The organism is Nitrosomonas aestuarii (assembly GCF_003046585.1).
GTDB lineage: Bacteria > Pseudomonadota > Gammaproteobacteria > Burkholderiales > Nitrosomonadaceae > Nitrosomonas > Nitrosomonas aestuarii.
Window position 1 is genome coordinate 230,686 of the sequence record NZ_QAAE01000002.1, and the last position, 87,360, is coordinate 318,045.

Annotated in this window: 81 protein-coding genes and 1 pseudogene (1 of these 82 only partly in view); 33 read left to right on the plus strand and 49 right to left on the minus strand. The window is 44.4% G+C overall.

The window, feature by feature from the left end; genetic code table 11:
- The 3 genes in view from ruvA to C8R11_RS02755 are tightly spaced (at most 40 nt apart) and all read left to right on the plus strand, a layout consistent with a single transcriptional unit that may run on beyond the window.
- Nucleotides 1–125, plus strand: the 3' end of a protein-coding gene (gene ruvA / locus C8R11_RS02745) for a Holliday junction branch migration protein RuvA (protein ID WP_107794355.1). The gene continues 460 nt to the left of window position 1, outside the view; the window shows 125 of its 585 coding nt (coding positions 461–585); its start codon lies off the left edge, out of view; it ends in the stop codon at nucleotides 123–125.
- An 11-nt stretch (nucleotides 126–136) separates the two neighbouring features.
- Nucleotides 137–1,174, plus strand: coding sequence for a Holliday junction branch migration DNA helicase RuvB (gene ruvB, locus C8R11_RS02750; RefSeq protein WP_107794356.1), 1,038 nt, complete (start codon nucleotides 137–139; stop codon nucleotides 1,172–1,174).
- A gap of 40 nt (nucleotides 1,175–1,214) precedes the next feature.
- Nucleotides 1,215–1,670 (plus strand): hypothetical protein, encoded by a 456-nt coding sequence (locus C8R11_RS02755; protein WP_107794437.1) that lies wholly within the window; start codon nucleotides 1,215–1,217, stop codon nucleotides 1,668–1,670.
- Between the two features lie 86 nt (nucleotides 1,671–1,756).
- Here the strand turns inward: C8R11_RS02755 and C8R11_RS02760 are convergent, their stop codons facing one another.
- The gene (locus C8R11_RS02760; RefSeq protein WP_090696306.1) at nucleotides 1,757–1,984 is read right to left on the minus strand and encodes a hypothetical protein; all 228 of its coding nucleotides are present in this window, start codon (nucleotides 1,982–1,984) and stop codon (nucleotides 1,757–1,759) included.
- A gap of 18 nt (nucleotides 1,985–2,002) precedes the next feature.
- A complete protein-coding gene (locus C8R11_RS02765; RefSeq protein ID WP_107794357.1) occupies nucleotides 2,003–5,296 on the minus strand; it encodes a FecR domain-containing protein in 3,294 nt (1,097 codons plus the stop codon).
- 318 nt (nucleotides 5,297–5,614) lie between these two features.
- On the opposite strand from C8R11_RS02765, the gene C8R11_RS15980 reads away from it, so the two are divergent.
- The 4 genes from C8R11_RS15980 (at nucleotide 5,615) to C8R11_RS02780 (ending at nucleotide 7,942) form a co-directional block, all read left to right on the plus strand.
- Complete coding sequence (locus C8R11_RS15980; protein ID WP_181258132.1) at nucleotides 5,615–5,791, plus strand: hypothetical protein; 177 nt, start codon at nucleotides 5,615–5,617, stop codon at nucleotides 5,789–5,791.
- 20 nt (nucleotides 5,792–5,811) lie between these two features.
- Nucleotides 5,812–6,228 (plus strand): hypothetical protein, encoded by a 417-nt coding sequence (locus C8R11_RS02770; RefSeq protein ID WP_146159054.1) that lies wholly within the window; start codon nucleotides 5,812–5,814, stop codon nucleotides 6,226–6,228.
- Nucleotides 6,229–6,473: 245 nt separating this feature from the next.
- The gene (locus C8R11_RS02775; protein ID WP_107794359.1) at nucleotides 6,474–6,953 is read left to right on the plus strand and encodes a disulfide bond formation protein B; all 480 of its coding nucleotides are present in this window, start codon (nucleotides 6,474–6,476) and stop codon (nucleotides 6,951–6,953) included.
- 266 nt (nucleotides 6,954–7,219) lie between these two features.
- Nucleotides 7,220–7,942, plus strand: a complete 723-nt coding sequence (locus tag C8R11_RS02780) for a Crp/Fnr family transcriptional regulator (RefSeq protein WP_107794360.1) — start codon at nucleotides 7,220–7,222, stop codon at nucleotides 7,940–7,942.
- Between the two features lie 113 nt (nucleotides 7,943–8,055).
- Here C8R11_RS02780 and C8R11_RS02785 read toward each other — a convergent pair whose 3' ends face one another.
- From C8R11_RS02785 to C8R11_RS02800, 4 genes are all read right to left on the minus strand, one after another.
- Complete coding sequence (locus tag C8R11_RS02785; protein ID WP_107794361.1) at nucleotides 8,056–8,631, minus strand: hypothetical protein; 576 nt, start codon at nucleotides 8,629–8,631, stop codon at nucleotides 8,056–8,058.
- 100 nt (nucleotides 8,632–8,731) lie between these two features.
- Complete coding sequence (gene speE, locus C8R11_RS02790) at nucleotides 8,732–9,940, minus strand: polyamine aminopropyltransferase (protein WP_181258133.1); 1,209 nt, start codon at nucleotides 9,938–9,940, stop codon at nucleotides 8,732–8,734.
- Nucleotides 9,941–10,244: 304 nt separating this feature from the next.
- Complete coding sequence (locus C8R11_RS02795; protein ID WP_107794362.1) at nucleotides 10,245–12,005, minus strand: ABC transporter transmembrane domain-containing protein; 1,761 nt, start codon at nucleotides 12,003–12,005, stop codon at nucleotides 10,245–10,247.
- 111 nt (nucleotides 12,006–12,116) lie between these two features.
- Nucleotides 12,117–12,398, minus strand: coding sequence for a peptidylprolyl isomerase (locus C8R11_RS02800; protein WP_107794363.1), 282 nt, complete (start codon nucleotides 12,396–12,398; stop codon nucleotides 12,117–12,119).
- A 361-nt stretch (nucleotides 12,399–12,759) separates the two neighbouring features.
- Between C8R11_RS02800 and C8R11_RS02805 the strand changes: the two genes are divergently transcribed.
- The 3 genes from C8R11_RS02805 to C8R11_RS02815 all read left to right on the plus strand — a co-directional run bounded on the left by C8R11_RS02805 (nucleotide 12,760) and on the right by C8R11_RS02815 (nucleotide 15,893).
- Nucleotides 12,760–13,812 carry an IS630 family transposase gene (locus tag C8R11_RS02805; protein ID WP_107794364.1) on the plus strand — a complete coding sequence of 351 codons (1,053 nt, stop codon included), beginning with the start codon at nucleotides 12,760–12,762 and terminating at the stop codon, nucleotides 13,810–13,812.
- A 109-nt stretch (nucleotides 13,813–13,921) separates the two neighbouring features.
- On the plus strand, nucleotides 13,922–14,605 hold the full coding sequence (locus C8R11_RS02810) for a response regulator transcription factor (protein ID WP_107794365.1): 684 nt from the start codon (nucleotides 13,922–13,924) through the stop codon (nucleotides 14,603–14,605).
- On the plus strand, nucleotides 14,592–15,893 hold the full coding sequence (locus tag C8R11_RS02815) for a sensor histidine kinase (protein ID WP_107794366.1): 1,302 nt from the start codon (nucleotides 14,592–14,594) through the stop codon (nucleotides 15,891–15,893). Before C8R11_RS02810 ends, C8R11_RS02815 begins: the two co-directional genes overlap by 14 nt.
- A 570-nt stretch (nucleotides 15,894–16,463) precedes the next feature.
- Here the strand turns inward: C8R11_RS02815 and C8R11_RS02820 are convergent.
- Complete coding sequence (locus tag C8R11_RS02820; RefSeq protein WP_107794367.1) at nucleotides 16,464–17,807, minus strand: SulP family inorganic anion transporter; 1,344 nt, start codon at nucleotides 17,805–17,807, stop codon at nucleotides 16,464–16,466.
- A 660-nt stretch (nucleotides 17,808–18,467) separates the two neighbouring features.
- The gene (locus C8R11_RS02825) at nucleotides 18,468–20,288 is read right to left on the minus strand and encodes a patatin-like phospholipase family protein (protein WP_107794368.1); all 1,821 of its coding nucleotides are present in this window, start codon (nucleotides 20,286–20,288) and stop codon (nucleotides 18,468–18,470) included.
- A 480-nt stretch (nucleotides 20,289–20,768) separates the two neighbouring features.
- Here C8R11_RS02825 and C8R11_RS15985 point away from each other — a divergent pair, with 480 nt between their 5' ends.
- The 6 genes and pseudogenes from C8R11_RS15985 to C8R11_RS02850 all read left to right on the plus strand — a co-directional run bounded on the left by C8R11_RS15985 (nucleotide 20,769) and on the right by C8R11_RS02850 (nucleotide 23,993).
- Nucleotides 20,769–20,918: a hypothetical protein gene (locus C8R11_RS15985; RefSeq protein ID WP_181258135.1), complete on the plus strand. Its 150-nt coding sequence runs from the start codon at nucleotides 20,769–20,771 to the stop codon at nucleotides 20,916–20,918.
- A 724-nt stretch (nucleotides 20,919–21,642) separates the two neighbouring features.
- Nucleotides 21,643–21,993: pseudogene (locus C8R11_RS17095) on the plus strand (toll/interleukin-1 receptor domain-containing protein); the annotation flags it as partial.
- Between the two features lie 152 nt (nucleotides 21,994–22,145).
- On the plus strand, nucleotides 22,146–22,532 hold the full coding sequence (locus C8R11_RS17100; RefSeq protein ID WP_425320572.1) for an nSTAND1 domain-containing NTPase: 387 nt from the start codon (nucleotides 22,146–22,148) through the stop codon (nucleotides 22,530–22,532).
- Nucleotides 22,533–22,601: 69 nt separating this feature from the next.
- Nucleotides 22,602–23,138 (plus strand): hypothetical protein, encoded by a 537-nt coding sequence (locus C8R11_RS02840; RefSeq protein WP_107794371.1) that lies wholly within the window; start codon nucleotides 22,602–22,604, stop codon nucleotides 23,136–23,138.
- Nucleotides 23,095–23,724, plus strand: a complete 630-nt coding sequence (locus C8R11_RS02845; protein WP_146159056.1) for a hypothetical protein — start codon at nucleotides 23,095–23,097, stop codon at nucleotides 23,722–23,724. Before C8R11_RS02840 ends, C8R11_RS02845 begins: the two co-directional genes overlap by 44 nt.
- A 5-nt stretch (nucleotides 23,725–23,729) precedes the next feature.
- A complete protein-coding gene (locus C8R11_RS02850) occupies nucleotides 23,730–23,993 on the plus strand; it encodes a WD40 repeat domain-containing protein (RefSeq protein WP_107794373.1) in 264 nt (87 codons plus the stop codon).
- A gap of 83 nt (nucleotides 23,994–24,076) precedes the next feature.
- Here C8R11_RS02850 and C8R11_RS15990 read toward each other — a convergent pair whose 3' ends face one another.
- The gene (locus C8R11_RS15990; protein ID WP_181258136.1) at nucleotides 24,077–24,247 is read right to left on the minus strand and encodes a hypothetical protein; all 171 of its coding nucleotides are present in this window, start codon (nucleotides 24,245–24,247) and stop codon (nucleotides 24,077–24,079) included.
- Between C8R11_RS15990 and mutS the strand changes: the two genes are divergently transcribed.
- The gene (gene mutS, locus C8R11_RS02855; protein ID WP_107794374.1) at nucleotides 24,224–26,824 is read left to right on the plus strand and encodes a DNA mismatch repair protein MutS; all 2,601 of its coding nucleotides are present in this window, start codon (nucleotides 24,224–24,226) and stop codon (nucleotides 26,822–26,824) included. The two genes, C8R11_RS15990 and mutS, sit on opposite strands and share 24 nt — an antisense overlap.
- A 182-nt stretch (nucleotides 26,825–27,006) precedes the next feature.
- Here mutS and C8R11_RS02860 read toward each other — a convergent pair whose 3' ends face one another.
- The 15 genes from C8R11_RS02860 to fnr all read right to left on the minus strand — a co-directional run bounded on the left by C8R11_RS02860 (nucleotide 27,007) and on the right by fnr (nucleotide 40,759).
- A complete protein-coding gene (locus tag C8R11_RS02860; protein ID WP_090696642.1) occupies nucleotides 27,007–27,486 on the minus strand; it encodes an FKBP-type peptidyl-prolyl cis-trans isomerase in 480 nt (159 codons plus the stop codon).
- Between the two features lie 77 nt (nucleotides 27,487–27,563).
- Complete coding sequence (locus C8R11_RS02865; RefSeq protein ID WP_090696275.1) at nucleotides 27,564–28,010, minus strand: hypothetical protein; 447 nt, start codon at nucleotides 28,008–28,010, stop codon at nucleotides 27,564–27,566.
- Nucleotides 28,011–28,038: 28 nt separating this feature from the next.
- Nucleotides 28,039–28,632, minus strand: coding sequence for a ribonuclease HII (gene rnhB, locus C8R11_RS02870; protein ID WP_244907523.1), 594 nt, complete (start codon nucleotides 28,630–28,632; stop codon nucleotides 28,039–28,041).
- Nucleotides 28,633–28,667: 35 nt separating this feature from the next.
- Nucleotides 28,668–29,111: a 3-hydroxyacyl-ACP dehydratase FabZ gene (gene fabZ, locus C8R11_RS02875; protein ID WP_107794375.1), complete on the minus strand. Its 444-nt coding sequence runs from the start codon at nucleotides 29,109–29,111 to the stop codon at nucleotides 28,668–28,670.
- Nucleotides 29,112–29,188: 77 nt separating this feature from the next.
- Nucleotides 29,189–29,695, minus strand: a complete 507-nt coding sequence (locus tag C8R11_RS02880; RefSeq protein ID WP_090696272.1) for an OmpH/Skp family outer membrane protein — start codon at nucleotides 29,693–29,695, stop codon at nucleotides 29,189–29,191.
- A gap of 87 nt (nucleotides 29,696–29,782) precedes the next feature.
- Entirely contained in the window at nucleotides 29,783–32,074 is a 2,292-nt protein-coding gene (gene bamA, locus C8R11_RS02885; protein WP_107794376.1) for an outer membrane protein assembly factor BamA, read from the minus strand.
- A gap of 3 nt (nucleotides 32,075–32,077) precedes the next feature.
- A complete protein-coding gene (rseP, locus tag C8R11_RS02890; protein ID WP_107794377.1) occupies nucleotides 32,078–33,445 on the minus strand; it encodes an RIP metalloprotease RseP in 1,368 nt (455 codons plus the stop codon).
- A 172-nt stretch (nucleotides 33,446–33,617) separates the two neighbouring features.
- Nucleotides 33,618–34,805, minus strand: coding sequence for a 1-deoxy-D-xylulose-5-phosphate reductoisomerase (gene ispC / locus C8R11_RS02895; protein WP_146159057.1), 1,188 nt, complete (start codon nucleotides 34,803–34,805; stop codon nucleotides 33,618–33,620).
- Entirely contained in the window at nucleotides 34,802–35,626 is an 825-nt protein-coding gene (locus C8R11_RS02900) for a phosphatidate cytidylyltransferase (protein WP_107794378.1), read from the minus strand. The genes ispC and C8R11_RS02900 overlap by 4 nt, the downstream gene beginning before the upstream one ends.
- Before the next feature lie 75 nt (nucleotides 35,627–35,701).
- Nucleotides 35,702–36,451 (minus strand): undecaprenyl pyrophosphate synthase, encoded by a 750-nt coding sequence (locus tag C8R11_RS02905; RefSeq protein ID WP_107794379.1) that lies wholly within the window; start codon nucleotides 36,449–36,451, stop codon nucleotides 35,702–35,704.
- A 1-nt stretch (nucleotide 36,452) separates the two neighbouring features.
- The gene (frr, locus tag C8R11_RS02910) at nucleotides 36,453–37,010 is read right to left on the minus strand and encodes a ribosome recycling factor (RefSeq protein ID WP_107794380.1); all 558 of its coding nucleotides are present in this window, start codon (nucleotides 37,008–37,010) and stop codon (nucleotides 36,453–36,455) included.
- 79 nt (nucleotides 37,011–37,089) lie between these two features.
- The gene (pyrH, locus tag C8R11_RS02915; protein WP_107794381.1) at nucleotides 37,090–37,803 is read right to left on the minus strand and encodes a UMP kinase; all 714 of its coding nucleotides are present in this window, start codon (nucleotides 37,801–37,803) and stop codon (nucleotides 37,090–37,092) included.
- A gap of 37 nt (nucleotides 37,804–37,840) precedes the next feature.
- The gene (tsf, locus tag C8R11_RS02920) at nucleotides 37,841–38,725 is read right to left on the minus strand and encodes a translation elongation factor Ts (RefSeq protein WP_107794382.1); all 885 of its coding nucleotides are present in this window, start codon (nucleotides 38,723–38,725) and stop codon (nucleotides 37,841–37,843) included.
- A gap of 207 nt (nucleotides 38,726–38,932) precedes the next feature.
- Nucleotides 38,933–39,649, minus strand: coding sequence for a 30S ribosomal protein S2 (gene rpsB, locus C8R11_RS02925; protein WP_107794383.1), 717 nt, complete (start codon nucleotides 39,647–39,649; stop codon nucleotides 38,933–38,935).
- A 357-nt stretch (nucleotides 39,650–40,006) separates the two neighbouring features.
- Nucleotides 40,007–40,759, minus strand: a complete 753-nt coding sequence (gene fnr, locus C8R11_RS02930; RefSeq protein ID WP_107794384.1) for a fumarate/nitrate reduction transcriptional regulator Fnr — start codon at nucleotides 40,757–40,759, stop codon at nucleotides 40,007–40,009.
- 292 nt (nucleotides 40,760–41,051) lie between these two features.
- On the opposite strand from fnr, the gene C8R11_RS02935 reads away from it, so the two are divergent.
- Nucleotides 41,052–41,342 (plus strand): hypothetical protein, encoded by a 291-nt coding sequence (locus tag C8R11_RS02935; RefSeq protein ID WP_107794385.1) that lies wholly within the window; start codon nucleotides 41,052–41,054, stop codon nucleotides 41,340–41,342.
- 631 nt (nucleotides 41,343–41,973) lie between these two features.
- Here C8R11_RS02935 and C8R11_RS02940 read toward each other — a convergent pair.
- Entirely contained in the window at nucleotides 41,974–42,282 is a 309-nt protein-coding gene (locus C8R11_RS02940; protein ID WP_107794386.1) for a c-type cytochrome, read from the minus strand.
- Between the two features lie 120 nt (nucleotides 42,283–42,402).
- Nucleotides 42,403–44,016: a BCCT family transporter gene (locus C8R11_RS02945; protein WP_219908529.1), complete on the minus strand. Its 1,614-nt coding sequence runs from the start codon at nucleotides 44,014–44,016 to the stop codon at nucleotides 42,403–42,405.
- A 392-nt stretch (nucleotides 44,017–44,408) separates the two neighbouring features.
- Between C8R11_RS02945 and C8R11_RS02950 the strand changes: the two genes are divergently transcribed.
- Nucleotides 44,409–45,131 carry a DUF2490 domain-containing protein gene (locus C8R11_RS02950; RefSeq protein ID WP_107794387.1) on the plus strand — a complete coding sequence of 241 codons (723 nt, stop codon included), beginning with the start codon at nucleotides 44,409–44,411 and terminating at the stop codon, nucleotides 45,129–45,131.
- 178 nt (nucleotides 45,132–45,309) lie between these two features.
- On the opposite strand, the gene C8R11_RS02955 is transcribed toward C8R11_RS02950, so the two are convergent.
- The 4 genes from C8R11_RS02955 to glnA all read right to left on the minus strand — a co-directional run bounded on the left by C8R11_RS02955 (nucleotide 45,310) and on the right by glnA (nucleotide 49,451).
- Nucleotides 45,310–46,674 (minus strand): NAD-dependent succinate-semialdehyde dehydrogenase, encoded by a 1,365-nt coding sequence (locus C8R11_RS02955; RefSeq protein ID WP_107794442.1) that lies wholly within the window; start codon nucleotides 46,672–46,674, stop codon nucleotides 45,310–45,312.
- Nucleotides 46,675–46,881: 207 nt separating this feature from the next.
- Nucleotides 46,882–47,331 carry a DUF4124 domain-containing protein gene (locus C8R11_RS02960; RefSeq protein ID WP_107794388.1) on the minus strand — a complete coding sequence of 150 codons (450 nt, stop codon included), beginning with the start codon at nucleotides 47,329–47,331 and terminating at the stop codon, nucleotides 46,882–46,884.
- Nucleotides 47,332–47,354: 23 nt separating this feature from the next.
- A complete protein-coding gene (locus C8R11_RS02965; RefSeq protein WP_107794389.1) occupies nucleotides 47,355–47,798 on the minus strand; it encodes a DUF4124 domain-containing protein in 444 nt (147 codons plus the stop codon).
- 243 nt (nucleotides 47,799–48,041) lie between these two features.
- Entirely contained in the window at nucleotides 48,042–49,451 is a 1,410-nt protein-coding gene (gene glnA / locus C8R11_RS02970; RefSeq protein ID WP_090696241.1) for a type I glutamate--ammonia ligase, read from the minus strand.
- A gap of 218 nt (nucleotides 49,452–49,669) precedes the next feature.
- Here glnA and C8R11_RS02975 point away from each other — a divergent pair, with 218 nt between their 5' ends.
- The 4 genes from C8R11_RS02975 to C8R11_RS02990 all read left to right on the plus strand — a co-directional run bounded on the left by C8R11_RS02975 (nucleotide 49,670) and on the right by C8R11_RS02990 (nucleotide 55,297).
- Nucleotides 49,670–51,121 carry an SLC13 family permease gene (locus C8R11_RS02975; protein ID WP_107794390.1) on the plus strand — a complete coding sequence of 484 codons (1,452 nt, stop codon included), beginning with the start codon at nucleotides 49,670–49,672 and terminating at the stop codon, nucleotides 51,119–51,121.
- Between the two features lie 75 nt (nucleotides 51,122–51,196).
- Nucleotides 51,197–52,999 (plus strand): DNA helicase RecQ, encoded by a 1,803-nt coding sequence (recQ, locus tag C8R11_RS02980; protein WP_107794391.1) that lies wholly within the window; start codon nucleotides 51,197–51,199, stop codon nucleotides 52,997–52,999.
- Between the two features lie 334 nt (nucleotides 53,000–53,333).
- Complete coding sequence (locus tag C8R11_RS02985) at nucleotides 53,334–54,554, plus strand: porin (protein WP_107794392.1); 1,221 nt, start codon at nucleotides 53,334–53,336, stop codon at nucleotides 54,552–54,554.
- Between the two features lie 293 nt (nucleotides 54,555–54,847).
- Nucleotides 54,848–55,297 (plus strand): hypothetical protein, encoded by a 450-nt coding sequence (locus C8R11_RS02990; RefSeq protein ID WP_146159059.1) that lies wholly within the window; start codon nucleotides 54,848–54,850, stop codon nucleotides 55,295–55,297.
- A gap of 333 nt (nucleotides 55,298–55,630) precedes the next feature.
- On the opposite strand, the gene C8R11_RS02995 is transcribed toward C8R11_RS02990, so the two are convergent.
- A complete protein-coding gene (locus tag C8R11_RS02995; RefSeq protein WP_107794394.1) occupies nucleotides 55,631–56,911 on the minus strand; it encodes a glycerate kinase type-2 family protein in 1,281 nt (426 codons plus the stop codon).
- Nucleotides 56,908–59,727 (minus strand): excinuclease ABC subunit UvrA, encoded by a 2,820-nt coding sequence (uvrA, locus tag C8R11_RS03000; protein ID WP_107794395.1) that lies wholly within the window; start codon nucleotides 59,725–59,727, stop codon nucleotides 56,908–56,910. Before uvrA ends, C8R11_RS02995 begins: the two co-directional genes overlap by 4 nt.
- Nucleotides 59,728–59,820: 93 nt before the next feature.
- Between uvrA and C8R11_RS03005 the strand changes: the two genes are divergently transcribed.
- Both C8R11_RS03005 and ssb read left to right on the plus strand, forming a co-directional pair.
- Nucleotides 59,821–61,203 (plus strand): MFS transporter, encoded by a 1,383-nt coding sequence (locus tag C8R11_RS03005; protein ID WP_107794396.1) that lies wholly within the window; start codon nucleotides 59,821–59,823, stop codon nucleotides 61,201–61,203.
- The gene (ssb, locus tag C8R11_RS03010; RefSeq protein WP_107794397.1) at nucleotides 61,187–61,636 is read left to right on the plus strand and encodes a single-stranded DNA-binding protein; all 450 of its coding nucleotides are present in this window, start codon (nucleotides 61,187–61,189) and stop codon (nucleotides 61,634–61,636) included. The genes C8R11_RS03005 and ssb overlap by 17 nt, the downstream gene beginning before the upstream one ends.
- Before the next feature lie 96 nt (nucleotides 61,637–61,732).
- On the opposite strand, the gene C8R11_RS03015 is transcribed toward ssb, so the two are convergent.
- Nucleotides 61,733–61,927 (minus strand): hypothetical protein, encoded by a 195-nt coding sequence (locus C8R11_RS03015; RefSeq protein ID WP_107794398.1) that lies wholly within the window; start codon nucleotides 61,925–61,927, stop codon nucleotides 61,733–61,735.
- Nucleotides 61,928–62,388: 461 nt separating this feature from the next.
- The gene (locus tag C8R11_RS03020; RefSeq protein ID WP_170841534.1) at nucleotides 62,389–62,820 is read right to left on the minus strand and encodes a DUF2325 domain-containing protein; all 432 of its coding nucleotides are present in this window, start codon (nucleotides 62,818–62,820) and stop codon (nucleotides 62,389–62,391) included.
- A 1-nt stretch (nucleotide 62,821) separates the two neighbouring features.
- Here C8R11_RS03020 and C8R11_RS15995 point away from each other — a divergent pair, with 1 nt between their 5' ends.
- Entirely contained in the window at nucleotides 62,822–63,067 is a 246-nt protein-coding gene (locus C8R11_RS15995; RefSeq protein ID WP_181258137.1) for a hypothetical protein, read from the plus strand.
- A gap of 10 nt (nucleotides 63,068–63,077) precedes the next feature.
- Here C8R11_RS15995 and hemP read toward each other — a convergent pair whose 3' ends face one another.
- A complete protein-coding gene (hemP, locus tag C8R11_RS16605) occupies nucleotides 63,078–63,272 on the minus strand; it encodes a hemin uptake protein HemP (protein ID WP_107794399.1) in 195 nt (64 codons plus the stop codon).
- 132 nt (nucleotides 63,273–63,404) lie between these two features.
- Here hemP and C8R11_RS16000 point away from each other — a divergent pair, with 132 nt between their 5' ends.
- A complete protein-coding gene (locus C8R11_RS16000; protein ID WP_181258138.1) occupies nucleotides 63,405–63,572 on the plus strand; it encodes a hypothetical protein in 168 nt (55 codons plus the stop codon).
- A 23-nt stretch (nucleotides 63,573–63,595) separates the two neighbouring features.
- On the opposite strand, the gene C8R11_RS03030 is transcribed toward C8R11_RS16000, so the two are convergent.
- The 5 genes from C8R11_RS03030 to C8R11_RS15845 all read right to left on the minus strand — a co-directional run bounded on the left by C8R11_RS03030 (nucleotide 63,596) and on the right by C8R11_RS15845 (nucleotide 68,057).
- The gene (locus C8R11_RS03030) at nucleotides 63,596–65,074 is read right to left on the minus strand and encodes a tyrosinase family protein (RefSeq protein WP_107794400.1); all 1,479 of its coding nucleotides are present in this window, start codon (nucleotides 65,072–65,074) and stop codon (nucleotides 63,596–63,598) included.
- 33 nt (nucleotides 65,075–65,107) lie between these two features.
- On the minus strand, nucleotides 65,108–65,323 hold the full coding sequence (locus C8R11_RS03035) for a hypothetical protein (RefSeq protein ID WP_090696220.1): 216 nt from the start codon (nucleotides 65,321–65,323) through the stop codon (nucleotides 65,108–65,110).
- 175 nt (nucleotides 65,324–65,498) lie between these two features.
- Nucleotides 65,499–65,975: a hypothetical protein gene (locus C8R11_RS03040; RefSeq protein WP_107794401.1), complete on the minus strand. Its 477-nt coding sequence runs from the start codon at nucleotides 65,973–65,975 to the stop codon at nucleotides 65,499–65,501.
- Nucleotides 65,976–66,163: 188 nt separating this feature from the next.
- Entirely contained in the window at nucleotides 66,164–66,946 is a 783-nt protein-coding gene (locus tag C8R11_RS03045) for a Kazal-type serine protease inhibitor domain protein (protein WP_244531727.1), read from the minus strand.
- Nucleotides 66,947–67,814: 868 nt separating this feature from the next.
- A complete protein-coding gene (locus tag C8R11_RS15845) occupies nucleotides 67,815–68,057 on the minus strand; it encodes a hypothetical protein (protein ID WP_146159060.1) in 243 nt (80 codons plus the stop codon).
- Between the two features lie 257 nt (nucleotides 68,058–68,314).
- On the opposite strand from C8R11_RS15845, the gene C8R11_RS03050 reads away from it, so the two are divergent.
- Together C8R11_RS03050 and C8R11_RS03055 are read left to right on the plus strand one after the other, a co-directional pair.
- Nucleotides 68,315–68,947: a dienelactone hydrolase family protein gene (locus tag C8R11_RS03050; protein WP_107794402.1), complete on the plus strand. Its 633-nt coding sequence runs from the start codon at nucleotides 68,315–68,317 to the stop codon at nucleotides 68,945–68,947.
- Between the two features lie 32 nt (nucleotides 68,948–68,979).
- Nucleotides 68,980–69,957 (plus strand): 2-hydroxyacid dehydrogenase, encoded by a 978-nt coding sequence (locus C8R11_RS03055; protein ID WP_107794403.1) that lies wholly within the window; start codon nucleotides 68,980–68,982, stop codon nucleotides 69,955–69,957.
- 27 nt (nucleotides 69,958–69,984) lie between these two features.
- Here C8R11_RS03055 and C8R11_RS03060 read toward each other — a convergent pair whose 3' ends face one another.
- A complete protein-coding gene (locus C8R11_RS03060; protein ID WP_342352449.1) occupies nucleotides 69,985–73,749 on the minus strand; it encodes an ATP-binding protein in 3,765 nt (1,254 codons plus the stop codon).
- A gap of 392 nt (nucleotides 73,750–74,141) precedes the next feature.
- Here C8R11_RS03060 and C8R11_RS03065 point away from each other — a divergent pair, with 392 nt between their 5' ends.
- Nucleotides 74,142–74,552 carry a GNAT family N-acetyltransferase gene (locus C8R11_RS03065; RefSeq protein WP_107794444.1) on the plus strand — a complete coding sequence of 137 codons (411 nt, stop codon included), beginning with the start codon at nucleotides 74,142–74,144 and terminating at the stop codon, nucleotides 74,550–74,552.
- 8 nt (nucleotides 74,553–74,560) lie between these two features.
- On the opposite strand, the gene C8R11_RS03070 is transcribed toward C8R11_RS03065, so the two are convergent.
- Nucleotides 74,561–74,899: a hypothetical protein gene (locus C8R11_RS03070; protein ID WP_107794404.1), complete on the minus strand. Its 339-nt coding sequence runs from the start codon at nucleotides 74,897–74,899 to the stop codon at nucleotides 74,561–74,563.
- Between the two features lie 283 nt (nucleotides 74,900–75,182).
- On the opposite strand from C8R11_RS03070, the gene C8R11_RS03075 reads away from it, so the two are divergent.
- Nucleotides 75,183–75,572, plus strand: coding sequence for a hypothetical protein (locus C8R11_RS03075; protein ID WP_107794405.1), 390 nt, complete (start codon nucleotides 75,183–75,185; stop codon nucleotides 75,570–75,572).
- A 227-nt stretch (nucleotides 75,573–75,799) separates the two neighbouring features.
- On the opposite strand, the gene paeA is transcribed toward C8R11_RS03075, so the two are convergent.
- Both paeA and C8R11_RS16005 read right to left on the minus strand, forming a co-directional pair.
- Nucleotides 75,800–77,119: a polyamine export protein PaeA gene (gene paeA / locus C8R11_RS03080; RefSeq protein ID WP_107794406.1), complete on the minus strand. Its 1,320-nt coding sequence runs from the start codon at nucleotides 77,117–77,119 to the stop codon at nucleotides 75,800–75,802.
- Nucleotides 77,120–77,300: 181 nt separating this feature from the next.
- Nucleotides 77,301–77,702 (minus strand): hypothetical protein, encoded by a 402-nt coding sequence (locus tag C8R11_RS16005; protein ID WP_107794407.1) that lies wholly within the window; start codon nucleotides 77,700–77,702, stop codon nucleotides 77,301–77,303.
- 253 nt (nucleotides 77,703–77,955) lie between these two features.
- On the opposite strand from C8R11_RS16005, the gene pyk reads away from it, so the two are divergent.
- Nucleotides 77,956–79,410 (plus strand): pyruvate kinase, encoded by a 1,455-nt coding sequence (gene pyk, locus C8R11_RS03095; RefSeq protein WP_107794409.1) that lies wholly within the window; start codon nucleotides 77,956–77,958, stop codon nucleotides 79,408–79,410.
- 167 nt (nucleotides 79,411–79,577) lie between these two features.
- On the opposite strand, the gene C8R11_RS03105 is transcribed toward pyk, so the two are convergent.
- The 3 genes from C8R11_RS03105 to C8R11_RS16880 form a co-directional block, all read right to left on the minus strand.
- Nucleotides 79,578–80,471: an EamA family transporter gene (locus C8R11_RS03105; RefSeq protein WP_107794411.1), complete on the minus strand. Its 894-nt coding sequence runs from the start codon at nucleotides 80,469–80,471 to the stop codon at nucleotides 79,578–79,580.
- The gene (locus tag C8R11_RS03110; protein WP_107794412.1) at nucleotides 80,464–81,447 is read right to left on the minus strand and encodes a hypothetical protein; all 984 of its coding nucleotides are present in this window, start codon (nucleotides 81,445–81,447) and stop codon (nucleotides 80,464–80,466) included. The genes C8R11_RS03105 and C8R11_RS03110 overlap by 8 nt, the downstream gene beginning before the upstream one ends.
- Nucleotides 81,448–81,940: 493 nt before the next feature.
- Nucleotides 81,941–82,069 carry a hypothetical protein gene (locus C8R11_RS16880; RefSeq protein WP_280523855.1) on the minus strand — a complete coding sequence of 43 codons (129 nt, stop codon included), beginning with the start codon at nucleotides 82,067–82,069 and terminating at the stop codon, nucleotides 81,941–81,943.
- Here C8R11_RS16880 and C8R11_RS16610 point away from each other — a divergent pair.
- A complete protein-coding gene (locus C8R11_RS16610) occupies nucleotides 82,068–82,241 on the plus strand; it encodes a hypothetical protein (RefSeq protein WP_244907524.1) in 174 nt (57 codons plus the stop codon). The two genes, C8R11_RS16880 and C8R11_RS16610, sit on opposite strands and share 2 nt — an antisense overlap.
- A gap of 135 nt (nucleotides 82,242–82,376) precedes the next feature.
- On the opposite strand, the gene C8R11_RS03120 is transcribed toward C8R11_RS16610, so the two are convergent.
- Nucleotides 82,377–82,706 carry a hypothetical protein gene (locus C8R11_RS03120; RefSeq protein WP_107794414.1) on the minus strand — a complete coding sequence of 110 codons (330 nt, stop codon included), beginning with the start codon at nucleotides 82,704–82,706 and terminating at the stop codon, nucleotides 82,377–82,379.
- Between the two features lie 250 nt (nucleotides 82,707–82,956).
- On the minus strand, nucleotides 82,957–87,360 hold a 4,404-nt coding region (locus tag C8R11_RS03125), incomplete at its 5' end, for an SdrD B-like domain-containing protein (RefSeq protein WP_280523856.1).

An 87,360-nucleotide genomic window follows, 5' to 3' on the forward strand; every position in this document is an offset into this window, starting at 1 on the left:
ATGCTCTACTATCTTTAGGCTATAATGCACGTGAAGCCAATTGGGCTGTCAAGCAGATTTCAGTTGAAACGACTGTTGCGGAGGGTATCCGTCAGGCTTTGCAGCGATTGTCGAGAGATAAATAATACTACTTGCAATGATTGAAACCGATCGACTGATAAACGCTACAGCTGCATCCTCTCAGGAGGAATTGTTGGAACGTGCTTTACGTCCAAAGCAATTGGATGAGTATGTTGGTCAGGAAAAAATTCGTGGGCAGTTGCAGATTTTTATCGAAGCAGCGCGGCGCCGTCATGAAGCCTTGGATCACGTCCTCTTGTTTGGACCACCAGGACTCGGTAAGACTACACTGGCGCATATTATTGCCAGGGAAATGGGTGTCGGCCTGCGTCATACGTCGGGCCCTGTTCTTGAGCGCCCCGGCGATCTGGCCGCCCTGCTGACTAATCTGGAGCCGCACGATGTGTTGTTTGTTGATGAAATCCATCGTTTATCACCTGTAGTTGAAGAAATTTTGTATCCTGCGCTGGAAGATTATCAGCTCGACATCATGATCGGCGAAGGGCCGTCTGCTCGTTCTGTCAAACTTGACTTGCCGCCGTTTACGCTGGTGGGTGCTACGACGCGTGCAGGCATGCTGACAAATCCACTGCGTGATCGCTTCGGTATTGTTTCCAGGCTGGAATTTTATACGGCTGATGAATTGAGCAAGATAGTTACACGTTCAGCGGGTTTGTTAAGTGTTCTAATTAGACCTGAAGGCGCATTGGAAATTGCGCGCCGTTCACGTGGTACGCCACGCATTGCCAATCGGCTGCTGCGCCGTGTACGCGATTTCGCTGAAGTGAAATCAAATGGTCAGGTCACTCTACAGGTTGCGGATGCGGCGCTCAGTATGCTTGATGTAGATGTGATTGGCCTGGATATCATGGATAGGAAGCTGTTGTTATCCGTGTTGGAGAAATTCGACGGCGGGCCCGTTGGGGTAGATAATCTGGCGGCTGCCATTGGGGAAGAGCGTGATACCATTGAAGACGTGCTGGAACCTTATTTGATACAGCAGGGATTCCTGAAACGCACGCCGCGCGGACGCATGGCCACAATGATAGCTTATCGGCATTTTGGTATTGCATTACCGAAAAATGGTCTACAGGGAGAACTGTGGGAAGACTAATATCAATTATAGTTTGATCAAATTTTTAATTTTTAGAATTATGCAAGTTCATACATTACGTTTCATAATTGCGGTGTTAATGACAGCGGTGATCATGTTGTATTTTTATACCAGCCGCGAACAGGAATTTTATAGCGATAGCGCGGAACCAGCGGTCGTACAAATTCTGGCAGAAATATCAACGTGGGAAAAGGAACCCTTGTTAAGACACCTGACCCCTGAAGCCAAGCAAACTATTACTGACGAGCAGTTGGATCAATTACTGGATCACTATCGCAGTTTCGGCAGATTTTATGCTATTGATGAACTGGATTTTTCGCGCACTGCGAGCGCATTTTCATTATTTGGCGAAAAGCGGATTAATTACTCGGGTGTTGCCGATTTTTCGACTGGTCCTGTGAATGTCAATGTGACGATGGTTGAGCGGGGTGGTTATTTTTTGATTTATAATTTTACCCTGACCAGAGCGACGGAAGAAAAATCAGGATTTTTCTGAATGGGGTATTGAGAATATGAGAAATACATTTAAAATCGAGCAGGTATGTACAACAATGAACAAATGCCTGCCCGGCTGTTAACACATTAAACAAACTGGCCTTCTTCACATTTTAATATCAGTGTTTCTACAATTTCTCCGTCGATAACCTCTGTTTTTACTAGAAAAATACCGCATTTGTTATTTTGTCTTTCGACAGTATAAGTATCCAAGCCTACAGGAACTTTCTGCCCTTCTGTACATACCACCTTTTCAACACCATTTACTATATTCAATGCTTTACAAACACCACCTATTTTTTTTACTGTAATCATTTTTCTATTTTCTCCTGTTTAAAAATTTAAAGTCAGTCTTGCAAAAATTGTTCTGTCCGGAATGAATTGTGGAGAGATTGCTTCAGATTGATAGAAATTGATATTTCTATAATAGAATGTTGTATCGAATAGATTTCTGCCTTCCAAGCTTAAAATTCCTCTACGGTTAGCAAACCTCAGGCCAAGGAAGGCGTCCAGTAGAAAAAAAGTATCAATTCCAGATTTGGTTGTTTCAGGATTTCGTTTCTGTTCTTTTCCAAAATCACTCAAACGGGTTAAGTTTTGTTTAACAAAAGTCCCGGTAACACCTGAGAAAAAACCGGAAGGATGAAAATACTCTAGGCTGATTGGTGCTGTCAGTGTTTTGATGTGTGTTGGTTCCGCAATATTCGTTAAACTTTGATCATCAGGATTGCGCTTAAATTGCTCAAATTGAAATTCGCCTTTAATAGCTACATATTTGTGTGGTGTCCAGTATAGATAGGATCGATATAACCGTTCGCTTTGTTTTTGTAAAAAAGAGTTGGAAGACAGGAAAAGCGGAACATGTAGAATGCGTTTTGATGCTTCCACTCCACCGTACAATATATGTGATAAATGAACATCTAATCCGAGGCCCATGCGACGCGTTCTTGTTCCATTGATATCATCAAAAAATTGATTAAATCCAGCAATCTGTGTTGGCTCGAGTGTTTGTTGTGCTACCAAATGAGATTTTGATGTTTCAAACAAGGCTCCGCGTATTCTCAGATTGTTACGAAGACTCCATTGAAATCCAAATTTGGGGTTAATTTTGTTTTCTTTAATATTTTCTGTAGTGCTGCTAAAAGCATCATAACCAACACCCAAGGTTATATCTAAGTTGTTGAAGTAATGTAGGTTAGTGTATAGATAAACATTTTCACGAGTCAAGTCCTTAGATGACTTTGGCCGATTTATTATCTGGAGTGTTCGGTCAAATTGATAGATACCTCCGCCAAAAACAGTATTTAAATGCGCGTGACGCCACATATGCTGTCCTTCAAACTGGAATCCTGTGTTATATGCACTACTTGAATTCAATTTTTCAGTACGATCAATGTACTTTCCAGATACGATAAAATCCTGGTTGGGTGACAATTCATACCTGGCGCCCATACGTGCGACATCCTCGTGAATATACCGGCGTGAACTAGGATCAAATCGGTCGCGATCAAAATCCAGTAACAGATCACCATGCTCAGTTTCTCGTGTCCGTACTTCACCCTGAATATTGAGTCGAGGTGTAAAGGCATGCTGAATAAACGCATTCAATACGTCGTGATTTTGATCGTTATTGCGACGAAAACCATCGCTTTGGTGATGAAACTGTCCCAGACTGACCGAGGTTTTGTCGTATAGCCGGGAATAGACGATTTCATTACCAAAGGTATTGTGACTACCGGCTATCCCGGATGTAACCAGTTGGGAGCGGTCACGTTCCATCAGAGGTGCGAATTCATTAAAACCCACAGCAGTCGGTCCGGTATTGGTGATAATGTTCAAGTCCGCAACGGCGAGTTGCGGCTGCACCGGATTAGTATTGATCGGTTGCAGTAGTTGTGCTTGCAACAATTCGCTGACACGAGCGATTTCATGACGCGGAATATTGACATAAATATCCGACAGGAAACGGTGCGCTGAGTGATTAGACGGATCGATGCTCAGTGATTGGGCTGTTTGCATGATTGCACGTTTTTCAAAACCCAGATTGTCGTAAATTCTCGACAGACTTGACCCCCGGGCGGCTTCATCCTGATCCAGTAATAACCTGGAGCGGTACACGGCACGATTGTTATTGAGTTCGATGGATTTTTGAATACCCCGCAGTGCCTCAACGGGACGGTTTTGCGTTTGTTTTTGTATGGCATCATAAAACCAGGGTGTCGGATCATTAAGATCACGCTCTTTGGCCATGTCAAATTGTGTACTGGACAGTAAGTAACGTTTTTCTTCGAAGTAAGCCTTGCCAAGATAGCTGCGAATCAGAGAGTTGCCCGGATCTAGACTGGCGGCAATTTCCAGTTTGATACGTCCGGCTTCAAGTTGTCCTGAACGTATTAAAGTCAGTCCAAGACCAAGTCTTGGCATAGGATCTGCCTGGTCAAGCCGGATGGCTTTGGAAAAAATACGGTGCGCTTTTTTTGTTTTAATTTTTGCCAGATAAGCAAATCCAAGTACTGTTTGCGTTCTGACAACTGCTGGATTAAGACGGACAGCTTTCTTGGCGGCATTTAATGCCAGGTCAAGTGCGTTATTCGACATCTGTAGCTCTGCAATGCGTGCCCATATCAACGCGTTTTGTGGATCAAGTCCGGCTGCTTGTTGCACACTGGCCAACGCTGCTTCAAGTTTAAAATATACCTGCTGCACATAGGATAACGCAAGCTTTGCGGCAGCCGAAGTTTGATTGAGCTCTACTGCTCGCAGCGCCATCTCAAGCGCGGTATCTTTGTCATTTTGTGTCAGTGCAATGACGGCCTGTAAAGCATAGGCGTCACTGTTATTTGGGTCGACCGCCACGACGTTTGTAATCGCGGTTTCCGCTTCATCTACGTTCCCGAGCGTTAATAACCGGGCAGCCAGGACAATCTCAGCATGCATGTTGTTGGTATCTAATGCTGTATTCGGCTTCGGCCAGTAATCAATAATTGCCGGATAATAAAGTGCCCATTGAACGGCATCTACTGGATTAATGATAAATTCTTTGCGTGGAGGCTGGTTTTTGTATGCGGTAGCTGCCTCCCGGCTTTGCAACGTGAGATTACCAAAATCGTTCGCGGCAGATACGCTGCCTTCATAAACAACCAATTGAGTACGCAGTGCATCAACGCCGACAAAAAATTCTGTGCCTTCTACACCCGCATTCATAAAAGGTGTCTTGACTTCGAAAGGTTTGGGTGTACGGGTGATAATATGCATCGCACCGTTGATTAAATCCATCAATGATGTGGCTCTATTTTCTTTGGTTTCAGGAAAGATAATGGTCGTTTTTTGATTTAGCCGCAGCATGCTGTCATTCATTAACCGTAGTGCTGCGCGGCTGTGATTTCGAACACGTATCCGGTCGCCGGCGCAGAGCTGAGTGTCTATTTTAACCGGCGACCAGATTGTCTCTTGCTTTCGTCGTAGTTCAACAGTTCCCTGCACTGAAACGACTTGTGCCGCTGCCACTACACATGCTTCTGCGGCATGGGCAATACGAGCAAAAAAAAAATGCGCAAGTATCAGAAGAAACGCAGTAGCAACAGTGGAAATCCACCTGTCGGTTTTTCTGGTTGCTAACCATGGCATATACGTCGTCCATAAAACATTCATCAGTAATTGTGTTGTTATTAGCAGGCTGTTGAAAAATTGTCTGCATTGTCGCTATCGCGATAAAAAAAGCTCAACATGTTCATTAATGCGTAAGAAACTTTTTATTTTTAGCGATAAACGGCTCTTATTTAACCCTACTGATATATATTATATGTCCTTTTCAAAATGGATGACCTTATTCTATAAGATAACAACCTTCGACCTTAAAAGATAAATCGTTTTGCAGCTGTTGTAAAGATTCAACAGCCAGAGACTATTTCCAGCGTGGTTTCTCAATTCGCGATTACAGCAGAAATGTTGAGTGAAATTACCAATCTTTCTCCCAATATTGTGCATGAATATTTTGCAGCTTTTGGATTGGATGCCAGCGAACTGGACGAGACCAGTATTTTGGTGAATTCTGATATAGGGGCACCGGAGTCCTTTGTACGTTTTAATGATAAACGGGAGTTTTATCTAATGAATCGCTGAGAGAACTTATTAAACCGTTATTGAATGACCCATCAGCATATGATACTGTCTTTAATCCCCAGTTTACCTTTCAAATGAATGATGGCATTTATGATGCGCAGGAGTTAGGCGTACTCCATTTAAGTGCTCTAGTGCCGGCGACGAATGAGAGCATCGAATCCCTGTTTTATGGTTCCCTGATTAAAATGTTTTCTGCATTGGATCAAACGGAATTGAATCCAATTGTTTCTTTCCCTGTTGCGAACAGGCAATCCAATGATTTCCAGGTGTTTGTTTCAGAAGCGTTAAGCGACATCCCTGCCAAGGTTATCTGGCTGGATGACGTGATGGTGAGACTGGTTGTGAATGAATCAATCATTCTTATCAATGATCTTGTGGAAGATACTTCTATTGTCGGCGTGCTTGATCAGAGTTTTTTGGGATTGGCAGTAAGTTAATGTTAAGTTTGGCTGAATCAAAATAAGCAGATATGAATATTTATATTCAGTGTGGAGGTTGACTGATAAAAGAAGTTTTTCGGAACTTTCGAATCATATGGGAGTGCGCGCTGCTTACCCCGTATATGGATTCCTTACCTACTGCAAATCAGGATTATGTTTCTGTTTTGTACTTATCCGTCAGCAAGGTGATGTAGAATAAGCAGCTTTCTTTTACTGGACTTTTTGTCGAATAAAGTTATCCCATGCGATTGATTTTTCTATTCATTTTTTTGAGCTGCATTTGTCTGCTTGGCTATGCACAATACCTGCAGCATGTCGAAAACCTGTTGCCTTGCCCGCTTTGTGTGGCGCAGCGGCTTGCTTTTTGGATGCTGGGTTTAGTGGCGTTGCTTGCATTTTTACATAACTCCCAGGCTATCGGACGCAGAATATATGGCTTCTTAATGACGGTCCTTGCGATCATTGGTGCGGTCGTTGCAATCCGGCAATCCTGGTTAATACGCTATCCCGAATCATTCGAATGTGGTATCAGTCCGGAAGAAGCCTTCCTGAATTCTTTACCTTTTGCGCAATGGTGGCCAGGAATGTTTGAGGCGAACGGTGATTGTGCCGATGTCGACTGGAAATTTTTATCGCTAATGATACCGGACTGGTCGTTTGTGGCCTTTGTCGGGCTTGGGCTGTTATCGGCGTATGTCGTTTTCTCCAGAAAAAGCGCTTAGATTGCGGTCGGAAAACAAGTGCTTATCAATCGAGCTATGAATGGATGATTATTTTTCATGCATACCTGCGGTCACGCCTGATTCATTATAAAATATGCTTGCATCTATTGAGATGCACATAGCGTCACACAAAAGCTTGCAAAAAGTTAAAAACAAAGCGGCATTCATTGAAACCAGGATAATCTGTTTAATTGGCTCTTCGTATTATGTTAAGCTGTTGGAATCTCGATAGAATTTCTGGAACACCCGACCAGGAGAAAAAACATATGCCAATCACGCGTCAGATTTCCGTTGAACGTGCCTGCGCAATGCTTTCAACCATCAAAGAATTTCAAACACTTTCTTCCTCCGATTTGGTGGAAATTGCGAGTGCTTGTCATTGGCACCGGTGTGACGAGGGTGAGGAAATTATTCGTTTTCATGATCAATCGAATAGTGTTTTTTTTATCGCGCAAGGAGAAATTCGCGTTACTTTTCATTCTTTATCCGGCCATGAAGTCATTTTATGTGATCTGGCCTCTGGAGAAATGTTTGGCGAGCTCACGGCAATCGACGGTAAATCGCGCTCTGCAACCGTTCTGGCAAAAACCAGTGCTTTACTGGCATCCATGACAGCAGTCGATTTTATGAATATTATTTTTTCTAACCGCTATGTTGCTGAAGCCATTCTGAAACGCCTGGCCAGCGAAGTCCGCAGGCTGACAGAGCGTGTATATGACTTCAGTACGCTGGCTGTCAGTAACCGTATACAGGCCGAATTGCTGCGAATCGCTAAAAAAAACATGACGGGGCCGAATACATCGGTTATTTCTCCGGCTCCCACGCATTTTGATATCGCCAATCTGGTCAGTACTCATCGTGAAGCCGTGACGCGTGAACTCAGCAATTTGTCAAAAAATAAGATAGTGTTGCGACAAGGACACGATCTGCATATTCTCGATATCCAAAAACTGACCAATATGGTCAATATGGTGCGTGGCAGTATTTAGATACTGGCTTACAGCTGAAATTTGCAATGAAACGCTTTGCAAGCGGTGCTCTTGAAGATACTGAATAGGGTCATCATGCGCAACAGATTTTTTCTCAAACCCTTAAATAGTCATTATTCGTAATTAAACCTTTTCATTATCATCGCTTCTGTTTTTTTAACATCTACTTCGAGTAGATCTGTATAGACAGCAGGAAAATTTGTTTTGTCACTGACATTATATGGCGGCAGCGTCCTAATGGACTGTTCGTCAAAATCTTCACCGGCTGCTTTCAAAGCAAAAATCAGATCGTTAACCAGATTCTCATATTTTCCTATAAACTCAATTTCTTCATCGGTCTCACCTACGAACTCGATAAGACTATAACCATAAATTCCCGGAAATTTAGTTAGCACATTACGTACAAATTGATGAAAATTGTCAGATCGGCATGCTAAATCCAGTTGGTTTTTTGAATCCCATCCATATGTCATTTTGAATTGCCAATATGAACGGTATAAACTTACAGGATGCCTGACAAAAGCAAATTTGAATTTCTCACGACAAGGGCATTGTTTCAAACCGATATGCGGATTACCCGATATTCTGTAATCCTTGCACACAATACCAGCTGCTGAAATTGCTTTTTTTACCCATGAACCACCCGTTTTGGGTACATGTAAAAAACAGGATTTTGGGAGAATAAGCATGACAGAATTTCCTGAATTTCTGATAGCCGGTTTGATAATGGTTCGTCCGGCAAATGAAGTATAGGTGCGTAACTGATTTTCTTTTCAAACCAAAGCATCTTTATTTATTTTTGTCTGCAACCAAATTACGTACGAAGTTAGGCAGGGCAAAAACGCCCAGATGGGTTTCGCCATTGTAGAACTGAAGTTGTTGGAGATTGCGTGTTTTGATACGCTGTTCGATCTCTTCGGTGGTGAACGCCTTTGGGTCGTGCCTATCAGAGCATACAGCCAAAGCCCATTGTGCGCCATAAAGCGGGATGTACATGGTGTAAGGCCGCACGATGCTGAAAATACCATTCAGTCGTTGCGTAAGCTCGGTAACACGCTCGGGGTGCGCTGTCGGTGAACCGATATGGAGCGTCAATAGACCTTCGACGCTAAGAGCCTGGTGACAATGCTGGAAGAATTCAGTGGTGTAAAGAGCTGCAGCCGGTCCAACCGGGTCGTTGAGGTCCAATGCGATCAGGTCAAATTTTTCCCGGGTTTCGCGAATGAACTTGATGCCGTCGTCGATGATGACCCGCAGTTTAGGGTTATCGAAAACGCCGTTATGTACTGCTTGAAAATGTTCCTTGGCAATCTTGATGACATCGGCATCTATTTCAACCAGCGTAACTCGTTCAACTGAAGGGTGTTTGAGCACTTCCTCGGATGAGCCACCGTCACCACCGCCAATAATGAGCACGTTTCGCGGCGCATCGTGTACTGTCAGCGCTGGGTGAATCAAGTTTTCATGGTAGATAAATTCTTCCCGTTCGGAAGTCATATTATAATCATCCAAACGAAAAATCTTCCCGTATTGCGGCGTATCGTAAATGGCCAGTTTCTGGAACGGGGTCTGCCACTCCCCGATTTGACGATTTGCCCTGATATAGAAACCGATAGTATCGTTCAGCGGTTCGACGAGTAAATGCTCACCACGCTCGATTGTGTGCCTGGCGACTTCTTTGGGCTCAAAATACTCGATGATCGTGTTGAACAGATGATGTGCTTTGGTGCTGTTGTCCGCGCTGTAGTTACAGACATAGACATCCAGCGTTAGTCCATTATTTTCCGGCCAGGTATGAATCGCAAGGTGTGACTCGGCCAGGACCACTGTGCCGGTAAAACCCGAGTCGTCAAATTGTTTAAACGACGCATCCATTACTGTAAGCCCGGATGCCTGCACCATGCTGATGCACTTGTCCTTAAAGCTTACGCTGTCGATCAGCCGCTGCGGATCGCAGCGACAGTTCCCCAAATCGCCAATCAGATGTAAACCGTTCATGACTGTAGCTCCTGATAAGTCATTCGGTTCAGTTTAGTTCGATGTTCAGGATAAGAGATGTTGTGACCGCTTTGTGGAAAAATACTGAAATATTTTTTTTCGTTCAATTCGTGCAAAACCCAATTTTGACGGCCTGTATACAGCATACAGTAACAGGCGTCTAATTAAGAATTCGGCCTCGACCGATCGTACGCGTTTTTTAACTCACCCAAAACCATATGTGTGAGATTTGTGCGAGACCGCAATTTTACGCGGAAGTGCCGCTAATTGGAATATATTGCTGTTATTCCTTGAATCTGGCTTGTCAGGATGGTTGCAGTTGTAAAGCAGCCAGTTGTGCGTATAACTGACTGGATGCTTTTAATTCGGTATGTGTACCCAGTGCTTCAACCCGACCATGATTGAGTACAGCGATACGATCAGCTGTTTGTACCGTGGACAGTCGATGAGCGATTACCAGTGTCGTCCGGTTAATCATTAACTGACTGAGTGCCTGTTGTACCCAGAATTCACTTTGTGCATCTAATGCACTGGTAGCTTCATCCAGCAGTAATATAGGCGCATCGGCCAATATTGCGCGTGCAATCGCTAATCGCTGCTTCTGACCGCCGGATAATCCCTGTCCTAAATCACCGAGTTGTGTTAGATAACCTTGTGGCAATGCCAAGATGAAATCATGCGCATAAGCAGCCTTTGCCGCGATTTCGACTTCTTCTTGCGACGCATCGGGTCTGGCGTATTGTAAGTTTTCAAGAATTGAACCGTAAAACAATGCGGGCGTTTGCGATACCAGAGCATAGCATCGCCGCAAGTCGAAAATATCCAGTTGACGAATATCGATACCTTCCAACCGGATAGTTCCGGATTGGCAATCAAAAAAACGCAGCAACAAATCAAACAGTGTTGACTTGCCCGCACCGGATGGGCCTACCAGCGCCAGTGTTTCCCCCGCGTGTATTTGTAGCGATAAATTGTCGATTGCACGCACATTCGGGCGCGATGGATATGCAAAAGCTATTTGATTAATTTCGATATTGCCCGAAACCTTTGGCAGCAGCTGCACTTTTTGCGGTGATGTGATTTCGTTCGGTGCGTGCAGTAACTCTATAGTGCGTTCCGCTGCACCTGCTGCACGTTGTAATTCACCAATGACTTCAGAAATGGAAGCTACCGCCGAGCCAACAATCACGCTGTAAAAGACAAAAGCGGCCAGTTCGCCGCCGCTTATGCGGCCTTCGATGACATCAATGCCGCCCACCCAAAGCATTAGTCCCACAGCACCCAATACCAGAATAATGACCATGGTTACCAGTAATGCGCGCTGGGTTATCCGATGTTTTGCAACTGTAAAGGCATCCTCAACATAGTCATGGAATTTACGTTGATCGATGGGTTGATGGTTATAGGACTGAACCGTTTTAATCTGTCCGAGAATCTCCCCGACATAGGCGCCTACAACCGCTACTTTATCCTGACTTTCTCTGGATAAACCGCGTACCCGGCGGCCAAAAATCAGAATGGGCGCCACAACCAACGGCACGCAAATCATGACAATTGCTGTCAGTTTTGCGTTGGTGATAAACAACCAGATAATGCCGCCAATCATCATAATGAAATTGCGTAGGGCAAACGATATTGACGAGCCAATAACTGATTGCAACAGCGTCATATCAGCCGTGAGGCGTGACTGAATTTCGAGGCCGCGATTATTCTCGAAAAAACCCGGATGCAAATGGATAAGGTGATTGAACACCTTGCAGCGTATATCTGCAATGACTCGCTCGCCGAGCCAGGTCACCCAGTAATAACGTGTAAAAGTGCCTATTGCCAACCCTAATACAAGGCACAAAAAAACCACTACATATTGACCGAGTAAAGCTTGCGACTGCGTTGCAAAACCCTGATCAATCAACAGGCGGATCCCCTGGCCAATCGACAGCGTTATTGCCGCTGTAAAAAATAATGCCATCAGGCTGTACGCTATTTGCCGTTGATAGGGAGCAACAAAACCTAAAGCCAGTTTAACGGCCTGCCAGCGATTATTTTTTTCGGGCGATTGATTCATGATGAGTGATGCCGGATGATTTTGACAAATTGCTTATGTAACAAAAAGGGAGCTTGCTGCTCCCCTGAAATGCAGTGGCACCAGACGGTTGCCGCGCATGTTTCAAATTACTTAATCTTTGCGTTCGGTCACTTCAACCAGATGATAGCCGAACTGTGTTTTTACAGGCCCTTGCACTTCGCCCACCGGCGCGCTGAAAACGACAGTATCGAATTCTTTGACCATTTGTCCTGGACCGAATTCTCCCAATGCACCGCCTTGCTTACCGGATGGACATAGTGAATGCTGCGAGGCTATTTCACCGAATTCTGCGCCATTAGTAATCTCGTTTTTAAGGCTGATACATTCTTCCTCTGTTTTGACCAATATATGTCGTGCACTTGCTTTTGCCATGAATCTTTCCTTTCACTTTCGTTCATTTTAAATATATGCGTTTATTGCATTGTGTATTTAAACATATATTACATATCCAATGAAATTTTAGTGCACCCCGGTAACACGAATTCAGATGAAATTATAAGTAATAGAGAGATAAATCTGCTTTGCAGAAGATGCGTGCAAAACACGTCTTCCTGTACGGTTACTTGATCACGACAGTTTCTAACTAATCAGATTTTTTGACTCATTATCATTAGCTCGTCCATATTCAAATACCCGTTACTCTGTATTATTTGGGGTGAGTTTAATCAATAGTGGCCATTTCTACTATTTGAATTGCATTAATAATATTTATTAATAGTGTAGACTAGGCACTATGCCTAGAAAAGCGATAGAAATTACACTTACAAAAGAGCAGAGAGAACAACTGGATACAATTGTACGCAGCCATAGTGTGGAGCGTAGAATAGCTGAAAGAGCCGGAATTATACTTTCCTGTGCTGCGGGCAAGCGAAATCAGTCAGTTGCATTAGAACATGAAACATCAGCGTTACGTGTCAGCAAATGGCGCAAGCGATACGCAAAATATGGCCTTGCTGGACTTGAAGACGAACGACGGCCTGGCAAACCTGAAACATATGGTGTGGCGTTTAGAAATAGACTGTTATCGAAATTAGAAACAGATCCACCTGATGGCATGTCCAGATGGGATTGTCCAACCTTGGCGGAGCAATTAAAAGCGAGTAATCATGCGGTATGGCGAGCATTAAAAAAAGAAGGAATTTATCTACATAAAGCCCGCAGCTGGTATGCCAGTACTGACCCTGAGTTTGCAGAGAAGTCAGCGAATATCATCGGGTTGTATTTGAATCCGCCGTTCAATGCATTAGTTTTAAGTGTTGGCGAAAAAAACAGCGCCCAAGTGTCGACGCGTGAAAGTGGGTATATTGAGACGGGTGACCAAAAGCTTGTGCATGCATATAAGCGTCACGGTACGTTAAATTTAATTGATGCACTGAATGCGGCGACTGGCTTTATCAAAGGACAAACTTCAAAGACAAAAAAGCGAGAAGATTTCCAAAATTTCATGGATAACGTGATACAGGATTTATCAGAAAACAAAAATGTGCATGTTATTCTGGACAATTATTGCACTCACAAGAAAAATGATGAGTGGTTAAACAGATATGCTGGCCGAGTATATTGTCACTTTGCACATACTTCTGCAAGTTGGCTCAATCAAATTGAAGTCTGGTTCGATATTTTATCTTGCAAAGTACTAAAAGGAGCGGGCTTTAGCAATGTTGCAGAGTTAAAAAATGCAATTGAGGCTTTTATTGTTCGCCATAACCAGAGTGCGCAACCCTTTAAATGGCGTAAACCTGAGAGTGCAGACAGTGAAATAAAAAATAATATATCTAATTTATGAAATTAGATGTCAGCGTATAATTATTAATGAATATGCACAGAAGTGTGCCTTTATTTGCGACTGACAGGCTCTGTGCAGTCATTGTTAAAATTTTGTCAAGAGCGTACCCATGAAATTGCTTATCGTAGAAGATAACCAAGATATTGCGGCCAGCATTTGTGATTATTTTGAGGCGCTGGGTAATACTATCGAAGCAGCGGCTGACGGTGTAGCCGGTTTACATTTGGCACTTGTCAACGACTATGATGTCATCATCCTTGATCTGGGTTTGCCGGGTATTGATGGCATAGAGCTGTGTCGTCGACTTCGCCAGGGAGCGCGTCGGTCGGTTCCAATTATTATGCTCACCGTCAAAGGTTCCCTTCAGAATAAGCTAAAAGGCTTTAAATCCGGAGCAGATGATTATTTGATAAAGCCTTTTGCGCTAAAGGAACTGGCCGCACGCGTCAAAGTGTTGGCCGAACGCATCAACCGGGCACCGACTTCGCAGTTGCAAATTGGGGATCTGTCACTTGATTTGGATACGCATGACGTGTATCGAGCCGGTAAACACCTTAGCCTGAACCCAACACTATTCCGGTTGCTGGCATTTTTGATGCAGAACCCGCATCGTGTTATCAACCGTAAAGAAATTGAATATGCGGTTTGGCAGGGTAATCCACCGGTTAGCGATGCTTTACGTACCCATTTCTCCTATCTGCGTCAGATTGTTGACAAACCATTCGAGTGTTCGTTAATACACACAGTACATGGTTTTGGATACAAGCTGACAGACAAGAATGCAGAAGACTAAGCGTCTCAAAAGACGCATAACTTTTGCGTTTCTGTTTTTTGGGGCAGCGGTGATCTTAGTGCTTGGTTTGAGTTTGGTTGTGGCATTAAAATCAATCGAGACAAGCGTACTAGATGAAATACTTTATACCGAGTTAACAGAATTTCAAAAGCAGGCTGAGAGCGATTCGCAAATGCTTGAGTCTTCCCGTTCGCGCGCAACGATCATTATCTATACTTCATCTCTTAATGAAACGACCAGCTTGCCGGAGCATGTACGTAACTTGTCTCAGGGTATACATGATGTGACACACAAAAATCAAGACTATCGGGTATTGGTCGCGCATATCGATGATATGCGCTACGTTGTGCAGTTTGATGCTACCAGCATACACAAGCGTGAACGTGATTTCATACGCTTGGTCTGGTTGTGCGCAATTGTAACGTTGGTAATTGCATTTTTTATCGGCTGGGGAGTTGCCCTCCATGTTATTCGTCCTATCAAACGGCTTGCTTACCAGGTCATGGCGTTCACAAATCAGCCAGGTGAATCTTTGGATTTGTCAGAATTCGGTGACGACGAGATAGGGGTTCTGGCGCGTAAATTACAACACTACCATGAGCAATTGCAGTATCTTTTGATACGCGAAAAAGAATTTGCGAGCAGTGTAAGTCATGAGTTGGGGACACCCGTTACCAATATCAGTATGGCCGCTGAGGTACTGGCCATGAAAAAGGATTTATCTGTGCCTGAACATGCGCGAATTCGTCGAATTCAAAGAGCTGTAGGAGAAATGACCGAATTAATCGACACATTTTTGATACTGGCGAAAATCGATGATGAATCAAACAAATCCGATATTGTGTGCCAAATGGAGCCCATCGTCCGCAAAGTGATAGAGCAGCAGCGTGTTTGGCTGGGCGAAAAACCGATTCAAGTGACGATTGAAACAAATGGTCAGCTGGAAGTAGTTGCGCACCCAGGAATTCTAAGTGTTCTGGTTGCAAATCTGATGCGGAATGCCTTTCAATATACAATGCGAGGCTCTATTACAGTGCTATTAGCACCTAATCAATTATCTGTCGGAGATACCGGCGTAGGGATCGATTCGACGGCACAGAGCCAGATTTTCAGGGGTTATAGAATGAATAATGCAGATGATAGTAATAGAACCGGACTAGGTTTGACAATCGTGCAACGCATCTGCGAGTACTATGGCTGGAAAGTATCGTTTAAAAGCAAAAAAGGCCAGGGTTCTCAATTTACGGTGTTATTTGTAACTGGACACGCGCCTGAAAGATTTGTATGAAAATAATGCATGAGTAACCTGTTTCATTGCTCAGTGCGCTAAATTAGAAGTACCCTGTATGCATCTGTTTTACACTTTGGATGGACGAGTCAATAACATTGATGGACTGCTTTGAAATAAGCTGTTCGGCCATGAAGCCGACGAGAAAGCGTTCAGGCCTTGACGATCGCTGTGCCCATTACTAATAATCCGCATCCGAATCTGTTACAGCTGTTGCAATCGCTTTGGTAATATTATCCAAACCGGAAACGGTTTCGGGTACAAGAGATTGTGTTTCAATTCTTGGTGTCGTCACAGAAGGTTATGCTTGACACCATTTTGGCACCTTAATCCTGGTGTCCTTTCATTACCTGCTTAGCTCATAAAAGAGGCTATGTCACAATTAATTGTCGAACTTAATTGAAGGGATTATTGATTTCAGGGTTTTGCAAATATTTAATTAATCCGGATTCCGAATGTTTTTGTAATTAGTAATGGAATCTTTATGATTAACAGGTCAATTAACAAAAACCAACAATATATTGTGATCAACAGTACATGCGCCATAGCCTTAAAAATCACGCAGTAAAATTACTGCAAATTACTACTATCATTTTTTAGATTGTCAAAGTATCTTTTGACAACAGCTCTGCCTGGCATTTTATCGTGCTTGGTATAAACCATAAAATGAATGGCCCCATGAAGCGCCATGGCAATCAATAAACCTTCAAAAATACCAACCTGATAGACTAAACCACCCGTTATGATTGCGAGCATCAGCGCGTAAGGACCATAATGTGTGACATGCGCCAGTCCGGCAATCATTTTGTAGCCGGTAAACATCATAATAGCTGCTAATGCAAACTTTGGTAAAAAGTCGAGATATTGCGTATTAAATGTGAAAAAACAGACGACGCAACCAATAATTAATACAGAGAATTTCGTTATTGCGCCTGCCAGTTTGTTTGTTGTACTTTTGGCCAGACCATCAAGATTAGTCATGCCGTGAAAAAAACTTGAACCCATATTGGCAATCCATATTGCGAGCAAACTATTATTACTGTTGGTTTTGCGATTAAGCGGATCAATTTTTTCAATTGCGGCGTTACTCATGACCTGTTCGATGACATCAACAATTGCCAGCATGGCGCAGAAAAATACCATGGAAATTAGCATCAGCAGTGTCACATCCGCTTCAGGCAGTGGCAGTTTAATATAAAGATCAACATCTTCAACGAAAATCATTGGTACCGCAATGAACTGCGCCAGCAGTACACCGCCGATAATTAATACAAAATATGGAATAGCGGGCTGGGTATCTTTAAACTTGGAAAAGAGGTATAAAAATACAACCAGGCCTACAGTAGATATGGCAACCATTTGGACGCGCGCGGCATTCCAGAATTCTTCACCGACCGCTTCTGCGGGTATTTCATAAGTAAATTCAGAAAATTTCAATAAAATTTTCAATCCTACGCCAGCCAGCAATCCTTCAACCAGATAAACCGGAACTGCAATAAGCAGGTATTTTTGCCAATTGAATTTCCAGATAACAGCTTGCATCGCAGCGGTCAGAAAAATGCAGAATGCCATATTTTCCCAGCCAAAGGTTGCCACGCCCAAAGCCAGTACTGGGGCAAGTCCCGCTGCAATTCCGGGTGCGCCAATAAAATTACCGGGCCTGAACCAGGCATTAATCCACCCGACCAGGCAGGCAAAAGCCACGGTTGCCAATCCCACTTTAATCGGATAATCGGACATAATGGCGATGCCAATTGATAATGGAATCGCCATGGCACCGGTTATCAAACCTGCAGCTGTATCACGTAAAACATATTGTGGCTGAAAAGCCGCTGATCCAGGCAAAGTAACTGGCGTTTTATTCTGTTTTTGTTGGCCGTTTGCAGATGGCCCACTTTCTGTTTGTGTTTGCATAAGAAATGACTCTCCAACTCAATAAATATTCAAAATGTAAGTGCTTAGCAACTTACTAAATCAAACGACGAACGTTCATATATGTATAGCATGGCCGGTGTGAAGTATATTAAAAATAAATGTTAATGATTTGTTAAACACATACAAATCAATTGATTAATTGTTAATATGGAGAGAGCGAGGGCGCTTGAAGATTTTGTAGGGATTTTTGTTATTTATAAATGCACTGTTTTCTCGTTAATTTACAGAACAAAAGCAATTGCTTGCAGGAATTGAATTTTTAATGGGACAACCGCCTCGCAATAAAGCCATAAGATCGCGCTTGACTGATAGTATTCTCAAAGACATTAGTAACAATATTAAGCGCTCTAAACACCGTGCTAAAAAATATCGTAATAAATAGAGTAATAACTTTATCAATATGATTTATTTATTATACGGCAAACTTCATTTTTCTTACCCGCTGTATTTCACACAGCGCTCAGACAGAGCACTAAAAGTCATTAAAAACTGGCCATTAGCATGCTGTAAAAAATTCGTTGTTTAAAAGCACGATGATTTACAGTTTAACAATAGATTAATTGACCGCAAACCGATATATCCGAGGTGACGCGGAGGGAAACAATGATCAAATTTTGAGCAAAAACTTAAGATTAAGGTTTATTCCATCTCCACAAAGCGCTCGTAGCTTTGCTTTAATTCCGGCATGGCTTTCTGAGCGGCGTTGTAGCCAATTTCAAAGAGCTGTTCACCGCGGGTAAAATCTGCGAACGGGTATGCCGATGTATCCGGTGTGATGAGGAAATCGCTTTCCGACATATGCATTTTTGCAAGTTCATATGAACTGACTTCAAGTACGCGATTCAGGGTTGAGAAATAGCCGACATGTTTCATTTCCGATGCGCGTGTTTGAGGCGTGTTTTTGCCAAACGTGGGGTGCAGCTTTGCGCCGACATCGACGGCGACGATATAGCCGGTCTGTTGTTTGCGTAAAACGGAGCTGGGTACATTGATGAGTACGCCGCCATCCACGAGAGCGAGGCCGTCGCGCCAGATAGGTTTGCCGAAAACCGGATAGTTGATGCTTTCGAGTACGCAACTGACCGCTTCGCCGCTGGAGCGAATCACCGCCTGGCCGGTAATCAAATCCGTTGAAATCGTATGTACGGGTAGCAGCAGCTGTTCGAGCTTGAGGTCTTTCAGATATTTGCGAAAGCGGTGTTCAATCAATCCAAAACGAAATAATGTCCACAGGTGAAATTGGGTTGCTTTAGGGAAATATGTGAGAATGCGCGGCGGTTTCATTTCATTGTTAAACAAGTTGAGCAAATGTTTTGGATTAAAACCGGCACCAAGTCCGACCGCAATAATGGCGCCAGCGCTAGTTCCCGCAACGCGGTCAAAATAAAGCCCCTGTTCTTCAAATGCTGCGATGACGCCAATATGCGCCAGACCATGCGCGCCGCCACCACCCAGTGCGAGGCCCAGTTGGACATCTCTGGCGATATGGTACAAACGTGTCAGATCTGCGGGCCGCACTTCTTTGTTATACGCATTATAGATACAACGTATAGGATCAAGGTGCGTGGAAATAGTGGATGGAGAGTTGTCAGCCAGATTGTATGACTTTGGCTGAATCCAGACAATCTGCAATCGGTTCTTCAGTTCGGAATGCTGCTTGAGTATCTGTTCCGCTTGATCAGTGATTGTCGCTGTTGCCGGTATATTTTGTTCCATAAACCACCAAATGCGTTCACATTGCAGCAGCAATTCCGCAGTTACCCGTGCGCCGAAGAGATCAACAAAAACATGGTCACATCGTTTTGTAGCAGCCGCTAAATCATGTAAAAATTTGAAATCCCCGCTAGCCTGGTTCAATGCATGGATAGGGAAAATGTTATTGTGCGCTGTTAATTCCCAGAATGATACGCGGTCGGTAAAAATTTCAATCCGTTTATTTTTGCTGGCGAAATAGCGTGCAATGGATTGCGCAATGAATGAAGTCAACTCTGTCGTCCGCACCAGCCCGATAATACCGTGTTTGTGACGTGAAATGCTTCGGGTTTGTGCGCCCAGTAACCACTTTCCGATGGTGCGGCTGAGTTTGATCGAAAACGCCGGTAATGCTTTGGTTAGCGCATAAAAGTCCCGTTTGGAGATTTCCAGCACGGTGGTGTCCATGATAGCGGTTGCCGTTGCGGCGCGACACCCGCCAATCAGCAAAGACAGTTCACCAAAATGATCGCCCTGCTGCAGAATATTGACGACCTGTTCGTTGCCATCTTCGCGCCGTATGCTCATGCGGACACGTCCATACAGAATGATGAACATACTTTTTCCAATTTCACCCTGTTGAATCAGTTTTTCGCCGCTTTTGAAAGTTCGGCGCGTGGCTGCATCGAAAATTCTTTGAGCGTCTTCCAGACTGAGATCACCGAATTCAAGGGTTGAAGTTTGGTTGCTGGCTATTGTGTCATTCACGGCATTGGTCTCGTAAATAGATCATGGCGGTTATTATCAAACAGGTTGATCTATAGCGGTAAAGCTGTTCTGGTCGCATTTTTAGATTTTTGTATCAAAAGAAAGACGGCGCCAATAATAAAAAAACTGTTTCAGAGAAGCCTACCCCGCCACGCTTCCTGGAACAGGCTCCCCGATTATTCTTCCAGTAATTCATAGGATGATCAAGCGCGCAGTTTGAATGTAAATACTGCGGCTATACATTTCTATGACATATCATGCGCCGGCAGGGCATTAAATCATACAAGCAACAGGACTTTGTTTCCGGTGTTAATCATGCGTTTATTTGTGATCACTGTCAGCAAACGGCCATCATTCAATTGTCCGCTTTTATTTGCATCACTCCCTCAATTGCGTTTTTCACTGGCCTTTCGGATATTGTGCGCTTCAAGCAAATTCTGTTAATCTTCTGTCTGACCTTCAAGTAAAAAGAATGAAACGGTGAACGCACGCAACGAAACCGATTGGTATTCTTTGGAACAATCTGTCAAGGATGGCAATGTGATACCTGTCATCGGCCCCGATGCCCTGATGGTGGTTCATAAAGGCAGGGGCATTCCGTTTTTCACCTGGTTTCAATCGATCTGCTGAAAAGCTTTCAGATCGAACCGGAGGTGGATATTGCGTAGCAGGCCCGGTTATTTCATCGGGCGGTTTCCGCTATTCTGGCAGCTAAAGGCAGTCCGAGAGTCAACAGCATATTCGGCGCGAGGTGTCGCGGCTTGTGGCGCAATACAGCGACATTGTCGAACCCGCCGGGAGTTTGCGCCTATTGGCCGGTATGCGCGCATTCACCCTGTTTGTCAGCCTTACGCCCAACAATATACTTGAACGCGTGATGCGCACTGTCAACCCTTCTTTAGTGATTAAAACCAGCAGCTATTCGCCACGCGATGCCTCGGAATCGCTGGACGATCTGTTATCGCGTCAGAGTGAATGCGGGATATTTCAGATGCTGGGTTCCTGCACCCAGGTTGGCAGCGGTTTTGCCATCCTTGAAGACGATACGCTGGAACATCTGTACCGGTTGCAATCTGACGGCACACGCCACATTACCACCATTTTGTCAGCATTGCGCCGCCAGGACAAATTGTTATTCAACTGCAATTTTTCGGACTGGCTTGGGCGCGCCATGTTGCGGCTGCTCAACAAAGACCGGTTTTACATGACCGATAAAGCCACGCTGGAATTTATCTGCCCGCAGGCCGATGATGCCGGGCTGCATGCTTTTCTGACGCAATACAGCCTCAATCCCATCGGTTTTGATGGACAGACGGACGCACTGATCCAAAAACTCGCGCAGATTTCCGAGGCCATGCAACCCCATTCACTGGCTATTTCCACATCGAAACCCAACGGCCGCGGCCCCACCATTTTTGTCAGTTACACCAGTGAAAATGCTGATTTTGTCCGCATGATTGCCGACAGATTGCTGAGTCTGGGCTTTAGCGATGTGTGGCTGGACCGGAAAAAGCTGATCGGCGGTGATGACTGGTTCGACCGCATTGATGAAGCGATTGAAAAATGTGATTTTTTTATGCCCATTCTTTCCCGCGAGGCCGACGCGCAGCGTGAAAAAGTTTTCTGGGGTGAATGGGCGGATGCCTTAAAGCGCGCCAGGCGTGTCAAAGATGTGTTCCTGATTCCTGTCGGTATTGATTCTGATTTTCCTGCCAAAGCCAGCTACCAACGCATTGCCGACGGCGAAACCGCAGTATTTTTTGATAAAACATCTTATTCATGCGCCACAGGGCATCCTCAGTCAAAAGGATTGCGATGCCTTGCGCGAACGATGCTACCGTTTTCAGGAGGCATCGCATGGCTGATACGGCTACATTTACGTGTATTGACGCCGAACATCCCTGGCCCTGGCTCGAAGCGTTTCCCGAGTATGCCGCATCGTTTTTCAACGGACGCGATGAAGACAGCGAAGCGCTGTTACGCTGCGTATTTGCTGCACCGGTTGCCATATTGTTCGGTAAATCCGGCCTCGGTAAATCCTCACTGTTGCAGGCAGGCTTGTTTCCGCGTTTGCGTAAGGAGCGGCTGCTGCCGGTCTACGTGCGGCTCAGCCATGACATGCATGCGGCAGGTGTATCCGAACAAATCGCGCGGCAATTTCATGCACAATTAAAGGCATCATTGCTGAAAGCTTATGCTGGCATCGCGCAACATATACAAAATACTGCCAGTGAATCCCTGTAGATGCAACTGCATCACGCCGGATTCGAATTACGCGACGAAGCGGATCGGCGCTAGGCGCCGGTTTTTGTATTGGATCAGTTTGAAGAAATTTTCACCCTCGGTGCAGCAGATCTGGAACGGCAAAAGCAGATGTTTTATGAGCTCGGTGACCTCATGGAAAACCGCATTCCCAAAACACTGGCCGAGCGCATGCATGCCGATACCGATGGTTGTCTGTATGAGCAGCTCAATCTGGACGCCCAGCATTACCGCTTTTTGCAGTCATTGCGTGAGGACTATCTGCCCGATCTCGAAGAATGGACGGACCGGATTCCCCGGCTCGGCTCCAATCGTTACCGCCTGCTGCCGATGATCGATGCGCAGGCCGTTGATGCTGTCATTAAGACGGGCGGCAAACTGGTCACACCCAGTGATGCGCAAAACATTGTCCACTATCTGACGCACACGCAAACTGACAGTAAATCCGCACCAGCGGCGGCAACGTGCACGCGTAGAACCCGTGCTGCTCAGTCTGATCTGTTCCGGCCTCAACGCCGAACGGCTCGCAGACAAAAAACCCCGATTGAAAACGGACAACCTCGCCAAAGAAGGCAGCCTTATTGTTGAACGATTTTATGACACCGTGTTCACAGGATTACCTGAGTCCGTACGCGATTTTTCCGAGCAGTGTTTGATTACCACGGATGGCGTGCGCCTGCCGTATCCGCTGCGCTCCATCGCAACCGAACAACTGGCCACTGCTGAGCAGATCCAGAAACTCATCGATAAGCGCCTGATCCACCGTGAAAATCATGAAGACGGCGATCGTATCGAACTGGTTCACGACCGTCTTGCCCAGATTGTGCTACAACGCAGACAAGCCGGTGCGCAACGCAAACAAGCGCTCCAGCAACAAAAAATAAGGCGTCGCTGGGTGATCGGTATTGTCACGGTCTTCATCGCATTAATCGTCTTTGCCGGATTGATGTTTGATGCCCGGCAACAAGCGCCCAAAGCCAAAACAAAAGCGCAGCAGGCCTGGCTGGATGCCACCGCGATGCGCCTGGCCGCAGAAGGGGAATCGATGACTTCCGGCGCGCGCTTCGGCGGTACCAACAAGGGCTGTTCAAAGTACTGGCCGGTCATCGGCTGTCGCGCTCGGCCAATACCGATGAAACTTTACAGGCTGAATACCGCAAACACTCTGCGCTGATATTTGTGCGTGAACTCCCGGATGCTGCTCGGAGTGTCACGTTCAGCCCGGATGGCCGGCGCATTGTTTCGGGGAGTACGGACAACACGCTACGGCTGTGGGCAGTGTTTGAAGGCTGGGCTGATGCCTTGTGCCGCAGACTCGGCCGCAACATGTCGCAACAGGAATGGCGGGAATGGGTATCGCCGGATATGCCGTATCTCGAACAATGTCCGGGTTTGCCCGTCCCGTCAGATGCCCCTGATGTACCGGATACGCATGACGAATAAGCACTCAGACTGGCCAATCCGCGCTTGATTTGCGCGAATGTCAGGGTGGTGAATGCCAGTCACCGCCTGGGTAACAAGCACAATTATGGATCAGATCCTACTGGCTGGCGGTAAGCTGTGCGTTCAGTCAATTCAATGTCTACACCGGCTTTGGCGCTAAAATATTTTTCTCTGATATCCAGTATACTCACAGAGATATCATCCGCTTCAAATAATCGAATAACATAGACATGAACACCAAAAAAGAAACGCATACGCCGATGATGCAGCAATATCTGCGCATCAAAGCGCAGTATGCCGACATGCTGCTGTTTTACCGCATGGGGGATTTTTACGAACTGTTTTTTGACGATGCCGTGAAAGCGGCGAGCCTGCTGGATATTACGCTGACACGGCGCGGTACTTCCGCCGGAGAGCCGATCAGGATGGCGGGGGTGCCTTATCATGCGGCTGAGCAGTATCTGGCCCGGCTGGTGAAACTGGGCGAATCGGTTGCTATTTGTGAACAGGTGGGCGATCCGGCCACGAGCAAGGGGCCTGTGGCGCGTGAAGTGGTGCGGATTGTGACGCCGGGCACGCTCACCGATGCTGCATTGATGGAAGACAAACGCGACTGTATCCTGCTTGCATTGTTTGTGCATGAATCAACACTCGGGCTGGCGTGGTTGAATCTGGCGGCGGGGCAGTTACGCGTGATGGAAACATCGCCAGAGCATCTTGTCAGCGAGCTGGAACGGTTGCAACCGGCTGAAATTCTGACGCCAGAGTCCTGTCAATCGGTTAAAGGCTTAAGTGATGATTGGATATTAAAGTATCTGCCGCCCTGGCAATTTGATCTGGACAGCGCGATAAACAGCCTGACGCGGCAGTTTGATACGCATGATCTTTCCGGTTTTGGCTGCGAGGATTTAACGACGGCACTGTGTGCCGCCAATGCTTTGCTCGAATATGCCCGGCTCACGCAGGGCAAGACTGTGATTCATGTCACTTCCCTACAGGCCGAGCGCGGCAGCGTTTATGTGCGGATGGACGCGGCCACCCGGCGCAACCTGGAAATTTCGGAAACCATACGTGGCGAACGCTCCCCAACATTGCTGTCCTTGCTCGATACCTGTGCCACCAGCATGGGCAGCCGTTTGTTGCAATTCTGGCTGCATCATCCGCTGCGCGATTTGTCCGCCATCCAGCAGCGTCTGGACAGTGTGACCGATCTGATTGGCCGCACGGTTTATTCGAGCGTTCATGACTGCCTGCGGCATGTGGTCGATGTCGAACGCATTACTGCGCGTATTGCACTGAAATCCGCGCGCCCGAGGGATTTGTCCGGTCTGCGCGACAGTTTGAAGCATCTGCCCGAAGCAGTAAAAGCACTTTCCGGCTGCACAGCCAAAAAAATTGTGTTACTGGCGGATGATATATCGCCCGATCCGGCACTGGTCGATCTCCTGGAAAAATCGATACAGCCGGAACCGGGTGTGGTATTGCGCGAAGGCAACGTGATCGCCGACGGTTATGATGCCGAACTTGATGAGTTGCGTACCCTACAGAATAATTGCGGCGAATTTCTGCTGCAACTCGAAACGCGCGAGAAGGAACGTACCGGTATTCCCAATCTGAAGGTGGAATATAACCGCGTGCATGGTTTTTATATTGAAGTTACGCATGCGCATACCGACAAGATTCCTGACGACTATCGGCGCAGGCAGACGCTTAAAAGCGCTGAAAGGTATATCACGCCGGAGCTCAAGACGTTTGAAGACAAAGCGCTGGTGGCACAGGACCGGGCGCTGGCACGGGAAAAATTCCTGTATGATGAGCTGCTGAACCGGCTGGCGGCGTCTGTTCAGTTGTTGCAGAAGGTTGCTGCCAGCGTGTCTGAGATTGATGTTTTGTGCACTTTTGCGGAGCGTGCGCAGTCACTCGATTATACTGCGCCGGTGTTATCGCATGACAACATGATTGATATCGAAACGGGACGCCACCCGGTGGTTGAACGCCAGGTGGAAAATTATATCCCCAATGATACACAATTGGGTCAGCATCATTACAGCAAGCATCAGATGCTGATGATTACCGGCCCCAATATGGGCGGCAAGTCCACGTATATGCGGCAGGTTGCTCTGATTGCGTTATTGGCGCATTGTGGCAGTTTTGTACCGGCGCAGAAAGTACATATGGGTATTCTGGATCAGATTTTCACCCGCATCGGTGCATCGGACGATCTGGCCGGCGGGCGCTCAACGTTTATGGTGGAAATGACAGAAACCGCCAATATTTTGCATAATGCAACCGCGCAAAGCCTCGTGCTCATGGATGAAGTCGGTCGCGGGACATCGACGTTTGACGGACTCGCGCTGGCTTTCGCCATTGCGCGTTATCTGTTGACCAGAAACCAGAGTTGCACGCTGTTTGCAACGCATTACTTTGAACTCACCAGGCTGGCCGAAGAATTCAAGCAAATTCGCAATGTGCATCTGGATGCTGTAGAGCATAAAAACCGCATCGTTTTTCTGCATAAAGTTACCGCAGGGCCCGCGAGCCAGAGTTACGGCCTGCAAGTCGCCGCATTGGCGGGCGTTCCCAATCAGGCAATACGGATAGCTAAAAAACACCTGGCTGAGCTGGAGAAAAACAATGCGGAAAAAAAACCGCAACTGGATTTGTTTTTCAGTGAGCTGGGAGAGTCTGAAGCCAGCAATGCTGGTATCCAGGAAAATCCCGTCATTCCGTTGTTGCGCGCGATTTCGCCTGATGAACTGACACCACGGCAGGCGCTTGATCGGCTTTATCAGCTGAAGCAGATTCTGGATGAACAGCAGACAGCAGAATAAACGGTTAATTCACGGGTTATCGCGATGAATAAATCAGCAATCAATAACAGGTTAATGCAAGCTATCTGTGTCATCGCGGCAACGTAAAAACACGCTCAAATGCTTATTTACTATCCATAAACGCCGCTTTTATCTGTTTTTGCCTTGTATCGGTTGCTTCCAAAACATTTTTCACTGACCTGTTAATGCGCGTGACCGTGCGGACCATGTACATGCTGATGTGAAATTTCTTCCTCTGTCGCCGGACGTATGTCCGTCACGGTACACGCAAAGTTGAGCGTCATGCCTGCCAGAGGGTGGTTTCCGTCTACGACAACCTTGTCGTCAGCAATCTCAGTTACTGTATAAATCAAGACATCATCCGAGTCTTCGGCGCCGCCTTCAAAGCGCATACCGACCGCAACATTTTCAGGAAAAACATTGCGCGGTTCAATGCGCACCAAAGTACTGTCATATTCTCCAAAGGTATTTTCTGGCTCCATTGAGACAGTACAGGTGTAACCGACTTCTTTCTCCTGCAGCGCTTCTTCAACCATTGGGAAAATACCGTCATAACCACCATGCAGGTAACTGATCGGTTCATCTGTTTTTTCAATAATTTTTCCTGATGAATCAGTTAGCTCATAGTGAAGCGATACTACAGTATCTTTATTTATACATATATTCATTTTAAACCTCGTGAATTCAATTTAAAAATAATGCAAGCACCGAGCCTGAGACAGGCCGTGACATATCCACCCTAGGCGTCCAGCACTGCAATGGCAATGGTTACAAAACCCAGAATCAGGTTTAATCCAATTAGGACGCGTATCTGTATCAATGAAATGCCTGCCAGCTCCCATTCTTCCGCAGCCACATAACGTTTGAGTTTACGATATGCGGTAAAAAAAACATAAATAAATATCAACATCATCATGGACCCGATAGCAAACATCAGATACACATTAAAGGGCAGTCTTCCAAATCCGCCCATTTGCGAGATCATGTGCAGTCCACTTGCCAGAATAACTGTTATCGATAACCAGACCCAATGAAAAAAACTGGCAAAGATTGCCTGCCAGAATTTAAGCATCTGCGGTGATGGCAACAGCTGATATACAACCGGTCTCAATACCATATAGGCAAAGAACATACCACCTACCCAAATAACAACACCCAGCAGATGCAGGATTTTCAGGGTTCCCATGTTGATTCCTCTACAAATAATCTAAAATTTAACGCTTTATATTCTCGATTGTTTTAACAGGCGCGAAGCTTCTGCGATGAATTTCCGTTATACCATACGTTTGTAAAGCAGCAATATGCCGCTTTGTTGGATAACCTTTATGCCGGTCAAATCCATAGTCTGGGAAACGTTGATGCAATATTTTCATTTCAGCATCGCGCGCTGTTTTTGCCAGAATAGACGCTGCTGATATTTCCGGAATCAAAGCATCACCTTTGATTACGGTATGTACGGTAATTTCAAGCACCGGACCGTGCTTTCCATCCACCATCACAAGATCGGGTTTATACGGTAATTGCTCGACAGCTCTTTTCATAGCCAGCAATGTGGCTTGCAATATATTCAGCCGGTCAATTTCAGAAACCGATGCCGATGCAACCGTCCATGCTTTTGCATATTGTTTGATTGTATTTGCCAGCTCAGCGCGTCTTTTTTCACTTAATTGTTTTGAATCCGCCAAGCCGTCAATTTTGTGACATGCATCCAATATGACGCATGCTGCATAGACCGGTCCAGCCAGCGGCCCTCGACCGGCTTCGTCTACGCCACAAACCAGTTGCGTCAGTGTTAAAGCTGAATGCAAAAATAGGCTTCCTGAATTCCGGTAATCAACATTGATTAAACACTTCTGGAAGTGCACATCAGCTTAGCCTCAGTGACCAGTTGATTATCGACCTCCGCACGTGCCGCATATTTCCACAATCCTTTTATCTGACGTTCGATTGAAACTTTGAGTATCAGTTGATCTCCAGCGGTCACAGGTTTTTTGAAGCGAACGCCGTCAATACCCACAAAATAATAAACGGAATCCTCTTTGTGGGTGTTTCCTTCGGTTTTCAGCGTAAGCACCGCAGCAGCTTGCGCCAGTGCTTCAATAATCAGTACGCCGGGCATGACAGGATGATGCGGAAAATGTCCTGGAAAAAAAGGTTCGTTGATTGAAACGTTTTTTAAAGCCACGATACTTTTCCCAGTTTCAATGGAAATAACTTTATCCACCAACAAAAATGGATAGCGATGCGGTAAGTATTTCAGAATTTCATGGATATCCATGGCACTCATTTAATTCCCTTTTTTAATTCATACATTTTAATCATTACAACTGACAAAAGCAGATCGACTACTTTTTTTGTTAAATGCTATTGTTTACGATCATTCTTTTTATTTTCTTTTTCTGAGTTCAGAACCTCAATTACCAAGTCAGTAATATCGATGCGTTGACTGCGAAACACAGAATCCTGCAATTGCAAAATAAGATCATAGTTTTCTTTTTCTGCAATATGTTTAATGGCTTTGTCAGTCAGTTCCAAAATTACACCATATTCTTCGTTTTGACGCACGGTTAAATCTTCACGCATCTGGCGCTGTGCGCGTTGATAGTTACGGCTCAGGTTAGCCAGTTCCCGCTCTAATTCGCGCCTGTCGGTCTCACTCATGTCAGCGCCTTTTTTTTCCAGTTTATCCTGCAGCGTTTTGGCTTGTTTTGCCATTTCTTTGATTTCTACATCACGTGGAATGAATTCCTGATCAATTTTTTGTTGCGCTTTGAGTGCCGGCGATGACTCACGCAGAATTTTCTCGGTATTTACGACGCCTATTTTTATATTATCAGCATAAACAGGAGGTATTCTGTTTAACGACAACATAATTATTGCCGCAATAAGAAGGTAACAAAGATTCCACCGCAGAAGTTTGAAGTTCAATAGAATTCCCCTGACTGGTTTTAGCTCGATTTAAAATTGCTGTCCAAACAGAAACTGGAACATTTGTAAATTATCTTCCGGTTTATCGTTGAGCGGCTTGGCAAGACTGACTTTTAGAGGCCCCATTGGCGAAATCCAGGTAACCGCAAGCCCCGCAGAGAAACGCAATTCTTCACTAAACTGATCCTTATTATTAAATACCGAGCCCGCATCAATAAATGTACTTAAACGGACAGACCGATCGTCTTTCATAAACGGCATCGGGAATAGCACTTCCAGGTTGCCGACCAGACGTTTACTGCCGCCCAGTGAAAACCTTCTGTCGCTATTTGGAACCAGTTCCTTGGGGCCTAATGAATTCAAATCATAACCACGTACGGAATTGTTACCGCCTGCAAAAAAGTTTTTAAAGAAAGGCAACGGTTTTCCAGCGTATCCGTCACCGATACCAAATTCGGTATTCAGCAACAGTGTAAATGTTTGAGTTAACGGGTAATAAAATTTTTGATTATAACTGGCTTTGTAATAATTCAGATCTGCACCCGGGATACTGATTTCGCCAAACAAGCGATGCGTGGTACCTGATGTGGTATAAATTGCGCTGTCACGCCGATCACGCGCCCAGCTGACGGTAACCGGTAAGTTGTTTGTTGTTTTACCAAATTCATTTACAAAGTCGACTGTACGCTGAAGACTATCTTCAAAAACGCCAATTTTGGTTTGTTCCGCGCCTACGCCAAAAGACACAATGTCGTTTTCAGCTATGGGTATACCAAAGCGCATGGTGGCGCCTGAAGTCGTTGTTCTGAACGCATTGACTCTGGATAGGCGGGATGTGTTCAAATTTCTTCTAAATACATCAAAGCCCAGGCTGATACCGTCCACTGTAAAATAGGGATTGGTAAAGGAAGCAGCAAAAACACGATTAATACGCCCTGTGTTGACTTGCAGGCTTAAAAAATTTCCGGTACCAAAAATATTGTTTTGCGAAACAGAGCCATTGAGTATCAAACCTTCACGATCGGAAAAACCCGCACCAAACATGATCGCGCCAGTCGGTTTTTCAACAACATCTATATTGATGTCCACTTGATCGGGTGCATCTGGCACCGGGGGCGTCTCTACATTAACACTGTTAAAAAAGAATAATCTATCAACACGTTGCCGCGATAGATTGATTTTTGAAGTAGAATGCCAGCCACCTTCCATTTGACGAAATTCACGGCGTATAACCTCGTCTCTTGTACGATCATTGCCCGATATATTGATACGACGCACATAGGCACGACGTCCCGGATCGACAAAAAACGTAAAGCCTGCTTGCTGGTTTTCGTGATCCAGGTCAGGTGCTGCGTTCACATTTGCAAATGCATAACCATCATCACCTAAACGGTCTGATATGAGTTTTACGGATTCCGTTAATTTTTCGCGTGCAAAAACTTCACCGGGTTGAAGCAAGATCAACTTTTTCAGTTCTTCTTCCGGCACCAGCAATTCACCAGCAAGTTTGATATCCGAAACGGTATATTGTTCACCTTCAGAAACATTAACCGTGATATAAATATCTTTCATATCCGGCGTAATTGATACTTGTGTGGAATCTATGCTGAATTCCAGATAACCGCGATCGAGATAATATGAGCGCAATGATTCCAAATCTGCAGATAATTTTTGCTTGGAATATTGGTCATTCTTGGTGAACCAGGTCAGTAAACCCGGGGTTGTCAGCACAAACAGTCCGCGTAGCGTTTTATCCTCAAATGCAGCATTTCCGACAAAATTGATTTGCTTAATACGTGCTGTGCGCCCTTCGTCAATATCGAAATTAATACTGACTCGATTGCGTTCCAGGGGAGTCGTGGTAGTGGTTATTTTAACTGCATATTTTCCGGTACTCAGGTATTGTCTTTTCAGTTCCTGCTCGGCCCGGTCCAATAGCGAACGGCTAAAAATACGAGATTCAGATAACCCGGCTTGCTTCAGGCCTTCCTTGAGCTTGTCTTTCTCAAATGCTTTAGCGCCATTGATGTTGATTTGTGCAATTGCGGGACGTTCTTCAACTTTTACAATGAGCACACCATGCTCGGTTTTTAACTGCACATCTTTAAAAAACCCGGTTGCATATAGGGCCTTGATCGCGGCGGTTGCTTTTGTTTCATCAATGGTATCACCCACTTTCACCGGTAGATAGCTAAAAACTGTCCCGGCTTCGGTTCGTTGTATACCCTCTACACGGATATCTTGAACGACGAAGGATTGATCGGCCCACACAGAAAAAGCGCAAAAAAAACCAGCAAGCGCAACAACAAGCTTGAATTTCATTATCTAACCGGTCGTCAGCCTATTGATGTCGTTATAGATCGCAAATGTCATCAGTGTAAACAACATCATTAATCCCACTTTCTGCCCAATAATAATGGTTTTTTCAGAAACAGGAGACCCCTTGATTATTTCGACGATATAATACATTAAATGTCCACCATCCAGAATCGGTATAGGCAGCAGATTCAAAACTCCCAGGCTGACGCTGATCAATGCCAGAAATGCAAGATACGAAACCAGCCCCATCTGTGCTGATTGACCTGCATAATCGGCTATCGTGATAGGGCCACTTACATTCTTCCAGGAAACATCACCTGTAATCATTTTAGAGAGCATGCGCAAGGTGAGCACTGTTGTCTCCCAGGTTTTGTTTATCGCTATCATGACAGCCTCTGCAGCTGGATAAGTCACCGTGACACGCAGCGCATCAAACAAGGATTGATCAACTTTCGGCATAATACCAATACGTCCAATTTTTTGACCATTTTCAGTGACTGTTTCAGGCGTTATATTCAAAACAATAATTTGATCGTTGCGTAAAACATCTATAACAAGGGCGCGTCCCGGGTTTGCCTGTACTTCAGGAACAAACTCGATCCAGCTATAAATATCCTTATCGTTGACCGCCAGAATTTCATCGCCTGTTTGTAATCCAGCACGCTCTCCTGCGCCACCAGCCATCACTTCCGCGATAATTGGTTTGATTTCGGGTTGATAAATATTAAATCCGATCTTACCGAGCACGTTTCCTTCCAGTTCATCCGGATGCACGCCGCTCAAATCAAGCTGGCGCCAGTTGATTTCACCTTTCTGATTAGTTGTTTCAACATTAACAACGGGAGACCGGTTAACCGCATACCGCAATAGTGTCCAGCGCGCATCCTGCCAGCTTTCAACTAATTCATTTTCAATACTGACAATGGTTTCACCTTCCTCAAACTGTGCCTGCGCTACCGGCGTATCCGGTACAGCGGGTCCTAACATGGGCTTGATGCCTTCTACACCGAGAATAAACATGAACCAATACATCACAATCGCTAATAAGAAATTAGCGAGCGGTCCGGCAGCAACAATTGCAAAACGGCGTGCAACTGGTTGACGGTTGAAGGCGCGTGACAGATCCTGTTTTGCGACTATGCCTTCATTTTCATCCAGCATTTTGACATAACCACCCAGTGGAATCGCCGCAACGACCCACTCTGTCTGATCTTTGCCCAAACGTTTGCGGAAAACAGGTCGACCGAATCCTACTGAGAATCGCAGCACTTTAACTCCGTTCAATCTCGCAACCAGATAATGGCCAAACTCGTGGAAGGTAATCAGTATGCCTAAAGCGATGATAAAAGACGCAAGTGTGTATAAAATTGACATGTCAACTCACTGTGTAAAATAGTATCGGGACAGGTTTGCTTTTGTGATTAGTACATCGCGGAAAATTCGATAGGATCATATAGTCACATTCTTTCTTTCACATAACACTATTTTGTAGAAACACTATCTTAACATTAGTAAAATCAAAGCAGCACAGAAATGTTCGGATTGATTATGTAGAAAATTTGAGCCAATCACGCGCTACTTCACGGGCAACGTTGTCAACCGCAAGTAAATCGGTCAATGATTGAATTGTCTCCCGTTTCACTTCTTTCATGACATGCTCAATCATTGTTGGAATGGCGGTAAAAGACATTTTTTCTTCAAGAAATGACTCAACAGCTATTTCATTGGCGGCGTTGAGTACAGCGGGCATATTATCTCCTATTTCAAGTGCCTGATAAGCAAGTTTTAAGCATGGAAATCTTTTAAAATCAGGCGCCTCAAAATCAAGACGAGCAACTTCAAACATATTTAACGATGCAACGCCACTTTCTATCCTCTCAGGGTAACCCATTGCATGCGCTATCGGGGTGCGCATATCCGGATTTCCAAGTTGCGCCAGTACAGATCCGTCAATGTATTCAACCATTGAATGAATAACGCTTTGCGGATGTATAACTACCTGTATATTTTCGGCTGGCGCATTAAATAACCAATGCGCCTCGATTACTTCCAGACCTTTGTTCATCATCGTCGCGGAATCAACTGAAATTTTCCTTCCCATATCCCAATTCGGATGCGCACATGCTTGTTCTGGTGTCACATGTACCAAAGAATCCAGTGATACTTCTCTAAAAGGGCCGCCAGAGGCGGTAAGTAAAATACGACGAATACCTTTGGTCGGTAAATTTCCATTAAAGTCATGTGGAAGCGACTGGTGTATCGCATTATGTTCGCTGTCAATAGGCAACAAGGTTGCATTATGTTGATGAACTGTATCCATAAAAATACGGCCTGCCATAACCAGTGTTTCTTTATTGGCCAGCAATACCAGCTTGCCTGCTTGTGCCGCAGCAAATGTCGGACGTATGCCGGCTGCGCCGACAATAGCTGCCATTACAACATCTACTTCCGGAAGTGATGCGACTTTTTCCAGGGATTCCACACCGGCTAAGACTGTCGTATCCAGGTCGCTCTGATTAATTGCATGCGCCAATCGTTCAGCATGCGCAGGATTCAGCATTACAGCAAAGCGAGGTTGAAACTGTCGACATTGTGCCAGCAATTTTTCTACATTGTTGTTGGCAGTCAGTGCAACAACCTTGAACAGATTCGAATGACGATTAACAACATCGAGCGTACTTTCACCGATACTGCCTGTAGAACCTAGAATTGTCAGATGACGTATTTTGTTCATAATTGAAGGGTATTAAAAATCAGTAATGCCAGAATGGCCAAAGGTAAGGCGGCCGTCAGCGCATCTATGCGGTCCAGAATGCCGCCATGTCCGGGCAGGATTTTTCCGCTGTCTTTAACACCTGCCTGACGTTTAATCAAAGATTCGAACAAGTCACCCAAAATACCAAGTACGGCAAGCAATACCAGTAATGGAACAAGTGTCGTCATATAATCACCTTTGGTAAATACATGCACCCAGACAAATCCGTAAACGATTACTGCCAGCATTGCCCCGGCCACTCCCTCCCAAGTCTTGCCCGGACTGATATGGGGTGCAAGTTTATGTTTGCCAAATGTACGTCCGGTGAAGTAAGCCGCTGTGTCAGAAATCCAGATAGTACCCATAAAGCCCAATAATAAAAAAGGATTGATGGCACGCAGCTGATATAAAGCGAGTGCGGTCGGCAGCAGCAACACCCAGCCAATCAGCATCGAGACAACGACATTATTTGTTACTTCCGATTTTTTTAATAGAAAAGGTACATAAGCCACCCAGAAAACAGCTGATAATGTGTAAATCCAGATCAAAACCGGTGTATAAGCATTGATTTCTGTTGCCATATTTAATAAAAACAATAATTCTCCACCCAGCAACGTCGTCAAAGTCATATAGATAGCAGTATTTTTTACCGAAAATCGGGCTAAATATGACCACTCGCGTGCGCCGATTACGGTCAGCGTCAACAATAAGATTGCCCAGAAGATATCCTGTAAATAGAATAATGCCGATAAAAATAAAGGAAGAACAATGACTGCTGTAAGGATACGCGCTTTTAGCATAAATATTCTTCAGCAAAATGTAATCTTACGAAAGCGGTATATTGAATGCCTCAACAAAACAATCATGCACAACCTTTATTGTTGAATCTGTTCGCTGGTCTGACCAAAACGCCGCTCCCGTTGCTGGTATGACTGAATGGCCAGATCAAATTCATTTTCATCAAAATCCGGCCAAAGTGTATCGGTAAAATATAATTCTGTGTAGGCAAGCTGCCATAATAAAAAATTGCTAATGCGGCATTCTCCACCTGTACGTATAAACAAATCGGGTTCCGGCGCATAATTCATGGAAAGATATTGCGCAAGATTTTTTTCTTCAAAATAAAGCGGCAATTCAGTTGATTTCTCGATCATCTGTTGCATGGCCTGCATGATATCCCAGCGCCCACCATAGTTAGCTGCAATTGTCAGCGTCAGCTTGGAATTATGCGCTGTTAATTGTTCGCCCTTTTGTATAAATTGAACAATTTTAGATTCAAACTTTGAAACATCGCCGATGACTTTGAAGCGAATACCATTTTCATGAAGTTTGGTTATTTCCTGCTCCAGTGCACCGGTAAATAACTGCATCAGAAAAGATACTTCATCAGCAGGGCGTCGCCAATTTTCACTGCTGAAAGCAAACAGTGTAAGATACTCAATACCATGCTCTGAGCAAGCCTTGATGACGCTGCGAACAGTTTCTACTCCCTGTTTATGCCCGGCCATGCGAGGCATATATCGCTTTCTTGCCCAACGTCCATTACCATCCATAATGATGGCTATATGTTTCGGTACCGGTCCTGTTTCAGGTATTTCTCGCGTGGAGCTTGTACCATGAGACATATCAAATAGCCATTAATTCGGCTTCTTTAGTTTGTAAAATATTTTCAATTTCAGCGATATAATGATCTGTTATTTTTTGTATTTCATCCTGACCGCGACGTTCTTCATCTTCTGAAATTTCTTTGGACTTTAATAATTCTTTTAACTGCGAATTGGCATCTCGACGAATATTACGCATGGCTACGCGAACATTTTCCGCCTCATGCTTCACTACTTTTGTAAGCTCCCTGCGGCGTTCTTCAGTTAATGGTGGCATGGGAACACGAATTGCTTCGCCTACAGACATGGGGTTGAGTCCAAGATCAGAGTCACGGATAGCCTTTTCGATAGCACCCGCCATCTTTTTTTCCCATGGAATTACGCCGATAGTGCGCGCATCAATCAAATTAACATTGGCTACTTGATTGACAGGTGTGGGCGCGCCATAGTAATCGACCATAACATGATCAAGCAAACCGGTATGCGCCCGCCCGCTTCTTACCTTGCTCAGATCGACTTTCAGAGCATCTAGACTTTTTTGCATTTTTGTTTCAGCAGATTTTTTTACGTCGGCAATCATAATAATTTTCCCATAAGCAGCGCCATTTGCAGAAATAAATAACAAACGAGAATTAAGGCTATTGTTTTATAGATACTAATTAAATCATCACAAAGGTTCCTTCATCTTCACCAATGATGATGCGTTTAAGTGCACCTGGTTTGAAAATACTGAATACATTGAGTGGTAATTTTTGGTCTCTGCATAATGTAAGCGCGGTTGCATCCATAACTTGCAAGTTCTTGGCAATCGCTTCATCGAAGGATAATTTTGAAAAACGTGTTGCCTGAGGATTTACTTGGGGGTCACTTGAATATATGCCATCCACTTTGGTCGCTTTCAACACAATGTCTACACCCATTTCCATACCGCGTAAAGCTGCGGCAGTGTCTGTGGTAAAAAAAGGATTTCCGGTGCCGGCTGCAAAAATAACAATCCAACCTTCTTTTAAATAACGCATTGCCTTACCGCGAATATAAGGTTCCACAACTTGATCAATACGCAAAGCCGATTGAATACGGGGTATCAATCCCACTCGTTTCATTGCATCTTGTAACGCCAAGGCATTCATCACCGTTGCCAGCATACCCATATAATCGGCTGTAACACGCTCCATATCGCCATTGGCAGACTTCATGCCACGAAAGATATTGCCACCACCGACTACAATAGCAATTTCCACACCTAGTTTGTTAACTTCTTCAATTTCAGCAACAATCCGCCTGATCACTATTTGATTGATACCATAATTATCCTCGCCCATCAGGGCTTCTCCGGATAGTTTAAGTAAAATACGCTGATATCGAGTTGTCATGAACAGTATGATTTAAAATAAGAATACGACATCAAGTTTACTTTGTCTGTCCCATTTGTGCTTTGACTTCTTCTGCAAAATTTTCTGTTTTCTTTTCGATACCTTCACCCACGACAAACATTGTAAAACTGTTCACAGTTGCAGATTTTTTGGCTAACAACTTTTCGACTGTCTGGTCTGGATCTTTCACAAAAGGCTGACCAAGCAATGTGACTTCTGCCAAATATTTAGCAATGCGGCCATCAACCATTTTTTCGATAATTTCGGCTGGTTTGCCGCTTTCGGCTGCCTGAGCGGAAAATATCTGGCGCTCATGCTCAAGCACTTCTGAAGACACCTGTTCTTTGGAAACACACATCGGTTTACTGGCTGCAATATGCATAGCCAGGTCTTTACCCAGTGCCTCATCTCCACCTTTATAATCGACCATGACACCAATTTTGGTTCCATGTAAATAAGAAGCCAACTGGTTATCAGTTATATGACAAGCACATCGGCGTATGCTGATATTTTCACCAAGCTTCATTATAAGCGCTTTACGCATGGCTTCAACAGTTTCTCCGCCAGATAATGGCGTTTCACCAAGCAATTGAACATCAGTAATATTCTTTGCAGCTATTAGTTCAGCCAAGTCATTGGCGAATTTGATTAGATCTTCATTCTTAGCAACAAAATCAGTTTCGCAGTTAACTTCAACCAGTGCACCACTCTGACTATTGGCAGCAATGAAAACACCGACAACACCCTCTGCAGCAATGCGTCCTGCCGCCTTGTTTGCTTTTGCGCCACTTTTAATTCTTAGCAGATCTTCGGCTGCTTTCATATCACCGTCAGTTTCTGTCAGTGCTTTTTTGCATTCCATCATACCAAGGCCGGTTAACTCACGTAATTCTTTAACCATGTTTGCGGAAATCGCCGCCATATTTGATTTACTCCAGATACAATTTTAAATAAGAATAATGAACTCTGAATGCCAATATTCATCAGCATGATGTAAACTTTTATTTTCTAATGTGCAAAAATTAATTCAAATCTTCTGATAAACAAAGTTATTTTCAATAATGAAAATCCGCGCACATTAGAAATTAAGTCCACTAGAAATAAGAGGCGATTTCGCCTCTTATCTAAGTTAGTCTTCAGTACTCATTTCGACGATTTCCTGAATCGCCTGATTGCGTCCTTCCAGAACCGCATCCGCTACACCGCGTGCATACAAACGTATGGCCCGGCTGGAATCATCATTGCCCGGGATAATATAATGCAATCCATCAGGATTATGGTTGGTATCCACCACGCCAACTACCGGTATCCCTAGTTTTTCAGCTTCCGTAATGGCACCTTTCTGGTAACCCACATCCACTACAAACATTGCGTCAGGCAAGCCTTTCATTTCCTTGATGCCACCTAGGCTGGCATTTAATTTATCCAGCTCGCGCTGCATATCCAGCGCTTCTTTTTTTATCATCTTGTCCAGCATTCCATCCTGTATCATCGACTCCATGTCATGCAAACGCTTAATGGATTGTTTGATAGTCTTGAAATTGGTCAGCATACCGCCGAGCCAACGCTGATCAACATAGGGAGAACCACACCTCGCAGCTTCCTCTCGTATGATATCGCGTGCCTGGCGTTTGGTGCCGACGAATAAAATAACACCCTTGTTTGCGGATAATTGGCGCACATAGTTCATGGCTTCTTGATACATTTCCAGTGTGCGTTCCAGATTGATGATATGGATCTTATTGCGGTGGCCAAAGATGTAGGGTGCCATTTTTGGATTCCAGAAGCGTGTTTGATGACCAAAATGAACACCTGCTTCCAGCATTTGACGCATTGTTACTGACATAAATTCTCCATTAAGGGTTGAGCCTCCATCCATCAAGTGACTTCGTACTGTCAATAGCGAAGCACCCTCTTAAAAATAAATCAGATGAATGTGTGAAATAAAAATAATAAATAGATAAAAAATGCTTGTTGCTTACCGCAGATAATTGCGCGCAATCAAGCAGAATCATATCATCCTGCCATTATAGCATTTTCCAGCGGGCACTCAAGCTGACTGATATTGAGTGTTGCATGTCATTACCAGGTTGATGGAGTTAGTGGAAGTTAAGGAAGGAAATTAAACAAACTGAAAAGACGGCTAAAATATCATGTCCATAGGAGATCATCCTAATCATGAACAGCCTGCCAGGTGATCGCTTTATGTTGTACACGAAGAATTTCCCATTTTTTCTTTCAGGCGCTGGAGATCATGAATCTGTATGTGTTTGTTCTTTACTGAAATAACAGCCTCTTCCTGTAATTTTGAAAAAGCGCGGCTTACAGTTTCCAGCTTCAATCCGAGATAACTTCCAATTTCTTCACGTGTCATTCGCAAATTAAAATTGGTTTCTGAATAACCACGAATGGCAAGCCGACGCGACATATTCAGCAGAAAGTTTGCCAGACGCTCTTCGGCTTTCATGCCGCCGAGCAGCAGCATGACGCCATGATCGCGCACTATTTCACGACTCATTATTTTATGAAAATGATGCATGAGTGATGGGATTATGCTGCTGATTTTCTCAAGTTTAGCGAAAGGAATTTCGCACACTTCACTGTCTTCCAAAGCGATGGCATCGCAGGTATGCAGCTCAGTACTGATCGCATCCAGGCCAAGCAATTCGCCTGTCATGTGAAACCCCGTTACTTGTTGTCGGCCGTCCTCTTCCAGAATGCAAGTTTTTAGAAAACCACTTTTTACTGCATATAACGATTGGAATTTTGTACCTGCGCGGTACAAATAGCCGCCACGTTGAACTTTTCGTTTATGTCCTGTCACTTCTGTGAGTACTTCGATTTCTTGGTCATTCAAACCGACCGGCAAACATAGTTCGCGCAGGCTGCATGTAGCACACCCGGTACGTAATTGAGCAACATCAAAATTTGTAGCGACAAAACTTTCAGGTAACAAAACGTATTTACTCCGAATGGCAAATTATAGTTTTTAATTCTTTTAGTTGATCTGGATCAAAACCTGATGGCCACGCCGTAATTATAATTCTACTGATATTATAGAACGATGTGTTGATTCTTTTTTATTGTCCCTAAATCGACCATAGGTTGATATTGGTAAAAATCACCGTATTCATGCGATTACTTAAGGATGAGAATGATCAGGATTATACGTTATATCCTGGGTCTGAGAGATTTGTAAAATAGCTTAATGTGCAAAAACTTATATTTCGCGAATCAATAAAGGAGGCATGTGTGGCGGTCGCAGGCTTCGATCGTTATGTATCTCCATTTACCATTCTGTGGTGCATTATGCCTTTCTGTCAATCCGCATCATGGCTGATCCGCAACTATCCATTGATCGTTCGATTAAGCAATTCCAGGAAATAAGTGTTTATTATTTAACAATTGGCGTGCCGGACTTTAATCTGCGAACGCTACTAACAACAAGCCACAAACAAAATGAAACTGCAAATCGAAAATTAAATAATGGACGCTATAAAAACAGCCCAACGAGCGAGGGATGGCACGATCGGAATTGAATTGATTTCTGGACTACCGAGACAAAGTATAAAAAATTTTAACTATACACTGGATAGAATTGTTATCGCGGAACCTGATATTTTTAACTTTGCAAGGTTGTAATCATCAACTGAAAGAACGCAAGGCAACCGAAATTATTCAAGGTGGCTGTCCGCCTATTGCTGGCTATAGTACATTATTGGCATCAATCTGTTCATGCGCCAGGATAAGGAATTGGTCATCGCGCAACGGCAAGATCACACCAACTTATCGCATGATCACGAATGACTGGACCACCACAACTTACCCGTCATACGCGGTTTGAAGCTCAGTTTTGATATGCGCTGATATGTCATTCAGTCTCATTTATCGAGTCTGTTAAAACATTCTTTTCAATCGATCTTAGACAATATTTTTCATGTAAATTGTCTGAATTTACGGCGTAAGCGAAGGTTGGTTTACTGGCTGTCAATGATGAGGAAATCATCATCACACCCAAAGGACGATTATTTGTTGGAGGTATTTGTAAGGTTTTTGATAAGCATTTGCGAACCAGATAAGCACAATAACACTTATAAAATTAATTTTTTCCACTTGATCACCAGAAAGCCTATTAGCTCTCTGGTGCTTTAAAACTTATGTTCTGACTTCCTATTGAATCTCGCTATTCGCCAAGAGGTAATCTGCCAAACGGTCTGCCGCCTCCCCTTTAATATTTGGAAACGCTGGCATTCTCATGCTGCCATTCTGAAATTTGTTTTTAAGTGCTTCTTTGTTGGCTGATTTTTCGCTCAGGATCATTGCCACGTCACCTTTTAGAGGCTTGTGACATTCCGTGCAGGCGGTACTGAAAATTCTTTCTCCGCTGGCATCTGCAGGCGGCGTATAATCATTAGTGGCACCGCAACCGGCTAATGCAGCGACTGCAAACAACGTTAATGCCATGCTTAATTTCTTCATTTTCTACTCCCTTTTTCATTATCGACTCAATAACAGAATATTATTTTTCTGTTAGGCAAATTTTATCACTTACATGCAGCCAGCAGTTGTGATGTTTTTATAGGAAAGTAGTGATATTTTTTAAGAGGTGTCGGCGGCTTTGATGTGACGAATAAGATCTTTGATTAGCGCCAGACACATGAATATCATTACCATGGAAAATGGTAACGCACCCATGATCATGGCTTTTTGTAACGCATCAAGACTACCACTTCCCGTTATTAACAACGCAGCAATAACAGCAGACAGAATAAGCCCCCAGATTATCTTATGCTTCAGGTCAACATGATTCTCGCCGCCCGTCATGATTGTATTTAAAACCAGAATACCGGAATCTGCGGATGTGATTAAAAATGTCAGGATCAGTGTTACTGTTAGCATTGATACTAATTGCACGAATCCATTGAATGGACCATCGGAAAGTAAAACATTCAAAGTTTCAAAAAGCCTGGCAGAAACAGGAGCATGAATTATACCTTCTGCTGCTAACCCGGATAACTCCAGATAAATAGCAGTACCGCCAAGCAAGATGATCCATACAAAACACATCGCAGCAGGTGCAAGCATGGCACCCAAAACGAATTCTCGAATTGTGCGTCCCTTTGAGATGCGCGCTAAAAAAAGTCCAACAAAGGGGGCAAAAGCAATCCACCATGCCCAATAGAGTATAGTGCCATGTTCTTGCCAGTCACCGGCCGCTGTTCCGAGTTCAAAAACTTCAACAGAAATGACTGGCAGGAAAAACAGATAATCAACAATTGCACGACCGTACAATTCTAATAAAAACAACAGTGGACCGAAAATTGAAAAACACAGCAATAACAAGCAGGATAAACTCAGATTTAAGTTGCTCAGCACTTTGATACCACGCCCTAAACCCGTGGCTGCAGATACAATCGACAACAACATGACCAGGAATAATGCCATAAGAAGGGCGGTTTTTGTGGCAGCAGGTGCCGCGCCAATTTCTGTTTCTGACGACATCATCCACTCAAAACCGGCGATTTCATTAAAACCGGTGACCAGTTGACTAATTCCATAACCAATTGTTACGGCAATGCCCAGTAATGTTGCAATAATAGCTGTAATATCCAGCAAATGTCCCGCATAGCCATTAAGATGTTTTCCCAATAATGGAGTGAGGGTAGAACGTATCGTTAAGGGCAGATGATAGCGGTGCGCAAAATAGGCAAGGGATAATCCCGTCACTACATAAATACCCCATGGGTGTAATCCATAATGCAAGAAGGCATAGCGAAAAGCGGACTGAACCGCTTCAAATGTGTGCGGTGCAACGTTGCCATGAATAATTTCCGGGTTTTCCCCAAAGTGCCAGATTGGCTCGGCTGTAGAAAAGACCATCAGTCCAATGCCCATACCCGCGCCAAACATCATTGAGAACCACGAAAAATTTGAAAATTCCGGTCGTTCATTTTTATTACCCAGCTTTAGCTTCCCAATTGCCGGCACAATTGCAGCCACGATACAGAAAACCAGAAATAGCGTAACAACATAAATATAGTAAGCATTAAAAATATTTAACAGACTGCTGCTGGCACTACTGAGAACAGACGATGCTTTGTCCGGTAACAATACAGCCCATAGCACCAACGCAGCAATCAGCAATTTGCTGACAATGGCCATGAATCTATTAAACCCTTTATAAAAACCGGATTTAGCGACTTCAACCTGCACAATTTCTAACGGTAGTTTAATAACGTTTTCCTTTTATTTATTTATGCCAGATTAAATTTTAAGCAGTCAGCGCCATAGCAATTATGATCACCTTGCAAAAAATCCAAGTAATTTGTTTAAATCAGGCGGTCACATGTGATTTGATAATTGAAAACAATTTCTCATTGATTCTTGACACTTTTTTGACATTTGGTGTGTTATTCTGGATTTTGATAACAATTATCAATGACGTTATCTGGAATTAAATGGCTGAATTTTCCAGCTTATTTAAAAAATAAGTCAGTCTGAAACTAAAACAAAAAATAATGTATTGATGATTTATACAATTCATCCTTTAGGTAAACATGTTAATCAATTAATATCAAATTTAATAAACAGGAAAAGGGAGAAAAATGGTAAAAAAGCTGAATATTTTGATGGTTTCATTGTTACTTGTACTATTTACAAACAGTGCTCTATTTGCTGCCACATCATATACAGAAGATTTTGAAACATGGGGAAATGTTACAGCAAGAGGTAATTTTTCATCGTTTGGTAATTCAAAAGTATTATGGTGGCTGGAGGGCCAAGGTCGTTTTGGTAATGACGCATCAAGATTTTCGCAAGGTATTATCAGACCGGGGGTTGGCTATGCGTTGAATGAGAAAACCAGTATCTGGCTGGGTTATGGCTGGATTCCGACCAGCCGCCCGTTCGCAGCACGCAATGCTTTTAACGAACACCGTATCTGGCAACAGTTACTCTGGAGCGACAAATTTTCTTTTGGAACACTGCAAAGTCGCACTCGTCTGGAACAACGATTCTTCGATATTCCCGGCAGTACAGATGTGCATCATCGGTTCCGTCAATTATTTAAACTTGGAATACCTATTGCTGAAGTACCCAATCTCAGCTTTGTTATAGCAAACGAAATCTTTCTGAACTTTAATGATGTTGATATGGGTTTCCAAAGTGGTTTTGATCAAAACCGGGTTTTTGGTGGATTTGCTTACAAATTTAACCCAACAGTCACAGGTGAGATCGGATATTTGAACCAATATCTTAACAGAAGGAATTCTTCAAGATTAGATTCTATGCAGCATATCCTGTCAGTCAATCTATTCTTGAATTTCTAATCTACAATAAGAAAATCTGCTCTTTTCAGTATCTTACTTACGGATACTGTAATTTAATTTGATCCGGCCAGTTTTTATCGTTTTGCGCGGTAAAAATTGACCGGATTTATTTCAGTTTTTTGCGTGACAGATGGTTTCTTTTAAAATGCCTTTGTAACAGCGATAAATTAAATGTTTGTTATTTGATCCATACCGATTTAATATTTACAAATTCCCGGATGCCATGATAAGACAACTCTCGTCCAAATCCGGAATGCTTTATGCCACCAAATGGCAAACGAGGGTCGCTTTTAACGATACCGTTGACAAAGGTGCTGCCCGCATGAATTTTTCGTGCGACTGCTTCTCCCCGATCAGCGTTGCCTGTCCATATACTGGCCCCCAAACCAAATTGTGTTCGATTGGCTAGCGCAATGGCTTCATCAACATTTTCCACCCGCACCATCGCAGCAACAGGACCAAACAATTCTTCATCAAATGCAGGCATGCCGGGTTTGACATGATCTAATATTGTCGGTGCATAGTAAGCACCCTGTTTGCCAATAAATGATCCTCCCGCAATCAGTGCTGCACCCATTGATACACTCTGCTCAACCTGTGCATGCAGATCGTCACGCAGATCTGCACGTGCCATGGGGGCAATGCCGGTTGTTTCATCTTTGGGATTACCCAAGCGTAATTGATTTATCAGACTTTTAAACTGCATCACGAATTGATCCGCAATCGAACCAACAAGTATAAAACGTTTTGCGGCGATACAACTTTGTCCCATATTTTGGAAACGGGCAGTGATTGCCTGCTCTGTTGCAAATGTAATATCCGCGTCATCCAGCACAATGAACGGATCCGACCCACCTAATTCAAGCACGCATTTTTTCAGATGTTGGCCTGCGACTGCTGCAACCTTGCGGCCGGCCGATGTGCTGCCTGTCAATGTAACCGCTGCCACATGCTCATTTGCAATGATGGTTTCAGCCTGAGCGGCTGTAATCAATAAACTGCGAAATGTATTTTCGGGAAAACCGGCGTCACAAAATGCTTCTTCCAGCGCCAGCGCACACCGCGGCACATTGGATGCATGCTTTAACACGATGGCGTTACCTGCCATCATCGCCGGTGCTGCAGCGCGTATTAACTGCCAAAAAGGGAAATTCCAGGGCATGATGCAAAAAACAACACCCAAAGGCTGGTAAGCAACATAACTGCTTGTAGCGTCCGATGCAATCTGTTCATCGACCAGGAAAGTTTCGGCATGTTTGGCATAATATTCGCACCCCAGTGCACATTTTTCTATTTCAGCCCTGGCCTCTTTCAATAACTTACCCATCTCTTCAGTAATTACATTTGCATACTTCTCACGGGACTGACGAAACACCTGGGCGAGATTCTGAAAAAAGACTGCTCGCTGGTTAAAATCCAGCGCTGACCACTGAGTTTGGGCCGATACAATACTTTCTAAAATTGGGGGAATATCTACAGTCTGGAGAACAGGGAAAGTTTGCTTCGTCAACCCTGTGGCAGGATTGATGGATTGCATGGACATAAAAGCTCCCAAAAATTTTTCGATGATTTGATTGTGGAGGATTAACAGATAATGCTGCAACTTTTTAAATAAATCAAATTTGAAATTTTTGGTAAGGATACTTAAATAAGTAAAAATGATATAGAGAGAACGGACAGTCATTGTCCCGGAGAATTGGATATAACGATGACAGTCAAAAGGGTTATGGCGATTTTAATCAACCGTTATTTATTCAGTGTGTGGCAATGCCTCCAATTGTTGTTGCAACGCCCGCATATTTGCTTCGCGCAGGCTGATTTCTTTTTTTAAGCGTTCCACTCTGTCGAGGTATCTCTGGTAATTTCGTTCACTGCCTAAACGATCTGGATTGCCGTCTTGATATTCAGCTTTAATTCTTTCCAGACGTTCGGTTTCTTCAGCTATTTTTTCCTCAAGTGCATTGCGCTGTTCGGTAATTATCTTATTTTCCCTTCTTTGTCTAATTCTGTCATCTATACCTTCGGCATCTACTGAAGGAACTACGACAATGGGAGGAAGATCAATTTTTTCAGCATTATTTAATTGAACATTCGAATAGGTGACGTTGCCATGTTCATCAATCTGTTTGTAAACACCCGATAACGCCCGAGTTGCGTTGCCGATAAGAAGTATCAATAGAAGGACAAAACCTATTTTCATGATTTATAGCGTGAATTTTGAAACTATAATTTAGTAAGTTCCATTTTTAAGGCTGTAATATTATTATTATGTCGATGCAACTTGCTTTGTAATTGTTTGACTTTTTCGTTTTGTCGGCTATTTTCATGATCGTGTTGCAGCATAGCTAAGTTTTTTTGGGTCTCTGATAATAATCTCATTTCAGTAGCTAATTCGTGCTCAAGTATCGTGCGTCGTTTTATATCGCGTTTATTTTGTATGTTGGCATTTTCTTTTGGAAAATGATTCAATGTTTTGGGCGAAGATATGTGAGGTCTGTAAGACTGCAGTGCTGATTGAAGTTTTTGTCCCCCTGTTATCGGACGATTGGTGAATGTGATATTTCCATCCTTATCGACATGCTTATAGATGGTGGATCCGGCGTGCGAGATGGATGTAAAGTTAAAGCTCAATAAAATGAGAATGATAAATATACTTGGCGTACCCATATCTTGGTAATATATACAAATACTGAGAACTATACTATTACGTACTCAAACAGATATAGTTTATCAATTAGAATTATTTGGAAAAGCTAAAAAAAAGGCGATTATCCATTTCTTTTTTGATATTAATAAAATTAATTTCCTTGGTTACTTCCGGCATGTTGTGAATAATGCGTTGATGCGTATATCTGGCAACAGTAACAGTGCTGGTTTATTCAGTTGTGGCCTTGTTAAAGAATCACTTGACTACAAACTATAGTACAGATCAAATTCGACGGGATGTGTTGTTGCGCGTAGCAGCGTAACTTCTTCCATTTTAAGTTGAATATAAGCATCAATCATGTCATTGGTAAATACGCCGCCGCGAATCAGAAAGTCACGATCCTTGTCCAGATGGTGTAAAGCCTCATCTAATGAAGCGCAAGTACTGGGTACTTTTGCAGCTTCTTCCGGCGGTAGATCATAAAGATTTTTGTCCATTGGGTCACCCGGATGGATTTTGTTCTGAATACCATCGAGCCCCGCCATCATAAGCGCGGTGAATGCCAGATAGGGATTCGCGGATGGATCAGGAAAACGGACTTCTATACGGCGGCCTTTAGGGCTGCTGGAGTGGGGTATGCGGATAGCCGCTGAGCGATTACTTGCAGAGTATGCCATATTAACAGGTGCTTCAAAACCCGCAACCAGCCGTTTATAAGAATTTGTGCCCGGGTTGGTGATTGCATTAAGCGCCTTGGCGTGTTTTAGAATCCCACCAATGTAAAACAATGCAACTTCAGATAAGCCGGCATAGCCGTTACCAGAGAATAAATTTTCCCCGTCTTTCCATATGGATTGATGAACATGCATGCCTGAGCCATTGTCACCTACAATGGGTTTGGGCATAAAAGTTGCTGTTTTGCCATAGGAATGGGCAACATTATGTACCACGTACTTAAGCAATTGATTCCAGTCTGCACGTTTAACCAGGCTGTTAAATCGCGTGCCAATTTCGCACTGGCCTGCTGTTGCAACCTCATGATGATGCACTTCTACAGGAATACCGAGTTGTTCCAGAGTCTCGCACATGCTCGAACGGATATTTTGCAGTGAATCTACAGGCGGCACTGGAAAGTAGCCGCCTTTAATGGCCGGACGATGCCCAATATTGCCGCTATCATATTTGATAACAGAGCTCCAGGCGGCTTCTTCAGATTCGATTTTAACGGAACATCCGGACATATCAGTATGCCAATAAACCGAATCAAAAATAAAAAATTCCGGTTCTGGACCAAAATAGGCCACATCGCCAATACCGGTTGATTTGAGATAAATTTCACCGCGCTTGGCAAGCGAGCGTGGATCGCGGCCATAGCCTTTACCATCCGCAGGTTCAACGACATCGCAGGTCATAATGAGCGTTGGGTCGTCCAAGAACGGGTCCATATTAGCGCTTTCAGGATCCGGTATCAGGAGCATATCGGATGCCTGAATACTTTTCCAGCCAGCAATGGATGAGCCATCAAATGGATGACCATCTTCAAATTTGTCTGCATCAAAGCTACAAGTCGGAATCGTAACATGTTGTTCTTTTCCATTTGTATCAGTAAAGCGCAAATCAACAAATTTAATTTTACTGTCTTGAATCAATTTCAAAACATCGACTATCGCCATTTTTTTCTCCAGGCATACAAGGTTATAAAACTAATATAAGAAATCATTTGACTGAATTATACCAGCACCGGCCAATTAAAAAATTTGAAACCACATGCGGCATGCTAAAAAGGCTCATCAGATTATTATTTGTAAACATATTTTGCGATAATGGCATTATTTCAGCAAGCTCGTTAGTCCTTTCGTTAACGTAAGCATTACATAATATTGGAAACAAAATGGTGCCTTTCACACTGCCCAAAAAATTTGGCCTGATCGCGGGTGTTAGTTTGTTAGTAATGACTATTCTGTCGCCAGCCCCTGCGGAAATGTCTGAATCCGCGTGGCGTACTACGGGTGTTGCCATGTTACTGGCGATTTGGTGGGCTACCGAAGTTTTGCCGATACCGGTAACTTCGTTGCTGCCGGTTTTATTGTTTCCTGCGTTGGGTATCATGTCAATGGAGAACAGCACAGCGCCATATGCTGCGCCTGCCATATTTTTGTTAATGGGTGGTTTTATTATTGCAACAGGACTTGCCAAATGGGATTTGCATCGTCGGATTGCATTGAATATTCTGATACGCGTAGGCAATAGCCCAGCAGCGCTCATTGCTGGTTTTATGGGTACGACCGCTTTGATATCCATGTGGATCAGCAATACTGCCAGTACACTGATGATGATTCCAATTGCATTGTCTCTGGCAGGAGAAATGGTTAAAGATGAAATTGATCAACATCACAAGTTTATTTTGTGTCTCATTTTGGGCATTGCCTATTCGGCCAGTATCGGTGGTCTTGGGACTATAATCGGTACGCCGCCTAATTTATTTGTGGTGAGTTTCATGCGGCAGAATTATGGCATCGATATCAGTTTTGTCGACTGGATGATGTTTGGCGTGCCCGTTGTCATCGTCATGACGACCCTGGCTTGGTGGGTGCTCACGAAGTGGACTTTTTCGTTTGATCTGCAGGGCGAAAAACTTTCAAAGAAAACTATCATTGAAGAACTCGAGAAACTGGGTAAGATGACGCAACCTGAGATGCGTATTACATATGTTTTTACGTTCGTCGCCATGGCCTGGATACTGCGTGTGCCGGTACAGGAGCACTTTGAAGTTCTGTTATGGTTGAATGATGCCATGATTGCGGTTGGCGGCGCGGTGCTCATGTTTATTATTCCAGCGGGGCAGACTGTGCCCAAAAAAGTTACTGCGCTCATGGATTGGGAAAGTGCAAGCAAGATACCTTGGGGTGTGCTGTTACTATTCGGCGGCGGATTAAGCCTTGCAGAGGGAATAAAAAGTACTGGATTGGCTGATTGGATTGGTGCCGGTTTATCTGGCTTGCCGCATTTGGATTTGATTATCATGATGCTTGTGTTGGTAACGCTGGTGATTTTCTTGACAGAACTGACCAGTAATACTGCGACGACTGCTACTTTATTGCCGATTCTCGGTGTACTGGCCGTATCCAGCGGCATAGACCCCATGTTGCTGTTCGCACCAACAGCACTAGCTGCCAGCTGCGCTTTTATGCTGCCGGTGGCGACTGCGCCGAATGCTGTTGTTTATTCGACAGGACAGGTAACCATTTCACAAATGGCTCATGCCGGTTTAAAGTTGAATCTGGTGGCTATCGTTGTGGTGACTGGATTATCTTATGCATTGATTCCATGGGTGTTTGGATGAAAATTTACACATTTGTCCGCAATGTATTAGTACTGTAAGCAATTAATAACAGAGAAAAATAAATCGTATCACCACATGTCAAGTGCACTCGATATTCTCAAAGGTGTTTTTGGTTACCCTGCGTTTCGTGGGCAACAAGCAGCGGTTATTGCGCATCTTGCATCGGGGAACGATTGTCTGGTGCTGATGCCCACAGGCGGTGGCAAGTCACTTTGTTATCAAATACCTGCTTTGCTGCGTAAAGGTGTGGCAATCATTGTTTCTCCATTAATTTCCCTCATGCAGAATCAGGTCGTGGCGCTTGGAGAAGTTGGCGTTCACGCCGCCGCGCTCAATTCTTCATTAACGTATGAAGAAGCGCAACTTGTAGAGCGGAAATTGCTCGCTGGTGAATATGATCTGCTTTATGTCGCACCGGAGCGCTTGTTGACAGAACGCTTTCTTGATTTGATTGCTCGTATGCCGTTGGCGCTGTTTGCCATTGATGAAGCACATTGCGTATCGCAGTGGGGGCATGATTTTCGTCCCGAATACTGTCAGCTGAATGTTCTTCACGCACGTTTTCCCGATGTACCGCGCATTGCACTGACGGCAACGGCTGATGCTGTCACGCAAAATGAAATCATTGAACGGCTGGTATTGCACAAAGCCAAAATTTTTATTTCAAGTTTTGACCGGCCCAACATTCACTACCAGATTATTGACAAGATCAACAGCAGACAGCAACTGCTTTCATTTATTCAGACTGAACATTCAGAAGATGCAGGTATCGTTTATTGCTTGTCGCGCAAAAAAGTGGAAGATATAACTGCTTGGCTAAATGCGCATGGTATTGTTGCACTTCCTTATCATGCGGGTATGAGTCCGCATCAGCGTTCGCAAAACCAGGATACGTTTCTCCGTGAAGAAAGTATTGTGATGGTTGCAACCATTGCTTTTGGTATGGGGATAGATAAACCGGACGTGCGTTTTGTTGCGCATCTGGATATGCCCAAAAGCATTGAAGGCTACTATCAGGAAACGGGACGTGCAGGCCGTGACGGACAGAAAGCCAACGCCTGGATGGCTTATGGCCTGAATGATGTGATTCAACAACGCCGCATGATCGAAGAATCTGAGGCACAAAAACAATTCAAACAGGCCGCAGCCAGAAAACTTGAAGCCATGCTGGCTTTTTGTGAAACAACCACATGCCGTCGTGCTTATTTACTGGATTATTTTGGCGAGAAGGTTGCTTTCAAGGCTTGCGGAAACTGTGATGTCTGCTTGAGTCCGCCCGATACCTGGGATGCCACCATTGCGGTTCAAAAAGCATTGTCCTGTGTTTATCGCACCGGGCAACAGTTTGGCGCTGGGCATTTAATTGACGTTTTGCGCGGAAATGATACTGCCCGCGTCAAGCAATGGCATCATCAGCAAGTCAGCACATTCGGAATCGGTCGGGATTTATCGGTTAAAGCCTGGCGCGCAATATTCAGGCAACTGATAGCGCTCGGTTTATTAACTACTGACAGCGAAGGTTATGGTTCTCTGTGCCTCACGGATGCCAGTCGCACAGTGCTAAAGGGGCAACAAAAGATTTTTTTGCGTCAACTGACTGAGCGCAGTCCACGCTTGCGCAAGAAACAACTGAACGATGATTTTCCGATACTGGACCCAGCGGCACAGCAACTTTGGGAGCAATTACGCAACTGGCGAACTAAAACAGCCCGAGAACATGGTGTGCCCACATATGTTATTTTCCATGATGCGACATTACGGGAACTAGTGCGTTTGTGTCCGCAAACGGCAGATGAATTACGTCAGATTACAGGTGTTGGTGTACATAAACTGGACAGATATGGCGATCATTTAATCGAAATTCTACGCAACGGATAGTCTCCGTGCGTTTATTGGAGCGACTAATAAACAATAAATTATTAAATATAATCAATAGATAATTTTGTTTATCCATAAAACAATCTGTATGACAAATACAATCCACCGTTTGCTATAGGCGAAAAAACAACAATTGTGTTGCACAAATGCAACATGTTGGGCGCTATATATAAAAAAAAGATTTGTTTTTCTTGCAGGAATGCACTGTGTTGGGCACAATCCAATCAAACCTTCCGAGTTGGGAGGTCAAAGAAAAGCGGGGTGCATTCCACCGGAGCAAAGTTGGGTTTATTGTTGACCCCCTGTCGTTTAAACATTAAAGGAGAACTTCCCTATGAAGAAGAAGCTTATTTCGTTAGCAGTTGCCGGTGCGCTTGCAACACCAATGGTTGCGTCAGCACAAGGAACTAGTGTCACCATGTTTGGTAGTGCCCAAGCTGAATATTCTACAGTCGATTTCGATGGTCTAACCAGTCAGGCACAAATCGGTGATGAAACAGGTCGTTCTAGATGGGGCGTGCATGTTATTGAGCAACTTGGCGGTGGACTGAAAGCAAAAGCTCACCTTGAATTTGGTTTTAACACAGGTAATGGTGACTTGGGCGTTGCACGTGAGCGCTGGGTTGCCCTGGCCAATGACGCTTGGGGTGAAGTTAAATTTGGTCGCGTTCAATCCCCATTCAAGGATTTCGCAGGCGGTCAAACCATTGATCCATTTGCGTATACATCTCTTCAGGCAGCGGGAAGCGGCGGTACGATGACTGCTTCAGCAAATGGTATGGGTTCAGGCGCACAAGGCTTTGTTAACAGCGCGGCCCGTTATGATTCACCAACTGTTGAAGGCTTTTCATTTGCAGCTTTATTGATGCCAGGTGATTCAAATAATCTTGATCCTATATTAGGTGGCGGTATCCCTAATTCCAACAACCTTACTTCTAGCAGCACGAGTGGTGGTGAAGATGGTGAATGGGATTTTCAAGTCGCTGGTAAATATGAAGCCAATATAGCTGACCATAACATTGGTGTATTTGGTGGTTATTCCAGAGACAATATCAGTACTAATCAAAAAGCGTTTCAAGGCGTTGGTGCTGATGACGAAGAAATCTGGCGTGGCGGTGCTTCATGGAGCTTTCAAAACTTCCGTATCAGCGGTCAGTATGAAAACGTCAATAACGCCAGTATAAATGGTGCTGCTTCTTGTACTACAGCAGCGGCATTAGGAGCAACAGCTGCAGGTGGTGCAAATAATGGCGCCGGACGTGGTCAATGTAATTCAGCCATGAACGTGAATGGTGACGGACACCTGTGGTTTGTTGGCGGTGAATATGCGCTCGGTAATACCCGCTTACTTGCGCAAGGTGGTATGAGTGAAGCCGATGCAACAACAGCGGCTGTAAAACGCGAGATGAGCACCTTTACAGTGGGTGCAATTCATAACCTGAGCAAACGTTCCAGCCTGTTCGGTGGTTATCAACGTAACATGATAGATAACAGTACTGCTAGCGGCTTTAGAGATAGCAACGTTTATACTGTCGGTATGCGTCACGATTTCTAAACCTGAGTAGACTTCAACAAAAAAGGCACCTAGGTGCCTTTTTTGTTGTCTATGAGAAATTTTCAGTGACTACGGATTCAACGCTGCACTCAAATAAACAAATAATTGACCTCCATCTGGCAGTGACGTAGAGTTAACAAATGGTTATTTCGGGTACTTGCTTTACCTTGATCAGATAAATTTAATTAAAACATCCTACAACACTTCAGCTTAACAAAATATTCAATATAAGCACTGGAAAAAATAATCCAGATTAAGTAAATCTATAAAGACCTAAGGGAGACTCGCTCGCTATGAGTATGAAGAAATGGACGAAGGAAGAACTGATCTCGACAAGAGATAATCTAGAAGCATGGAGCAGTCGAGATCAAAAATCGGGTAGTAAAATGTGGCATTTTACAGCGTTTCTGGGCGCTTTCGCTGTTTCGACCGGAATCGCCTTTATTTTTTTCGATGGCGTGGATGTACTCAATGTGCTTTTAATCGTTATGGGTTCACTCACCTGTCTTGCCTGGTATAAAAGTGAGAAGCGGCGCAAGGATAATCAGACTTTTCTTTCTGAGATCAACAAGGAATTGAAACAACGTGAGAAGAAAACTACCAAATCCAAAGCAAAACCTGATGACAGTGAAAATAATAAAAAAGAATGTGGCAGTGATCAAAATAAGACAATCGAAGAGAGTGCTGTAAAGATGAATCCACAGGTTATGGACAGCGGAGTTGAGAAAGAAACCAAAAACTAAGCTTGTTTTAAATGAAAAATCAATGTGCAACTAGGTATAACTTAGGATACGCTCAAGCAACTGGAAGCATATGGATTGATCAGTTTGAAAACGTACGGACTTATTAAAAAGAAATTTGGAAAACATACGCGTCTTTGTTATTTGGCAAAACTATTAAAATCAGCTCTGCTGATGAGGTGAAAAATGAGCTGGATTTAGTGTACTTGAATCCGCGGAGAACCAAGCCCTCTATGAATATGTGATTCGTCGTTGGTTGAATCGGATTATCTGCTGTCTTCAATGTCAATTGATCAAAAAAATCTGGACAAACCTGAAAACGCACGGCCTTCAATTCTACAGGATTAGTATTGCGCGGTAGTCATTGACATTAGTATAGGTTGGCCCCGTAATCACTAGATCCCCCAGCTTTTCAAAAAAACCATACGCATTATTGTCAGCTAGAAATACATCCGCTTTAATGTCGGCGTTCTGTGCACGTACCAAAGATTCAGGCGTTATTATCGCGCCTGCGTTATTACCGGAACCATCCACGCCATCCGTATCGCATGCCAGTGCAAAAACACCCTCTAGTCCATTAAGCGCAATCAACAGCGACAGTAAAAACTCTGAGTTACGTCCGCCACGCCCGTTTCCTTTGATAGTCACTGTGGTCTCACCACCTGACAGCAAAGCAATGGGTGGTTTCAGTAAATCAGGATGTTGACGGATTTCTTTGATTAATGCCGCATAGACTTTTGCAACTTCACGTGCTTCACCGGTCACAGTATCTCCCAGTATCAAAGCATGCATATTCATATTCTGAAAATAGTCTTTCGCTGCTGCCAGTGACTGGTGTGCGCTCGCTATCACCAAGTTTTCAACGCGTTTAAAAATTGCAGATCCGGGTTTGGGCGTCTCATCCAGTTGATGCAGGCTTCCTGCCTTGAGTATGCTTTGAATGTTGGGTGGCACATTGAGGTGATAACGTTCCAGTACGGCGAGTGCATCTGAAAAATGCGTTGGATCCGGTGCACAGGGTCCGGAAGCGATATGCGTGGGATCATCACCGGTAACATCGGAAATAATGAGTGCGCGCACGGGTGCTTTGCAGGCAGCCGCAAGTCGGCCACCTTGTATACTTGATACATGTTTACGCACGGTATTGATTTCCTGAATGCTGGCACCGCACAGTAAAAGCTGTTTTGTCAGTTTTTGGAGATCAGATAATGCAATGCCAGCCAGTGGCAGCGTTAATAAACTTGAGCCTCCACCGCTGAATAAACAAAGCAATAAATCCTGTTCGGACAATCGTTTAACCTGTTCCAGTATGGCCTTCGCAGCTTGCATGCCCTTATGATCCGGTAAGGGGTGGCCGCCTTCGATGATTTTGATTCGGTGCGTAGGCAACCCATGCCCGTAGCGCGTGATAACAATCCCATCAAGTGTTCTATTCTCAGGCCAGTTCTTCTCTAACGCTAAAGCCATGGCTGCAGATGCTTTACCTGCGCCGGCGACAAAGGTACGTCCGTTAGGTAAGTCAAATGAATCAGTCAAATAATGCGGCACAACATGGGCTGGATCGGCTGCACTGACGGCTGCTCGGAAGCTTTCCAGCAGGCATGTGCGTGGATTCATTTTTTTAGAATAACTTGCAAGTATTTTCCGGTAAAACTGTTGCTATTCATTGCGACATCTTCAGGCGTGCCTTCAGCTACAATACGTCCACCGCCATCACCCCCTTCCGGACCCAGATCGATTATCCAGTCTGCAGTTTTTATAACATCCAGGTTATGTTCGATGACAACGACAGTATTACCGTGATCGCGCAGCCTGTGCAGCACTTTTAACAATAAATCGATATCCTGAAAATGCAAGCCTGTTGTCGGTTCATCGAGTATATATAAAGTGCGGCCGGTATCACGCTTTGACAGTTCCAGTGACAATTTGACACGCTGTGCTTCACCACCGGACAATGTTGTCGCAGATTGACCCAGCGTAATGTAACCTAACCCAACATCCAGTAATGTCTGCAGCTTTCTTGCAACAATCGGTACCGGACTGAAAAATTCAGATGCATTTTCCACTGTCATTTGAAGTATCTCACTGATATTTTTACCTTTGTACTGAATTTCCAGGGTTTCACGGTTATAGCGCTTGCCATGACAAACATCGCATGTTACATAGATATCCGGAAGAAAATGCATTTCGACCTTGATTACTCCGTCACCCTGACAGGCTTCGCAACGGCCGCCTTTGACATTGAATGAAAAACGGCCCGGTGCATAGCCACGTTCACGCGCCTGCGGTACACCAGCAAACAATTCCCGAACTGGTGTAAACAACCCGGTATATGTCGCCGGATTCGAACGCGGAGTGCGTCCAATGGGACTTTGATCCATGTTGATTACTTTATCAAAAAATTCCAGACCTGCAATGTGTTGATAAGGTGCTGGCTGCGCCACGCTGGCATAGAGATGCTGCGAAACAGCACGATGCAGAGTTTCATTAATAAGCGTTGATTTTCCAGAACCGGAAACTCCCGTTATACAAACGAATAACCCAACAGGCAGGTTTAGTTGTATTTCTTTTAAATTATTACCTGAGGCGCCTTCAATACGTAATATCCTGTTTTGACTCGGCGCAGTACGCTGTTCCGGAATATCTATCGATAATCTGCCGGAAAGATACGCGCCCGTCAGGGATTCTGGATCGGCCTGAATAGCTTTGGGTCCGCCTTGTGCAATAACCAAACCACCGTGTTCGCCCGCACCAGGGCCCATATCGACAACATAATCTGCAATCTGGATGGCATCTTCATCATGCTCGACGACAATCACGCTATTGCCAAGATCGCGCAAATGCTTGAGTGTATTGAGCAGCCGGCCATTGTCTCTCTGGTGCAATCCGATGGACGGTTCATCAAGCACATACATGACGCCTGTCAGGCCTGAACCGATTTGGCTGGCAAGCCGTATGCGCTGAGATTCGCCGCCGGATAGCGTGTCTGCGGAGCGATCAAGCGACAAATAATCTAGGCCGACATTATTTAAAAATTGCAGTCTACTGGAAATTTCTTTGACAATTCTTTCAGCAATTGATTGTTTGTGTCCTGGTAATACCAGCTGATCGAAAAACGCTACGGTTTGCTTGAGCGGTAACGCACTGACTTCATAGATTGCTTTAGAACCCACAAATACATGGCGTGCTGACGTGCACAACCGTGTGCCCAGACAATCTGGACAGGTTGTAGCATTAAGATATTTGCCAAGCTCTTCACGTACCGTTTGTGATTCGGTTTCCCGGTAACGCCTGGTTAGATTTGGGATAATGCCTTCGAAGGGATGTTTCTGACGGCTTTTCTTGCCACCCTCATTGAGATAAGTAAACTGAATTTTCTCCTGTCCCGAGCCTTGTAGAATAATAGACTGAATGTCCGTACTCAGATTTTCAAAGGGTGTTTCAATATCAAAATCATAATGTTTGGCAAGACTGGTCAGCAACTGAAAGTAAAATTGATTGCGCCGGTCCCAGTTTTTTACCGCACCTGATGCCAGTGATAAATGCGGAAACGCCACTACTCGCGCCGGATCAAAAAAGGTGACTTGACCTAGGCCATCGCACCGCTGGCAGGCGCCCAGCGGATTGTTGAATGAAAACAGTCGAGGTTCAAGTTCGGAAAGTGAATAATTGCAGACTGGGCAGCTGAATTTGGCTGAAAAAAGATGTTCCTGTTCACTGTCCATTTCCACAGCCAGCGTACGTCCATCAGCATGCCGCAGCGCAACTTCAAATGATTCGGCTAATCGTTGCTTTGCATCCAGAGACACTTTCAGGCGATCGATAACTACTTCTACAGTGTGCTTTTTATTTTTTTGCAGTTTGGGCAGATCGTCTATATCATACACCTGACCGTCGATACGCAGCCGAATGAATCCTTGTGCGCGTAATTCATCAAATAAGTCAGTGTATTCTCCCTTGCGCTCTATAATCAGGGGCGACAGAATCATCAGGCGTGTTCCGGCGGGCAGTTCGAGCACATGATCGACCATCTGGGAAACACTTTGTGCTGTCAGGGTGATATGATGCTCTGGACATTGCGGGTCACCCACACGGGCAAACAGCAGGCGCAGATAATCATGAATTTCTGTTACAGTGCCAACTGTTGACCTCGGATTATGCGAAGTGGCTTTTTGTTCTATGGCAATGGCTGGGGAGAGGCCCTCGATCGAATCGACATCGGGTTTTTCCATTAACTGCAGAAACTGTCTGGCGTATGCGGAAAGTGATTCCACATAACGTCGCTGTCCTTCTGCATAAAGTGTATCGAACGCAAGTGAGGATTTTCCGGATCCGGACAGTCCGGTAATTACAATGAGCTTGTTACGCGGCAGATCAAGATTGATATTTTTCAGATTGTGGGTGCGCGCACCGCGGATTCTAATAAATTCCATTGGCTATCTATGTACGAGTCAACCTGATAATATACCCAACTTTTTAGAAAACACATAACCCGATTTATGTCTGCTTCAATATCACCAGAAAAAATGTCGCAATCAGAATTACGCGCCACGGCTGGATTGGCCAGTGTTTATGGGCTGCGCATGTTTGGATTATTCATTATTTTGCCTGTATTTGCCTTTTATGCGGAACATTTGCCCGGCGGTAATAACTACACTTTAGTGGGTATTGCACTGGGTGCCTATGGGTTGACACAAGCCATACTTCAAATTCCGATGGGATGGCTATCCGATCGGATCGGACGCAAACCGGTGATTTATTTTGGTCTGATTTTATTTGCAATTGGCAGTCTTATTGCTGCGATGGCAACCGATATCTACTGGGTAATATTTGGACGTATCATTCAGGGTGCAGGCGCTATTTCCGCAGCGATTATGGCTCTAGCCGCCGATTTGACCCGGGAAGAGCACCGCACTAAGGCAATGGCAACCATTGGTATGACGATAGGAACGGTATTTGCACTGTCGCTGATAGTTGCACCTGCGCTGAACCAGTGGATTGGCGTACCGGGAATTTTCGCCATGACGGGTTTGTTGGCGCTGGCCGCTATTTTTATTGTTAAAAATGTAATTCCAGATCCACAAATCAGCCGTTTTCACTCCGATACCGAAGCTTCAACAGAAAGTTTCGGCAGCGTACTCCGGAATACCCAGTTATTGCGTTTAAACTACGGTATTTTCGCACTGCACGCCACACTTATGGCATTGTGGCTGATCGTTCCATTGACATTACGTGAGGCTGGTAAGCCGGCTGAAGATCACTGGCAAATTTATTTGCCGGTTTTGTTTTTTTCGATGTTGCTCATCATTCCTGCCATTATTTATGGTGAAAAGAAAGCCAAGTTAAAACAGGTTTTTATAGCGGCGATAGCTTTATTACTGTGCGGCCAGATTGCTTTGGCAATGACTGTTGGTTCGATTTGGGGGACAACGTTGGCTTTATTGATTTTTTTCGTGGCGTTTAATCTGCTCGAAGCCAGTCTGCCTTCGCTGATTTCTAAAATTGCGCCGGTAGGTGCCAAAGGTACCGCAATTGGTGTTTACAGCAGCACCCAGTTTCTAGGTGCATTTGTCGGTGCTGCAATTGGAGGATATCTGATGGAGCACCATGGCAGTCTGGCGTTATATTTATTCTGCAGCGGGCTTCTGGCAATTTGGTTAACATTTGCTTGCACCATGAAAGCACCCGCAGCAGTTCGTTCAAAAATGTATCATGTAGATGAAATAGATATAGAAAAGTCGCAGCGACTGTCGTTACAACTTGCGGCATTGCCGGGTGTGCGCGAAGCGCTGGTGCTGGGGGATGAAAGAGTCGCTTTTTTGAAAGTTGACATGAACGGTTTCGACGAGGAAGGCGTTAATAAACTGCTGGAAGTGAAGGAGGAAGAAGCAAATGGCATCAGTCAATAAAGTAATCTTGATCGGGAACCTAGGTAGAGACCCGGAAACACGTTATATGTCAAGCGGCGATGCAGTGACCAATATTACCCTGGCGACAACTGAAGTCTGGAAAGACAGAAATGGCGAAAAACAAGAAAAAACAGAGTGGCACCGGGTTACTTTTTATCGCAAACTGGCTGAAATTGCCGGAGAATATTTAAAAAAAGGACGTTCAGTCTATATTGAAGGAAAATTGGAAACCAGAAAATGGACAGATAAAAATGGTATGGACCGCTATACGACAGAAATTATTGCAACCGATATGAAAATGCTGGGAAGCCGCGCGGGCAGCGACAATTTCGATTCGTCGGACAGAAACGCGAATGAATCGGCTTCTGATCAGTCACCACCGAACAGAAGCAATAATGGTTTCGATGACATGGAAGACGATATTCCATTTTAGCGTTTACCTTATACCTTGTTTGTAAAGTTATTATCTAAGCCCCTGAAAATTGTCTAAACGCTACATTTATCAGGTATGCAGCGTTTTTTATATTTTCTATTCAGGTGAAATCAGTGGCTCTTGAAGCTCAGAGTCATAAAGACCAATATGGTTATTTGCCAATGAAAATTCTATATTATCTATTTTGCCACCAATCTTTTCAGCTAGATTACGAAAATCAGTTGCAAGCATGGTTTTTGGAACAATAAAGGTTTGTCGATGGCCGGATTTAAAATTAACTCTTATTCTCATGGTTTCGAACTCAACAATCTTACGTTGTAAAATTCTTTCAACGGCCTGACATAATGAAACTTTAGTTCACTACAAATGAACTAAATGTTTGTTTTCTTCATTCTCTGATGTGGCGGATTTCGGTATGCGGTGCGCGGTGCGCAAAGCATGGCTTTTCATGATTTTCCAGATTGTCAAAACAGGACCTTAGCATTGATTCGGTATGTTCCTGCTTCATAATAGGGATGCATATGGAAAAGATGGAATGGTGTAACAGACAATTTCGTTGATACATTAAGCCGGGGCGGGATTATTAAAACCAAGCAAAGCAGATACGAGATCGTTGTTAGAACATTCGAACCAAGGTAGGGATTTGGATAATCTACCAATCGTAATAGCGTGCATAATGGTGTTTCGGATTTAACATAATAAGTTAAATATCGTGCTTCTGAAGCAGAACCAGGATATCCACTCTTTCCATGCTACTGGAAATTTTTCAACATCCGAATGCCATTGTAAAACGTGGTGATTCTGGATCTGTCCAGTATGACGCAAGGTTTACTAAAATGTTCGCAATAACGCTTTGTTACGAAGTAGGCTTCATGCCTGATACAGTCAATCGAACAAATAACCATATCAGTATTTTGCAGCAATTTATGCAAGTCAATTAGGGACATGTCAGCGCCGCTATGAAAACTTAAAAATTTTCCGCCTGCATCTTCGACTATCTGCCGGTAAGCGGGATACAATAGGATTCGTCCGCCGACGCATAGCACGGTTCGCCCAGAGAAAGCACTGTTGTCAGCCTCAGCAATACGTGTAGAGGCCTTGATAAGTGGTATGCCATCTATCTTGGACAATGTAGGTGGTGCAGATACAAAAACAGCACTATCTGACTTACTTATGAAATTCATAATGCTGCGCAGGGCCGTGGCAAGAAACGACTCGAATCTTGGCAAAACAGAAAAAGATACGAATGTTTCTGTATTCGCACTTGTTCTGGCAGGTGGAGCACCATCAAAAACCATTCTTTTCGTTAATTTCATAAATGAAGTGAATCTTCTGATAAAAAAAGGCTGGCTTGCCTGGGGAGGATCAGGCTGGCTTGCCAAAATGCCGTGGTCAAAGGAGAAAGGGCCAACCCCAACGGCAACAAAATGACTGATTTGTGTTACTTGGTTAAAATCAACTTACCGTTTCGCGTGCGGCGCAGCAGATAACATTCGCCTTGATGCTGTAGATACACCACATTACCGTATGCAAACAGTGTCTTGGTATCTATTGCCATTTTTTGCTGTGGCGTAATGGGCGTCTGTATATTGTCGATTTGTGTCGACAGAGCCAAAATTTTCTCTGAATTATGCATTGTATTTTAATAAAGTAAATGAGAATGATTCGTATTATACATAGAATAAAATTGAATGCAAGACTTAGTGTTGAGAATTTTACATAGTGTAATTAAAAAAACAGCATCTTTTTGTACGCGGGTAATCAGGATATGTTGCAAGAGATCGTGTTCGTTATCTTATTCCAGGCTGATAGACAGATGAAACGGGCGGAATGGCTGCGGGGATTGGATCAAGGCAGCCATTTTTCCGGTGCAAGGAAAAGGCCTTATCTCCAGGAAAAAGCCAAGGCAGGACAAGTCTGGAGAGTTCGGCTGTGAATGTCCATGCCGCTGATATTGTGTCATTCTCGTGTTACACGGATGGCGTAAGGTCCTGTCCCGATTGGTGAGAAATGTCTGACACGAACAAAATACTCACCTGCTGTGATCTGGCGTCGGATCCGTGCATTGAAGGAAGCGCCTCCGTCGTCATTGCTGGCGATTACAGGTATTTGGCTATTGGGTCCGTGCAGGGTGATAAAGGTGTCAGTAGTACCATTTGTTTGAATCGTGTAGGTTCCCTCAGTTGTTATATTCAATCGGTACAAGTCACTTTCGTTTGCTGCCGAGATGGCCGCATTAATACTCGCGCCATCTATAATGAGTTCAGTAACAGGATTAGGATTATTGCCATCGGAGCGCACCCCGACTGCATAATTTCCTGTTGTCCGTGCACTAAATAGACGAATGCGCAGGTAATAGATTCCGGCTGAAAGATTTCGTGTAATTTGTGAATTAAGATTTTCGCCCCCATCATCATTTGATGCCACTTGGGCGTTCGGGTCATTGGGGCCCAAAAGCGTCATGAAAGTATCGGAAGATCCAGTTGTGTACATGGTATAAGGACCGAAGGATGGAATTTCAAACTGGAACAGGTCAGTTTCTCCCGGAGACGCGATATCAGCTTGTGTAGGATTGGCGCCAACGATAATGTGCGGTATCGCTGGTTGGGGTTGAGTTATGATACCGTCATAGACAATACCCAGGGCTGCACTGTTTAGAACATCAATAGGACGTGGACCAATTTGCCCGGAAGGGGTGCTATCCATTGGATCGGTCAGGTTTTGTCCAAAAGGACCGCCAGTTTCTGGTAAATACCGTTGATTAGGAAAACGTATTTGCCAATCATGCCAGATCTTATCGACCATACAATGGTGCATAAAAAAAACCGGGTCGTTCGGGGAGGTCATCGGTAACATGGAACCGCCAACCCAGACATGCCCGCGGTTGTGAAGATTGGGACCAATCCAGCCTTCGAGTTGGTTGCGAAAACTGGGGTTGCTGCTGAGGTTCCATGGCGACACATCATAGGGTGTCACAGTCATGACTTGGTTGATTTCGCCTTGAGTCGGCAAGGTGGGTAACCCACTTTGACCAAATGCGCGCATGAGCGGACCTGCCGGTAACCCGCTGGCGTTGACGACAGTCCACTGACCGGCTCGGAACGGCCCGGTCCGTACGATTCCTTGGGCATCGCCGTTACCACCAAGTAAATTGTCATTCCACATGGAAGCATTGGCGCTTCCTGATGGCCAGTTCCAGTAGGGTATACCGAGATCGGGATTGCCTGAGACGCGCTGAAGTTCCAGTTCGAGATCAAAAATGAAACGGCGGTGCCAGGGCAGAAACGCTGGAGATCGATGGATGGCGCTCATAATGGCATTTGCATGCCTAAGAACAAATTGGTCATAAATACCTTCCGCTTTCAATGCCTGAATGGCGGCAACAAATTCCGCCCGCTCAGCAGCACTCAGTGTGTTTGCATCTTTTCTGACAGCCATGAGAATTTCCTCCTTGTCTCATTCTATTTGAGATCATTCTTTTGCGTTTGAAAACTCAACAGTATGCTGAGCGATTGCTCTTGCCATTTCCAACAACGAGTCATATCGGGTATAAGGCAGATATCTCGAAGACCACTTATTTATATCCCGGTCATGCTCGTAATCAATTTCCTTTCCATTAATCAACAGGTTGGTATCTTCTTTAATTTCAATTTCGCAATCTTCAAAAATTTCTTTATGGTGCGCCATGCCGTAACCTCCTTCTTTGTTTGATGTAGAAAATACGCCGGTTGTTATACAAGATTTTAATCTTTGCGAGAACGATCATACTTAGTAGTCCATACACTATCGAAAATGAAAACCTACGGTTAATGCAGGTCTGAAACCGTTACTGCCGATACTTTGACAAGTCATGCAGGGTGTCTCATTCATTCACTGCACATTGCAATTTTGCTGTAACGATATTATCCGTATCTTGGCCATACGTACGCATCACAACAGATATATCAATTAAGTATCCATTAAGGTTATTGTTATTTAAATTTGCAAACCCGAGTGTTCTCGGAAAGTCCGTCGCATTGTTTTTTATTCCTATCATTTGGGTAGTCAAAAGTTCAAAATGTGTGGTTTCTTTAAAATGAGAACCTTGGAAAATTCCTGATTTTGTCACGTTCTCCACTATGAAACATCCGTTGTAAAGTGCTTTGAGTTTAAAAGTACCGGTTTTTGCAAGCGTCAGCACACCAGATTGAAGCGTTGGCATGCCTGTGCAGTCATTCGTATCCGGTGTCGTAATGTTACAAGTCATACTTTCAAGATTAAAAGGCGCCCGTGATATTGCAGCGGAACTCATTCCAGCAATAATTGCAATACCTATTAGAATCACAGTAAACTTTGTCATGCTCCTCCGCTTTGACAACCCTTCACGAGCGCGTAATCAGCTTGATGGTATTTTTGTCCATATACAATAAATAACCGTTCAATTCATATAAAATTTATGACTATCTATTTTTTACATACCCAAGACAATCTGCACCTGATACTTGGATGTTGTTCCGTTTTATAAGTGTGTCTTTTTCACCCATGCAGTCATTTCACACAGATACCGGGACAATCAGCGCCACCTTGTGTGGGGTCGCAATCGTCTGAAGGATCGTCTATACACTTCATGCCATCGGGACATAGAAAACCGGCAATTCCGCCACACATTTGTTTGGGCTCCTGGTTACCGTATGCGGAACTTCCTTTAGGCGGATAATCCATGCGCTTGCCTTCCCCAGGTTTGGTCGGCTCAGTCGGCTCTAGTCGGACAATATCCCGAATTCTGCGCGGTTTGATCGTTTCGACATCTATGGATTCAACTTCTCCGTCAGTGTGCCGGGCGGTATATACGCCGACCACGTCTAACGGCTCGGGGCTTTTGATCACCAGAAAACCTTCTAAAAATGCGAAATCCACGCACACACCGTCAATAGGACAAAAGTAGCCTGCGATATCAAAGCAATTGATTCCAACCGCTCCATCAGGCTGGAGAACAGTACTTTTAAATGGCGTCACATCGAACGGGCCTGGGTCTGAACCAAATTGTGTCGCCAGTGCCACTTTCGCGGCGATCGTGATTTTTTCGTCGGTAGGGTTGTGTATGTTAATTATCGAACGATAGATGCCTCTTGCCAAAGTGCCATCCTGATGTGGCAGTAATAGCGAACAAGCGACTTTCGCAGCATACTGGTATTCTGTTTTGATGGTCTTGGAATATTGAGCGTTGTGCATTTTTTCAGCCTGCGCGACTGGCGAGATGCCAGCGATATTCAGGCAGAACAATAATCCGAGCAAAATAGAGAAAAGTTTGATCATAATCGTTTGTGTCATGACAGTTATCTCCTTTAGTTTCGTGTTTGCAACGGCCATCATTCAAGCCGGCTGCACTCACAGGGCCAGGCAGTTACCTTTTCGATTCAACGCAAAAAACGGTCAGCCAGGTTTTATCTCTTTATAGCGTTGCAATGTAGCTGTTGTTGCCTTGAATTCACTCGAATACTGCAAACGATTCACCTTCATCATGGTGAATATTTTCCGTTGTTATCATTGACAGCTTAACAACCCGTCCGGTTTTCAGGTTTTGTTTCACCTGATGAATTGCACAGAATCAATTTTTGGTTTCGGTTAATTTAACAACATATCGAACAACAGCACTGTGAGGAATCCCACATAACATTCAAATCTAAAATGCTTTAAATTGTTCAGTCATACAATGAAGCATGCTTGTTGGCAGAATATCGAAAAATGCTGGATAAAAACATACGTACAAATACGTAGGGGGTAGTGCGCTTTCTTTGTTACTGACAAATATTCCTGCTTTCTACTGTTTTAGGTGGCCCAATGTATCAAGTTTGCGCTCAGGGTTGTTCGCGGGCGAGCGGTTCTCAGGTATGTCGTCAAGCTGTACTATAGGTTAGCATATTGATTCCTAGACAAAATAAGCAGGCGGCATCTATGGAAAATGGAAAAATCAAAGGCATTGTATCGGCGTTAACACTTGCCGCAACTTGCCTATCGTCTTTCAGTGTTTTGGGTGAAGTAATTCCGGGTACATCGCTCTGACAGCACATTCAGATTTACTTTTGCAACCAGGTCGTCGCCTGATAGACATAAAATATTACGTTAATAATTCAGTTCAGCAAATGACCAGTCCGGTTTGTCAACAATAAAGATTTTCAATCGACATCAACGAATTCGATTAGTTACAGATATTCTCAGTCGCCATTGCTTGAGCGACAAAGACTATAGAGAAAAGGTGACAGGCACTGTATTGTGTATAAAATTTCATTGTTGTCACGTGACTTGTTTTTCCTTCAGTGATGGCGGCAAACGGAGAATGATAACCGTTGTGATTGAGTTCGACATGCAGCTTGATAACCCCTGTTGTCGAACGAAAATAGGCACTTGGAAAGACAGACAGGCACAATAAATAGTAGAACATTTAATGAATACAGCTTGTTTTGGAAACAAAGAAGATGCGCTGGAGCCATGGGCTGTCAAGATGGTATGGACGAACTTTTACGCATTCTTGCTATTACACTATCACGTAAGTTATTACGGCCTGGAATTGTGTCGGGGTATGTTAAGCAACAACAAATTGCTCTGTACCTGAATTTGTTATACTTTTCTACTCAAGCGATATATGATTTGAAAACACTATTGTAATTTGTCCATTCAATCAAAAACAGGCGCGTTATTATGAACACAATTCATCTTCCAGTAGACTCCGTCGAACTTGAAGGCGAACTGATATTGCCACCTGCTGCGAAAGGTGTTGTTATATTTGCACATGGTAGCGGCAGCAGTCGATTAAGTTCACGAAATCTTTTTGTCGCGCAAATACTGCAACAAAGCGGTATTGGCACACTGTTATTTGATCTTTTAACGCGCGATGAGGATCTGGATTACACTATGCGTTTTGATATCGATCTTTTAACACAACGTCTGCTTGGTGCGACCGACTGGTTGCAAACCAATCCGGAAATGCAAACATTACCGCTGGGATATTTTGGCGCCAGTACTGGCGCTGCGGCGGCGCTACTGGCAGCCGCAAAAAAAGATAATCAAATTTCGGCAGTGGTTTCACGTGGCGGCCGACCGGATTTAGCTGGAGATATGACACTTGAGAAAGTTACTGCGCCCACATTGCTTATTGTAGGCAGCGCGGATGATGGTGTTATTGAATTGAATCAATGCGCTTTTGCAAAATTACTATGTGCAAAGGAGCTCACGCTTATTCCCGGAGCAACGCATTTGTTCGAAGAGCCGGGCACGCTGGAACAAACCGCATTACATGCGACCAACTGGTTTTTGAAATACTTGAAACAATGAGATACTGAGAAAATCATAGAAGGATCTGCAAAATGAGTGCTGTTTTCCTTGATTTTGGTTCTGTGACACGGGGTGATATGGATTGTACCGCGCTCGAGCAGACGATATCGCCGTGGCGGTATTATGACGAAACCGATGCCGATCAAGTGGCTAAACGAATCAGTGATGCAGAAGTTGTGGTGTGTAATAAGTTTTCATTAAATCGGGAAATAATTGCCTCCGCCCATCGCTTGAAACTAATCTGTATAGCGGCAACTGGTTATAACAATATTGATTTAGTGACCGCAGCTGAGCGCAATGTGCCCGTATGCAATGTTCGTGGTTATGCAACGCCGTCCGTTGTACAACATGTTTTCATGCTGATGCTGAATCTTGCGTGTAATTTTGAAGAATACCGGCAATTGGTGAATAACGGACAATGGCAAGTCAGTAGACATTTTTGCCCACTGGATTACAATATCGAAGAATTATCCGGCAAGGTTTTGGGTATTATCGGGTACGGCGAATTGGGCAAAGCAGTTTCAGAAGTGGCCAGGGCATTTGGCATGGAAATATTGATTGCTGAGCATAAGAATAAATCAGTGCGCCCAGGCAGAGCGGCTTTTGATGAAGTTGTCAGACAGGCGGATTTCATTACGCTGCACTGTCCCCTTTTAAACGAAACCCGCAACCTGATAAGCCGAAGAGAACTAGATTTGATGAAGCCCTCAGCTTATCTCATCAATACCGCACGCGGCGCGATAGTAAACGAAGCAGATCTGTTGGGTAGTTTGTCAACAGGGCGGATTGCAGGTGCAGGTCTGGATGTATTGCAGGAAGAGCCACCTGCCAATGGAAACCGATTGTTGCGGTATCAGCAGCCGAACCTGATAATTACGCCGCATGTTGCTTGGGCCAGCAGAGAATCCCGTCAACGCTTACTCAATCAGATAGCGAATAATATTCATAATTTTTATCATAACAAGCCTTTTAATCAAGTCATGGATGCGGTTGATCAAGCAAGTAGATGAGCATTGAATAAGGCACCACAGCTGGTTTCATGAACGGCGCTGATCAACTGAGGCTTCAGGTGTACAGAGCGTATCAAGATGCGCTTCAACCTTTTTTAATTCCGCATCAAATTTTGGCAGTAAAGCATCAAGCACTTTTTGGTCATTTTTTTTGCCGGCCTGTTCCATTTCAGCACATAGTTCACCTAAGCTCAGGGCACCTACAGAACGTGATGATGATTTGAGTTTATGCGCGATGGAACCGGCGGTTGTCAGTTGACCTTTCTGATACGCGGTGCGCAGTTCAGCCGCCGATTTAGCTGTGTTGATCCTGAAATCCCGCAGCATTTCCTTGATTGTTTCCGGGTCATCCCCTATGAGTTCTTCAAGTATATGTACGTCGACAGGTACTTTTGCAGCAGATTCTGTGTCACCAGCAGGCTGAGTCGGCGATGCAGCCGCTTTTTCACCTGTCTGAGTTTCTTCTTCTGAATCTGAGCCATTGATTCGCAAATATTTTTCCAATGTGGTTTGCAAGTCCTCCAGTTGCACCGGTTTACTCAGATAATCGTCCATCCCGGCAGTCAGACAGTGCTCCCTTTCGCCTTTTAACGCATTAGCGGTCAAAGCGATAATCGGGATATGCTGATCGTCTGACTCCAGTTCACGAATGTTTTTTGTCAATTCGAAGCCATCTATTTCGGGCATATGCAGGTCTGTCAGTACCAAGCCGTAATTGCAATTTTGCCAACGCCCCAGTGCTTCACGTCCATCGTTGGCGATATCGGCGGCATAACCGAGTAAAGTCAGCTGCTGTCTGATTACTTTCTGATTGATTTCATTGTCTTCCGCCACCAGAATCAACTTGCCCTGTTTTAAGGCCTCTTCACGTGAAAGGGACTCTGGTTTTGATTTGATAGTTGTATCTGCGAGTGTAGACTCTTCTTCATCTGGTTCAATTCTTCCGGCAGCGATTGCCAGTGCGCGTATAAGAGACTGGCGATACATGACATCGCCATCCAGTGTGACAATATCAATATCTTCAACGCGCGCCTGGCGGCGGCGGCCGCGCTTGATTATAATAAAATGCGGTTCCAGGGTTGAACGCAACGACTTGGATCGATCATTAAAGGCTGCGCGCAATTCTTCAACGGGTGGGTCTTCATGTCCGGCATCAACAACAATCAGCCATAAACCGGATTCCAGGCTTTTTATATATTCACGCGCTGCGGCCAAATTACGCACCTGTTCAACAGATGCGCCGGCACTTTTTAAATAAACAGCCAGATCGTCACTTAATCCGTGGTGATTACCAAATATGAGACAGGATAATCCAATCAATTCAGCGGCTTTGTGCTTGGATTTGTCAGTTGCCGGCAACGGTTTAAACGGCATCTGGATAATAAAGGTAGAACCTTGCTCCGGTTCGCTTTGTACAGCTATTTCTGCATTCATCAATTCCGCCAGATGGTGAGAAATAGCCAGTCCAAGACCAGTGCCGCCAAAGCGGCGCGTGGTTGATGGATCGCCCTGCGAGAAGGATTTGAAAAGATTCTCCAGCGTTTCCTTGTTCATCCCGATGCCGTTGTCGGTAACCTGAAATGTAATGACAACCTGGTCGGGTTCGGATTCTGTCAGTAATACACGCACTGAAACTTTGCCCGGTTTTTCCTGCTTGCTGGAAAACTTGATTGCATTATTAATAATGTTGACGAGCACTTGGCGAATACGCAAGGGGTCGCCCAGTACATTGTCCGGAATTTCAGGATCAATGAACAGGGTTAGCTCCACACCTTTACTTTGCGCCAAATGCGCAAGCATACCGCAGGCATTTTCCACGACACCAGCCAGTGGCATAGGGATTTTTTCAATTTCCAGTTTGCCGGCTTCGATCTTGGAGAAATCCAGAATATCTTCAATGATGGCAAGCAAGGCATAGGCCGAGTCACGTATCAGATTTGCCATTTCTATCTGATAACCACTTAGACTGGTTTGTCTCAGCACATCAATCATACCAATCACCCCATTCATAGGTGTACGAATTTCATGGCTCATGGCGGCAAGAAAGGCGGATTTGGCTTGATTGGCTGCTTCGGCCTCATTTCTGGCCTGTTTTAAATCATTCATTATGCGTACATGCTCACGCATGTCACGCATAACGCCTGTAAAATGACGCTCTTTTCCAACAAAATATTCGCTGACTGCAAGATATACCGGAATTAACTCACCGTTTTTGTGTATCGCTTCGACCTCCCGACCCAGACCGATTCCGTGCGTGCCTTTGACATAGGGCCTCCCTACATATTTCTGGCCATGCCCGGTTTGGCAGTACCTTTCCATGTAAAAAACATGCTCGGACCGATAAGGCTCAGGTACTAATATAGCCACATTCTGTCCGATTATTTCTTCGGGTGTATAGCCAAACAGTTTTTCTACAACAGGATTCGCCGAAAGGATAACGCCAATCTGATCTGTTGTTACGACACAATCAACCATATGTTCAACTACCGAACGCGTTTCCTCTTCTTTAATCGCCAACGCCGCATTAGCATGTTGCAAATCGGCAGTGCGCGCGACAACCCGGTTTTCAAGATCCTGATTAAGCTGACGCAGATTTAATTCCGCATTCTTCCGTTCCTGATTGCTGGCATTCAAACGTTCGACCATGATATTGAATGTATGCCCAAGTTGCCGCATTTCATTCCAGCCAGCAATAAAAACACGCTGATGCAAATTACCAGCAGCAATTTCCATTGCGCCGTTGTTAAGTTGTTTTAATGGTGTGACGACACGACGGTTGAACAGGATAGCGCCGAAAATAACGCCGAGCAGTGTGACGCCTAAAATGATCATGCTGTACTGGCGTACTTTATATACATTGGCAAAAGCTTCATCTACATCTTTTTTAACCACGATCCCCCATTTCATGCGCGGTAGATAACGCCATACTGCAACTACACCCTTTTTATGGTAATCCAGCATGATAGCGGCCCCAGGTTGACCGGACAATGCGTTCTTTAGAGCGATTGAATGAGGTGTTGAAAGTGGCATTTTGCGCTTTAAGGCCGCATCGGCGTCATTATTCAGTGGTGCCATAATCAATGCGGTATTTTCATCCTCAAGACGTACAACTACCGTTTCACCGGTTTCACCTAATCCGATATTGTTTGATAAAACCTCGAAAACATGTTCACTGTATATTTGTAGGGCCAGTACGCCTACAATTTTGTCCCTGATAATAATAGGGTAAGCGATAAATGCTGCAATAGCTCCATGAGATGGTTCATAAAACTCAAAATCAGAAATTGAGCTTTCCAGATTGTTTAATGCGTGACGGGTTACCTGGCCCAGGCCGGTATTGCTGTAGGGTCCTGTAATCAGGTTAGTGGCAAAATCGGATTCATGACTTTGTGTATAAACGATATCGCCTTTCAATGAGATCAGAAATAAGTCGTAGTAACTGGCATCTTCGACAAAACGCTTGAAGTGATCCCGGTACTGTGCGTCCAGCCGACGATAGGCATCCGAATCGACGCCTTGTTCTTCAAAAACTTCTGGAAACCCGAGCATCGCGGTGCGGGTTGCTATCGAATCATGCAGTAAATTGGCATCGAGCAAGCGTTCATTGAGATATGTATCTATCTGCTCGACTTTTTTATCAGCGATGGCTGATAGATTCTCGATAACTGTTTTCTGAATTTCGTTTTCAAAAGTATGTAAAAAACTATTACCGATGACAACAATCGGTAATAAAGAAACCAATGTAAACCAAACAGCAAAACGTTGTGTAAGCGAAGTAAATTTCATTTTCATTTTTTTCCCCCGCGATAACTGAAACTGCGCTCCAGTTCCAGTTAAATTGGCTTATCCTGTTTTAAGATAAACAGTCAGTATTAACTGATAAGTCACCCCGATGCTTGATCCCGGCAACTGTTAATGTCATGGTATCAGATTACCGGATTTGCAGGTCGTTGAAAAACGTTTTTGGGACAGGCAATACAAGACAATAAAGGGGGTAGGTCAAGGGTATGCGAAATTGTATATTTGAGCCTGTTTTTACATCGCAGTAGCAATGCAGCAAATTGTTCAACAATCGAACGTTGGTTCGCATCAATAGCATATCTTTACAGAGTTCAGATAATACGCTCTAATCAGTTATTATGAACACCAGTCATTTCATCAAAACGAATACTTCTACTTGTCAGATGAGCATTGTTCAGTGGCAAGATGCAGCACCATCGCTGAGAGCAGTCCGGGAATCGGTTTTTATTCATGAACAGCATGTACCGAAAGAACTGGAATGGGATACGTTTGATCCAGTGAGCACACATTTGCTTGTGACCAGTTCTGCAGGTGAACCGGTAGGTGCCGCGCGGCTGTTGCCAGATGGTCATATCGGCCGCATGGCAGTATTAAAAACCTGGCGTGGAAAAGGTATCGGCAGTGCTATGCTGCAGCGCTTGCTGGACGAATCCAGACAACGCGGCATGACAAAAGTTGCATTGAATGCTCAGGTTACAGCAAAATCTTTTTATGCAAAGTTTGGATTTCAGGTTGTCGGCGAAGAATTCATCGAAGCAGGCATGTCACATATCAAAATGTTTTTAAAATTATAACGGGAAAGTTATTTTCTCCCGGATTCCAGCCATTCGCGCTCCAATATATCGGAAGCTTCTTTCCATTGACTTGTTGCCCGTTCCAGCTTTTTGTTGGCTTCAGCGGATTTCTGTCGGGCAGCTTCGGCATCCTGCTCAACATCGGCTAATCGTTTTTTCGCTGCCTGAAGCTCTCTTTCGGCAAATGCGACATCTTTTTCCAAGTATTCAGCTTCTTTTTTAGCACTTATCATTTGCTCATAAGCCGCGTTCGCACGCAGCTGGAGCTGTTGCAACTGTTCGCTAAGTCCGGCATGGGTTGTAGAAATGTACAGACCGGACAGAAATAAAATAATGAATATCTTCATTTGAATCCCTTAATTAATACGCTGCTAGTACTCACTTGGTATGGATCTATGAGTTGTTGCGTGCGCGTCGCGCCTTTCTTGTGACGTAAGATCCTGTGGACGCTGTAATCGTCATCACTCAGTTGATGGAGTAGGAGTATTGTTTGTTCGATTTCAAAATTTAAGATCATCTGCGTATTTAACCTCATAGTCAAGAACGGCCAGATGTTTTTTTGCGTTTTAGTTGTGATGAAGAGACAATTCACATTTTAATTGCTATTTCTACTGGAGCATCGGCCAAAAAATGAAACAACTTCTTAATCCGATAAAAATCGTACGTCACCTCAAGCGCTTCATTGTAACGGTTTCCGGCTTGTGGCTGATTTTACTGGCGGTACCGACTTATGCAAGCTGTGAGGGCTGCCTATGTCCTGGCGATCCCTGTCAATTATGTTCCTTGCCTCCCATGGAAAGTGAACCGCCCAAACCAGACGAACCAGAAGTCTGCGCCAGAATCCGCGCAAAAGTGCCCCCCACATCCGCACAACCCGGTTCTAATGAATATTTTCCCAGTCTGGACAGATCAACCGCCGCCTGTGTCGCTGAAGGTGGAGATGTCATCCGCAACCGGCGGCGCAGCGATGAATTTCCATCCCGGTTTTATTGCAAACCCCCGATACCGATTCAACGCTGATAAGTGTAATCTATCAGATAAGCAAACATGCAAGACGGGTGTATACCAGCACAAGGAGACGTGCTTTAAAACGGGTCGGAATAGGTTTTTACAACAAAAAAAGGAAACATCAGACTTGGTGACAACACTGGTTCAAGTTTATTATGATCCCATCAGGCTCCCAGAGGCAGGTTGATAAATGAGAACATCATTCCTAAGGCATCTGTCTAAAAATTCGTGTTTACATTCTAAATGTCGTCTTTAGATAATGAGTTATCAGAATTGTCGATGCGAGTTACCAACAACTGGTCTACTTTATAGGCGTCGATATCTACCACCTCGAACTTAAATCCAGCATAATTAACAAAGTCGGTGCGTTTTGGGATTTTACGTAACATATACATCATAAAACCGGCGATCGTTTCATAATTCTGGCTATGCGGAAATGTTTCAATACCAAAAGCCCGCATCACATCAGTAATTGGTGTTACGCCATCAACTAGCCAGGAATTGCTGTCACGAGCGATAATCTGTTCTTCACTCTCATGCAATGACCAATCGCCCATAACTGCGCGCTGAAGATCATTGGTAGTAGCAATGCCAACTACTAAGGCATACTCATTCATCACTACCGCGAAATCAGCACGATTATTCTTAAAATACTCCATGGATTCAGACAGGTTTAACGTGTCGGGGATTATCAAGCAGTTATGCACCAGCGGGCTGTCCTTCAGCGTAATATTCTCGCCATTAATGACTCGAAGCAACAGTTCTTTGGCATCGACAAATCCTTTAATCATGTCAAGTTGGCCATCACAAACCAAGAATTTGGTGTGCGGTTCTTCGGCAATTTTACGCTTGATGTCTTCTTCGCTGTCTTGCAATAAAAAGTAAACTAATCCCTCCCTTGCTGTCATGGCAGAAGTGACAGGAACAGTTTGCATTCCAAATACATTTTCCATTATTTGTTGCTTGTCTCTATCTAATACCCCTGCTTCAGCACCAGCACTCATTACAGCATAAATATCATCTGAGGTAATTTCATCCTTGCGCGTCGTTTGTATTTGAAGCAGACGAAATATCCCCGTCGCTAACCCATTAAATAGCCAAACCAGAGGTTTCAGTATGGTTATACACTTCATCATAGGACCAACAAGTATTACTGCTACCCGCTCAGGGATTGTCATTGCAATACGTTTAGGCATAAGGTCAGCTATTAAAATAAATAGACTGGTAACCATAGCAAAGGAAAGAGCAAAGCTCACCTGCGTCAGCCAAGGATCGTTTAGCCATGGCGCGAACAACATCTGGAAATAAGGAGTAAATGCTGATTCACCCACAATACCGCCCATAATGGCCACCGCATTGAGCCCAATTTGTACGACAGTAAAAAAATTGCCTGGATGTGATTGTAAATGCAGCACTTTTTCTGCTCTGGTATCCCCTTCGTCCGACATCTGGCGTAAACGCATTTTCCGGGCGGCTGCCAGTGCAATTTCTGACATAGAAAAAAAGCAGCTAATAGCAATCAGTCCTAGAATAATCATAGCACTATCAAAAAAACTCATCTAACACCTTAATTTCGATATTTTTTAACGATGTAATGCAAACCCATATTTTGCGAAGAATCATCTTCTGAATACACGCTTGTGTAGGAAAAATAGTGTAACTTAATGAATTTACATCCTGATTACGAGTATAAATTTGCAATTGTAATCAACAGTATGAAACGCTGATTATATCTGCTTATTATTTTTCAAGCTGCGAAAATACGCGTAAAAAATTTGGCACAATGCCATGTTTTTGTTGAACCGAAACACGTAATTTCCGTTTTTCGCCTGTAGCTGTCTGATGATTTTTTGTATTAATACGTGACTTAGTAATTCTCTTCTTTAGCAAATTGATTAAAATGTTGTATCGCACTTTTAACGCTGTTTTTTTATTTCGTATGTATGCGAAACCACATATTACCTGATACGGGTTTTGCTCTAAACAGCATAGATTGGCTACTGTTTTTGCATAAATGCAAACAATCAGGAAAAAAGACAATTCACGTTTTGAAGCTGTTATGCGTGAATTGAAAAAAGTCATTTCCGAATGTCGCCAATTAGTATCTAAGATCACAAAAAGTTGCTGGATAACAATGGTCATCCAAGCCGGTATTTATGGGTCATACGAAGGCAATCTCTGGTTGATAGACCTATTTTTGAATCCGCCTCTGAAAGTCATATTGCCATGTGCTATTCAATTGATCGGCTGTCGTTTAATAATATTTCGCAAAGTGCGCGATCCGAAACCCGAAGTCTGTCTCGAAGTCGATAATCAAGTTAACTATTGCCATGATTAGTTTATAATCGACCAGGTTACCAAGTCACAGTGTGCCTCCCCTGATGAGAGAGGTATTTTGAAATATGATGCAATGAACAATCTGAACAGCCTGCGCAAAACAAAAATCGTTGCGACCATTGGTCCGGCCAGTGATTCACCCGATATTCTAAAAGAGATGATCGCAGCAGGAATGAATGTCGCTCGCCTGAATCTGTCCCACGGCACTATCGAGGAGCACCAGGCCCGTTTGGACTTGATCCGTGATACTGCCGACGCGATGGGCGTGCAACTGGCTATTATGGTCGATACTCGAGGCATTGAGATTCGCACCGGCAAGCTGAGTGGCAGCCCGGTAGAACTGGTGCGCAGTACGAAATTTACTTTACACACAGATGGGCGCATCGGCACCGGTGATGGTGTCTCTGTGACCTACAGAAATCTGCCGAGTGAAGTAAAGCCGGGAACCCCGATCCTGATTGATGATGGCGCCATCGAACTAGAAGTTACTTCGGTTGCAAATAACGAAATCATCTGCCAGGTCGTCCATGGCGGTGTCTTGAAGGAAAATAAAAGCGTCAACCTGCCTGCTACCGAGCTGGCGGTTAATGCGGTGAGTCCTGAGTTCAGAGATGACATTGTCCGCGAAGTCAACTTCGCTGCAGAAAATGACGTGGACTACCTGGCTGCATCTTTCGTACAAAGCGCGGAGGATATCCACCGTATCCGTGATATTTTTCTGGAGACGGAACGTCGTACGCCGATCATCGCCAAAATCGAAAATAAGGCCGGCATCAAGCACCTTGATGAAATCGTGAAGGCAGCGGATGGGGTGATGGTGGCACGCGGTGACCTCGGCGTCGAGCTGCCGTTGGCAGAGGTCCCAGGATTCCAGAAAAAAATCATCCGTACCACGGTAATGAACGGCAAACCAGTGATTACCGCTACCGAGATGCTCGCCTCCATGGAACGCAACCCCAAACCCACCCGCGCCGAGGCCAGCGACGTAGCCAACGCTATTCTTGACGGTACATCGGCAGTTATGCTCTCGGGGGAGACCGCGGTAGGCAAATTCCCTGTTGAAGCGGTGCGCACCATGTCCATTCTTGCCCAGCGGGCAGAGGCATCACTGAACGAGTATGGTTATTTACAGAAAACCCGCATGGACCCGGTAAATATCATTCCCGAGGTAGTCAGCCAGTCAGCGGTAAACATGGCTGAAAAGCTCAAAGCCGTTGCCATTTTCAGCCTTACCGAAACAGGCTTCACGTCCCGGTTAATCTCCAAAAATCGCCCTGACTGCCCGATCGTGGCGGTTACCTATTCACAGCTTGTGGCGCGACGGCTGTCCATGAACTGGGGTGTAATACCATTACTTTGCGAAGAGGGTAGTGACGACAGTGCCAAACTGGAATTTGCTGTAAGCCGAGCCAAGGAGCTTGGCTACATCAAAGCAAAAGATGTCGTGGTCGTGACTGCGGGAACCCAGCATCGAGTCGGCGGCACGGATCTTATTCGTGTACTGAAGGTGTAAAATCCCCTTAATCTACGCGTGAATGATGCGGGCTGTATACTTGCATTATTTGAAAGGCTATTTTGTTCTAATGTCGGTGGGTGGGAGTCGGGAGAAATGGTCGGGCAGCATGCTCACCCGTCAAAACCGTATCTTCTGGAGCATGCCGGGCTCGTCTCTAATGTCTATTATGCTTCTATGTTCGTAATTACAGTAATACTTGCTGATACAAGCAGGACAATAGCAGCGATTAGATAAACGCTTATCTTGTATGGTTCACCCATAAAACGTTTCTGTGCAAAAACAATTAACACTGAGAGCGCGGGCCAGAAGGCATTTATTATTACTGTTTTGGTTACGCCAATCATTGTAATAGATTTGAAAAAACAAGCATATGCGAAAGAAAAACTTAAAATTCCATGTATAGCAAACGGTGCTATCCAAGTGAGGGTGCTTTTCACTAGAAATTGTTTTAATGAAGGAAGAATGATAATTAGTACCAGTAACAAAGATGAAGCCAGCGCAATAAAGCTATTGTCTAGAGCGTTCGCTTCTTGAAAACCAAGCTTTACAAATACTTCCCCTGTTGCCCAAGCCATTGCTGTCAACAAACCAAACAGAAGAGCGCGTATGGAAAAATTTGCAATCCAAGCAGCTTTTACGAACATTAATAATCCGATGATTATTAATGCAATTGCTATAATGGATGATTGTTCAATTGTTTCGCCAAGAAAGAAAGCTGCAAATAGAATTGAAAAAAGCGGTTTTACCTTAGCAAACTGCGATGCTAGTTCTGCCCTAACTCCAAACGCATGTGTAGAAAGATAATACAGTCCTGTCGCAATTGGAAAAGTAAATACTCCAGATAGTATGATATACACATTAATGTTGTGAGCATCAAATACATCGTTACTTGTAAAAGGATAAAGCGACAAAGTTCCTGTAATGAGTGCACAAAAAAGAGCAATGAATGTAGCCGAACTACGATTTTCCTCTGGAAAATTCTCCATCCCACGATTAACAATGGGAGCTGAAATCGCCCATAATAGTGCACTGATAATAGCGTAAGAGTACTCAGGCATTTGAAATTAACAAAACAATGGGTACAAGCATCAGAAGCCATAAAAAAATTCTAAAGCTATTATTCATAATATTCTGTGTTTCTTGATTATTTATCGGGATATCTGGAAACCAATGATAATAGCCAATAAAAAAAGTGACTCCAACGGCAAAACATCCCGCAAGCGGATCATGATAAGCGGCAAGAAATATAATGCCTAGTATCATGCCTAACATTCCGAAATATCTGGGGTTAATAGTTGACTGATAATAATGTTGCAAGATTAAATGTCTGTCACGTGCGGTATAAAATTTGTTGAATACCACATCCAAAGCATCAACTGATATTACAAAGCAAATAAAGGATACAATTGAAGAAAATCCGGATAAATACAACATTCCATTTTCGATAAAAGTTGCGTCATTGGAGTTTGCACTGATCAGATTGCTAACTCGATCCATGAGCAAAACTGTAACCGCGATTAGGATAGCTAATACTTGCATGCTCGTGCTTGATTTCCGCCGGAATGAATCTTCAAGCCCAATCTGAGCTATCTCTTTATTTGAATTTTTCCATTGAATGCTGCTCTCTGACAAAAGCCTTCTGAGTGATCTAATTTTAAAAATTGTTGCTTGCCTGGATTTATAATCAAAGTTATAGCTGGCGCTCCTTTTGTGCGAATTAAAATAAACAATCCAGGATGAAGTAAATAAAGAAATATAAAGAAGAAAAACATAGTGACTTACTTCAAGTGAGATAGAGTATCCCGCGATATGTAAAATAAAAAATAAAAGAACAAAAAAATATGTGACAAAGAAAAAAGTTATCAATATCCAAGGATATGCTGGTTTTAGGCGGGCATATTCAACAATACCTGCTTCGGAGTCATCTTTCTCAAGATTTTCTCTTCTTTCTGGGTGTCCACAGTGCAGACAAATATCAGCCTTCGGACTAATAACAGATTTACATATCTTGCAGCGTTTTTTCTGGTTAAACATATTCTTTTTATCGCCCCGTTGATTGTTTCTCGATAACTCTTACTTTTGTTATCTTGCACATAGATAGTCGCTGCTGAAATACGCGAGAGTTTTTCAGCAGCGACTAAATACTAAAAATAATGTAATAACAACTAAACTGGAAAGATTGAATGCAATTTCCTGAGAAAAACTGGCACAATTTCAGCGCTGGTTGACATTTAGGTTGTATTTATGCACAAATATACACATTATCCTTAATTGCGAAACAAAAATAGGGGGTAAATTACGTTGTCCTTTATCAATGTTATGTAGCAGTTATCTGTAGAATGTTCAATAAGCAGTTTGATTTTCCTCACCCTGGTTAAAACTTAAACCTGCTCTTTCTCCCAATGAAAGTTATTTCAAAGCACCCTCATTCCAGAAGGTGCTTTTTCTCGGCTCAATAAATTCATTCAGTATATCTCGTGTCCATTATCCTGGCCGGTTCGCATTGACGCATTAAAAATCTTACTTTTTAGATCACGTAGTCTTCGCCTGAGTTAACAGTTTTCAGCCTTTCCTGAAGTCGAATACGCTCAATTTCTCCCTGATTAACAAATATAGTTTTGCCGGGCATAAAGCTGTGTCGTACGGGTTGAGGCATGACCTGCATTCCTGGCCACCGTTTCAATATCCCTGCTATGTTGCAGAGAGTTGGTGATGCCGGTGTCCCTAAAGCTATGGCAGCTCTGTTTCTTAATTTTCTGGTGAGTCATATGAAAAACGTTCTTCCGATCAATGACCCTGTCAGTTATGGCATTGCCGCGACGACTTAAGCTGCGGAACAGTGACGTATTGCGCGCATCTTCTATCCGGCGGCAACAATATATTGTTCAACGAAACCGGCGGTTCTATGGTGCGCAGCGGCCTTGCTTGATTTTCCACCTTTTTCATGCAGAATAAATCAGGATTTACTGCCTTGCTGATAAAAAGTCTTTGACCTGCATTTTAGTTGATGCACTGACGCGCGCAAAAGAATAAACCATGAATCCCAGAATAGCCCGGTCACTCAGATCCGATAACTTACCTGTACTTAAAGATTCAAGCAGTTCAGGTACTTCATGCTCATCAAGGATTGTTGTTTTGCCTTCTCTAACAACGTGTTTCGGTCCGTGCACCGAAGCTGCCGGATTAAAAGACATCACCTGACCGATGACCAGCCAGGCAATTAGCATGTTCAAAGCTGCGAGGTGCTGTTTCACCGAAGGTGCTGCATAGGTGTTGGCAAGGTTTCTCCACATTTTTCACACCAGTGCATAAATAAGGCCGCCACACGATAATATGCCGACCGGTATCAACAACCAGGTGTCTTTGCGTCTTGGAAAATGTTACGTTAGCCTAAGGTCAGTACATTTAATGTTTTGGCAGATCTGCGAGAGTTAACTTGGCAATACCAGTACGAACTTTGAGTGAAATTGATACCCATCGATTAAGGGGCTGGCGAACTAATATCGCTGGCCCCTTAAACATCTACCTGTTATTAACGTTTGCCTATACAGCCCAACCTAGATCAACTACAAACGATGGCAGGATATCAACCACTTCTCCAGGAATAACCTGATCGTAACCTGATAGCTCGGCCAGTGAAGGTGAATCAATTCCAGCAGCTTGTGCATCTGCAAGCGATACATTAAAGTAAACATCAGTCATGTCGACTGTTGTACCGTTTGTCAGGGTCGCTGAGCTGCGCTCCAAATGAAGGTTGTCCTGAGCATCAATGAAAGGTAACTCAGTAAACGCTACCGCTAAGCTTTCAATACCAACATCAGCTAGGCTTGTTAGCTCACCTGCATCGGTTTTATGGTTACCGTTGGCATCCTGCCAAACCAATAGGCTGGAAAAATCAACGTCATCCACATTAACCATTCCATCACCGTTACTGTCGAAAGAAGCCAGCTTGGCAAAACCGTCACCTTTATTAGAACCACCAAATAATTCGGAAATATCGTCAATAACGCCATTGCCGTTAGCGTCAATAGCCAAGAGACCATCATCACTACCAACCCAGCCTGATTTTATTGCACTGCCAGTGCCAAGTAGATCAAATGTGCCTTTAGAATCAACCCTGGAAACGGTTTCAACGCCGTCTCCATCCAGGTCAATTACGATTGGCGTGATACCAGCGTCCCAGCTCATATCATTCTCGCCAGTTTCAAGATAGGTCCAGTCGGTATACGTCGTATCTTTTGAGAATTTATATACATCACTGTCTATTTTGTCGTTATTACCGGCATCCTTGCGTGCCCAGTACCAGTCGCTCATATTAAAGTTGCCGCCCCAGCCGCTATCATGCCGCACACCAGCTTTATCAAATTTGACGAAATAGTAACCTTCATCCAAATTGGTAAATAGATAATTACCGTTACTGTTCGTGCTGGTATGTGCCACGACATAATGATTGCGGCCGTTCCAACCATATAATGTTGCAGTAATACCACTAATACCAGGTTCGTTTGAATCTTGAATGCCGTTATGATTCATATCTTCCCACACGCGATCACCAATGGAAGCTTTCTGAGACACTATACCTGCATCCCAGGAACGATCGTGCTCACCTGCATCCAGTGTAGTATTGGCCATGACCCCCCAATTTAACGGGATCGTTGAAGTTTCTAAAACATCAGAATCCAAATTATCATTTGAACCCTGATTAGGTGTAGTAAATTGGTAGCCAGTTGGCAAAGTGGATTCTTTTATGTCAATTTGGTAATCACCCGGCATGAGATCACTAAATAAATAATCGCCATTAGCATTAGTAGTAGTCTGTGCAATAATGGTGCCGCCATGCCCATCTGTAAAATTTGCTGCGCGTAACATGACGGTTACTCCAGCGACACCTGTCTCACCGTTATCCTGCAAGCCATTTCCGTTGTCATCAAACCATATTTTGTCTCCAATGCTGGCTTTCAGTGTGGCCGGCGGGTTTGCGTACCCGCTGGTATCACTGTCGCTGACACCGTTTGCCGTGACGGTTGCTACATTCAGGTATTCTCCATTGCCAACAGACTCGGACACAGATGTGTTCAGTTTTTTGAGCTTGAACTCGTCATTGGAGCCTTCGGTGTAGGCGGAAATCACCAGGGTATCACCCGTCAGTCCGCTGTCGTTGATGTCAGCCCAGCGAGAATTGTTGCTGCTGGTGAAGTTATTCTCTTTGGTGAAGCTTTGGAGTAGGCCGTCGCTTAGGGTGGAAATGTCAGCCCCGTTACGATCGCCGATCCAAATTGAGATGTCGCTGTCATTTACAACATATTCAAGGAACGTCTTGTCGACAGTGATGTCTTTGTTAAATTCGAACAGGAGATAGTCTACCTGCGTGCCGTTATCGACTCGATGATTGCTGCCACTCTCTCCGGAATTTGTGACTCCCAGGCCGCCATCATAGATACCCACGTAACCGGTGTTCCAGTCTCCAGAGGCGCTTCGGCTATGTGCACTGGCATCGACAGTGACCCCGTTTGCGGTGAACGTGCGGATGTTTCCGTTCGAGCCTGTAGTACTGGAAGAGCCCGAGAAAATGAAGTTTGCATCAGAGGTCGTTGTGACGGATAGATCCTGTGCTGCCATTGTGGCAGAGGTATAGATCCACGTTTCCCCTACACTCAGAATACCATCTGAACCCACATCACTGGCTGTGACCAATGCCGGGATGAAGTCGTCGGCCAGGTTGTCAGGCGTTCCGTTATCATCCTTGACCAATACTTCCGCTTGTGAGAAGGCTACATTGCCGGTGTTAGTCACATCGTAAGTGAAGGTGACATTCGCGCCGGCTGCGATTTCTGGCAATATGTTGAGATCAGTGACATCAATGCCATTGACAAATTTCTCGATGTCGATGCCAGGGGTTGATACCGAGTTAATGTACCCGCTGGTATCACTGTCGCTGACACCATTTGCCGTGACGGTTGCTACATTCAGGTATTCTCCATTGCCAACAGACTCGGACACAGATGTGTTCAGTTTTTTGAGCTTGAACTCGTCATTGGAGCCTTCGGTGTAGGCGGAAATCACCAGGGTATCACCCGTCAGTCCGCTGTCGTTGATGTCAGCCCAGCGAGAATTGTTGCTGCTGGTGAAGTTATTCTCTTTGGTGAAGCTTTGGAGTAGGCCGTCGCTTAGGGTGGAAATGTCAGCCCCGTTACGATCGCCGATCCAAATTGAGATGTCGCTGTCATTTACAACATATTCAAGGAACGTCTTGTCGACAGTGATGTCTTTGTTAAATTCGAACAGGAGATAGTCTACCTGCGTGCCGTTATCGACTCGATGATTGCTGCCACTCTCTCCGGAATTTGTGACTCCCAGGCCGCCATCATAGATACCCACGTAACCGGTGTTCCAGTCTCCAGAGGCGCTTCGGCTATGTGCACTGGCATCGACAGTGACCCCGTTTGCGGTGAACGTGCGGATGTTTCCGTTCGAGCCTGTAGTACTGGAAGAGCCCGAGAAAATGAAGTTTGCATCAGAGGTCGTTGTGACGGATAGATCCTGTGCTGCCATTGTGGCAGAGGTATAGATCCACGTTTCCCCTACACTCAGAATACCATCTGAACCCACATCACTGGCTGTGACCAATGCCGGGATGAAGTCGTCGGCCAGGTTGTCAGGCGTTCCGTTATCATCCTTGACCAATACTTCCGCTTGTGAGAAGGCTACATTGCCGGTGTTAGTCACATCGTAAGTGAAGGTGACATTCGCGCCGGCTGCGATTTCTGGCAATATGTTGAGATCAGTGACATCAATGCCATTGACAAATTTCTCGATGTCGATGCCAGGGGTTGGCGTTACTTCACCGAAGTTGTTATCAGTGCTGTTTTCACCTGCATTAACCGTGATCTGGCTAATGGTTTCGTTAACGTCTGTGTTGCCACCGGTGCTGCCGGCTGTCTCCTTGCCATCATTTTTACCAGCAGGCTGGGTGGGTTCTACGACACTGTAAGTGCCTGCATCCAGGCCTGTGAACGAATAGGAACCATCTGCGGCAGTGGTGGTCGTGCTGATCACAACGCCGGCGGCGTTCAGTAACTGAATCGTCACACCGTTCAGGCCCACCTCGCCGGCATCTTTAACGCCATCATCGTTATCGTCGCAATAAACAAATCCCGAGATTGATGCGGGTTCTGGTGGCGGGAGGACTTCACCGAAGTTGTTATCAGTGCTGTTTTCACCTGCATTAACCGTGATCTGGCTAATGGTTTCATTAACGTCTGTGTTGCCACCGGTGCTGCCGGCTGTCTCCTTGCCATCATTTTTACCAGCAGGCTGGGTGGGTTCCACGACACTGTAAGTGCCTGCATCCAGGCCTGTGAACGAATAGGAACCATCTGCGGCAGTGGTGGTCGTGCTGATCACAACGCCCGCGGCGTTCAGTAACTGAATCGTCACATTGTTCAGGCCCACCTCGCCGGCATCTTTAACGCCATCATCGTTATCGTCGCAATAAACAAATCCCGAGATTGATGCGGGTTCTGGTGGCGGGAGGACTTCACCGAAGTTGTTATCAGTGCTGTTTTCACCTGCATTAACCGTGATCTGGCTAATGGTTTCGTTAACGTCTGTGTTGCCACCGGTGCTGCCGGCTGTCTCCTTGCCATCATTTTTACCAGCAGGCTGGGTGGGTTCTACGACACTGTAAGTGCCTGCATCCAGGCCTGTGAACGAATAGGAACCATCTGCGGCAGTGGTGGTCGTGCTGATCACAACGCCGGCGGCGTTCAGTAACTGAATCGTCACACCGTTCAGGCCCACCTCGCCGGCATCTTTAACGCCATCATCGTTATCGTCGCAATAAACAAATCCTGAGATCGATGCGGGTTCTGGGGTGGGTTGCACTAGCCCTGCATCAATAGTTTGATTGGATTCACCCGCTGCCAGGCTGATAATATCGCTTAATCC

What these genes read in the sequence shown, in the direction of transcription:
- C8R11_RS03105 (WP_107794411.1), bottom strand. Translation starts at nt 80,471, where the DNA reads ATGCCTGAGTACTCTTACGCTATTATCAGTGCACTATTATGGGCGATT.
- C8R11_RS02990 (WP_146159059.1), top strand. Translation starts at nt 54,848, where the DNA reads ATGAGTATGAAGAAATGGACGAAGGAAGAACTGATCTCGACAAGAGAT.
- C8R11_RS02795 (WP_107794362.1), bottom strand. Translation starts at nt 12,005, where the DNA reads ATGAATCAATCGCCCGAAAAAAATAATCGCTGGCAGGCCGTTAAACTG.
- C8R11_RS02935 (WP_107794385.1), top strand. Translation starts at nt 41,052, where the DNA reads ATGTGTGGCGGTCGCAGGCTTCGATCGTTATGTATCTCCATTTACCAT.
- tsf (WP_107794382.1), bottom strand. Translation starts at nt 38,725, where the DNA reads ATGGCGGCGATTTCCGCAAACATGGTTAAAGAATTACGTGAGTTAACC.
- C8R11_RS03055 (WP_107794403.1), top strand. Translation starts at nt 68,980, where the DNA reads ATGAGTGCTGTTTTCCTTGATTTTGGTTCTGTGACACGGGGTGATATG.
- C8R11_RS03070 (WP_107794404.1), bottom strand. Translation starts at nt 74,899, where the DNA reads ATGAAGATATTCATTATTTTATTTCTGTCCGGTCTGTACATTTCTACA.
- C8R11_RS02815 (WP_107794366.1), top strand. Translation starts at nt 14,592, where the DNA reads ATGCAGAAGACTAAGCGTCTCAAAAGACGCATAACTTTTGCGTTTCTG.
- C8R11_RS16005 (WP_107794407.1), bottom strand. Translation starts at nt 77,702, where the DNA reads ATGACCATTGTTATCCAGCAACTTTTTGTGATCTTAGATACTAATTGG.
- C8R11_RS02985 (WP_107794392.1), top strand. Translation starts at nt 53,334, where the DNA reads ATGAAGAAGAAGCTTATTTCGTTAGCAGTTGCCGGTGCGCTTGCAACA.
- C8R11_RS15980 (WP_181258132.1), top strand. Translation starts at nt 5,615, where the DNA reads ATGTTGAGTGAAATTACCAATCTTTCTCCCAATATTGTGCATGAATAT.
- C8R11_RS03020 (WP_170841534.1), bottom strand. Translation starts at nt 62,820, where the DNA reads ATGAATTTCATAAGTAAGTCAGATAGTGCTGTTTTTGTATCTGCACCA.
- C8R11_RS03065 (WP_107794444.1), top strand. Translation starts at nt 74,142, where the DNA reads ATGAGCATTGTTCAGTGGCAAGATGCAGCACCATCGCTGAGAGCAGTC.
- C8R11_RS02905 (WP_107794379.1), bottom strand. Translation starts at nt 36,451, where the DNA reads ATGTCTCATGGTACAAGCTCCACGCGAGAAATACCTGAAACAGGACCG.
- C8R11_RS03060 (WP_342352449.1), bottom strand. Translation starts at nt 73,749, where the DNA reads ATGAAAATGAAATTTACTTCGCTTACACAACGTTTTGCTGTTTGGTTT.
- C8R11_RS02785 (WP_107794361.1), bottom strand. Translation starts at nt 8,631, where the DNA reads ATGCTTATTCTCCCAAAATCCTGTTTTTTACATGTACCCAAAACGGGT.
- C8R11_RS16880 (WP_280523855.1), bottom strand. Translation starts at nt 82,069, where the DNA reads ATGCCTCAACCCGTACGACACAGCTTTATGCCCGGCAAAACTATATTT.
- C8R11_RS03120 (WP_107794414.1), bottom strand. Translation starts at nt 82,706, where the DNA reads ATGTGGAGAAACCTTGCCAACACCTATGCAGCACCTTCGGTGAAACAG.
- frr (WP_107794380.1), bottom strand. Translation starts at nt 37,010, where the DNA reads ATGATTGCCGACGTAAAAAAATCTGCTGAAACAAAAATGCAAAAAAGT.
- C8R11_RS02810 (WP_107794365.1), top strand. Translation starts at nt 13,922, where the DNA reads ATGAAATTGCTTATCGTAGAAGATAACCAAGATATTGCGGCCAGCATT.
- C8R11_RS02760 (WP_090696306.1), bottom strand. Translation starts at nt 1,984, where the DNA reads ATGATTACAGTAAAAAAAATAGGTGGTGTTTGTAAAGCATTGAATATA.
- C8R11_RS02800 (WP_107794363.1), bottom strand. Translation starts at nt 12,398, where the DNA reads ATGGCAAAAGCAAGTGCACGACATATATTGGTCAAAACAGAGGAAGAA.
- glnA (WP_090696241.1), bottom strand. Translation starts at nt 49,451, where the DNA reads ATGGCGATAGTCGATGTTTTGAAATTGATTCAAGACAGTAAAATTAAA.
- C8R11_RS16000 (WP_181258138.1), top strand. Translation starts at nt 63,405, where the DNA reads ATGTTGCAAGAGATCGTGTTCGTTATCTTATTCCAGGCTGATAGACAG.
- ruvB (WP_107794356.1), top strand. Translation starts at nt 137, where the DNA reads ATGATTGAAACCGATCGACTGATAAACGCTACAGCTGCATCCTCTCAG.
- C8R11_RS02975 (WP_107794390.1), top strand. Translation starts at nt 49,670, where the DNA reads ATGGTGCCTTTCACACTGCCCAAAAAATTTGGCCTGATCGCGGGTGTT.
- C8R11_RS02765 (WP_107794357.1), bottom strand. Translation starts at nt 5,296, where the DNA reads ATGCCATGGTTAGCAACCAGAAAAACCGACAGGTGGATTTCCACTGTT.
- bamA (WP_107794376.1), bottom strand. Translation starts at nt 32,074, where the DNA reads ATGAAATTCAAGCTTGTTGTTGCGCTTGCTGGTTTTTTTTGCGCTTTT.
- C8R11_RS03015 (WP_107794398.1), bottom strand. Translation starts at nt 61,927, where the DNA reads ATGAGAATAAGAGTTAATTTTAAATCCGGCCATCGACAAACCTTTATT.
- C8R11_RS02950 (WP_107794387.1), top strand. Translation starts at nt 44,409, where the DNA reads ATGGTAAAAAAGCTGAATATTTTGATGGTTTCATTGTTACTTGTACTA.
- C8R11_RS02955 (WP_107794442.1), bottom strand. Translation starts at nt 46,674, where the DNA reads ATGTCCATGCAATCCATCAATCCTGCCACAGGGTTGACGAAGCAAACT.
- C8R11_RS02755 (WP_107794437.1), top strand. Translation starts at nt 1,215, where the DNA reads ATGCAAGTTCATACATTACGTTTCATAATTGCGGTGTTAATGACAGCG.
- recQ (WP_107794391.1), top strand. Translation starts at nt 51,197, where the DNA reads ATGTCAAGTGCACTCGATATTCTCAAAGGTGTTTTTGGTTACCCTGCG.
- C8R11_RS17100 (WP_425320572.1), top strand. Translation starts at nt 22,146, where the DNA reads ATGGCTGATACGGCTACATTTACGTGTATTGACGCCGAACATCCCTGG.
- C8R11_RS02805 (WP_107794364.1), top strand. Translation starts at nt 12,760, where the DNA reads ATGCCTAGAAAAGCGATAGAAATTACACTTACAAAAGAGCAGAGAGAA.
- pyrH (WP_107794381.1), bottom strand. Translation starts at nt 37,803, where the DNA reads ATGACAACTCGATATCAGCGTATTTTACTTAAACTATCCGGAGAAGCC.
- C8R11_RS03005 (WP_107794396.1), top strand. Translation starts at nt 59,821, where the DNA reads ATGTCGCAATCAGAATTACGCGCCACGGCTGGATTGGCCAGTGTTTAT.
- C8R11_RS02960 (WP_107794388.1), bottom strand. Translation starts at nt 47,331, where the DNA reads ATGAAAATAGGTTTTGTCCTTCTATTGATACTTCTTATCGGCAACGCA.
- ispC (WP_146159057.1), bottom strand. Translation starts at nt 34,805, where the DNA reads ATGAACAAAATACGTCATCTGACAATTCTAGGTTCTACAGGCAGTATC.
- C8R11_RS15990 (WP_181258136.1), bottom strand. Translation starts at nt 24,247, where the DNA reads ATGCGTTTCTTTTTTGGTGTTCATGTCTATGTTATTCGATTATTTGAA.
- C8R11_RS03040 (WP_107794401.1), bottom strand. Translation starts at nt 65,975, where the DNA reads ATGACAAAGTTTACTGTGATTCTAATAGGTATTGCAATTATTGCTGGA.
- hemP (WP_107794399.1), bottom strand. Translation starts at nt 63,272, where the DNA reads ATGCATAATTCAGAGAAAATTTTGGCTCTGTCGACACAAATCGACAAT.
- C8R11_RS02865 (WP_090696275.1), bottom strand. Translation starts at nt 28,010, where the DNA reads ATGGGAACCCTGAAAATCCTGCATCTGCTGGGTGTTGTTATTTGGGTA.
- C8R11_RS02900 (WP_107794378.1), bottom strand. Translation starts at nt 35,626, where the DNA reads ATGCTAAAAGCGCGTATCCTTACAGCAGTCATTGTTCTTCCTTTATTT.
- mutS (WP_107794374.1), top strand. Translation starts at nt 24,224, where the DNA reads ATGAACACCAAAAAAGAAACGCATACGCCGATGATGCAGCAATATCTG.
- C8R11_RS03075 (WP_107794405.1), top strand. Translation starts at nt 75,183, where the DNA reads ATGAAACAACTTCTTAATCCGATAAAAATCGTACGTCACCTCAAGCGC.
- C8R11_RS02995 (WP_107794394.1), bottom strand. Translation starts at nt 56,911, where the DNA reads ATGAATCCACGCACATGCCTGCTGGAAAGCTTCCGAGCAGCCGTCAGT.
- ssb (WP_107794397.1), top strand. Translation starts at nt 61,187, where the DNA reads ATGGCATCAGTCAATAAAGTAATCTTGATCGGGAACCTAGGTAGAGAC.
- C8R11_RS03050 (WP_107794402.1), top strand. Translation starts at nt 68,315, where the DNA reads ATGAACACAATTCATCTTCCAGTAGACTCCGTCGAACTTGAAGGCGAA.
- C8R11_RS02880 (WP_090696272.1), bottom strand. Translation starts at nt 29,695, where the DNA reads ATGTTGTCGTTAAACAGAATACCTCCTGTTTATGCTGATAATATAAAA.
- C8R11_RS02780 (WP_107794360.1), top strand. Translation starts at nt 7,220, where the DNA reads ATGCCAATCACGCGTCAGATTTCCGTTGAACGTGCCTGCGCAATGCTT.
- fabZ (WP_107794375.1), bottom strand. Translation starts at nt 29,111, where the DNA reads ATGAGTGCCATGGATATCCATGAAATTCTGAAATACTTACCGCATCGC.
- speE (WP_181258133.1), bottom strand. Translation starts at nt 9,940, where the DNA reads ATGAACGGTTTACATCTGATTGGCGATTTGGGGAACTGTCGCTGCGAT.
- C8R11_RS15995 (WP_181258137.1), top strand. Translation starts at nt 62,822, where the DNA reads ATGCTGCGCAGGGCCGTGGCAAGAAACGACTCGAATCTTGGCAAAACA.
- C8R11_RS03035 (WP_090696220.1), bottom strand. Translation starts at nt 65,323, where the DNA reads ATGGCGCACCATAAAGAAATTTTTGAAGATTGCGAAATTGAAATTAAA.
- C8R11_RS16610 (WP_244907524.1), top strand. Translation starts at nt 82,068, where the DNA reads ATGACCTGCATTCCTGGCCACCGTTTCAATATCCCTGCTATGTTGCAG.
- paeA (WP_107794406.1), bottom strand. Translation starts at nt 77,119, where the DNA reads ATGAGTTTTTTTGATAGTGCTATGATTATTCTAGGACTGATTGCTATT.
- C8R11_RS03110 (WP_107794412.1), bottom strand. Translation starts at nt 81,447, where the DNA reads ATGTTTAACCAGAAAAAACGCTGCAAGATATGTAAATCTGTTATTAGT.
- rpsB (WP_107794383.1), bottom strand. Translation starts at nt 39,649, where the DNA reads ATGTCAGTAACAATGCGTCAAATGCTGGAAGCAGGTGTTCATTTTGGT.
- C8R11_RS15845 (WP_146159060.1), bottom strand. Translation starts at nt 68,057, where the DNA reads ATGTTCTACTATTTATTGTGCCTGTCTGTCTTTCCAAGTGCCTATTTT.
- C8R11_RS03045 (WP_244531727.1), bottom strand. Translation starts at nt 66,946, where the DNA reads ATGACACAAACGATTATGATCAAACTTTTCTCTATTTTGCTCGGATTA.
- C8R11_RS03030 (WP_107794400.1), bottom strand. Translation starts at nt 65,074, where the DNA reads ATGGCTGTCAGAAAAGATGCAAACACACTGAGTGCTGCTGAGCGGGCG.
- C8R11_RS02965 (WP_107794389.1), bottom strand. Translation starts at nt 47,798, where the DNA reads ATGGGTACGCCAAGTATATTTATCATTCTCATTTTATTGAGCTTTAAC.
- rseP (WP_107794377.1), bottom strand. Translation starts at nt 33,445, where the DNA reads ATGTCAATTTTATACACACTTGCGTCTTTTATCATCGCTTTAGGCATA.
- C8R11_RS02820 (WP_107794367.1), bottom strand. Translation starts at nt 17,807, where the DNA reads ATGCAAACACAAACAGAAAGTGGGCCATCTGCAAACGGCCAACAAAAA.
- uvrA (WP_107794395.1), bottom strand. Translation starts at nt 59,727, where the DNA reads ATGGAATTTATTAGAATCCGCGGTGCGCGCACCCACAATCTGAAAAAT.
- C8R11_RS02775 (WP_107794359.1), top strand. Translation starts at nt 6,474, where the DNA reads ATGCGATTGATTTTTCTATTCATTTTTTTGAGCTGCATTTGTCTGCTT.
- C8R11_RS02940 (WP_107794386.1), bottom strand. Translation starts at nt 42,282, where the DNA reads ATGAAGAAATTAAGCATGGCATTAACGTTGTTTGCAGTCGCTGCATTA.